The following is a 115,343-nucleotide window of genomic DNA, read 5'->3' on the forward strand; positions in this document are numbered from 1 at the left end:
CGGCCCAGCCGATACAAAGGGCCGCTCAAAGCGGCCTTTTTGCATTGCGGAACATGAAAACATAAGGAAAACGCAACGTGCGTCCCTTAAAGGAGACAAATCGCCTTCGGCAATTTGCTCCGGAACTATACATCACAGCGTCCCTGTGATGCAGTCGCGATAAATCCCATAGGGATTTACGCTGGTCGCGATAAATCCAATAGGGATTTACGCTGGTAACGCGGGGTGGAGCAGCCCGGTAGCTCGTCAGGCTCATAACCTGAAGGCCGCAGGTTCAAATCCTGCCCCCGCAACCAATATCTTCAAGACTATCAACAACAAAGCCCTCCCATCCCGGAGGGCACTTTGCGTTTAGGGCCTTGGATACCGCAAATGACTTGCTGGTGGTACAGCCCCGTGGGGCTCTGATNATCAACAACAAAGCCCTCCCATCCCGGAGGGCACTTTGCGTTTAGGGCCTTGGATACCGCAAATGACTTGCTGGTGGTACAGCCCCGTGGGGCTCTGATAGCGTGCACCTAGGCCTGTATCCTGCTCCCGGAGCACTCTGCAACTATCTAACGATTGTTTACGAAGATCACGTTCTGCTTTGGCGTATCCCAGTAAAAACGAGGGCGCAAATCCAGAGTTGCTCGCGCCAATTCAAATCTCCATAGTTTAGCTTTTCTAAACAAAAACCCATCTGTGGCGGGATTGTCTCTCTTTGTTGACGCGCAAATAATGAGATTTGTCAGAGGGATAAATTGAGGTGAGGCCTTGGGGCTGCAAATTGGTGAAGACCAAATTGTCAGCGAGTTTTTGAGGAAGTTCTGCCTCCCGCGAAAACCTTTGACCGTCTGCAGGTTGAAGCAAGCCTTGAGCGATCTCACGGGGAGGGCTTTCGAGGCGATCTGCGGATTTCCGGATATTGCAATCATCAGGACAAGCAAATCATGACGACCCGCCTGGATCCACGTTTTCGCCCGTTCGAGGTAAAGCGCAAGGTGCGCGAGAGTGCCACGATCACGTCGTTTTACCTCACGCCTGTCGATCCTGCGGATTGGTGTACTTTTGAGGCGGGCCAGTTTCTGACGATCCAGATATCGCATCCCGAAGGCAAAGAACCGCTTGTCCGGAATTACACGGTTTCGTCAGGACCAAATGAGATCGGGGTCTATCGTATTACCGTGAAACGGGAGGCCGCTTTAACGCCCGATATGGCCGATGGTCTTGTTTCGTGCTGGCTCCACGACGCAGTAGAAGAGGGTGCGGTCATCCATATTGACAGGCCGCGTGGTGCCTTCAAACTCGACAAGGCCAGTCAGCGACCGGTTATTCTCTTGTCTGGTGGCGTCGGGCTGACACCTACGATTTCCATGTTGAAGGTCCTGGTTGCGGAAAGCGATCGGCCCGTCTGGTTCGTCCATGCCTGCGACGGGGCTGCTACCCATGCGCTGCGTGAAGAAGTACGGGTGCTCGCTGAACAGCGCAGCAACGTCCATATTCATTACTGTTATCGTTTTCCGACCGACGAGGATGCTAAAGCCGGGCTGTTCCATTCCGCCGGTTTCATCACGCGGGAGACCTTGCAGTCGTTTCTGCCGCTGGACGATTACGAAGTCTATATGTGCGGACCACCGCCGTTCATGCAGGCGATGTATGACCTGCTCCTCTCCCTCGGCTTGGAGAAAAGCAAGATTGCCTACGAATTTTTCGGGCCTGCCTCCCTGCTTTCGCCATCGCAGCCGAAGAAGGAAGCAAACCTCAGCCTCACTGTTGCTCCGGTGGCGTCAGAGCCTGAGTACTCCGGCATCGAGATCGTTCTTGGAAAGTCAAATGCCAGATTCGAGTGGGATTCAGCCTCGGAATCCATCCTGAGCTTTCTGGAGAGCCGGGGTATTGAGCCAGCATTCTCCTGTCGCGCGGGTGTCTGCGGCAGCTGTGTCCAGGACCTTGTGTCCGGCGACGTTGAATATGTGGAAGAGCCGCTGGATGACGTGCCATCCGGGCAGATTCTCCTCTGTTGTTCCAAGCCCGTGAGTTCAATCGTACTCGACCTCTGAAACCAGATTCCAGCGTTTGTCCAAATCAGCGAGATCAACCCATGGCCGATGAACTCAGACTCAACCCGCACGTTGCTGAACTCCCGCCTTATAATGCTGGAATGAATATCGCTGTTGCGCGAAGCAAGACGGGTTTGACCGATATTGCGGCCCTTGCCAGCAATGAGAATCCATATGGCTGCTCTCCGAAGGTAACCGCTGCGCTGGCCAGTCTCGACCCTTCACGCTATGCGGATCCTGCCTGTGTGATTTTGCGTGATGCGCTTAGTCGAAAGCTCGGCGTTGCCGGAAACCGGATTGTCATTGGAAACGGCTCGGAAGAGATGATCGCTGCCGTTTGTCGCGCGGTCCTGCGTCCGGATGCTACCGTGGTCGCGATGATACCTGGTTTCGGCCTTCACGAAATCGAGCCCAGAGCAAATGGTGCGAAAATCATCAAGATACCGATGACGAAGGATCTTCGGTTCGATCTTGAGGCGATGACGACCGCATTGCGCGAAAAGCCATCGATATTCTTCATCTCCTCGCCTTCCAATCCCGTGGGCCCGGCGTTGCGACAGGATCAGCTCTCAAGCCTCATTGCAGCCGTCCCGAAAGAGACGTTGCTTGTTTTCGACGAAGCCTATTTCGAATTCTGCGACGGGAATACGCCAGATGGGCTTAAGACACTGGCTGACAGCGCTATCTCCTGGGTCGTGCTCAGGACGTTCTCGAAGGCCTATGGGCTGGCTGGGTTGCGCGTCGGATATGCCGTGGCTTCCGATGAGCGGCTGGCACAGGCCATGTCATCTGCAAAAACACCGTTCAACGTCAATGCAGCCGCGCAATTGGCCGCAGTTGCCGCGCTCGATGACGAAAACTGGATGCGGGTTTCAGTCGAAAGCGTCGTCAAGGAGCGCAGGCGCATGGCTGCGGCAATCGCCTCGCTTGATCTTTTCGTTCCGGATTCTCAGACGAATTTTCTCTTCATCGATGTTGGTTGCGACAGTTCGATCGCTTTCGATTATTTCCTGTCCCATGGCGTCATCGTTAAGCCCTGGAAAGAACCGGAGTTCGCCAGCTTCATTCGTGTGACCGTCGGGCTTCCTGCGGAAAACGACCGTTTTCTCGAAGCGTTACGCTCACTCAAAGATAAGCTTCCTGAGGCAAAAGTCGCGTCATGATCGAACACAATACCGCCTTAACACGGGATTTGTCCGCCGCGTTTCTCAATGAAATCGACCAGATTATCGGCCTGTCGAACCTGAAACGCGGTGATGCCGTTGCCAATCTCGATTATGGCGTAACGCCTGCGAATTTCGGTGCGGATGCGGTTGCTTTCCCTTCATCTCCGCACGAGGTTGCGTCGATCATAAAAACTGCGGTTGCCCATGGTATATCGGTTGTACCGCAGGGTGGCCGAACCGGGCTTGTTGGCGGGGGTGTGTCCGTCCCCGGTCAAATCGTGGTGTCGACCGCCCGGCTGAACCGGATCGTGGAAATCTATCCAGATGAGCGCGTTGCCGTTGTGGAGGCAGGCGTTACGCTTCAAGCGTTGCAGGCGGCCGCATCGGAGCATTGTCTCGAGCCAGGCATCGACTTGCCATCGCGTGGTTCTGCCACGATTGGCGGAATGGTCTCGACCAATGCCGGCGGGATTTCTGCTTTTCGATATGGGGTGATGCGACATCGCGTGCTCGGGCTGGAAGTCGTATTGCCTGATGGCTCGATATATTCCGACCTGACACGCGTGGTGAAGAACGCCGCAGGATACGATCTGAAGCATCTCTTCATCGGGGCCGAGGGTACGCTTGGTATAGTGACCAGGGTTGCCATCAAGCTGGAGCCGGTTCCCGCAGCAACCGCCACCGCACTTTTTGGGTTTCCCTCCGTTGAAGCGGCTCTTGATGCAACCAGGCTGGGGTTGACCGTGAGGTATGGCCACATGCGTGCGGCGGAAGCGATCTGGAATTCGTTTTTCTCCCTGACGGCGGGCGAGCACCTTTGGTCGGCGCCAGATTATGCCCCTGACTATCCTCTCAACCTCATCATGTCTCTGGGCGGCGGTGACGAGGAACAGCTTCAGATGGAGCTCGGCCGGATTTACGAGGAGCTGTATGAAACCTATCCGAACGTGTCCGCTGTCGTCGCAACATCGAAGGCACAGGAAGCAGAGTTGTGGCGTCTGAGGGAGGACACGGACCTTATCTATCGCAGATATCCGGCTGCGCCGTCCTTTGACGTCTCCGTCCCCTTGTCGCAGATCGGAGAATATGTGGCTCGCTGCGTACCGGAGCTTCGGTCAATCGATCCTCTCCTCGATCCCTACCTCTTCGGCCACATTGCCGATGGCAATCTTCACATTGTTCTCAATGCAGCCGGGACAGCTCTGACGCCCGCCAAGATTGCTGCCATCGAATCCGTTCTCTACCGCGACCTGACGCAATCGGGTGGTTCGTTCTCGGCGGAACATGGGATAGGCTCCAAACGCATTCATGCGTTGCGGGAGACAGCGAACCCGGTAAAATTTGCCCTGATGACGCAGATCAAGGCCGCAATCGATGGCGGATACACTCTTAACCCCGGCAAAGTCACCGGCTGACATGACAACGCCGCGCTCTTTAGGCGCGCGGCGCGGACACGATATGGGCGACTACGTTTCAGAACGCCATTTTTTTGGCTGTCCAGGCGGCGATATAGTCCATCAATGCGCGTGACAGGCAGTCGTAAGGTTCGAGTCTAATGGCCTTCAGCGCGCTTCGTGACGCATCAGATGTGCCTCAAGCATGCGGATGAGCATGACGAGGGTGAGGTTGATGACGAGGTAGATGGCACCCGCCAGGGCGAAAACCTCGAAAATCGCGAATGTCTGGCTCATCAGGCGCTTTGCATATCCCGTGATCTCGAGAACCGTGATTGTCGAGGCAAGGCTCGTACCCTTGACGACGAGGATCAGCTCATTGCCGTAAGCCGGCAGAGCCTGGCGAATGGCGAGCGGGAATTCGATCCGGCGGAAACGCATAAATGGTGACATTCCCGTGGCTTTGGCCGCTTCCTTGAGACCCGCGGGAACCGATAATAATCCGCCTCGCAGAATCTCCGATGTATAGGCGGCTGTGTTGAGCGCCATCGCCATGACCGCGCAGCGCGCACCATCACTAATCACCCACCACGTTATGGCATTGCCTTTGATAAAGCCAATTTGGCCAAGCCCGTAGTAAAACAGGAACAGCTGTACAAGCAGCGGTGTACCGCGAAAGACCATGCTGTAATATTTTGCAAACCCGGCAAGGAAACGGTTTTCGGACAGCCGCATGAGCGCAAGACCAAGGCCGAGATTGAAACCGATCGCGACAGATATCGCGGTTATGGTCGCCGTTGTGGAAAGCCCTTTCAAGAGGAAAGGCATCGATGTTTTCAGGAATTCGATATCCATCGCGTTACTTCCTCGCCCTTAGTCTCACCAGGCGTTCGACCCTGTCGAATCCAGCCTGGCTTATGATGGTGATCGCGAAATACACGACGGCTGCAATAAGAAAGAAAATCAGGGGATTGCGGGTGCTACCGGCGCCAACCGAGGCGGCGCGCATCAGTTCCTGTAGCCCGACAACCGATACCAGTGCCGTGTCCTTGATGGTTGTCTGCCAGACATTGTTCATACCGGGGATGGCAATGCGTAGCATTTGCGGGATGATGATGCGCCTGAAGATGCGGCGCCCCGGAATCCCCAGTGCACGCGCAGCTTCGATGTGTCCCGTCGGAATGGAAGCCAATGCTCCCCTGATAACCTCGGTCGAGTAGGCGCCTGAAATCGTACCGATGGCAATGATGGCAATGATGAAGGCATATCCGCTGTCCGCAAGGGCAGCATATCCGAAAGCTGTGGCAACCTGTGTCACGAATTGCACGGAAGAAAAGAACAGCAGATAGATGATAAGCAGTTCAGGCACCCCCCGCACGAGAGAGGTATAGGCGTCTACCACAAGTGTCAGCGGGAATATCCGCGCCCACTTGATGACGCCGCACAAGGTTCCGATCAACGCACCGACAAGCATGCTGACCGTACCGACGGCAATCGTTATTGCGGCCCCCTGCAGAATGGCTCTTATCCAACCACCCTGCCAAACTAGGATCAGACTAGACTCCATTGGATTTGCCTTGGTTTTGCTGCGCACTCCCTTGCCTTTTTGGCAGCGGGCATCAGCGTCTTCGACCGTGCGCACCCTGTCAGGTTGCGATTGAGTGGTTGCCCCGCACTTCTGGGAAGAGCGGGGCAGGCGTCTTAGTTGCAGGGTCTGGAGATATCCATCTTGAACCACTTCTGGCTCGCTTTGCCGATTGAACCATCCGCGACGAGCTCGCACAGTGCCTTGTCGATCTTCGTCTTCAGCTCGGTGTTCTCCTTGGCAATACCGACGCCGATCCCTTCGCCGAGGGTGGAATCGAATTTGCTCTGAACTTTCACGTCGACAAACTGAAAGTCCTTGCCTTCGGGCTTGGCGAGAAAATCCTGAAGTGCAGAGGCGTCTGCAAATGCTGCCTCAACGCGGCCGCTTGCGAGATCGATCTGCATATTGTCGAGCGTGTCGTAGGTTTTGAGATTGGCATTCGGCACCCGCTTTTCGATGAAATGGGCGTGCGTCGTGCCGGTTTGAACGCCGATCGTCTTGCCGTCCAAGCCCTTCAACAAAGTGTCGATATCCTTGATGCCGGCGAGATCGGACGTCTTGGGAACGAGGAACATGTTTGCCAGCTCAGCATATCCGACCGAAAAATTGATTTCCTTTTTTCGATCCTGGGTAATCGACATCCCGGAGATGATGACGTCGAAGCGCTTCGCCTTGAGGGCAGGGATCAGGCCATCAAAGGCCTGCACGACGAACCGGCACTTCACGGCGAGCTTCGTGCAGAGCAGGTTGCCGACATCGGCGTCGAAGCCGGTTACATTGCCGGCAGCATCGGCCATGCTCCATGGTGGATAGGCACCTTCGGTGCCGATCGACAATTCGCCTTCGGCAGCGTGCGCCGTGCTGACGCCTGCAAGAAGCAGGGCGAGTGACAGGACTTTCAGATTCATATGCGAATTCCCCTATTTGGTTATTTGTTGGGTTTGATTTGCCGGACACAGCGCCGGCACAGCGGATCACGTCATAACGTTCGCGACAGAAACTGACGCAGGCGTTCCGATCGCGGATTGGTGAACAATTCCGCCGGGGTACTCTCTTCCTCCACCTTTCCTTTGTGTAAGAAGAGAATCTTGTGAGATACCTCGCGCGCGAACTGCATTTCATGCGTCACGAGGATCATGGTATTGCCCTCTTCTGCCAGCTGACGGATCACGCGCAGGACCTCTCCCACAAGTTCGGGGTCGAGAGCGGATGTCGGTTCGTCACAGAGGATGACTTTTGGCCGCATGGCCAGTGTTCTTGCGATGGCCGCACGCTGCTGCTGGCCGCCGGAGAGCTGCCCGGGATATTGGGCATGCTTTTCCGACAGTCCCACTTTCTTCAACAACTGATGGGCATGGTCGATTGCATCCTGGCGACGCTCGCCAAGAACATGGACGGGAGCCTCGATGATGTTCTCAAGCACGGACATGTGGGGCCAGAGATTGAAGTTCTGGAATACCATTCCCACGCGGGCGCGAATTCTTTCGACCTGGCGCATGTCTGCTGGCTGCGAACGGCCATTCGCTCCGCCCTTCATTCGTATTTCCTCGCCATCAACGACGATCGTTCCACTGCTGGGCTGTTCAAGCAGGTTTATACAGCGCAAAAACGTGCTCTTGCCGGAACCTGACGAGCCGATCATGGAAACGACTTCACCGGGATCGGCACTCAGCCCCACGCCCGACAGGACTTCGTGCGTGCCGAAGCTTTTGTGGAGATCATGAACTTCAACGGCTGGCCGTTCATGGCGTTTGGTGTTCACAGGCACGGCCGGTGGCCAGTCGCTCACCAAAGCCGGAGCGGTTGCGCCCTTTGAAGCCGGTGGAGTAACCGAGGCAAGTGCGGTCAGCGCGCGGTCGAAATATCGCAAGCTTGTCCCAAGACAGTTCTGCTGCCATTCGGGATCGTCAGGAATGAACGCAGTTCTCAGCGTCTTCTTGATTTTCTGCCCAAGCGGAGATTCGATATTCCCGAAAAGATGCAGCCAGTTATCCGCCTGCACGGCGTCCATCACCACCGGGCCTTCAAGGGTTCCGCATTCGATTACCAGCGGCAATACGCGGCTGTCCGGCAAGGATTTGCAGACCGCTGCTGAAACGTAGCCCGTGGCCGTTGCCGCAATGCCGGTATCGGTCGTTGCGCCCTTGCCGGTCATCACGACCGCGAGTGCGTGGCCATAGGTTTTTCTGCCCCATTCCAGACCGGCATGGTCCTCTTCCGCCACGGATAGCAGCGCGGGATATCCGTAAGGGCCTGCACCGGTGTGAAGATCGAAGACGACGACATCCGACGCGCCACTGACGAAAGTGCTCAAGATATCGTTGAGGGTGCGGTTCGACCATGTCGGGCCGTTTCCGCCATAAAACAGTCCGTCTGGAAAGTCGTATTGGCCTGCTTCGATAATCGCGGCGATCCCGGCGTGACCATTTAAAGCGGCCTTGGCATCTCTCAGCAGTTGATCGGCACGGTCACGATCGGGTCCATCCCACTCGGCGCAGACAAATGCATTATGGAGTGGGGCGTATCGTTCGTTTCTTGGAACGGCTCTCTTCCAGTCAACGAAGTTTCGGTTGAGATCGACATTGTCCTCGTTGACCCGTCGGCTCCATGCTGTTCCCCACGGGTTGATCAGATGGATCATCACCACAGCCGTATCGGGAGGAAGCGGTAACGGGTTATTTGCGGCAAGCCATTCAGCCTGACAAGCCGATCCGAATTGCCCCTCAACTCCGTGCGTGCCGGACAAGATGACGAGTTTTTTTGACGCGTTGCGTTCGCCCAGATATGCAACATCCGTGAAAAGGTGCTCTCCACCTGGGCCATGCAATGGATGCTTATATTCGAACAACGCAGCATTCGACCGGCGCGCGGCGGAAAGAAAACGTTGCCGCAGCACATTATAGTCCACTGAATAGAGCTCAGGCTGCCTGATGTGGCGCATCAAGGATACTCCCGATTTGTGGCGGGCGTCGGCTTTTGCCGATCACCAGCTATGTTCCCGGTTATTTTTTTTGCCATCTCCGCCTGACCCATTTGAGCAGGCGAAGACCATATCGTTAGTCATTCTGGCGCAGGCGCTTACTCCGCGGCAGCGACGACATTCATGGTTTCGCTATCGATCATCTGTGAAAGCTTGCGTCTGAACCGCAGCGGTCCGACATCGATCTTCAGATCGAGGTTTGGAGTCTTCTTGTTCGCGATCCCGTGGTGGACCGCCTCCAGCACGACACGGTCTTCCTCGAATGCGCCGCGTACGGATGTTGCGAAGCGCGCTGAAACGTCCGGGTCGTCGGGCGCGAAATTTCGCATCTGAAACCAGTAATACTTCGTGCGGTTCTCATCGACTGGCGTCATGAAATTGTAGCTGTCCATCAAGAACGTGTTGGCCGGCAATTCGCGGCCTTCGCCACCGGAGCCTGATGGTGCAAAGATGGCCTTGATGATGGCATTGCTGGGGTAGCGAACCTCGTAATGCTGTTTTCGATCGCATTTCCCCTCAAATTGCAGGAACGGTGCGTAGAAGGGGGCTGGATCTGAATCCAGCATCCAGCGCCAGACGACGACGCCATCGCTTTTCACCGTTGTTTCCAGTGGCGTTTCTTCGCAGGCGGAACTGGCGAACGAGCTCTGATGTACCCATGCGACGTGGGATGGGTCCAGCAGATTGTCCGTCATGTAGAGGTAATTGCAGTTGATCGTCATCGACTCGCCGCGATTGACGCCCCAGGACGGATCACCGAAATGTTCGACATGGAAAATCTCTGCGGGATCGGCTTTCGCGGCCTCACCCATCCAGACCCAGACGAGCCCGTAACGTTCCTCCACCGGGTAGGAGCGGACGCAGGCCACATGTGGAATACGCTCTGCACCCGGTACGCGGGTGCAGGCGCCGGAACAGTCGAAGGTCAATCCGTGATAGCCGCATTCGACGTCGTCGCCCTTGATACGCCCCATGGACAAGGGGAGCTTGCGATGGGGACAGGCATCTTCGAGCGCTGCAAGCTTGCCATTCTGAAGACGATAAAGAACAATATTTTCGCCGAGCATCGTTACGGGTGTCAGGTCTCGTCCGATTTCGTGATCCCAGGTGGCGACGTACCAAGCATTCTTGAGAAACATTTTCTTCCCCCGTTCTCGCTTTAATCGGATCAGTATTTTCCTTGTTGCGATGCGGGACAAGCGGATTTTCGTTGCGTTTTTGTTTAGAAAAACTTAACAAAAAGCAGAACTGGAGATACTCTATTGGCTATGCCCCCACTCCATGCCCTGCAAGCTTTCGAAGCCGTAGGAAGGTGCGGCACGATGAGCACGGCCGCCAAAGAACTGGGCGTAACACCCAGTGCCATCAGCCAACAGGTGCGCAAGCTTGAGAACCATCTCGGCGTTACGCTCCTCGAACGTATCGGACGCCGTGTGGAACTGACGTCGTGGGGTGTTCTTCTTCACAAGGAAGTCGCCAAAGGCTTCAGCCAGCTCAATCATTCCGTCGATGTTCTCGAACGGGCGCGGAGCCAGACCGGCATCGTGCTGACTGCGCTCAGCTCGGTTGTGAACAAGTGGATCGGCCGCAAGATCTTCGAGTGGCAGGCTCTCTATCCGGAAGCCAATGTCCGTATCATCGGCAAGGATGACGAACCCAGCCTGTCGGGCGGCCAGAGCGATTTTCGCATAACCTATGGAAAGCGGGCAGAGGTGCACGCGCATTTCGTGCCGCTTTATACGGATTGGGTGGTTCCCGCATGTTCGCCGCGTTTGCTCGGGGGACGGACATTATCGGCGGCCGCCGACCTTCTCAAATTCCCTTTGCTCAATATCGAGTGGGAAGCCCATTACAGCCGTCCGCCACAATGGAGCGAGTGGGCGCAGCTGGTTGGCGCGACCGTGAATGAAAAACTCTCGAGCCTGTTTTTCGCGTTGTCGAGCAACGCAATCGACGCTGCGGTCAACGGACACGGCTTCGTGCTGGCTCAGGTCTCGATGATCGAGGACGAGTTGCAGGCCGGTACACTTGTTGTTCCTTTCGACATCCGCCTTCCGCTTCCCGAGAGCTACTATCTGGCATGGGATCGTTCCGTTTTCGATAAGCCCTACGGAAGAGAATTTCACATGTGGGTGATGGGGATCGCGAAAAAGCAGTCTGTCGCATCGTCCCCGAACCGCAGTGCGTGACTAAGGGCCTACCGCTCGGGATATCACCTTCTGATGTGTTGATATTCTCCGCGCCAGTACAGAAGTGGCCTGGCATCGTCATGTGTCCTTATCGACCGGACGAGGCCGATCAGGATCACATGGGATCGATGGATGATCGCGTCTTCGAGTTCGCAGTCCAGACTTGCCAGAGCGCCATCCAGCGCAAGGCCGCCTGACCCCATCGTGTGCCAGACGGCGCCATCGTAGCGGCTGGCACCCTTAAGGCCATTAAAACCCGAGAATGAGTGGGCGACGTTTTCCTGACCTTCAGCGACGACGTTGACGCAAAACCGTCTGGCTTTCTCGACGATTTCCCAGGACGAGGATCCACGATTGAGTGCGACCATCACAGTCGGGCCATCCGCAGAAAGTGCTGTGACGGATGTTGCGGTGAAGCCGGTTCGTGTTTCACCCGTGCCTGTCGTGATGACGCAAACGGCACCCGCCAGATTCCGCATGGAGGATTTGAAGAGGTCAGCGCCCGGAGACGGCACCTGCATTTTCATCTGGTCCACCATGATTGGCTCCTTCAGATGCGCTCTTTATCGCCTTTGGCGGCCGTGTAACGGTTGGCAGGCATCGAAAGCCCCAGGTTCTCGCGCAGCGTCGATCCTTCATATTCCTCACGAAACAGTCCGCGCCGCCGCAACTCCGGCAAGACAAGGCGGACGAAATCTTCCAGGCTTGCGGGAAGTGTCGGGAACATAAGAATAAAACCGTCGGCGGCACGGGTTTCGAACCACTCTTCCATGTAGTCTGCGATCTGTTTTGGTGTCCCGGTTATTCCGTTTCCGGTGTGGCGTTCTGCGTAGTGGCGGATCAATTGTCCCACTGTCTGTCCTTGTTTGACGAACTCGACGAGCTGGTCAAACATCTTGCGCGAGCCTTTCGGCTCGGCGGGCAGCCGGTCCATCGGAAATGGTTGATCGAGTGGAACGCCACGAAGGTCGGCTTCGAGGAACTCCGAAAGCATCAACCGACCCACGTCCGGATGCAGGCTGTCGATGAGAAAATCGACTTTTGCCTTCGCCTCGGCCTCGGTCTCCCCGACATTGACGACAATTCCCGGCATGACCTTGAGATCGTTGGGATCGCGACCGAATGCCGGCATACGTCCTTTGACGTTCTGGTAGAAAGCCCTGTTGCTCTCGATGTTGGATGCCAGGCTGAAGACGATTTCAGACGTCCGTGCAGCAAGGTTCATTCCGGCCTCGGAGCCGCCGGCCTGAGCAATAACAGGCCGCCCCTGCTCGGAAGGCGCAATGTTGAGGGGGCCGCGCACCTGAAAATGCTTGCCGACATGATTGAGGGTATGGTGCTTGTCCTTGTCATAATAAACGCCGCTTTCGCGATCGAGCAGCAAGGCATCGCGTTCAAAGCTGTCCCATAGGCCGAACACTACGTCGATGAATTCCTGCGCACGCTCGTAACGGACGGCGTGAGGATCGAGACCCTGACGATTGAAGTTGTAGCCGGTCTCGTCATGATCGGAGGTGACGACATTCCAGCAGGCGCGTCCCCGGCTCAGCTGATCGATAGACGCGAAAATCCGGGCGACATTGAAGGGTTCATAATAGCTCGTCGATACCGTCGAGACCAGGCCCAGTCTTTCCGTCATCACCGAAAGTGCCGAGATGAGAGAAAGCGGTTCGAACCGGTTCTGCTTGGTCGGGCTGCGCGCCAGGGCGTCGGGGTCACCAACGGCAGCCGCAGCGGAATCGGCGAGGAACATGAAATCGAATTTGGCAGCTTCAGAAATTCTGGCCACATTCAACATGTGGCTGAAGTCGGTTGCTGCCGTTACCTTGCTTGCGGGGTGCCGCCATGCGGCTGCATGGAAGCCGAACGTGTAAACAAAGGTTCCGAGCTTGATCTTGTCCTGCCGTTTCGACATCGTTCCCTCTTTTGCCTGATACCAATTCTGGTCTCAGGCTATTCGAGGATCAACGCTGCAACAATCGGCCGAAATCTTCTCCGTAGGTTAGAAATACTAACAAGGATTAGTGGCGCGTCTGCGCATCAGCCCGAGAGGCTGCGGCGCCCCGCAACAGGATCACATTCCCGTTGGAAGGCCTGATGATGGCGCTTCACTATAAGTATTCATAAGTCACACTTAAGTCGCTGTTAACCAACATCTGGTCAATTTATTCATATAAGAAGTTGTCTTCGCAGGCGAATTTCGCGCAGGCGCTTCATTTTTATGACCACATGACGCGGTCGTCTTTTCCCAAAAAAATGTTTCCAGATCCGTTGAATTCGCTCGGTGAAAGCCGAGGAGTTCGCGCGTCTATTCGCCCGCAATCCAATGATAGCGAGGACAAGTGCAAATCGTATTGGTCGATGACAGCAAGTCGATTCTTGTTGCCCTGAAAGCGACGGTCCGCGGGCTTCCGGATGTCGGCACCATCGTGGGCTTCACCGATCCCACGGAGGCGTTGGAATTCTGCCGCAACAATGCGGTCGATCTGCTTGTGGTGGATTATACGATGCCGAAATATAACGGCATACAGCTCCTCAAGGCACTGAATACGTATGAGCATTTCGCGCATGTGCCTGTTATCATGATCACATCGGAAAGAGGCCGGCCTGTCCTTATCGAAGCGATAGAGAGCGGTGTCACGGAATTCATCCACAAGCCCTTTGACCCGGTGGAGCTGAAGGCGCGGGTGCGCAACCTTCTCGCCTTGCGCAAGGCGCAGCGCGATCTTGCCGGACAGGCGCGCAGCCTTGTGGATGAGGTGCGCAAGGCCACCCGGCAACTCGCGGCCCGCGAAGAAGAAATCATCTGGCGCCTGGCGCGGGCCATCGAATTCCGCGACGGCCACACCGGCGACCATATTTCCCGCGTCGCGCAAATCAGCATGCTGATGGCAAAGGATCTCGGCCTCGATGACGAGCATTGCCGCATGATCTATCTCGCGGCACCCTTGCACGATGTCGGCAAGATCGGAATTTCCGACAGCGTGCTGCTGAAGCCGGGTCGCCTGACGCCTGATGAGATTACCGAAATGCGAAAACATGTCGGTATCGGCGTGCAGATTCTCGAAAACGGTTCATCCGACCTGCTGCGCATAGCCGAGGCGATTGCAGGCGGCCATCACGAAAAATGGGATGGAACGGGATATCCGCACGGCTTGTCGGGCGATGGCATTCCGCTGGAAGCCCGTATCGTCGCCATTGCGGACGTCTTTGAGGCTCTCTGCTCCGAGCGCCCTTACAAGAAGGCCTGGTCGACCCAAGAGGCATATGCGCATGTTGTCGCGCAGAGCGGCAGCCATTTCGATCCCGCCTGCGTCGCGGCGTTCCAGCGCCAATGGACACTGATCGAGAGGCTCATGACGGGTCACGGCGTTCTGGAGATCGAAGTGCCGAGCCTCGAAACACCGGAAGAACAACCGATCAGGGCGGATGGCGGCATGCAAGCCGCAGCCGTTCGGGAGACTCCCCATGTTTGATGAAACCACGAACGACACACTGAAGATGCCGCAAGCGCTTTCCATCCGGTCGATTGCGCCGGCACACGGTCTTCTTCTCGACCGTCTCAAAGACACCGACAGGCTGGTGGTCGAGGTGCCCAAGGATGCGGATGCGGATTTGAGCTTCGTGCAGCTGATGGAAGCCTCGCGCAATTTCGCGGCGCAGAACAACAAGACGATAACATTGAAAGAGCCGGCTGACGGTCAGGTTTTGCAGACATTGCGGCGGGGCGGTTTCCTGTCGCGGATGGATGAAGCCTCCCGCCAGTTCTGGTTGCATGGAAAGGACATATCATGAGCGCACATATTTTAACGGTCGACGATTCCGCCAGCATTCGCATGACGACGAAGATCGCCCTCACAGGCGCGGGCTACCAGATTACCGAGGCCGTTGATGGGCAGGACGGTCTTGCCAAGGCGAAGGCCGCGAATTTTGACCTCATCGTCACTGATCTCAACATGCCGAACATGAATGGTCTCGAGATGATTGAGGCGCTTCGGCAATCTCCGGCTCATACCGGCATTCCGATCATCTTTTTGACGACGGAATCCGATGCGGACATGAAGGCGCGCGCCAAGGCCGCCGGTGCCACCGGCTGGCTGACCAAGCCCTTCGATGCCGAACATCTGGTCAAGATCGTCAGAAAGGTCCTCGGAAAATGACGACGCTGGACCCTATTCAGGTTTTCAGAACGGAGGCTGCGGAGCTTTTCGAGCAAATCGAGGGGGGCCTTCTCGATCTGCTTCACGATTTGACCGATCAGGATCAGATCGACGCCGTTTTCCGCGGACTGCATACATTGAAGGGGTCCGGGGCAATGTTCGGGTTCGAGGCGCTTGCCGCCTTCACCCACCATTGCGAAACCGCCTTTGACCGGGTGCGCAAGGGCGAGGTTCCGGCAACCAGCGAACTGGTCGCAGCCGTTCTTGAAGCGCAGGATCATATGCAGGCGCTGGTCGACAATCCGCACGGTGTGCAGGGTGATGTTGGAGAGCAGCTGCTCGCCAAGCTTCGTGCAGCAGTCGGCACTCGTGGCGATGGCGGTGTCCTGACACATGTTCCGGTGCAGAATCTCACCAGGAAGCAGGCAAAGGCAAAAGCTGCCACCTGGGAAATCCGGTTCCGGTTGCCCGTCAACGCCATGGCAAACGGAACCAATCCCCTTGGTCTGCTGGATGAACTGGCCGAACTCGGCGATTGTGAAATCCTTGCCGACACCTCGACGGTGCCGTCTCTCGATGCACTCAATCCGAGCGATCTCCATCTGGGCTGGACAGTCCGGCTGACGACCGAGCAGCCGCAATCGGCAATCGACGACGTTTTCATCTTCGTGATGGATGACATGGAGATCGATATCCGCGCAATCGAAGCGGTTGTCGAAGAAGAGCTCCCCGTTTCCGAAATCCTGCCTGAAGCCAGAAAGGTCGCCGCCGATCCGAAGGGCGGCAAGGCGGCCGAAAACGTGCGGGTGCCTGCTGAAAGACTTGACGAGTTGATGGATCGGGTCGGTGAGCTCGTCATTGCACAGTCCCGCCTTTCGCAGCTGGCGGGTAGCAGCGTCGATATTCTTTTGCGCTCTGTTTCGGAGGATGTCGAACGTCTTTCCGGAGAACTTCGCGATACGATGATGGTCCTGCGAATGGTGCCGATCGCCCAGCTTTTTGGTCGGTTCCGCCGTCTGATCCATGACCTGGCGCGGGAAACGGGCAAACAGATCGAGCTGGAGACCGAGGGCGAAGGCACAGAGGTCGACAAGGCGGTGATCGAACGCCTGGCTGATCCACTCGTGCACCTTGTCCGCAACTCCTGCGACCATGGACTCGAAAAAAGCGATGAGCGTGTGGCGGCCGGCAAACCGGCGACGGGGCGGATCACCCTCATTGCCCGCCAGTCGGGCGGTGATGTGACCATCACCATCCGTGACGATGGCCGTGGCATCGATCGCCAGCGCGTCCGGGCAAAAGCTGAGGCTTCCGGCCTTTTGGCTCCGAACGCGCAGGTCAGCGATCAGGAACTGCTGCAGATGATCTTCCAGCCGGGCTTTTCGACAGCCTCTGAAGTTACCAGTCTTTCCGGCCGTGGTGTCGGCATGGATGTGGTGAAGAAGAGTGTCGAGGCCCTTCGCGGCACGATCAGCGTTACCAGCACGCCGGGCGCGGGTTCGGAAGTTTCGCTGGCGATCCCGTTGACTCTGGCCATCATCGACGGCCTGCTGGTGCGGGTCGGCAATGGTTGCTACGTCATTCCGCTGCCGGCGGTTGAGGAATGCCTCGAACTGTCGCCTGACGACGATATTCGTTCGCGGGGCCGGTCCTTCATTTCACTGCGCGAGAGCCTCGTTCCCTTCATTCGCCTGCGCGAATTGTTCAACACCGGAACCAAGCCGGATCAGTTCCAGAAGATCGTCGTCATTTCCACCGGCTCCGAGCGAGTCGGGCTTGTGGTCGACCAGATCATCGGTGATCACCAGACGGTCATCAAGGCCATGTCGAAACTGCACCATGACGTCGCGACATTCTCCGGCGCGACCATCCTCGGTGACGGCAATGTCGCCCTTATCCTCGATGTCGCACATCTGGTGATGGCGGGGCAACAGCAGGAGGCGCGATTGCGGGCCGCGGGATGAACCAGTCTCTCTTGAAGCAGACGGACGAATTTTGGGGCGTGTCCGACGCCGTGGAAGTTCTGACCTTCAACATCGCGGGCGAGACCTTCGCCATAGAGGCGGTGAAGGTTCGGGAAATTCTGGATCTTCTGCCCGAAACCGCCGTTCCCGGTGCTAAAGCCTTCGTGGCGAGTGTTATCAACTTCCGGGGCAAGGTCATCCCTCTGGCCGATATCCGTCTTGCCTTTGGCATGGAAGCCACCGAGCGAACCATTGATAGCCGTATCGTCGTCATAGAACTGCCGTTTGATGGCGAGCCGGCATTGATCGGCATCAGGACCGATAAGGTCAACGAGGTGACCACGTTCAGCCGGGCAGCCAGCGAACCGCCGCCGAGCGTCGGCATGCGGTGGCGAGCGGATTACATCCATTGCCTCATCAAACGCGGCAGCGAGTTCGTCATTCTTCCAAATCTGACAGCAATTTTCACGGGGCATCGCGAGTCCGGAACGGTTTCGTCCAGCGCGCGTGGCAACGTCATCGAACTTTCCAAGGAGCATTGAGATGCGATTTACAATCAAGATGAAGCTGGCGGTTGCCTTCGGCTTTCTGATCCTGATGCTTGCCGGAACGGCCGGCTACGGCATATACAGCCTCGGTATCGCCAAGAATGCCATGGACGATGTGGTCGATGGCACTGTCGTGCGCCTCGACAAGGTTCACCAGATGAACGCACTGGCGCTGGCAACTGTCCGGTCGCAGAAGAATATCATCCTTGCTGCTTCGCCGGAGGAAACCCAGCTTTTCAAGGCGGCCGGTAACGAAAGTCGCGACCAGTTGACGGCCATGCTGAATGATATGGCAGCCACCGCCAGCGCCGAGACGCGTGCGTTCTGGACGGATCTGCAGGCCATCACCAAGGCTTTCGAGGCCAGTGATGATCACGTCCGGGAACTGGTTGCGCAGGGCAATACGTCGCTCGCCGCGTCGTACTCGTCCGGCAAGGGCCGTGACGCTGCCAATGCCCTGACCGGGAAACTGGGCGAGGGCGTCAAGATGAACCGCGACCGTCTTGAAGAATCGAAGCAATTGGCGGCTGATGACTATGAGCAGACCCGCACCCTGCTGGTCAGTGCATCGGTCATTGCCGTACTCATCGCCATCGCGACAGCATTCTGGATCGCGCTCGGCATCAGCAGCGGATTGCGCAAGATCATGACCGTGGCTGAGGCGGTTGCGATCGGCGATCTCGATCAGAATGTCGAGATCAAGACCAATGACGAGATAAAGGATCTCGTTGCGCGCATCAACACGATGACGGGCAATCTGCGCAATACCGCAGGCATTGCCGACCGGATTGCGGATGGCGATCTTACCGTCATGCCGAAACCCCTGTCCGACAGGGATACTCTCGGCCTTGCGCTGGAACGGATGGTTGAGCGCCTGCGTGGCATTGTCGCCGATGCGCTTTCCGCTTCCGACAATGTGTCCTCCGGCAGCCAGGAACTGTCGGCCAGCTCCGAACAGCTGAGCCAGGGCGCGACCGAGCAGGCATCGTCTGCCGAAGAGGCCTCGGCCTCGATGGAAGAGATGGCTGCCAACATCAAGCAGAATGCCGACAATGCCGCGCAAACGGAAAAGATCGCGCGCCAGTCGTCCAAGGATGCCGAAGCCAGCGGTGAAGCCGTCAACCGCGCCGTGGTCGCCATGCGCACCATCGCCGAGAAGATTTCCATCGTGCAGGAAATTGCCCGCCAGACCGATCTTCTGGCGCTGAACGCCGCCGTTGAGGCGGCGCGCGCTGGGGAACACGGCAAGGGTTTTGCTGTTGTGGCATCGGAAGTGCGTAAGCTCGCCGAACGCAGCCAGGCTGCTGCCAGCGAGATCAGCTCGCTTTCCGGCGAGACCGTGCAGGTGGCAACCGAAGCGGGCGACATGCTGAACCGTCTGGTGCCGGACATTCGCAAGACCGCCGAGCTGGTCGCCGAAATCTCCGCCGCCTGCCGTGAGCAGGATATCGGCGCCTCCCAGATCAACGAGGCAATCCAGCAGCTTGATAAGGTGACGCAGCAGAACTCCGGCGCTTCGGAGGAAATGTCAGCGACTTCGGAAGAGCTGGCGGCGCAGGCCGAAGAGTTGCAGAGCAGTATCGCCTTCTTCAAGGTGGATACCTCAAGCGTCTCGTCGCGCCCCGCACAGGCTGCACATCGGCCTGCCGCAAAGCCCGCTGCAACGCGTCCGGCGATGAAGCCGGCCCCCGTTCGCAAACCGCAGACGGGCAATACCGTCAGTGCCCAGCAAGCCCGCGTCAAAGGTTTCGCACTGGATATGTCCATGGGCGGTCCCGATGCTGACGACGCGGATTTCCGCGAAAGCGCCTGACCATGACCAGCACATCTTCAGAAGGCCAGTTCGTGACATTCAGCCTCGGTGAGGAGGTCTTTGCGGTATCCGTCGCGGTCGTCCGCGAAATCCTCGACTATGAGGACACGTTCAAGATTCCGCATAGTCCTGAATATCTGCTGGGTCTGAGAGATGTGCGCGGGCAGGGTGTGCCCATCATCGATCTGCGGCTGCGGCTCGGAATGAGCCGCAGCGTGCGGACAGCTCATACCCGTGTGCTGGTGCTGGATATTCCGTTTCCATCCCGCACGCTGGCGATAGGTCTCGTGGCGGACAAGGTGTTCGAGGTGACGCCGTTCCGTCGCGACCAGATGGAAACCGCACCCGATATCGGCGTTCACTGGAACTCCGACTACATTGCAGGTGTGGTTCGCCGCGAAGGTGATTTCGTCGTCATCATCGATCTTGCAAAGCTTTTCTCGAACGAAGAAAACGCCATTGCCCGGCAGGGCGGCACACCGGTTCAGGCGGCATGAGGAGAGCCTTTTCCGTGGATGCCTCCATTGCTGCCAGCTCCGCGCATGATGGCCTGAGTCAGCGGGATTTCCGGCTGCTCGCCGAATACATCTACAATTACAGCGGCATAAAGATGCCGGACAGCAAGCGCACCATGCTGGAAGGGCGTCTGCGCAAGCGTCTTCGCGCCACGGGGCATGCCACCTTCGCTCAATATTGCAATTTCCTCTTCCGCGAAGACGGGCTGGAAGAGGAAGCGATCTACCTGATTGACGTGGTGACGACCAACAAGACGGATTTTTTCCGTGAGCCGAACCATTTCGACTACATGGAGAAATTCGCTTTGCCTGCACTTGCGGGTGAAGGCCATGGGCGTATCCGTGCCTGGAGTTCCGCCTGTTCGACGGGTGCGGAACCCTATACCATGGCGATGGTGCTGGCCGAAGCGGCCGAGAAACAGGTCATCAACAATTTCAGCATCCTTGCGACCGACCTTTCCACTGATGTGCTCAGGAAAGCCCATAGCGGTATCTATGCCCGTGAACTGCTCGAACCGGTTCCGGCCGACATGATGCGCAAATATGTCATGCGGTCGGTCGATGCCGGACGACGGGAGGTTCGGATCGTGCCGCGGCTGCGTTCCAAGATCGGTTTTGCCCGCCTCAACCTCATGGACCCGACCTACCAGATCGGCGATGCGGTGCACCTTCTCTTCTGCCGTAACGTTCTCATCTACTTTGATAAAAAAACTCAGGTGCACGTCCTGACCCAATTGTGCAAGCGCCTGGTGCCGGGCGGTTACCTTTTCATCGGTCATTCCGAAACGATAACCGGTATCGACCTGCCCCTGCGGCAGGTCGCCAATACCGTTTTCAAGAAGCAATAGCGGCAGAGAGCCATGTCGAAAAAAATCCGCGTTCTCATCGTCGACGATTCCGCCAGCGTCCGGCAGACCCTGACGGAGGTTCTCGAAAGCGATCCCGGCATTGAGGTGATCGGGGCCGCTGCCGATCCGTTTGTTGCGGCCAAGCGCATTCAGGAAGAAATTCCCGATGTCATCACGCTTGATGTGGAAATGCCGCGCATGGACGGCATCACCTTCCTGCGCAAGATCATGTCGCAGAAACCGATCCCTGTAGTCATGTGCTCGTCGCTGACCGAGGCCGGATCGGAAACCCTGCTTCAGGCACTGGAGGCGGGGGCGGTCGACATCATCCTCAAGCCGAGGATAGGCGCTGCGGATCATCTGGCGGAGCAGGCCACGCGCATCTGCGAGGTCGTCAAAAGTGCGGCGCACGCCCGCGTCGGCAATGCGCGGGCGGCGCTGCGTTCGGCTGCCGCAAGCGGTCCGCAGGCCAAGCTGACCGCCGATGCCGTGTTGCCGCCGCCTTCGGGCAAGGCCATGGCACGCACCACTGAAATGGTGGTCTGTGTCGGTGCATCCACCGGCGGCACAGAAGCGTTGCGCGCAATGCTGATGAAGCTGCCGGCCAATTCACCCGGCATCGTGATCGTTCAGCATATGCCGGAAAAATTTACCGCCGCATTTGCAAAACGCCTGAACAGTCTCTGCGATGTCGAGATCAAGGAGGCCGAGGACGGCGATCCGGTGCTGCGCGGCCATGTGCTGATTGCGCCGGGCGACAGACATATGCTGCTGGAGCGGCAGGGTGCACGTTATCGCGTTTCGGTCCGCACCGGGCCACTGGTTTCGCGACACCGGCCTTCGGTGGACGTTCTGTTTCGTTCTTCCGCGCGTGCCGCCGGTGCCAACGCCATGGGCATCATCATGACAGGCATGGGTGATGATGGCGCACGCGGCATGCTGGAAATGCATCAGGCCGGCGCCTTCACGGTGGCGCAGGACGAAGCATCCTCTGTTGTCTTCGGCATGCCGAAGGAAGCGATCGCCCATGGCGGTGTCGACAAGGTTCTGCCACTCGACAGGATCGCGCTGGAAATTCAGGCCGAAGACCGCCGCCGCTGATGGCGCGACCCTTTTTTACCCGGCATTAACCAAACTCGCCAATGATGGCGGTAACACCATGCGACAGGTGAGTTCCGCGAGGCATGACAGTCTCCGCCCAGTTTTCCGGATCATGCCATGCCAGTTATCACCTTCGCGAACACCAAGGGCGGCGCCGGGAAAACCACGGCGGTTCTTCTCCTGGCGTCCGAACTGGCGCGGCGCGGATCGCGGGTTTGCGTCATCGATACCGATCCACAGCGCTGGATTTCCCGCTGGCGTGAAAAGGCCGATGCGCGTGTCGATTTTTCAGTCATCACCTATGTGACGGCGGCGACGTTACAGCAGCATGTCATCGACAGCCGCCGTGCATTCGATCATGTGATCATCGACCTGCCCGGTGCGCAATCGCCCCTGCTCGCGACTGCGATAGGTCTCTCCAACCATGTGCTGATACCCGTTCAGGGCAGCACCATGGATGCGCAGGGCGGGGCGCAGGTGCTGGAGCTGCTGCGTTATCTCGATGAAAAGGCGAATATCCGGATCGACCATTCCGTCGTGCTGACCCGCGTCAATCCGCTGGTCACGACCCGCGCGCTTCTGGCCGCACGGGAACTGCTGGCGCAAAGGAATGTACGTGTTCTCGATACGCCGATTTTCGAACGTTCTGCGTTTCGCGATATGTTCGAATTCGATGGATGCCTGCATATGATGAAAGCCGGCCATGTCAGCAATCTCGACAAGGCTCTGCAGAATGCCGAAGCTTTTGCCGCCGAGGTTCTCCGTCTCCTTGAGGCCTCCAGCAAGAAAAGCCTTGGCAAACTGATGCAGGCGGCCTGACGCCGGGAACCCGGCGCAGTAAAAGCGCCCCATCGATCCCGTTTAGATCGGGTACGCTCTAGAAAAGCGCGTCGGCAAACAGATCGTCGTCATCTTCGACGGCGGCGGGTGCTTTCTGCCCGGGCGCAAGATCGACCGGCAAGTAGCGAAGATGCACGTCGCGCTCCTGCGCCATCGTGTAGATCTTGTAGATGCGTGCCGAAAACGGCTGGATTTTCTCTGCGAAGCCGGAAATGTCTCCGGCGCCGCCGGCGGCCAGCCCGCTTGCCACGTGATGGCATTCTTTCAGGACATCGCCGAGTTCGCTTTCGAAATCGAGCTTGATCACGGCGGCACTGATGCGGCTGAAAACGGCCTGACCTTCCGTGGCGAGATCCTGAAGACCGGTTTCCATCTGACCCTTGGCGTGGCTTATGGCTTCCAGTGCTTCGTTCAATGGTTCCCGCAGATCACCGGCGCTCCGGTTCTCAGCCGTCTTCAGATTTGTAATGACGCTTTCGATCCGGTGGAGATCGGCAACGATCGAATCCGCCGGGCTTTCCAGCTTGTCGGCAAAGACCCGCAGCTCGCCGCTGACGACATTGACCGACCGGCCTTCGTCGCCCAGTTTCGAGCAGCGCAGGTTTGAGTTCAGCGCCATATAATGGATTTCAGTCTTGATCGAGCGCAGCACTTCAATGCCGTGCAACAGGTCCTGTGCGGTACCGGTAACGGAAGCGACGACCGCATTGGCATCCGCCATGCCTTCCTGAACGCGCCCGGCCAGATCGCACGCCTTTGCTATGTCCTTCTCAAGCAGCTGCAACGCGCTGCCGCCATCATTGGCAGCATCTTCCACCAGGGTGTCGCGCAGTGAAAGAATGGTTGCGGCATCGTCGGCGAAACTTGAGATGCCTGCAAAGATCTTGCGGCAATCCTGCTGGAAGGTGGTTGCCATCTCGTCGATCTGGGCGCTGACCATCTCGAAAACGGTGTCGTAAAGAGCGTCCATTTCGGCGGAATTTAACGCCAGCGCCTCTTCGGAATTCAGATAATCGCTGAACAGGGCGAGTGTCGTCTGCACATGTTCGACACGTTGGCGGGTAATGTCGCCGATCTGGAGGGAGGACAGCGTTGCCGCTATCTTGCCCTGCACGCCCTGCGCGACGGATTTCACCTTGGCCGCCATGGCCGTCATGGCGCGATGCTGTTCGCCGATGCGACCGGAATTTGTCTTCAAACCTCCGACGATGCCGGGGATCGTTGCTTCGAAATCGGCGCCGATGACGGATGAGACGTCGCGCGCTCTGGCAAGCTGCTTGTCCATGAGATCGAGATATTGCGCGAATTTGCCGACTTCAGTACCGCCGAAATGGATGCGTTCACGGATTTCCTCGGCAAAGGAGGAAAATTCGGCGATGCCTGCGCCGGTGATCTTTACCGTGACCGCAAAGGTTTTCAGGTAACGGATCGTCTCGCGGATATCATCGACATGGCCGTTTGCAGACTTGCAAAGGAAACTCATTTCAACGAAGGCGGCCTGTCGCAACTGTTCGGTTTCCGGCAGGCGGACCATGTCCTCAATGGTCTTTTGCATGTTGGCCATTGCCGCATCCGCGGTATCGCCGTCCATCGAACCCGTCATGCGGTCCAATATGGTGATGAGCTGGTTCAGGATGTCCATGACTGAAACGAGCACGGAGCCGCCTTCGAGAAAGGTCTTCTCGATACGAGACTGTGCGGTTGCAAGGCGCGCGGTCAGGTACGCTTGCGGATCACTGGCTTCAGCTTTTGGTTGATTTTTCACGACGGTACTGTTTCCCATACTCGGATGGCGTGATCCTAGAGAGCAGGAAGAAACGGACAGTGAATATTCTGAGTTGATCGGGAGTTAACAACTCAATTGGTTGACGAATTCCTCTCCCCCTGGAAGGCCTTCTCGGGGCTTATCGAATCTGGACGTGGTCGGTGCCTACCGGAAAAGTCAGTTGTACCCTTGCGCCATCGCCCGGCATTGAGCTGATATGCGCCTCGCCGCCGCTCTGCCGGACGAAGCCGTAGACCATTGCAAGGCCGAGGCCTGCCCCGCCGTGTTCCTGCCGGGTGGTGAAATAGGGCTCGAAGGCCTTGTCCACCGCCTCGGGCGTCATGCCGACCCCCTCGTCGGTGACGGCGATCACAAGTGCATCCTTCTCGGAAGCGGCGCTGATCGAGATCAGGCCACCATCGGGCATGGCCGCTGCCGCATTCAGGCAAAGGTTGAGGATGGACTGCTCGAGGAGGGCAGGGTCTAGCGCAATCGAGGGAAGATCCTCGTCAATCTCCAGCGCAATCCGGCATTTCGGGCCGACTGCAATCTCAAGGATATCGGCCATGCCGCGCAGCAGGTTTGCGACGTTGATGCAGCTCGGATGAATGGGCTGCTGGCTGCCGATGGTCAGCATGCTGCTGGCCAGAGAACGGCCGCGATCCGCCGCCTTGCGGATACGGGCGATGTGGCGTTTCTGGCGATCGTTGAAACCAGTTTCGCGCTCCAGCAGGCCGAGGCTGCCGGTGATGATGCCGATCATGTTGCCCACTTCATGACTGACCTGATGGGTCATGCGCATGATGCCATCAAGCCTCTGGGCTTTTGCGGCCTCCGCCTCCTGACGATCGAGAGAAGTTACATCCCGGGCGAGCAGCACGATACCGCCATCCGGCTGGCGTGACATCGATACTTCGATCACTCGTTGATCTCCAGTGCGATGGCGCACCACTGCCCGGTCCATCAACTCGCCTCGGCCGCTCTCGAAAGGGAACAGTGTGGGATCGATCTCCGGTATCGGTTCGACAAAACGGCGAAGCGGCAGCTTACGCGACGAGCCGGAACGACCGACAAGTTCTATGATCCGGCGGTTCATGGTGATTGGCCGACCGGTCGGATCGAACAGCGCTATTCCCTCATTCATGTTGCGGAAGGTCGAGCGGATGGTTCGGGCCGCCGCTTCTGCCGTGCGCCGCAGGCGGGAGACACGATCGACGCTGTCATGGAAAGCCCGGAAAGCATCGAGCAGGCGGATCAGTTCCGTCTCCGATCCGGTGTAGGATGGCGGGCCGACATCCTTTTCACCCTTGGCGAGCGCATTCATGCCGTTGGAAAGCGTCGCGATCCCGCGTGAGACACGCATCACTGATCGAATCGAGAATGTTGCCATGACCAGAACCAGAAGCGAAGCGACTGCGACGATGACCAATAGCCGGCTCAGAGCGTCCGAGGTCGAGATCAGGTCCTCGTTGAGGCTGCGGGCAACCGCATCGCTCTGGGTTTCGGTGACATGGGACAGATCGCGCGACACAATGTGAAGCCGCGATACCGAGGCGCGGATCGCAAACATTTCCAAGAGGTAACGGCTCTGCGCTTCAAAGACCCGCTCATAGGGTTGCAGCTCGGCCACGGGGAGCCGCTCTCCGGGATAACCTTCCTGGCGCGCGGTGGTTTCGGCAACATAGCGGCGGCGCAGTTCACCAAGCTGGAAGAGGCTGTCGGATGCGGATGCGGCCTGCACGATGCCGTTCATCCGCCTGCGCAGTTCGGGATCGGTGATGCCGCGACCCGTGGCAATTTCGCCAAGCGCGGCTGCCGCTTCCGCCTTGTGGCCCTGCGCCGCATCGGCATCCTTTGCCAGATCCAGCGTCTGTGTTCTGATCAATTCAAGGAGTTCGACGATGCGCTCGTTGGCAAAGCCGCGGGCGACCCGATCACCGTTGCCTGGCCCTGTCATCTCCAGCAGGATATCGACCTGCTGGACCACGGACCGGCTTTCGCTGGAGACGCGATAGGGCGAGGCGGCATTCATCAGGAAAGGTGCGCTCGAGACGAGGTCGGAGACCTGCCGCGAAACCAGCGATGCCTTGGCAAGGCTGGAAAAGGCCTGCAGGCCGTAGGCGGCCATTTCATCGCGGGCGCGTTGCAGGCCGTAGATGGCGATGGCGGATAGGCTGAAGACGAGGATGCAGATGAAGACGATCGCAAAGGGCAGGCGAAAGGCGATCGAGGAAAGGAAGGAGCGGCTGATCACGGAGAAAGCTCGCCCTCGTCGGTGTGGAGCACATAACCCCTGCCGCGCCGCGTCTTGATGTGACGCGGCAGATCGGGGTTTCGCTCGATCTTGCGCCTCAGCCGCAGCACCAGCACATCGACGTTTCTATCGATATAGCGGTCGCTTTCCGAGCCCAGCCTGTCGAGGATCTGGGAGCGGCTGACGGGCTGGTTGGGCGTTTCGGCCAGAATTTCCAGAAGTGCGAATTCGGCACTTGTCAGCGTTCTGCTGCGATCGGTCAGGCAGACCGCCTGTCGAGCATTGAGATCAATCGCCCAGTCGCTGAGGAGCAATGCCGCCCGGCCGTGGTCGCGCTCGCTGTCCTTTTCCTGCTTTAAGGAGGGGATCGTCCGGCGCAGAACGGCCTTGATCCGTGCCGTGAGTTCGATCGGTTCGAAGGGTTTGACGACATAATCGTCGGCCGCTGTTTCCAGGCCGAGAACCCGGTCGGCGGCGCTGCCGGCAGCCGTTACCATGACGATGCCGATATCGACCTTGCTGCGTAGTCTCTGGGCAAAGGTGCGGCCGGAGGTGCCGGGCAAGTTGTGGTCCACGAGCACCAGCTGCATCACGTCCTTCGCCAATATCTCGTCCGCTTCCTCGGCGGAGCGCGCGCAGGTGGGCAGCCAGCCCTCGGCCTCGACGAGGTCCGAGATAAGCTCTGCCATATCCGGATCGTCCTCGACGATCAGAATGCGAACCTTCTGATTAAGCACTGCGTATTCCTCCCGCCATCATCATAGGCGCGGCAGACGCGATCTTCAAAGCCTAGCTGGTTATCCGCCCTGTCATATTTGTAATATCTGTAATCTTGTTCGGAAAGATTGGTAACCATTCTTCGATTGCGGTGCGGTCAGGATGTGACATGCTAATGGCGGAGATTGGAACGGGGAGGTTCCAAGCAGGGAGGCTCAGTTGAGAGCATTGACCGCACTTGCGGCGAGCATGGCCTTATGGCTGTGCGGCGCAGGGCATGGCATGGCCGCGACGAAGTTAAACGTCCTGTGCGGCGTCGACGAGGCTTGGTGCGTGACAATGCAGCGGGCTTTCGAAGCGCGGATGGGGGTCGAGATTTCGATGGTTCGCAAGAGCACCGGCGAAATCCTCGATCAGATTCGTGCCGAGCGCGCCCATCCGACTGTCGACGTCTGGTGGGGCGGTACAGGCGACACTCATTTGCAGGCGGGTTCGGAAGGCCTTCTGGAAGAGTATCAGCCCGCCCATCAGCAGGATCTGCTGCCATGGGCGCAGAATTTCAATGCGATGTCGGGATCGAAATCGGCCGGAATCTATGCCGGTGCGCTCGGTTTTGCCTATAATACGGAACTGCTCGCCAAGAACAATCTGCCGGCCCCGACATGCTGGAAGGATCTGGCGAAGGAGATTTATCGCGGCCATATCCAGACCGGCAACCCGAACTATTCGGGCACGGCCTTCACCATGCTTGCCACGCTTGTCCAGCTCTTTGGCGAGGAGGAGGCTTTCAGTTTCATGGGCAAGCTTAACCAGAATGTGGTGAGTTACACCAAGGTCGGCTCGGCGCCCGTAAAGGCGGCGGCGCGGGGGGAGGTTCTGATCGGGATTTCCTTCATGCATGACGCCGTGACACAGAAGATCGAAGGCTTTCCGCTGGTGATCGTCGCCCCTTGCGAGGGAACCGGTTATGAGATCGGGGCGGTCAGCATCGTCAAGGGCAACCACAACGATGCGCTGGCGCAGGCCTTCGTTGAATTCGCGCTGACCCCGGAAGGACAGGCGACCGGGGCAAAGGCGGGGCAGAACCAGGTGCCATCCAACGCCCGGGCGACCTTGCCGCTGACGGCGCCCGATATATCGATGATCAAGATGGTGGATTACGACTTCGCCACCTTTGGCCAACCCGAAGAGCGAAGTCGATTGTTAAGCCGCTTCGACAACGAAATTCACCCGACCCAGTAGGGGTCAGCAATCCAAGACCGAAAAGACAGACAGCGTGGCAGCACAAGATGCCGCGACCGGCAGCGCCATGTTTGTGGACTGCCGAACCATTCAGACGCAAGCTACAGGAGGATAACCATGCGACTGACGATACTTTCCACATTGCTTTTTGCCGGTACGGCACTCGGCACCACATCGGTGCAGGCGGCAGGCGAGCTTAACCTGATATGCTCTGCCGATGTCGTCATCTGCGAACAGATGAAGGGCGATTTCGAAAAGTCGCATGACATCAAGGTCAATATGGTTCGCCTGTCTTCCGGCGAAACTTATGCCAAGGTGCGTGCGGAAGCCCGCAACCCGAAGACCGATATCTGGTGGGCCGGCACCGGCGATCCGCACATGCAGGCGGCCTCCGAAAACCTGACGCTCGAATACAAGTCGCCGATGCTGGATCAGCTGCAGGACTGGGCCGTCAAACAGGCGGAAAGCACCGGTTACAGAACCGTCGGCGTTTATGCCGGCGCGCTGGGCTGGGGTTACAACACCGAAATCTTCAAATCCAAGGGTTACAAGGAGCCGAAGTGCTGGGCCGATCTGCTGGCACCGGAACTGAAGGGCGAAATCCAGATCGCCAATCCCAACTCTTCGGGCACAGCCTATACGGCGCTTGCCTCGCTCGTGCAGATCATGGGCGAAGACCAGGCGATCGATTATCTGAAGAAGCTCAACGCCAACATCTCGCAATATACCAAGTCCGGCTCCGCGCCGGTGAAGGCGGCAGCGCGTGGCGAGACGGCACTCGGCATCGTCTTCATGCATGATGCCGTGGCGCAGACAGCGGAAGGTTTCCCCGTCAAGTCCATCGCGCCCTGCGAAGGTACCGGCTACGAAATTGGCTCCATGTCGATCATCAAGGGTGCCCGCAACCTCGAAAATGCCAAGACCTGGTACGACTGGGCGCTGAAGCCAGAGGTCCAGTCACGCATGAAGGACGCCAAGTCCTTCCAGCTTCCATCCAACAAGACCGCGGAAGTGCCGAAGGAAGCACCGAAGTTCGAGGACATCAAGCTCATCGACTACGACTTCAAGACCTATGGCGACCCGGCCAAGCGCAAGGCGCTGCTGGAACGCTGGGACCGCGAGGTCGGTGCAGTCGCAAACTGATCTGAACTCCGGCGATCGACATCCCGGCTTTTGAAAGCCGGGATGTCCGCCGTTCTTTCATCGGCATGAAATAAGCGAGGTCGGCCATGACACGTGGCAATCGCAGGCTGAACATTGTCCTGGCGCTCGGGGCTTTTGCCCTGGTTTTTCTTCCCTGGTATCGCATTGAAGGCGGCTTCTTCAGCTTCCGCTGGCTGTCTGAGTTTCTCTCTTCCCCCAGCAATGCGCCCGGTATGCTGCAAATATTGGTTTATGGAAAACCCTGGCTTGCCGGTGCCGGCCTGTTTTTCCTTGCCGGATGCCTTGTCCGCCCGATTGGCGATCCGATGCTGCGGGGCAAGCTGCTTGCGTGGATTGGTGCTGCCGGTCTCGTGGTTCTGATTTTGCAGGGATTGGCGATCGGCTTTACCGGCTGGACATGGAGTGTCAGTGAAAACCTGTTCGGCGTGCTTTCCGATGGCCAGCCCGCCATGGGCGCCGGTGCCGTCGTCATGTCGCTGGTCTTTGTGCTTTTCTTTGCCTTTGGGCTTGCCGAACGCGGCGTGATGAAGGGCGATGCCTTTGTCGTCGGCTCGATTTCCATTCTGGCCTTCCTCGTTACCGTTTTCGTATTCTATCCGATCGGCAGCATGCTGATCGCATCTGTTCAGGATTTCGATGGCTCCTTCAACGCCGATGGCTTCATCCGCAATATCAAGGATCCCGGCATCTGGAGCCTTGGCTGTGTCACGGGTGAAGAACGCTGCGGCGTTGCCTGGCGAACGCTCTTCCTCGCCTTGATGACCGCCTTCGGCTCCACAGTGCTTGGATTGGGTTTCGCGCTGGTCGCCACCCGCACCCGTTTTCCGTTCAAGAAGGGCCTGCGCCTTCTGACGGTTCTGCCGATCATAACGCCGCCTTTCGTCATCGGTCTTGCCCTGACGCTGCTCTTCGGCCGCGCCGGTGTCGTCACTGAATGGCTTTCCTATCTCTTCGGCATCGAACCCGGCCGCTGGCTCTACGGCATGACCGGCATATGGATCGCGCAGGTGCTCTCCTTCACGCCGATATCCTTCCTGGTGCTGATCGGTGTCGTCGAAGGTGTCAGCCCGTCGATGGAGGAGGCGTCGCAAACGCTTCGCGCCGACCGCTGGCGCACCTTCTGGCGGGTGTCGCTGCCGCTGATGAAGCCGGGTCTCGCCAATGCGTTTCTCATCGGCTTCATCGAAAGCATGGCGGATTTCGGCAATCCGCTGGTGCTTGGTGGCACGCATGGGGTGCTGTCGACGGAAATCTTCTTTGCCGTTGTCGGTTCGCAGAACGACCCTTCACGCGCCGCTGTTCTCGCCATTATCCTCCTGTGCTTCACGCTTTCGGCCTTCCTCGCCCAGCGTTTCTGGCTGGCTGGCAAGAACTTCGCCACGGTTACCGGCAAGGGCGACAGCGGCGCGCATATCGCGCTGCCACGCGGCCTGTCCATTGGTGTCCACGCCGTCGTCGTGCCGTGGATGGTCTTCACCATCGTCGTGTACGGCATGATCCTCGTCGGCGGTTTCGTGAAGACCTGGGGTCTGGACAATTCGCTGACGCTCGACCACTACATCCGCGCGTTCTCCGTCAGCTTCTCCAACGGCTCGATCGCCTGGACCGGTGTTGCCTGGAACTCGTTCTGGACCACCATGGAGATCGCGCTGGTGTCGGCGCCGCTGACCGCTGCCGTCGGTCTGCTGACGGCCTATATCATCGTGCGGCAGAAGTTTGCCGGTCGGAACATCTTCGAATTTGCCCTGATGATGAGCTTTGCCATTCCCGGAACGGTCATCGGCGTCAGCTACATCATGGCCTTCAACCTGCCGCCGGTGGAAATGACGGGATCGGCGCTGATCCTGATCGCCTGCTTCGTCTTCCGCAACATGCCGGTCGGCGTGCGCGGCGGCATTGCGGCAATGAGCCAACTCGACAAAAGCCTGGATGAGGCCTCGCTGACGCTGCGCGCCGACAGTTTCCGCACGATCAGGAAAGTGATCCTGCCACTGCTGCGCCCGGCGATCACGGCGGCTCTGGTCTACTCCTTCGTCCGAGCGATTACCTCGATCAGCGCCGTCATCTTCCTCGTCAGCGCCCAGTACAACATGGCGACCTCCTATATCGTCGGTCTCGTCGAAAACGGTGAATACGGTGTCGCCATTGCCTATTCCTCCATGCTGATCGTGGTGATGATCACTGTTATCACCGGCTTCCAGCTCATTGTAGGCGAGCGTCGCCTGCGCCGCGAAAACCGCGTCGCGGGACTGCCGTCCGCGTCCTCCGTTCCTCTCGCTCAGGAGAAAACCGCATGATTTCCGTAAAGCCCGGCTCCGTCACCTTTCAGAATGTCCGCAAGACATTCGGCGCCTTCACCGCCATCCCCGACCTTTCGCTCACCATCGAACCCGGCACGCTGGTGACACTTCTCGGTCCCTCCGGTTGCGGCAAAACGACGACGCTGCGCATGCTGGCGGGGCTCGAACATCCGACGGCCGGTCGCATTCTGATCGGCGACAAGGATGTGACCATGCTGCCGGCCAATGAGCGCGATGTCTCGATGGTTTTCCAGTCCTACGCGCTTTTCCCGCATATGACGGCGCTCGACAATGTCGCTTATGGCCTGCAATCCTCCGGACTGCGCAAGGCGGAAGCACGGGAGAAGGCCGAGGAAGGTCTGAAGCTCGTGGGGCTGGCCGGCATGGGGCATCGTCTGCCTGCCGAGCTTTCCGGTGGTCAGCAGCAGCGCGTGGCGGTTGCCCGTGCTCTGGTGCTGGAGCCGCAGGTGCTGCTGCTCGATGAACCCCTTTCCAACCTCGATGCGCGTCTTCGCCGCCGGGTTCGTACCGAAATCCGGGAATTGCAGCAGCGGCTTGGTTTTACCGCTGTTTATGTGACGCATGATCAGGACGAGGCGCTGGCCGTTTCCGACCGGATCATCGTGATGAAGGAAGGCGAGATCGCCCAGTCAGGCGCGCCGCGGGAACTCTACGAGGCGCCAGCTTCTTCCTTCATCGCCGACTTCATGGGCGAGGCGAATGTCGTCGGCTGCGAGGTGGTCAGCCTTGAGGGCGCCGATGCGTTGATCCGCGTTGGGGGGATCGATCACCGTGTTGCGGCACGCAACGCTAAACCCGGCCCGGCAAAGCTTGCGGTTCGTCCGGGTTCGATTTCCATTGCCCAATCGGGCGGGCAGGGACTTGCCGGGCGGGTGCTGCACAGTGCCTATCTCGGCGGTCACGTCGAATATGAAGTCGAGACCGATATCGGCACGCTCTTCATCATCGACCATGCGGTCGAGACCAGTCTGCCGCCCGAAAGCGATGTCACACTCGGGTTCAAGAACCGTGGCATTGCCTTGATCCAGGCCTGAGTTTCAAAGCGTATCGCGGCGGCCCTCTCAAATGTCCTTTGCGAGACGCAGCGCATCGTAGATCGCCGCATGTGTATTGCGTGCGGCGACCGCGTCGCCGATGCGGAAGAGCCGGTAGGCACCGCCAGGGTTGCGCTCGACGGTTTGGGCGGAGCCCTCCAGCAAGGCGTCGTAGGATATTTCGCCGAGGTTCCTGGAGCCGGGCTTGAGGTCGAAATAGAGATCGTCCAGCGGCACCGTGCCGTGATTGACGACGATCTGGTCCACGGTCCTTGATTTCGTCACGCCGCCATAATCGCTGCCGACGTGGGCGACGAGCTGGTTGCCGTTTCTTTCCGCCGCTTCCAGCCGATAGGTGACGGTGAAGGTGACGTCGAGTTTTTGCAGTGAGCGCATGTAAGGAACCAGATTCATCGCCATGACTTCGGGCGCGAAGGCGCGATCCGGGGTCATGATCTCCACTTTTGCGCCCGCCTTTGCGAGAAATTCTGCTGCCTGCAAGCCCGCATGGTCGCCGGCATCGTCGAAAACCAGCACATTCGTTCCTGGCTTGACGTCGCCGGAAATGATATCCCACGAGGAAACGACCAGATCATTGCCGTTTGAAAGCACATCGGTATGCGGCAATCCGCCGGTGGCGATGATGACGACATCTGGGCTTTCCGAGAGCACCGTGTCCGCTTCCGCCCAGCTGTTGAAGTGAAAGGTAACGCCGAGCCTTTCGCACTGGCTCATGCGCCAGTCGATGATGCTGATCATTTCGCGGCGGCGTTCGCTTTGCGCAGTCAGGCGGATCTGGCCGCCCGGATCGTTTGCGGCCTCGAAGACGACGACCTCATGGCCGCGTTCGGCACAGACACGCGCGGCCTCCAGCCCGGCCGGACCGGCGCCGACGATCACGACCTTCAGGCTTTCCGTCGCTCTGGTGATCTCGTGCGGCATCGTTTCTTCGCGGCCTGTCGCCGGATTGTGAATACAGAATGCGAGGCCGCCCTGATAGATGCGGTCGAGACAGTAGTTGGCGCCAACGCAAGGCCTGATATCGTCCTCCCGCTTTTCCATGATCTTGCGCACGATATGCGGGTCCGTCATGTGGGCGCGGGTCATGCCGACCATATCGACCTTGCCGGAAGCGATGGCGTATCTGGCGGTGGCGACATCCTGGATCTTGGCGGCGTGGAAGGTGGGGAAACTGGTTGCCGCGCGGATTTCGCCTGCGAAGTCCAGATGCGGCGCGTTCGCCATGCCCTGAATGGGAATGACGTCGGTCAGGCCGGGATCGGTGTCGATATGGCCCCTGATAACGTTGAGATAGTCGATCAGGCCGCTATCCCGCAACCGGCGCGAGATTTCGAGGCCTTCCGCCTTTCCGGTGCCGCCTTCAAGACATTCGTCGGCGGTATAGCGAACCCCGAGGATGAAATCGTCGCCGACACGCTCGCGCATCGCCCTGAAGACGTCGAAACAGAAACGCATGCGGTTGTCCAGCGAGCCGCCATAGGGGCCATCCAGCTCGTTGGTCAGCGGCGAGACGAACTGATCGATGAGATGGCCATAGGCTTCAAGCTCCACCCCGTCCATGCCGCCCGCCTTCATGCGTTCCGCAGCGTCGGCGAAGTCCTTGATGATGCGCTCGATATCCCAATCCTCGATCTTCTTCGGGAAAGCGCGATGCGCGGCCTCCCGCTGGTGGGATGGTGCCAGCACCGGCAGCCAGTCGCCCTTGTCCCAGCGCGTGCGGCGACCGAGATGCGTCAGCTGGATCATGATCGCTGCACCCTCTTCATGCACGGCGTCGGTCATTTCCCTGATCCACGGAACGATTTCATCCTTGTAGGCCAAGAGGTTGTTGAAGACGGGCGGGCTGTCTTTCGAGACAGCTGCGGAGCCTGCCGTCATTGTCATGGCGACGCCGCCCTTTGCCCGCTCGAGCGTATAGGCGCGGTAGCGCCCTTTCGGCATGCCGTCCTCCGGATAGGCGGGTTCATGCGAGGTAACGATGATGCGGTTTCGCAGGGTGAGATGCTTTAGCTGGTAGGGCTGAAGAAGGGGGTCATTCGACATGGCGACCGTGCTCCGAGAACGTTTATGGGAGAAGGCTAAGCGGGAATGTACATAGGTGTCAATTAATAAAACACTTGTGTTTATGCATTCGACATGAGTGGACATTCGCCTTGTCGCGACCAGACCGATTTGCTAGGAAATCATCATGGAAGCGACATTGAACGAGACCGGTTGGCGCGGATCGCAGGAGGGCTGGCTTGAGGCCGCCTACCAAGCGCTTCTCGAATCCGGCGTGGATTCCGTGAAAATCCTGCAGTTGGCGAAAAAACTCGGTCTGTCGCGCACGAGTTTCTACTGGTTCTTCCGGGATCGGGAGGAATTGCTGGCCGCACTCGTCTCCCGCTGGCGCGAAAAGAATACCGGCAGTATCGTCAGGCAGTCGGAGGCCTATGCGGAGACCCTGGCCGAAGCGATGCTGAATGTCTTCGATTGCTGGCTGGATGCCGGCCTCTTCGACAACAGGTTCGAATTTGCGGTTCGCAGTTGGGCTCTTCAGTCCGATGATATTCTTGCCGAGGTGCGTAAGGCCGACCAGACGAGAATGGATGCACTTTCGCGCATGTTCATGCGTTTTGGCCATTCCGAAAATATGGCGGATGTGCGTGCCCGCACCACCTATCTCGTGCAGATCGGCTATATCTCCATGCAGTCGGAGGAAGATATGGCCGTGCGCATGAAAAGGATCCCGGACTATATTGCGATCTACACCGGTGAGGTGCCGCAGCAGCGCGAGCTTGACCGTTTTTATGCAAGACATGGGCACAGGCCGGGATAAGGCATCCAAGGTGTGACGGTCGATTTGCGTCTGGCAGGAGGGTGAGAGAAGGATAGTCCGGCTCCTTGCCTGCAATGTAGCTGTAACATTCACCGACCAGTGGTGAGGACGGCAAGAATTCACCTTTGGGGAAAAGTCATTGCGAATCCTGCTTCTCGAGGATGAACCGGAAATGGCGCGGGCCCTGCTCGAAGCCCTGCGACGGCGTGATGTGCTTGCGGATCATGTCAGGACGATAGCCGATGCCGACGCGCTGGCGCGTGACGGGTCTTACGATGTGCTGGTTCTGGACCGTCGCCTTCCGGATGGTGAAGGGTTGAACCTTGTGTCTTCGCTTCGCAAAGCCAGGCATTCGGTGCCGATCCTCGTTCTGACGGCGCTCGGAAGTGTCGATCACCGCGTTGACGGTCTTGACGCCGGAGCGGATGATTACCTCGCCAAGCCCTTTGCGATCGAGGAATTGCTTGCCCGCCTTCGGGCGCTGCACAGGCGCGGCCCTTCGCTTTCCAGCCAATATGTGAGCTTCGGAAATCTGAGCATTGATCCGAAGAGCAATGAAGTCACGGTTGCCGGTGCCATCATCGAGTTTCGGCGGCGAGAATATCTGGCGCTCGAGGCTCTGATGCGACGTCCGAACCGCATCGTGACGCGTTCCAATCTGGTCGAGGCGGTTTACAACCTGGATGATGAGATCGAATCCAACGCGCTTGACGCCCATATCTCCCGCATCAGGAAGAAGCTCGCGCACGCCGAAGCAACGGTCGAGATAAGAGCCGTGCGAAACATCGGCTATCTCATCCGGGCGAATACATGAAGCAGGAGCGCAACCGATCCCTGCGGTGGGCGCTGATGAAGCGTCTTTTCGCCTTGCAGGCGTTCTTGCTCGTTCTGTTTGTCGTCCTCCTCGTCGGCTGGATCTGGATCATTGATCCACGGCTGGAGGGCGCCAATGAAGAGGCTGTCCGCATCGTTGCGGAAAGCGTGACAAAGGATGGGCAGGGCCGGGCGCAAGTTTTGCCCACGCCCGCATTGCTCGGGCTGAAACAGCGCTATCCGAATCTTTGGTTCTTGGTGCGGGACGCCGATGAAATCGTCCTGCGATATGGAGAAATCCCAGTACCGGCTTTGGCGGCAGTTTTTCCGTCAAGCATCGAAAGGGCGCGTCTGGAAGCGGGGGAAACAGTCCGGGCCACCATGGAAAACCGCGATACACTTGCCGGGCGGCTGCAATTCATTGCCGGGACGGAAAAAGGCATCCCGAATGACGGCCTCAGCCTATGGATCAGTATGCAGTTAGATCTGGAAAAGGATGCCAACGGCGAGATCCGCTGGCTTACTGTCTTGCCGGGTGTGGGCTTCGTCATTCTTATCGCCGTCGTGCCCATGCTGATCCTGACTGGTATCGCGACATTGATCGTGACCCCGAGGGCGGTCGGCCGTTTACTTGGCGGCCTGATGGAAACGGTCAGCCAGGCGCAATCCATCAATTTCGAGAACAGGTCCGCCCGTATAAATCGTTCCAAGGTGCCCAGCGAAATCATTCCCCTGGTAAATGCCTTCAACGTCGCGCTCTCCAAGCTGGATGAGGGATATAATCGCCGTAACCGCTTTCTTGCCGATGCCGCGCATGAGTTGAGAACGCCGATTGCAATCGCGCGGATCAGGGCCGATCTTTTGCCCGATGACCCGCTGAGCCGACAACTCCGGGCCGATATCGATCGCCTCACACGCGTTGCGCACCAGTTGCTGGAGATGCAGGCAGTCGGCGTGGTGGAATTACCCGCCGAGCGGCAGGACCTGAACATCCTTGTCGAGCGCATCGCGACCGATCTCGCGCCGATTGCGATGGATGCCGGTTACGAGTTCGATTTCGAGCCAAGTGAAGGAGAGGCCGTGTTCACGGTCCAGACTTCGATCATCGAGATGGCGGTCGTCAATCTCGTTCGCAACGCAATCGATCATGGCGGCGGCAAGGGTGCTATCACGATCCGGGTCGGTGCTGCGGGCTTCATTGACGTTTGCGATGAAGGGCCGGGCATCCCCGTCTCGGAGCGCGAGCAGGTATTCGAGCCGTTTCACCGCGTCAATACGAACTCGCCAGGAGCAGGCCTCGGTTTGAATCTGGTCCAGAAGGCGGCAGAGATTCATTGCGGACGCGTTGTCTTCCTCGACCTCAATCCCGGTTTTTGCGTCCGGCTGGAAATTCGCTCGGTGGCTTCGAAAGATGCTGCGGCTGACACTGTCTAGCTGACGGGATTTTAAGCGATCAGGCATGTTTCCCCGGCCTTACCACCACCAAGTTCAAGGATGGAAACGGCTTCACGGGTGCCGACGGCTGGAAACAGGGCTATTGGGTTGGCGCCGGCGTCGAACAGAGCTTCGGCGGCGGCCTGTCGGCCAAGTTTGGCGAGCAGCATGTCGAAGACCGATCTAAATGATCACATCATCAAGGCTGGCCTGAACTACCGCTTCTGACCGGCCCATCCAATGAGAAATCCCAGGGAGAACGTTCCAACGAAAACCGCCGCTTCGAGCATCAAAGCGGCGGTCAAAAATCTGGGAGGGCTGAGTTTGAAATCCGGAAACGATCACTCGCATTCGAGTGACGGTTGCCGGAAGCTCGTTACATACCATTCGCCGCCGGAATTGCGTGTGTAGAAAGTGTAGAAGCAGTCTATGCGCTCGACATAACCCGGCGTCTCGGACACTTCGTAACGCTCTCCGCGCCGTGTTGTCCGCACTTCGCCACTTGATGATCCGGCTACAGCCTGTGTCTTGTTCTTCCGCCACTGGTAGGCCTGCTGTCCACCGCCAAGGCTATAGATATTGTCCGGCGGCCCATAGTCCAGCATCACGCTGGTGATGGGCGCGCCGATGTAGCTTTTCATGACTGTCGAGGCGCAGGCCGAAACCAGGATCGATGCTGTGACAAGGGCGAGCGTTGTCAGGAAGGCGGGTGACAATCTCTCGGACATGGGCAAATTTCCTCCGCTGTGGTGAGTTGCCACAGGGATAGGAACCAGCCATTGCAAGTACATTGCACGCGAAGGTCGTGACGGGTCAGCGGATCCTTGGGGGATCAGAGACCGGCAATATTGCGGCCGATGTGGCGCAGGATGCTTTTGAAAAGTTTCACTTCGGCCGGGTCAAGGCCTTCGATCGCGGTCTTTTCGAACATGGCGGCGATGGGCATCAGTTCCTCGGCAAGTTCTTCACCCTTTGGCGTCAGCGTGATGCGCACGATCCGCGCATTGTCGACCGGTCGCTCGCGGCTGACGAGGTTGCGTCTGACGAGCAGGCCAACAAGCCGGGAGAGCGTGGAAATCTCCACCGACACGAGGTCTGAAAGCTCGGTCAGCGTTTTGCTTTCCTGTTGTCTCAGCGTTGCCAGCACACGATACATCGGCAGGGTGATGTCATAGGATGCCAGCCTCAGGGAGAAGCGCTCTCCAAGCCGAACACCTACCCAGTTGAGCAGGTAGGGTACCGAGTCAGTGAACTGATAAGACACAAGCAAAACCCCGTTTTGAGAAACACGTGCGCGGATGACGTGGCGCACCCATCGGCTGTACCGGCATAATCTATCAGTTTCAATAGTTTCGCTCCAGAAGACCGGTGACGGCGAGGCCATATCGCAGCTTCCCACGCCACAAAACATTTGCATTGACAAATGTTGCAAATGAAAATATTTAAGAATGCAGGATTTGGGAGGATCTCATGACATCAGCACTGTTTGGCCTGAACAATCTTGCGCCTGAAGGCGTCGGCCAGAATTTCCGCACGACGATGCGCCGTTTTCCGGCGACCGTGACGGTCATCACTGCCTGTGCCACGGGTGATCAGCGCGATCACGGCATGACGGTTACCGCCGTCACCTCGGTTTCGATGGAGCCGCCCTCTCTTCTGGTTTGCCTGAACAACCGCACGTTTCTGCACGAATTGCTGCTCTGCCGGCCCGATTTCATCGTGAATGTGCTGACGCAGGACCAGATTGCCTTGTCTGATGCTTTCAGCGGCAAGGTTTCACCGGAGGAGCGTTTCCGCAACGGCGAGTGGCAGCGTCATGACAACGGTGTTCTTTATCTGCCCACGGCCCATGCCGCCATCGCCTGCCGCCGTGTCGCGGCAATGCCATATGGAACGCATACGGTGTTTATCGGACAGGTGGTGTCGGCCGATGTAAGCGAGACGACACGACCGCTGCTTTACGAAAATGCCCAATATTGCGCCGCAAGCCCGGCAGGCCTGTCCGCCTGATATTTCCCGGCTAGACTATTCTCGGAGGAGACAATCATGAACGATATGAGCCATGCGCCGCAGCCGGCGCAAACGAACCCGCATGTCCGCCTCGTCGGTCGCGTTGCCGGTGTAGCGGATCTTTTCCGGTCCAGCGCCCGACAAACAGAGGAGGCGCGCCGCGTTCCCGCCAGTCATATCGCGGCGCTGCGCGGCATCGGCTATTTCGATGTCGTCAAACCGCGGGCTTTCGGTGGGCAGGGCGGTGAATTTGCTGAGCTTGTCGAAGCCAATATCGAGCTTTCGGCGGCCTGCGCGTCGACTGGCTGGGTTGCCGGCCTGCTTTCCGCCCATCAATGGCTGCTGGCGATGTTTCCAGAGGAGGCGCAGGCGGATGTCTGGGACGAAAACCCTGACGCGCTTCTGTGTGGTTCCTATGCGCCGGTAAAGATGGCGGAGGCCGCTGACGGCGGTTACCGCCTGAGCGGCAAATGGGCCTTTGCCTCGGGCTGCGAGAATGCCCAATGGTCTCTCTGCGCCGCCATCCTGCCGCCGCAGGGCGAAGGCAGGCCGGTTCCGGCCTTCCTTCTCGTGCCTGCAAGCCAATATGCCATTGAAGACACGTGGCATGTGGTCGGACTGGCCGGCACGGGTTCCAAGACGCTGGTTCTCGATGATGTCTTTGTTCCCAAACATCGGGTTCTGACCTTTCCGGACGCGACCAGCGGCCACACGCCGGGCGGGCGGTTTTATGCGCAGGAAGGTCTCTTCAACATGCCGCTTCTGACCGGCATTCCTTCCTGTCTCGCCTCGACTGGCGTCGGTGCAGCCAAGGGTGCCCTGGCAGCCTATGTCGATCATGTCGGTGGCCGGGTGACCCGCGGTGCGGTGGCGGGCGGCAATAACCGCATGGCGGAATTTCCAACCATCCAGCTGCGTGTCGCGGAAGCCGCTGCGAGCGTGGATGCCGCTTGTGAAATCCTGTTGCGCGACGTTGCGCGGGCTCAGGCACTCTCACAGGCAAGGCTTGAAGGGCGGGCGGAATTTTCGGTGGACGACCGGCTATTGAGCCGTCGCGGCCAGTCCTTTTCGGTCTCTCTGGCGCTGCGCGCCGTGCAGGCACTCAACGATTCCACCGGCGGTGTCGGGCTCGATCTTTCCAATCCGGTCCAGCGGGCCTGGCGGGATGCGAATGCGGTGGGCCGCCATATCAGCATGAACTGGGATGCCGTGGGCACCATGATCGGCCAGAGCATGCTCGGCCTGGAACCCAAGGGCCAATATTGACCGCACGCGTGGCGGCAACTGAACAGCGATTTTCGGAGGAAATAACATGCAAGGCAAGGTCGCTCTCGAAGAGCATTTCGCAATCCCGGAAACACTTCAGGATTCGGCCGGGTTCGTGCCCGGTGATTACTGGAAGGAACTGCAGCATCGCCTGCTCGACATTCAGGATACGCGCCTGAAGCTGATGGATGCGCATGGCATCGAAACCATGATCCTGTCGTTGAATGCGCCGGCGGTGCAGGCTATTCCCGACAAGAAGAAGGCGATCGAGATTGCGCGCCGCGCCAATGACGTCCTGGCTGAAGAATGCGCCAAGCGGCCGGACCGCTTCCTCGCCTTCGCAGCCCTGCCGTTGCAGGACCCGGATACGGCGACCGAGGAGCTTCAGCGCTGCGTCAACGATCTCGGTTTCGTCGGCGCACTCGTCAATGGCTTCAGCCAGGAGGGCGATGGCCAGACACCGCTTTATTACGACCTGCCGCAATATCGTCCATTCTGGGGCGAGGTGGAAAAGCTTGATGTGCCTTTCTATCTGCATCCGCGCAATCCGCTGCCGCAGGATTCCCGCATCTATGACGGCCACCCCTGGCTGCTTGGCCCCACCTGGGCGTTTGCGCAGGAAACGGCGGTTCACGCGCTGCGCCTCATGGCATCAGGCCTGTTCGACGAGCATCCGCGCCTCAACATCATTCTTGGCCATATGGGCGAGGGCCTGCCCTACATGATGTGGCGCATCGACCACCGCAATGCCTGGGTGAAGCTGCCGCCGCGCTATCCGGCCAAGCGCCGTTTCATGGATTATTTCAACGAGAATTTCCACATCACCACCTCTGGCAATTTCCGCACCCAGACCCTGATCGATGCCATTCTGGAAATCGGTGCCGACCGCATCCTGTTCTCCACCGACTGGCCCTTCGAGAACATCGATCACGCCTCCGACTGGTTCAATGCGACGAGCATTGCCGAGGCCGACCGGGTAAAGATCGGCCGCACCAATGCGCGCCGCCTGTTCAAGCTCGACGGAGCCTGAGCCATGCAGCCGTTCGTCTATACGACGGCCCCGGCCCGCATCGTCTTTGGCACGGGTAGCTCCGTGGGGGTGGCGGAGGAAATCCGTCGCCTCGGGCTATCACGGGCGTTGGTGCTTTCCACACCCCATCAAAAGGGCGATGCGGAGGCTTTGGCCGCCCGGCTTGGCCCATTGGCTGCCGGTGTTTTTTCCGATGCGGCCATGCACACGCCGGTCGAGGTGACGAAACGGGCGGTCGAGGCCTATCGCGCTGCCGGTGCCGATTGCGTCGTGTCGCTCGGCGGCGGCTCTACCACCGGTCTTGGCAAGGCCATTGCCTTGCGCACCGATGCGCCCCAGATCGTCATTCCAACGACCTATGCCGGCTCTGAGGTGACGCCCATTCTTGGCCAGACGGAAAATGGCGTGAAGACCACCCTGCGCGGTCCGGAAATCCTGCCGGAAGTGGTGATTTACGACGCCGAGCTGACACTTGGATTACCGGTTGGTATCAGCATGACCAGCGGGCTAAACGCCATGGCCCATGCGGCAGAGGCGCTTTATGCTCGGGATCGCAATCCGATCGCCAGTATGATGGCGGTGGAAGGGTTGCGGGCGATGATTGAGGCGCTTCCCGGTGTGAGGATGGAGCCGCAAGATACCAAGGCGCGCGAAACGGCACTTTACGGCGCGTGGCTGTGTGGCACGGTGCTTGGCGCTGTTGGCATGTCGCTGCATCACAAGCTTTGCCATACGCTGGGCGGCAGTCTGGACCTGCCGCATGCGGAAACCCATGCGGTGCTTCTGCCGCACACCATCGCTTATGTGGAACAGGCGGTGCCGGATCAGCTTGCGCCGCTGGCCGCACTTGTCGGTGGCAGGGCAGGGACGGGTCTTTACGATTTTGCCGCCCGGCTCGGCGCGCCGGCAAGCCTTGCAGCACTCGGTGTTGGCGGGGAAGATCTCGACGCTATGGCCGAGCTTGCGACCGCCAATCCTTACTGGTGCCCGCGGCCAGTTGAAAAAACCGCGATCCGCGCCCTGTTGCAACGCGCCTTCGAGGGCGCAAGGCCGGAGTGATCCGGCAAGCAGGGAGCGGCAATGATGGGAGGAGGACATTATGGACATGAAAACGACCGGTGATGACGGCTATTTCGTCGAGGAACGTTCGGCCGAAACCGTGATCGCCCGTATGCGCGATTGTGAGGATCCGCGTCTCAAGGAGATCATGGCGGTCGTCACCCGCAAGCTTCACGAGGCGGTGAAAGAGATTGAGCCGACTGAAGAGGAATGGATGAAGGCAATCCATTTTCTGACCGAGGTCGGCCAGATCTGCAATGAATGGCGGCAGGAGTGGATCCTTTTTTCCGATATTCTCGGCGTTTCCATGCTAGTCGACGCGATCAACCACCGCAAGCCGAGCGGCGCGTCGGAATCCACCGTTCTCGGGCCTTTTCATGTGGCCGATGCGCCTGAGATGCCGATGGGCGCCAATATCTGCCTCGACGGCAAGGGCGAGGACATGCTGGTAACCGGCCGCATTCTCGACACCGACGGAATGCCGGTCGCAGGCGCCCGCATTGACGTCTGGCAGGCCAATGACGAAGGTTTCTACGACGTGCAGCAGAAGGGCATTCAGCCCGATTTCAACCTGCGTGGCGTATTCGTCACCGGTGAGGACGGACGCTACTGGTTCCGGGCGGCGAAGCCGAAATATTACCCGATACCGGATGATGGCCCTGTCGGGCAGCTTCTGAGGGCAATGGGGCGCCATCCCTACCGGCCAGCGCATCTGCACTACATCGTTTCGGCAGAAGGCTTCACCACGCTCGTCACGCATATTTTCGACCCTGATGATCCTTACATTCGTTCGGATGCAGTTTTCGGTGTGAAGGAAAGCCTGCTGGCCGATTTTCAGCGGGTGGAGGATGCGAAGAGGGCGCAGGAGCTGGGGTTCGCCAACGGCTGGTTCTGGTCGGTGGACCACGATTTCGTGCTCGCCCGATGACCCGCGGTAGCGACCGTCCCCGGCTCTATGTGCGTTTTGCGGAAAGTGATCCCGCTGCCGCTGAGCAAAGGTTGGCGCAGATCAGTGCCCACAAGGCTCATTTGCGCAACGAAGATGGCGTGCCGGAAGGATTCAGAATTCTCGCATCCGGCCCGATGCAGGCGGAAAGCGGAGGGTCTGCCGCGGCCCTCATCATTGCTGAAGCCCGCTGTATCGAGGACGTCATGGCTTTTAGCGACGCCGACCCTTTTGTCATTCACGGCGTCTATAACCGCATTCGTATTTTGAGCTGGACGCCGACTTTGTCGAGGATTTCGGGGCTGGAAGGCGACTGAAATCCACGCCTGCAATGGCTGTTGGCAATTGTTAATATTTCAATTGCAATTTTTGCAAACGCAACATTTAATCGAAAGCGGGTGATACCGGCGATATGTGTCTTGACAGGAGCGAGACGCACATCAGGGTGGAGCAAGCCGGGCACCCAGGGAGCAATCGCAGGAACGGGAAGACGTCGATCCATTCCGGGTGGCGCGTTCATGCGTGAAAGGGAGGAATATGTCCACGAACTATATGAGCGCCGCCTCGGTGCGGACGAAGAACCCGGCTGGCGTCATCGCGACATGCGGCCTGATGATCATGTTCGACGGTTACGATCTGGTCGTTTACGGCGCGGTTGCACCGGCGTTGCTGAAAGAAGGCGCATGGGCGCTCAATCCGGCCATGGTCGGGCGGGCTGCCGCCTTGACGCTGGTGGGCATGCTGCTCGGCGCGCTGTTTGCCGGCACCATGGCGGACCGTATCGGCCGCCGGAAGGTCGTTCTCATCAGCCTTGCCGGATTTTCAGCGATGATGATTGCCTCGGCCATGACGCCGAACTTTCTTGCTTTCGAAATCACGCGCTTCTTCGCCGGTCTCGGCCTTGGCGCGCTCCTGCCGACGGTTACCGCGCTCGTGCTGGAATTCTCGCCGCCCAAGCGCAGGGCACAGGCAAACTCCCTGTCGTTCCTCGGTTATCTTATCGGCGGCATCATTTCCGGCCTCATGGGTATTTTGCTTCTGGAGAGCTATGGCTGGAGGCCACTGATGCTGATCGGCGGCCTGCCGCTTATTCTTCTGCCGATCTTCATGCGGTTCCTGCCGGAATCGCCGGAATGGCTGGCAAGCAAGGGCCGGCAGGCAGAGGCAGACGGGATTTGCGACACTTACGGCCTGCAACGCATTACGCCGCATGCCAAGATCCAAAAGGGCGGCGTGGGCGCCCTCTTCTCGGAAGGCCGGCTGCTTTCGACGCTGAATGCCTGGGGCATTCACTTTTGCTCGCTTCTGCTGACCTTCGGCATGGTCAACTGGCTGCCCACCATCATGAACAAGATGGGCTACGACATCAGTTCGGCGCTCAGTTTTTCCATCATGCTCAATGTCGGAGCCGCAATTGGCATTCTCATCGGCGGGCGTTTCGCCGACAAGGGTAACGTCAAGGTGGTTGTGGCCGTCCTGTTTGCCATTGGCGCGGCCTCGATCTGGGCGTTGACGGTAAACAAGGGGCCGTTGCTCTATCTCTTCGTTGCCCTTGCGGGTGCGGGAACGATTGGAACCCAGATTCTTGCCAACGTTCTGGTCGGGCGGCTTTATCCTGTCCATATTCGCGGTACGGGTCTTGGCTTTTCCCTGGCCGTCGGGCGGCTGGGCGGCATCGCCGGTCCGATGATCGGCGGTCTCGTGCTGCAACGGGGCCTGGCTCCGGAGTGGAACTTCTACATTTTCGGCTCGGTCGCGCTGGTCGGGCTGGCTTTGACCGTATTGACCCTGCTCTACCGCACTTCAGGCGACGGGCGGGTTTGACTAAGATGATGCTGGCCGCAGGGCAAAGCCTGCGGCCAGCACTTATGGATGGTCTAACCTCTGCGGCGGCTGCGGAGTTGCCCCAACGTCGCGAGTGTATTGCCGCTGATGGACGTGCTGCCGCTGCCGAATAGAGCGAGACGCGGATCCGACGTTGCGTTGTTCGCTTCGAATGTCAGCAAAAAGCGATTGACCAGTTTTTCGACCTTCTTGGGGTCCTGCAGGTCCTTTATCTTCAGCTTCTTCTCGATCATCTTTGCCTGCGCATCCACCTTGGAGTTTGCGGTTTCTGCGGGAATTCCAAGGGCGGTGCGGGTGAACTCCGCAAGCGCATTATCGGCGAGTATGTCGTAGGGATTGGAAATGCTGGCAGCCATGCGCTTGAAATAGAGCGCAAGGCGAACGCCGGAATTTTCTTCGCCGACCCGCTGTTCCAGCGTCTGCCGAACATATTTGTCGCGTGTTTCCATGAGGCTGCGGGTGTTCTGCACGCTCTGGCCGGCTTTCGCGACGATATTCCCCTTGGCGTCGAAATTGAAGGAGCCGGCAAGTGCGCGGAAGCGGGCATCTTTTTCGGTATTGGCGAAGCTTTTTGGGTCCTTGAGGTCGGACTTGAAGATCTTCTTGAGGTAGTCGGTGGTGACCGTTTTGGGGTCGATACGCTGCGCAATCAGCATAAAATCGAGAAGGCGGCGGTCGGAGAGCAATTGATCGACGGTTTCAATCGTTTCCATTTTCTGGCGATAGTAGGTGACCTCCTTTTCACCTTTCTCCCTGACCTTTTTGTCCTTGTCCCAACGGGTAACTTCCTTCAGATAATTTCGCGATATTCGGGTGATCTCGTTTTCCGACTGGGCGAGCCGGGGTGAGCCGATTTTGCCCTCGGCATCAAAGTTGAAAGCCTTGGCCAGCCGCACGAAACGCTCGTCTTTCAAAGTGTAAACGTAACTTTTCGGGTCTGACAGATCGCTGGTAAATACCCGTTTCAGCGTGAAGGACGAGGCTTCTTCAGCGGTAATATCGAAGGCCTTCAGGGCGAAGTTTCGAATGATGACCGCGCCCTGCGCGTTCGACAGAAAATCCTCGAGATTTTTCGTCAGGCCGATATAGCGCTGGTAGTTCTTGATTGCCTTTTCGTCCGCTGCTTCGTCCTTGTCATCGTAACGGCTGAAGTAGAGGTTCATCATGGTGTTGAGCTGTTCGGCGGTCTGCGCGACCTTGCCGGTCTTGATCTTGCCATCCGCACCGAAATTGAAGGCGCGTGCCAGATCGACAAGACCTTTGTCCTTCTCCTTGTGGATAGGGCTTTTCGGATCATTCGGATCCTGCAAGACGGCCCAGCCGATTTTCTTGTCCGTCTCATCATTGTCCGTCAGATTGAAGCTGACGATGAGCATCGTTCTCAGGCGCGCAAACTGCGTCATCTGGCTGGCCTCGGTGATGGTTTTCATCTTGTCCGCGAAATACTCGCGGTTGAGAACAGCTCCGGCCTGCGTCAGGCGGGGATTTGAAAGAACGTAGGTTTCGTTAATCAGTCGCCTCTGCGCAGCCGTCTGCGCCTGCATGCCGTCATCTACGCGGCCGTCGTCCCGGAAATTAAACGCGGCCGCCATCTCGAACAGTTTGTTGGCATCGTTGATACGCTTGTTATATTGGCTGATCAGGTAGTCGATCTTTGCGAGCGCCGGTTTGTCGGTGGACGCGACGCCTGCACGTTCTATGCGCAGATCGGCCGCCTTTGCCTTCCACTCCGGGATCAATGACTTGTAGGTCTTGTTGATGTAGCTATCGGCATTGCTGATATCGCTCGTCAGAACGTTTTTGACGTGCTTGTAGCTGAAGGTCTCGGGGTCGATGCCGAAGGATTTGAAGATATAATCCCGAAGCCGCGTGTTCTTGAAGATATCGTCGACATGCCCGACCTTCTCGATGGCAATGTTGTAAAAACGGGTCTCTTCCTTTAATTCGGCGCCTTCCTGTTCGATCGTAGCGTGATAGGTGGCAATCAACCGGTCCTGCTGGGATTTTGTCTGAACCGATTTTTCCGCTTTGATCGTGCCGAAATCGAAAGAGGCAGCGAAGTCGCGGTATCGCGTATCCTTGAGTTTGTTGGCGAAGCTGTTCGGATCGTTGAGATTGCTTTCCAGCACCTTCTTCATGAAGGCGGTGGCATAGATCATTTCCTCCAGTCCATGTGCCTTCATGGCGTAGGAATAGAGCCGGAAGTCCTTCAGGAACGCATCGAGGTTTTTGACCTTGCCGATATTATCCGCATAATATTTGGCGTCCCGCGATACGACGGGGTCGTTCGCGACGCGTTTCAGCGACAATTCCATATCACGATTGTAAAGAGCGTAAGTCGTATATGCGGGCAGCACCATGTGTCTCCGAAAAAACTATGGCAAAATCTGTGCGTGAACCAGTTATGAAGCGGATAATTGCAGTATAGTCTTGCGCGTAGCTGTATAATTAAAAGTAATATTTAGGATAAATATTTTGTATTATTAAATTAGTTGAGATTTATATTGATTGTTTGGTGCGTGGCTGCGTTCAGATCGCGTGCAGGCAGAAGCGGCCCCAAGCGCCAACGCCAACACCACGCCGGCAGACAAAGGGGGAAGACTTGGCAAAAGCTGAGGGCGGCACATTTGTCCGGGCTGTTGGGACAGACATGCGAAAATACCGCTGGCAGCGTGTTCAGCGCTATCCTGAGGCAAGGCCGTATTAGAGGCTTTTTCTAGGGCAGTTCAGGGTACCGCTACGGGTTCTTGCGGGAGACGGGGGCGATGGTCGCCATCTGCAACAATGTGCGCTCATTCGTGCGTTTGGCTCGCGCCAATGCATCGTCGCGGTCTTCCGGCAGCGTGTAGGTCATGTAGGACAGCGAGGTTTCGAGGTCGTTATTGTTGTGTCCGAGGATGGCCGCGAAATAGCTGTTTTTGGTGACATGGGGCGGCGCGAAATTGTGATACGCCACCTCCGCATAAAGGTGCCGCAAGCCATAGGGCTTGGGCAGTTCTTCCTTCGGCCAGAAATCCTCGAACAGATTAAAAACCGTGTCCCGAAGCAGCAGGCGGGTTTCCGATGAAAAATCGTCGATCGACATGCCGTGCCACAATTTTCCCTGCCCGCTTTCGCGCAGGCGCTGGTAGGCGGACAGGATGGTTGCGGAGCGTGCAAGGACCGGGATCTCGTAGGTAATCCCGAATTTCGTTCCTTCGCCCTGCTTCGTCTTGGCTTGGCCGTTAAACAGGATGCTCCATTTGGAAACGCCCTTGCCATAGGGGGCGGGTGAAAACTCGGCCTGCGTAAAGACCTCGTAGGGGCGTCGCCCCGTCATGCCGATCAGGCCGATGCCGATCATCAGCGGATCGTTGGACTTGAGACAATCCTCGCAAATCTTCAGAACCTGCCGGTAATTTTCGAACGTGATCAGCGCGCCGTGCTTGTTGGCGATCTTCTCCATCTTGACCCGGCGCGCATCGTCGTACATCGCTGCATCGCCGGTGGCGATCTTCAGCATCGGATGGTCGTCACCGAAGGCTTCGCGGATGGCGTTACGATATTTGGTGATGTAGGAAATGATCGTCGTCTGGGCGCGGCCCTTCATGACGGCGATTTCGGCGTCCCACAAGGCCTGCATCTCTTCTTTCGAGCCCAGGCCGTTCATCGCTGCAATAAAATCCGCGATCCGCAAAAGCACTGTCGGCTTGCGGCCGGCGGTGTTGAACTCCGCCCGTTCGATCTTTTCGACAATGGAGGTCGCCACGCCGGTTTTCGGATAGTCGGCCCGCTCTATATAGGTCTTCAGCCGCTCCCGCAGCTTTTTCATGTTGCAGATGGCAAGCGGGGTGCTCTTTGCTCCAAATTCGGCCTTCAGGGCATAGCGATATTTCATGATGTAAAGTTCGAGCGTCTTTTCCGTGCGGCCATTGTCGAAATGGTAGCGGACCTCTGCGTCCCAAAGATCGCGGATTTTTTTGTTTCGCAACGCCTCGCTGCTTTTCATCGCCTCCCTGACCCGACCGACGAACTGGTCGATGCGTTCCACGAGAACTGGAGTTTTGGTCTTTCGTGCGAGCATGCGGCGGCCCCTGAACCGGTCGGGAAATATAAAATCTATGATTGGCAATCAACAGAAGCATGGTTGCGGAAATGCCATGGATATCCGCCGCCAGCATATTTCTTTTGAATAATAGTTTAATCGATTCCGCAAGTATGGCCGTGATGCGTGGAACCTTCAAGGAAGGTTTGCGAGCCGAGATCGGCAAGTCGGGGAGCCGGCATCCTGCCGGCGGCGCTTCGGGTGATTGAATTCTGATGGAAGTACGGGCTTCGGGAATTCTCCCGAAGCCGCAGAGGTTGCGACAGCCTATTTCGGTAGCCGGGTTTTCAGGGAGGTCACGATGCGCTTGGCAAGCCCCTCATAGTCCTCATCGAAATGGTGGCCACCTTCGATGCCGACCGTCTCCACGCCCTTTGCCTTCAGGCCGGGGCAGGGATCTTCATCCTCTTCCTCCGTGCCATAGACGCATTGCACCAGCTTCGGATCGATCTTGACGATGTCGTCGATGGTCTTGCCGCCCTTGCCTTCGCCGGCAACGCCGAGCCAGCCCTGGACGGAAATCTCGAAATCGACTTCGGTCGAAAGTCCAAGCAGCGTCAGCTGCACGACATGCGATTTCGCGCGTTCAGGCAGGAGATTATAGGTCGCGGGAATGATATCGGCGCCAAAGGAATAGCCGATCAGCACGACGTTTCGAACCTTCCATTCCTTGCGGTAGGTGTCGATGATGCGCGCAAGGTCATTGGCCACTTCCTGCGGTTGTTTTTCTTTCCAGAAGTAACGCAGGGCATCGACGCCGATCACAGGTATCCCCTGCTTTTGCAGCGCGCCGCCGACTTCCTCGTCCAGATCGCGCCAGCCGCCGTCACCGGAATAGATCACCGCCATGGTGTCCATCGCCGGGCTCGTTTCGAGGACCGTGATCGGCAGGCCTAGCGGGCTGCTGGTGTCGCCCGCCGCATCGACCTTGTCGGACAGGGTCTGGGACAAAATCTCATCCGCCTTGCCTGTCACATCAGTCACTTCGATATCGGGATGAAGCTTCACCAGGGCGTTAACGTGGTCGCGGCCCTTCTGATCCGCATCGGGCGTGAACAGCACGCTGACAGGAGCTGGCAGCGGGCCATCGGTCAGGCCATAAACCGTTTCACCGTCCACCTTGTCCTTGGTGGCGGGGGTGCAGAGTATCTTCTCAAGCGGCAGGCCAGCCTTGGGGTCGACCGCGATGGCTTCCTGAACGGTGGAGACCGGGCTTTGCGCGATCATGGCGAGCGCCAGCGTTCCGCCCTTGCCGATGCCGGTGAGGATAGGCTGGCGATAGCTGGCCGTCCCGGCGGTGCGCTGGATCTGCTGCGACAGCGACTCGATGTCCGAGATCATATAGATACACTCGTCATCATCGGCCTCGAGTGCCTTCAGATATTCCTTGAAATCGATGCCGACCACCGCGGCACCCTTTTCCACCAGTGCTTTGGCGCGTTCTTCGTCGGTGCCGGTCCATCCGTCCGCATCGGAAATCAGGAAGACGCTGGCGAGAATTTCGCCATCCGGCACCATGATGTGCTCGGCGGGGATCATGCCGGTGTCATAGGCTGGTTTGTCCTGCGAAAAGGCGGCGCTGGAAGCAAACAACGGGGAGAGGAACAGGGCGGAGGCGGCAAGGGCTGCCTTCAGCATGCTGTATTTTCTCATTTTCCGATCACTCCTCTGACACCGCCACTGATCAGAACCGTCGCGTCCATCAGCGCCAGAGCGGCGTCTGCGCCATTCTGTACGGCGAGGTAACGCGGTTCCCATTTCGGGTGGAACTTCGTCTTGAACGCACGAAGGCCCTTAAAGTTGTAGAAACGTTCGCCATGTTCGAAAAGCGTGCTGCCAATGCGGTCCCAGACCGGTGCCGCATCGCGCTTCGACATGCCGGACATGGGTGCCATGCCGAGATTGAAGCTTTCATATCCCGCCTCGCGTAGATGCTGCATGATGCTGACGAAGAGGAAATCCATCGAGCCGCGCGGTGCATCCGGTGAAAAGCGCATGAGATCGACGGTGGCTTCCTTTTTCGTGTCCGTCACCATCAGATTGGCGAAGGCGGTGATCTTGCCATCCTTGCGCAGCACGGCGACGGGCTGGGAGAGAATGTAGTTGGGCTCGAACGCACCGAGAGAAAATCGCTTTTCCCTTGTATTGTGGTGGGTGAGCCAGCCATCCGAGACCTGCTTGAGATCATCCAGAATATCGGCAACATGCGATTGCTCGACAACTTCGAAGGTCAGCCCGTCGCGGGCGCCGCGGCTCAGTGACTGGCGAAGGGTCGCGAGCTTGCCGCCCTTCAATTCGAATGCGGTAAGATCGACCAGCGCCAGTTCGCCAAGCTTGAAGGCACGCAGGCCCGCATCGGCGCAATGGGACAGGAGGAAGGGCGAAATCTGGTAGAAGGCGGCGCGCGCACCCGCCGAACGGGCGGATTCCACGAATTGCCAGACCAGATCGGGAAAATCCTCCTCGTTGCCGACGGGGTCGGCGAAGGCTATCCATGATCGGCCCTGAATGCCGTACATGATGAAGGCGCTGCCGCTTTCCGAGAACATCACATGCTTGTCGCCCATGCGCACCAGATTGGCATCGGCCGAATCCTGCTGCATGACGATGTCGGTTGCACGTTCAACGTCTTCCGGCTGGATGGAATCCGGCTTGAAGGTGACCGGCCGCATCAGGCTGAAAATTGCAATGGTCGATGAAGCGAGCACCAGGCCGAGAAGGGCGCGCAGACCGCGCGGTGCTTCTTCGGAGAACTCGAATTCCCACCACAATGTGTGGCTGTAATCGGTGTCACGGTAGACGAACAGAAGGATCGTTGCCGCGCCGGCGATGATGACGGCCATAGCGGCGAGCCAGCTCGGTCCCAGCGCCTGTTTGACCAGCGAGGCATGACGATTGAAGCTGCGCATATTTAGGGCGAGCGCCGCGATGAAGATGCCGAGGAAGATTGCTTCGAAAACGGCGATCGCCTTCACCAGCGACAGGATGAGCGCCAGCGATGCGGCGACAAGGGCAATCCACCACGCCCCATCCAGCCGCTGCCCGAGGCCGCGGGAGGCGACAACGAGGCCAAGGCCGAGAATGCTCGTCAGAAAGTGCGCCGCCTCGATGATCGGCAGTGGCACGAAATTCGACAGGAAATCCAGATTGCTGCCGGGCGTCGGCGTCACGCTCGAAAAGATCAGCATGGTGCCGAGAATGATCGCGAAGGTGGAGAGCAGCGGTGGCGCCAGCCGCACGGCAAGCTGGCTGATATCGGAGACCACCGGCTTGGCCGCGAACTGCTTCATTTCGGAAACGATCATCACCAGAATGGCAACAACCAGCGGCAGGACGTGATAGATGACGCGATAAAGAACGAGGCTTCCGAGCAGCTGATCGACGCTGATCGCGTTGCCGAGCCCGGCTACCATGACCGTTTCGAACACACCGAGACCGGCGGGAACGTGGCTGAGAACGCCAAGGCCAACGGCGGTGGCATAGATCGCGAAGAATGTCGGCCAGCCGAGATGCGTCTCGGGCAGGAGCACGTAAAGCACGGAGGCGGAGGCGGCGATATCAAAGGCGGAGACGAGGAACTGGCGCGAGGAGGTGCGGCTGTCGGGAAGGCGCAGTCGCCATTTGCCGAGCCGGATCGCCTTGCCGTTGCGGCCGACGTAGGCGGTGGTAACGAGAACGGCAATGACGGCGAGCGCTCCGCCCCTTAGAACAGTCGGGTCGAGACCGATGATGGCCGCGATGCGTGGTGCGACGATGAAGGTCGAAAGGGCGCTGACAGACAAAAGCCCCAGCCCGAAGGACAGCGTGACGAAGGCGATGACACGGGCGATGTCACCCGGCGAAAGTCCCAGCCTGGAATAGGCGCGAAAGCGTATGGCGCCGCCGCTCAAGGGGCCAAATCCAGCAGTGTTGCCGATGGCGTAAGCGGCAAAAGCGGTGGCCGCCATGGACGGGAAGCGCACCTTTTTTCCGACATATTCGATCGCGTTGGCGTCATAGAAAATCAGCGACAGGAAGCTCAGCGCCGTAAAGACCATTGCAAGAAGAATGGCCGGAAGCGAAGTGTCCAGAAGGGCTGCGATCACATCATCGTATCGCACTTCGGATGTGAGGCGGTAAATCGCAAACGTCATCATCACGAAGATGAGCGTAATGGCGATGGCCGTCAGATAGGGCCGGTTTCTGGCAAAGAAGCTTTCAACCGGGGATTCGGTAATATCGGTCTGTATAATTTCGCTCTTGTCTGCCATTTGCTTTTTCCAGCGCCAGTCCCTTGGTTGGCGAACCACAGGATTGTGTCGCTAATTCGTTTCGGTTGAGGAAATTTGCTTAGCAGAAATGCGTGACGTGTCGATGTGAAGTTTGGCGACAAACCAATGAGATTTTCGCCGTTAAAATGAAAAATGCAACCAAAAAGAGCGATGTTCAAATTTTAGATCAAAAACTCCGTGAATTAAACGTTCCGATTGCTTGGAGGCGATGTTTGATGTGATTAAACGCTTCTTTCAATTTAAGGAAATGCAAAATGAACATGCCTACAAGAATAGTAATTTCGCTGATCGCAGCCCTTTTGGTGGGCGGCGGCTACATGGCTTATGACAAGATGCGGGGCGCCGAATGGGTTGTCTCGCCGCAGCAGATCGCTGATGCGAAGGCCGGCGGGCAGGCCGGATATGAATCGCGTCCGGGAACAGTGACCGTTCTGCCGATCCGTAGCGAGACGGCGGATGTACTGCCGATCAAATGGGCCATTGCTGGTCTGGTCGCAGGCCTGCTGGCGTTTCGGTCCACGGGCAAAAAGAAAGCGGCAAAGGCCTGAGGCCTGCCGCTTCATGTCTCCGGCACGGAAGTCCGGGGAGAATGCCAAAGTCGGGGCGCGTTACGCGCCCCACGTTTTCTCCAGCACGCGTACCCAGTTGCCATAGCAGATCTTGGCGAGTGCGGCGTCGTCATAACCGCCGTTGCGCAGGGCTGTGACCAGCAATTGCAGATCGGCCGCATCCTTCATGGCTGCTGGAATGGTGGTGCCGTCGAAATCCGAGCCGAGTGCGACGTGATCGATGCCGATGCGGTTGACGATATAGTCGACATGGCGGACCAGTTCGCCAAGATCGGTAGCCGGGTTCTTCACGCCGTCCTGTCGCAGGAACAGAACGCCGAAATTGATGCCGGCAAGACCGCCTGTGTCGCGGATCGCGTCCAGCTGGCGGTCCGTCAGGTTGCGGCTGTGGTTGCACAGCGCATAGGTGTTGGAATGGGACGCCACCAGCGGTGCGTCCGAAATCTTCGCGATGTCCCAGAAACCCTGTTCGTTCATGTGCGACAGGTCGACCATGATCTTCAATTCGTTGCAGGTCTTTACCAGCCGTTTTCCGGCATCGGTGAGGCCGGGGCCGATATCCGGTGTCGACGGGAAGCGGAAGGGAACGCCGTAGGCGAAGATGTTCGGGCGGCTCCAGACCGGTCCGAGCGTGCGAAGGCCAGCCTCGTGGAGAACATGCAGCGCATCCAGATCGGCGCCGATCGCTTCTGCGCCCTCGATATGGAAGACGGAGGCAAAGGCGCCCTCTGCCATCGCGCTGCGGATCTCGGCGGCCGTGCGGCAGACTTTCAGCGCACCGCCTGATTGTTTCTCGGCGCGGAACAGGAGGGCCGCCATGCCAAGCGTCGCCTTCAGCGCGTCCGCTTCAGCCGGTGTCGTGAAGTCGCCGTTCGCGTCCTTCTCCATGCTGGGCGAGGGGACGTAGATGGCGCAGAGGCCACCGGCCAACCCGCCCTTCCTGGCGCGCGGCAGGTCGATGTGGCCGACCGTATCACCCTCGATGAGAAGCGTTTCGGGAGAGGCATTGCCCGATCGCCATAACCGCAGAAGCACGTCGTTGTGGCCGTCGAAGACGGGTACGGTTTTTTCATCGGTCATGGTCATTCACCTTTGGATACGGGCGGGGCGCGGGCGCGCGGTCGTCAGACTTTTGAGAATTGGTAGAGGAAAGGTCAAGGTCGGAGCAAATGCAATCCGTGCATAGGCTCTGCCAAATTTGGAATTGGTCGCGCCTCGTTTGCTCGTGGTAATCGCGGGAAAACATAAAAAAAATGACTGGATTGGGGCGAACCCATACCGTTTCCGAAAAATAAGGTCCGAAAGGGGATTTTCGATGATTTCAAGACGCAACCTGCTGATTGCCGGCGCTGCCGTACCGTTCCTGTCCTATGCGCACATTCCGGCATTTGCTGCGACGCCCAAGGATATTCTGGTGGTCGCGCAGCAGCTGGACAACATGACGAGCCTTGATCCGCATGAGGGTTTCGAAGCCGTCGGCGGTGAAATCATGTCCAACATGTACCAGAAGCTGGTGCGGGCGAACCGTGAAGATTCCACCAAGGTCGATCCGGTCATCGCGAAGTCCTGGGAAGCCGATGCGGAAAGCAAGGTTTTCACCTTTGTGATCGGTGAAGATGCGACCTTCTCGAGCGGTGCGAAAGTGACCGCGGAAGACGTGGCCTTTTCTCTGCAGCGCGCCATCAAAATGAACAAGAGCCCGGCCTTCATCATCGGCCAGTTCGGCTTCACGCCTGACAATGCCGAAACGACCATCGTTGCCGCCGACGAAAAGACGGTGAAGCTGACGACGGCAAAGCCGACCGCAATCTCGTTCCTGCTCTATTGCCTCTCCGCCAATATCGGCGCGATCGTTGAAAAGAAGGCCGTGCTGGCAAATGCCTCGGGCGAAGACCTCGGCAATGGCTGGCTGCAGAAAAACAGCGCCGGTTCCGGCGATTTCATGTTGCAGGCCTGGAAGCCGAGCGAGAGCGTAGCGCTCACCGTCAACCCGAATGGCCCCTACAGGGGTAACATCAAGCGCGTCATCCTGCGCCATGTCACCGATCCGTCTTCCCAGCTTCTGATGTTGCAGAAGGGCGATATCGACATTGCCCGCGACCTGACCTCGGAACAGCTGCGTACCGTCCAGAACGACGCCAACATCGAGTTGCAGCGCAAGAGCATCGCCTCGCTGGTGCTGATCTCGCTTAATCAGGGCAATGAGAACCTTGCCAAGCCACAGGTCTGGCAGGCCATCAAATGGGCGCTGGACTACAAGGGCATGCAGGAAAACATTGTGCCGCTGACGCACAAGGTTCACCAGAGCTTCGAGCCGGAAGGTTTCCCCGGCGCCGTCAACGACACGCCGTACCAGCGCGATGTCGAAAAGGCCAAGGCGCTGATGGCGGAAGCCGGTCTTGCCGACGGTTTCGAAATCACCATGGATCACTATTCCGCCCAGCCTTACCCGGATCTGGCGCAGGCCATCCAGGCAAATCTTGCCGATATCGGCATCAAGGTGCGTCTGCAATCTGCCGAGAACCGTCAGGTTCTGACCAAGATGCGCGGCCGCGAACACCAGATGGCGCTTTCCGCCTGGGGCACGGATTACTTCGATCCGCATTCCAATGCCGATGTCTTCAACATCAACAAGGACAATGGCGACGACGCCAAGTCCAAGCCCTTCCTGTGGCGTTCGCGCTTCAAGAACGACGACTTTGCCGCGAAGGCAGAAGCCGCCCGTGACGAGAAGGACCCGGCAAAGCGCATCGAGCTTTATGAAGCGCTGCAGCGCGAGCACATGGAAAACAGCCCCTTCGTCTTCATGTTCCAGACGACGAAGACGGCCGCGTTCCGCAAGGGCGTTTCCGGCTTTGAACTCGGCGTTCTCTCCGAGGGCAATTCCTACCACGATGCTAAGAAAGCGTAACATTGAACAAGCGCGTCAAAAGCATATCGTCGACACTGAGCAGCGTCATTCTGACGCTGTTCGGGTTGATGGTCATCACCTTCCTGATCGGGCGCGTCATGCCTGTCGATCCCGTCATTGCGGCAGTCGGCGACAACGCGCCTGAAGACGTCATTGTGCGGGTTCGGGCCGAAATGGGCCTGGACCAGCCACTGGTCGTTCAGTTTTTCCACTATGTGTCGCAGGTGCTGCACGGTGATTTCGGCAATTCCATCCTGACCCGCAACCCGGTCTGGATCGATATCAAGCGCGTTTTCCCCGCCACCTTCGAGCTTGCTACGGCAGCACTCATTCTCGCTGCGCTGATCGGCATTCCGCTCGGCGTATGGGCCGCCGTGAAGCAGGGTAAGTTGACGGACCAGATCATCCGCGTCGTCTGCCTTGCCGGTCATTCCGTGCCCGTCTTCATGCTGGCGCTGATTTCGCTGCTGGTATTTTACGCCACGCTTGGCGTCGCACCCGGACCGGGCAGGCAGGACATCATCTATGACGGCATGATCTCGCCGGTCACGGGCCTGATGACGGTCGATACGCTGCTTGCCGGCGACTGGGACGCGTTTTACGACGCCATCGCCCACATGGTGCAGCCCGTCTGCATCCTTGCCTATTTCAGCATGGCCTATATCACCCGCATGACACGCGCCTTCATGATCGATGCGCTGAAGGGCGAATATGTCATTACCGCCCGTGCCAAGGGGCTTTCGGCAATGACCGTTATCTGGGGGCACGCCTTCCCGACGGTTGCCGTACAGCTCGTCACGGTTCTCGCACTCACCTATGCCGGCCTTCTGGAAGGTGCCGTGGTGACGGAAACCGTCTTCAGCTGGCCGGGCCTTGGCCAATATCTCACCGTCTCGCTCATGAACGCGGACATGAACCCTGTCGTCGGAGCGACCCTGTTGATCGGCCTGATCTATGTCGGCCTCAACCTGCTCGCAGACGTACTTTACCGAGTAATGGATCCCCGCGTTCGATGATGTTAGCAACTTTCAGAAACTGGGCTCTGGATGAGACGCCGCATTCCCGCAGGCAGGCTGCCTGGGGAAACCGGTACCGCATCTGGCTGAACCTCAAGTCCAATCCGCTGGCGGTGGTCGGTCTCACGATCATCATCATCTTCATTGCGCTGTCGCTGCTGGCGCCGTTCATCGCGCCTTACGATCCGGCCGCGCAGAACCTCGGCAACCGCCTTGCCTTCCCGAGTGCCGAGCACTGGTTCGGCACGGATGAGCTGGGTCGCGACATTCTTTCCCGCATTCTTTATGGTGGTCGCGTCACGCTCGGCATGGTCATTGCCGTCGTCGTTCTCGTTGCGCCGATCGGTCTCGCCATCGGCTGCATCGCCGGTTATTTCGGCGGTATCGTCGATACGGTGTTGATGCGGGTGACCGATGTGTTCCTGGCCTTCCCGCGCCTCATCCTGGCGCTTGCCTTCGTCGCGGCGCTGAAGCCTGGCGTCGAAAGCGCCATTCTCGCCATCGCGCTCACCGCCTGGCCGCCCTATGCGCGTCTCGCTCGCGCCGAAACCATGACGGTTCGCGGCAGCGATTTCGTTGCGGCCTACCGGCTAACAGGCGCTTCCGCCTGGCGCATCATCGCCCGTCACATCGCGCCGCTCTGCGTGCCGAGCCTCATCGTGCGCATCACGCTCGACATGAGCTCGATCATCATCACCGCCGCAAGCCTCGGCTTCCTCGGCATGGGCGCGCAGCCGCCTTCGCCGGAATGGGGTGCGATGATTGCGACGGCCAAGCGCTTCATCTTCGAACAATGGTGGGTCGCCACCATTCCGGGCATCGCCATCTTCCTCGTCTCGCTCGCCTTCAACTTCCTTGGCGATGGTCTGCGCGACGTGCTCGACCCGAAGGGACATTGAGCCATGCTGGTCGAAATCGAAAATCTGAAGATCGCGTTCCAGACCCGCACCAGCCGCTTCGAGGCGGTGCGCGGTGTTTCCATGAAGCTCGGAACAGAAAAGCTCGGCATCGTCGGTGAATCCGGTTCGGGCAAGAGCCTCACGGCGCGCGCGCTGATGAAGCTTCTGCCCTCCAATGCCGATATCAGGGCCGACAAGCTCTCCTTTGACGGTATCGACGTGCTTTCCGCCAGTGAAAAGCAGATGCGCCAGATCCGAGGAAAACGGGCAGGTTTCATCCTTCAGGATCCGAAATATTCGCTGAACCCGGTCAAGACCATGGGTGCACAGATCGCGGAAGCCTGGCGCGCCCACAAGGGCGGCAGCAAGCGTGCGGCCATGGAGGCGGCAATCGCTCTGCTCGATCAGGTGAAGATCCGCAATCCGCGCCAGGTCGCTTCGTCCTATGCTCACGAGGTTTCCGGCGGCATGGGCCAGCGTGTCATGATCGCCATGATGCTGGCGCCTGATCCAGAGCTTCTGATCGCCGACGAACCGACGAGTGCTCTCGATGCCACGGTGCAGGCGGAAATCCTGCGGCTGATCGAGGAGCTGGTATCGGAACGCGGCATGGGTCTCATCCTCATCAGCCACGACCTACCGCTTGTCTCGCATTTCTGCGACCGCGTGGCTGTCATGTATTCCGGCCGGGTGATGGAGGAACTGAAGGCTTCCGAACTCCTGAAAGCCCAGCATCCTTACACGCAGGGTCTCTTGAACTGCATTCCCTCGCTGACGCATCCGCGCGAGCGTCTTCCCGTTCTCAACCGTGATGCAGCGTGGTCCAGCCTATGATCGACGTCGAAAATCTCCGTATCAAGTTCGGCGACCGTGAAGTGGTGAAGGGCGTGTCCTTTTCGGTCGAAAAGGGCGGCAGCTTCGGCATCGTTGGCGAAAGCGGCTCGGGCAAGTCCACCATCCTGCGCGCCATGGCCGGCCTTAATGAAAGCTGGGAAGGCCGCATCGCCTTTGCCGGCAAGGATGCGCCGCTGAAGCGCACGCCGGAATTCTTCCGGCAGGTGCAGATGGTGTTTCAGGACCCCTATGGTTCGCTGCATCCGCGCCAGACCATCGACCGCATTCTCAGCGAATTGCCGTTGGTGCACGGCATGGACAATATCGAAAAACGCATCCAGCAGGCGCTATCGGATGTGGCCCTGCCGCAGGCTGTGCGCTTCCGTTATCCGCACCAGCTCTCCGGCGGTCAGCGTCAGCGCGTGGCGATTGCGCGTGCTTTGATTGCCGATCCGCAGGTTCTGCTGCTCGATGAGCCGACTTCGGCGCTCGATGTTTCAGTGCAGGCGGAAATCCTGAACCTGTTGCAGGATCTGCGGGCGGCGCGCAACCTCACCTATATCCTCGTCAGCCACAATCTGGCTGTTATCGCGCATCTGTGCCCACAGGTGGGCGTGATGCTGAATGGTGAAATGGTCGAGCAGCTGAATGCAGGCGATCTACGCGAAGGCCGCACAAAACACCCGCATACAGAAGAGTTGCGCAGCCTGAGTATCCGGCTGGAAGAGCCGGCTTGAGCCCCCGTCGCACATAGATCGAGCGGTTGCTGCTCGCTTCTTCTCCCCACCGGGGAGAAGGTCGCGGCAGCGGTATGAGGCTTCCCACAAGACCCACGAAGACACGAGACCGAACAATGTCACAGCAATTCGACTGGAACGCCGCTTCAACGCTTGCCGAGAGTTTCGTCTCGCAATGGGCCGGCAACGAGCCAGGCGGAGCAGTGATCGGTTTCGATCTCAATGGCATCCGTTTTGCCCATGCGGGCGGGGTTGAGAGCCTTTCGACGTTTACGCCGTTCACGCCGAAAAGCGTGGTGCGTTACGCTTCCGTCACCAAACATGCCTTCTGTGCCATGGTGCTTGCCCATTCCGATCTGATCGGGCTTGACGATCCGCTCGGAAAGCATCTGCCGGAGCTGCAATCGCCACTCCGCGACGTCACTGTCGGGCAGGCGCTGGATATGAGCGGCGGATTGCCGGACACGCGCGAATGCCTCTCGCTGCTTGGTCTTTCCGTCTATACCGAAACGAAGGCCGGCCCGCTTCTCGACTATCTGTCGCGGCTGACCCGGCTGAACTTTCCGGCCGGCAGCGAGGTTTCCTATTCGAATACCGGTTATCGTCTGGTCGAGGCGGCGCTGGAGCGCCATGGCTTCCGTTTTGACGATTTCGTGCAGACGCAAATTGCCGGACCGTTCGGTGTTTTCCTGAAGGCGCCGGACGTCTGGAACGATCCGGTCGACGGATTGGTGCCGGGTTACTGGAAGGCTGAAAGCAACTGGCAACTTTCGGCGGCGGGGCTGCATATTTCCGCTTCGGGCAGTCTTGCCGGCAGTGCCGAAGCGCTGACCCGCTGGCTGCAGGGGCTGATGCGCGGAGAGGGCAGCTTTGCCGCCGTTCTGGACGGGCTTTCCACCGAGCGGCGGCTCGCCGATGGACGGATGAGCGAATATGGTCTCGGCCTGCGCTGGTCACATCTCGGCGACAGACGTTTCGTCGGTCATGGCGGTTCGCATCCTGGCTACAAGACGTACTTCCTTCTCGATCCGGAAAACGGCACGGGTTTCGTCGTGGTATCGAACCGCGAGGATACCAACGGCTTCAAGATTGCGCTGGAAAGCATGGCGGCCCTGACCGGTCTGCCTTTACCCAAAGCCGCCGCCAGCTTGCCGGAAGGCCTCTATGTCACCGAAAGCGGACCGTGGTGGCTGGAGATCAAGGGCAGTACCTCGACCTTCATCGATGGCGACGTCACGCTTTATGAAGATGCCGATGGCTGGGTGTCATCGCGCTCCGCATCCTCTCCGATGCTTCTGAGGCTCGAGGGCGATGCGATCGTCGGCGAGGCAGGCCACGCCGCTCGTCGGTTCCTGCCGGTTGGCGACCATGCGGTGCCCGATGAGCTTTCCGGATCTTGGCGCTCTACCGAAGGGGCGGAATTTACGATTTCCGGTTCGTCGCTGACCATGGGTATCGGTCCCACGCGCCGCTCCATGCCTTTGACGGCGCTCGGCAATGGTCGCTTCCTCTTCACGCTCTCGGACGGGCCGTGGACGAAGCGCATCTGCCTCAATCAATTGAGCGACAGCCGGATAGAGCTTGTGGCGAGCCGGGCGCGAATGATCGAATATACAAGAAGCCTTTAAGAGGGTTTCAATCAGCTGCTATTGCTCCTAATAAAGACCCTTGTTCCAGCTAAAGGCCGGTTCAACATCTTTGTGGGAGAACAGGCCCTTGGAAGTCAAATGGCTCGAGGATTTCCTGGCGCTGGCCGGAACGCTCAATTTTTCGAAGGCGGCGGAAGAGCGACATGTGACGCAATCCGCTTTCAGCCGAAGGATCAAGCAGCTGGAAGCCTGGGTGGGCGCGACGCTGGTCGATCGCGCTTCCTATCCCTCACGACTGACCGAGGCCGGGGTGAAGTTCGTTCCGGTGGCGCAGGAAACCCTGAAGCAGCTTTACCACGCCCGTCGCACTCTGTTGCAGGAAGACGGCGAGGATGCCAGAACAGTGCGGCTGACGGCGCTGCACACGCTGTCTTTCACCTTCTTCCCGGACTGGCTGAAACAGGTGAACGAGAAGGCGGGACCGCTGTTTTCGGTTCTGCGGCCTGATTCCGGCAGCATGGAGGAGAACCTCAATTCGCTGGTGGACGGGCAGAGCGATTTCCTTCTGACCTACGCTCACCCCGAAGTGCCGATGCTGCTCGATGCGCAGACCTTCGAATTCCGCGTGCTTGGCGCGGAAAACATCATTCCCGTTTCCGCCCCCGCAGAGGATGGCGCACCGCTGCACAGCCTGACGGAAAGCGCGAAAAAACCCTTTGCCTATCTGGATTACGAAAAAGCATCGTTCTTCGGGCCGCTGTTGCGCGATCTCCTGAGTGCGCGCCTGCCGAAATTCGAGCGGGTGCATGAGGGCAGCATGTCGGTGGGGCTGAAAGCCATGGCGATGGCGGGATGGGGTGTTGCCTGGGTGCCGGAAAGCCTGATGCGGCACGAGCTGGATAGCGGCGCGCTGGTGCGTGCCGCCGATCACAGTTTCGATATTGCCGTGGATATCCGGCTTTATCGTTCCAAGGAGAACCGCCGTCCCGTTGTCGAGCGCATATGGGCGGTTCTCGAAGATTGATCCTGGTCAGATCGCGGTGCGGTGGGCGTTTTCGAGATAGAGCGCGCGCAGGCGTTTCACCATCGCGCCTGGTTTGCCATCACCCACCGGCTTGCCGTCGATCTTCGTCACCGAAACCACGAAGTTGGAGGCGCTGGTCAGGCAGGCTTCGTCTGCGTTCATCGCCTCTTCCAACGTGAAAGGCCGTTCTTCCAGCGTGAAACCGGCCTCCTTGGCCAGTTGCAGGGCGGCAAGGCGGGTGCAGCCGGGAAGGGTCTTGTTGCTGTTGCCGCGGGTGATGATCTTCCTGTCGCCGGTGATGATATAGGCGGTGGAGGATGCGCCTTCGGTGATGAAACCATCCTCGATCATCCACGCCTCATCGCAGCCTTCAGCCTTGGCGATGCGTTTTGCCATCACTTGCGGCAGCAGGCAGACGGTCTTGATATCACGGCGCGCCCAGCGCTGGTCGGGAACGGATTTGACCGCAATGCCGGCCTCTTCCACGGCGGTGCCGACGAGTTTTTTGGCCTGCGTGAACATCACCAGCGTCGGCTTCAAATCGGCGGAAAACAGGAAGTTGCGGTCTTCCGCGCCGCGCGTCAGTTGCAGGTAGATCATGCCTTCGACAAGGTTGTTGTCGGCAATCAGGCGACGTTCGGCCTCGACGATTTCCTTTGTTGTGACCGGCAGCAGCACGTCGATTTCGCGGGCGCTGCGTTCCAGCCGCGCCATGTGCAGGTCGCTGTCGATCAGCTTGCCTTCGAGAACGGAGGTGACTTCATAAATGCCGTCGCCGAACAGGAAGCCGCGGTCGAAGATGGAAAGGCGGGCTTCCGCCTCGGGCAGGAATTCGCCGTTGAGGTAAACGATGCGACCGGATTGGCTAGTCATGAAAACTCCGTCTGGAAAAGTCAGGCTGAAAGAAGGGTTTTAAGGGTATCGATGCAAATAGCCTCAACCGTGGAGACCTTGCCGGTTCCAGCGTTGAAGCCTGATGTTGTTGTTGCCGCGCAGAGCGAATTGAGGATCGCCTCTTCGGTCGCCTCTATCGCAGCTTCGAACAGTGGCGAGATCGCATCGTTGGAAAGCTCAGGAAAATCCGCCACGGCCTTGCGGCGTGCGGGTGTTTTGCGAAGCCGCTCGTTGGTCGAAAATGCCAGCGCGTAATCGCCGGAACCATTGCTCAGTGCCGCACCGGTGCGCGAGAGGCCGCCGAAGCTTCTGGCTGCCAAGCGCTTCAAATTGCGCGACGACAGCGGCGCATCGGTTGCGACGATGATGACGATGGAACCGTCCTTGTCCCTGTGCTCCGGGCTCACATAGGGTTTGCCGCAGACGAGAAGATGGCCGCCATAATTGGACTGCACGAGAACGCCGAGCGTATAGGCCTCCCCCGCGACGGTGACGATGCGGGATGCGGTTCCGATGCCGCCCTTCATGCCGAAAGCCACCGTGCCGGTTCCGGCTCCAACGCCGCCCTCGGCCACCGGGCCTGCGGCAGCGTTTTTCAGCGCGGCCGAAATTTCCTCGACGGTCGGGCGTCCAGCGCGGATGTCGTTGAGGCGGGAATCGTTGGTCTCTCCGACGACCGCATTGATCGACACCACTTTTTCGTTACCCGGCTGCGCCAGTGTGTGGCGGTTGATCGTCTCGATTGCCCGGCCGGTTGCAAGCGTATTGGTGAGGATGACAGGCGTTTCGAGTTCGCCGAGCTCCTCGATCTGGGTCGAGCCTGCAAACTTGCCGAAACCATTATAGACGGCGAAGGCGGCGGGCACCTTGTCCTGAAAAAGATTGCCGCCATGCGGCAGGATCGCGGTTGCGCCGGTGCGGATCGTGTCGCCTTCGATGACGGTCAAATGGCCGATCGTCACGCCTTCGACATCGGTGATGGCATTGAGCGGGCCGGTCTCGAAATGGCCGGGCGGCAAGCCGATATCGCGCAGTCTCGGGCGGGTCGTCTGATGCATCGGGCGATCACTTTTGCGGAATGCAGGCTCAAGGTGGAACAAGCGCGGCTTGCGAAAAGCTTTGCTCTGACTTGACGTTAGCCTAGTTCGCCGGGAAACGGCATCGCAAAAATGGAATAGTTTTATGCGGGCAATGGATGCGCTCAGGAGGCGCGTAGCGCCGGTCCCCGTTCACGCTCCAGCCATTGCCGCATCGCGTCTTCGGTCTCTTCGCGTGTGGGTGTGCCGATGCGGCCGCCGAAGACCGTGCATTTGAGCGCAGCGGCAACGGAGGAGAGCCGGATGGCCGCGCGGCTCTCCATGCCTTCGGCTATGGCAAGCGCAAAGGTGCCGTGGAAAATGTCGCCTGCCGCCAGCGTATCCACCGCCTTGACCTGCATCGTTTCCTGAAAATGGACAGTGGGATCGCCAGCTTCCGTCCACCAGCAGCCTGCCGGTCCGGCGGTGACGGCGATGAAGGTTTGCGGGTAGCGGGCGTGCAGCACCGGCAGCATGTCCTCTACCGTCTCAAGCCCCGTCAGCCGGGCGGCGGCGGGTTCGGAAAAAACGATGTGGGTCGCGGCGGGTGCGAGCTTTTCGAGGGTTTCGACCGGCGCGACGTCGCCGTCGAGAATGGCGTGTTTGCCGAGCGCGCGTGCCACATCAAGAACATCGAGCGCCAGTTCCGGCCAGCGCACATCCACCAGCACGGCGTCGTAAGCGGCGAGGTCCGCTGGTGTGCAGGAGCGCTTCTTCTCATGCAGCCTGTGATCATAAAAAGGCACGATCAGCCTTTCACCGCGATCATCGATAATGATCGTGGAGAGTGCCGAGCGTGCGCCGGCGGCGACTGTCATGCCTGTGGTGTCGATACCGCTTTCGGCGAGATCGCGCAGGATACGGGTGCCGGTCTCGTCGTCGCCCACCGCACCCCAAAGGCTGGCGCGCCCGCCCATGCGGTGTACCGCATAGGCTGCGCTGGATGCCATGCCCTCGGCGATCTGCAACATTTCGTAGGGCAGGACCTTGCCTTCGCCCTTTGGCATGTCATGGACGCGAAACAGGGTGTCGAGCACGGCTGCGCCCACGCACAGCACATGTTTGCGGCTCTCGTGTTGGCTGTCCATGCCCGTCACCCTATGTCTTTGTCTTACGCAATTTTACTCGGCATGCGCCTTAGATGCGCTTGCCGGTTGCCTTGTCGAAAAGGTGAACCATTTCCGGGTCGATGGCGATATGGATCGTATCGCCGAACCGCACGTCCAGCCGCTCACGGAACAGGCAGGCAATCTCGTCGCCCTTGCAGTTCAGCTTGGCATAGATTTCCGAGCCGGTGCCTTCGACCAGTTCGACCCGGCCTTCGATACCGCCGCTTGCTGCACGGATATGTTCCGGGCGCACGCCGTAGACGAGGTCGCGACCGCCCAGTGCGGCGATGTCGCTGTTGGCGGGCAGGGGAAGGCTTAAGCCCTTCACGGTGCGGAACACGCCTTCTTCGACGCGTCCACGAATGAAATTCATCGCAGGCGAACCGATGAAACCGGCAACGAAGAGGTTGGCCGGGCGGTCGTAAAGCTCGAGCGGCGCGCCGATCTGCTCGATCACGCCGTCATGCAGCACCACGATCTTGTCGGCCATGGTCATGGCTTCCACCTGGTCGTGCGTGACGTAGATGGTGGTGGTGCCGATGCGCTGGTGCATGGCCTTGATCTCGCCGCGCATCTGCACGCGCAGCTTGGCGTCGAGGTTTGACAGCGGTTCGTCAAACAGGAAGACCTGCGGATCGCGCACCAGCGCGCGTCCCATGGCTACACGCTGGCGCTGGCCGCCGGAAAGCTGGCGCGGATAACGGTCGAGCAGCTTGTCCAGCCCCAGAATGGCGGCAGCCTTGTCGACCTTGGCCTTGGTTTCGTCGGCGCTCACCTTCTTCAGCTTCAGCGCGAAGCCCATATTATCCTTCACCGTCATGTGCGGATAAAGGGCGTAGTTCTGGAAGACCATGGCGATATCGCGGTCGCGGGCAGGCAGGTTGCTCACCTCACGCGCGCCGATGTGGATTTCGCCGTCGCTGACTTCCTCAAGCCCCGCAATCATGCGCAGCAGGGTGGATTTGCCGCAGCCGGAAGGGCCGACCAGCACGACGAATTCGCCATCCTTGATATCGATATCGATGCCGTGGATGATATTGACCGCGCCGAAGCGCTTCTGGACGTTTAGAATATTGACCGGTGCCATGTTTTTGGTTCCCGTATTTTTAATTGGTTGATTCAGCCGCCCTTGACGGCGCCGGCGGTCAGGCCCGCCACGATCTGTTTCTGCGCGAACATGGTGAGCAGCAGCACCGGCAGCGTCACGATCAGCGCGGCTGCGGCAAGCGGTCCCCAGCTCACCTGTTCGAAGGAGAGCATGTTGTAGACCGCCACCGGCAGGGTGCGCGTTTCACGGCTGGCCAGCACGATGCCGAAGACGAAGTTGTTCCACGAGAAGATGACCGCCAGAATGAAGGAAACGACGATGCCGGGCTTGGCAATCGGCAACGCCACCAGCCGGAACACCTGCCAGGAGGATGCGCCATCGATGCTTGCCGCTTCTTCCAGTTCCTTCGGCGTGGTTTCGAAATAACCGATCATGATCCAGACCACGATGGGAACCGTCACCACGAGATGGATGATGATCTGCGGCCAGAGTGTGCCGAGCAGGTTCAGCCATTGGAACAGCAGGAATAGCGGAATGAGGAAGGAGAGGCCGGGCGTCATACGGGCGATCATTATGACGACAGCCGACTTTTCCGCCTTCAGCCGGGCGATGCCGTAACCGGCAGGCACGCCGATCACCAGCGCCAGAATGGTGGCCGCACCGGTGACGAGCACCGAATTCCAGAAATAGAGGAAGAAATTATTCTCCTCGAACACCTTCACATAGTTCGACCATGCGAAGCGTTCGGGGATGAGGATCGGCGGATAGGCGCCGTTGTCGATTTCATATTTCAGCGATAGCGAAATCATCCAGATGAAGAACAGGATGACAGGCGAAATCATCACCAGCGCCACGAAAAACAGGCCGATGCGGTCGAGGTTTTTACGTTTGAGCAATTGGCGAGCCATCAGCGATCCTCCATCTCGTTCCATTGCGCACGCTGGCGCACCATCAAAAGCACAAAGGACAGCGCTACGATGATGATGAAGAAGACGACGGCCATGGCCGAGCCGTAACCGATGTCGTAGTAGGAAAACGCCGTGTTGTAGAGGTAGATGTTGATGGTTTCCGAGGCCGTGCCAGGGCCGCCCTGCGTCATCGCGTAGATGATGTCGAAGCTTTTGACGGCATCGATGGAGCGGATGATGACGGCGATCATCAGGAACGGCGCGATCATCGGCATGGTCAGGTAACGAAACTTCTGCCAGGCGTTGGCGCCATCGATTTCGGCGCTCTCATAGGGTTCGCGGGGTACTGCAGCCAGCCCGCCGAGCACGATCAGCATGACGAGCGGCGTCCATTGCCAGGTTTCCACCAGCACCAGCGAGGGGATGACGGTGGACTGGTTGTAGATCCATTCCAGCGGTCCGATATGGATGAAGGACAAGAGATAGTTCAGAACGCCGAGCTGCGGGTGGAACATCATGGTCCAGACGAGCGCGATGGCGACCGGGGTCGCCATCATCGGCATCACGAACACGCCGCGCAGAAAACCGCGCAGCGGAAACTGCGCATCGAAAACCAGCGCCGCCAATGTTCCCAGAAACAGCGGAGCGACGACCGACAGCACGGTATAGATGAGGGTGTGCCAGAGCGACTCCCAGAACCTCACGTCGCTTGCGAGCCTTATATAGTTATCGAAACCGATAAAGCTCTGCTCCTGTCCGAGCGTCCAGCGATGCACGCTCATCCACAGGGTGAAGACCCACGGAAAAACGATCACCGCCGAGATGACGACAAGTGCCGGTATGACGAAAGGCCAGTAGTTGGGAGCAAGCCTTGCGGGCCTGCTCCTTTCTTTCCGGCTGACGCCTGTTTTGGTGTTTTCGATGCTCACGGAGGCCATTATCCCTCGCTACGCGCCAGAACGGGTGCGAACTGTTCCGTCGCTTTTTTCAGCTCAGCTGCCGGGTCGGCGCCGCCGATCATGTTGGTGAGGCCGACGCCGTAGATGTCGCGGAATTCCGTGACTGGAATGATGACCGGCAGGGCAAGCTGCGAGACCTTGCCGGAACCGACGACCGCATCCAGCCAGGCGGCCGGCATCTTCACGCCCTCACGCACCTTCTGGTCTTCGAGGATGGACTGGCGGAACGGAACGCCTGCACCCGCCTGCAACAGGCGCGCGCCCATGTCGTGCGAAATCGCCCATTGGCAGAAGAGGTAGGCCGCTTCCTTCTTGCTGCTGGCTTCGACGACACCAAGGCCATCGCCGAAGGTGCCGGCCGCCTGTACTGCCGGGCCCTTCGGCATGACACCGTAACCGACCTTGCCGACCACGCGGGATTTTTCCGGGTTTTCGATCGGCGGTGCAAAACCGACGCCATCAAACCACATGCCGATCTTGCCCTGAAGGAAGGCAGACTGCGCTTCGGCCCAGTTGAAGCCGGAAACGCCGGGAGGGGCGGCTTTGGTCATCAAGCGTTGATAGAGTTTCGCTGCCTCGACCGCTTCCTTGGATTCGGTGTCGACCTTTCCGTCCGCGCCGATCGGCTTTGCGCCGTAGCCCAGCATCAACGAAGTCCAGACCGGGGTGTTGGCGTTCTTCAGGCCGCGGGCGACGAAACCGTAGGTGTTGGTTGCGGGATCGGTGATCTTTTCCGCTGCCGTCACCAATTCCTCGAAGGTCTCAGGGTATTTCAGGCCCTTGGCTTCGAAGAGTTCCTTGTTCCAGTAGACGATCCAGTAATCCACCGAGAATGGCAGCGAGCGCAGCACGCCGTCGCTATCCTTGGCAAACAGCATGCCGGCTTCGGCGAAATCCTTTTCGACAAGGGACGGATCGGTCAGCGACGGGTCCTTCAGGAAGCCGCTGATATCGGCCAGCCACTTGCCCTTTTCGAACTGTCTCTTCTGCACGTGGTAGCTCAGATGAACGACGTCGAAGCTCGGCTTGCCGGAGGAAAGCTCGATTACCACCTTCTGGCGCTGCTGCTGTTCAGGTGTTGCTTCGGCATTGACCTTGATGCCGGTCAGTTCCTCGAATTCGCCCAGATATTTGATCAGCGTTTCGCTGCGCGGGCTTTTGACCAGGTTGACTTCAAGCGTGGTGCCGGCGTGTTTTTTCCAGTTCACCGCCGCCGATGCGGGGCGGATGCCGAGCACCGCGCTGCCACCGATCGCTGCCGTGCCTGCCAGAAAGGCGCGACGCGTGGGGTTGAGCAATGAATGCGTCATGTCAGTTCTCCTCCAGTTAGCCGGAAATTCTCCTCACCTCCGGCTTGTTGCTTATTTTCATGCAATTCCGGGCAGGACCTTTCTTCTGCCCTACCGGAATTGCCCTATACTGCCAGCGCCCTGTCCCTTGCGTTGCGGATATGGGCGGTCAGCCGCTCCACGGCGTCTTCGACGGATCGCTTCTCAATGGCTTCGAGAATGGCGAGGTGTTCTTTCATCACCGATTTGACATGGCCTGCGATGCGAAAGCGCTCCTGATTGATGAGGCGCATCTTGATGGAATTGACCCTGTAGGCGTTCGAGATGATCGAATTGCCGAGACTATCGATGAAGGCGTCGTGCATGCCCCAGTCCACCTGCTGCGCGTGCTGGTCCAGCTCCGGCGATTCCCCACCGTTTTCCGTCGCCTCGACGATATCGCGGTGCTGTTTTAACAGCTTGGCGATGGTCTCGTCCGAGGCCGAACGCGTAAAGAGCGCCACGGCCTCCTTCTCGAGAAAGATCCGGAACTGGAACGCCTCGCGGATGAGGTTGATGTCGATATGGGCGACCTGCAATCCCCGCTGCGGCACGGTCTTGATCAGACCTTCCGCCTCCAGCCGTGGAATTGCTTCCCGGATCGCGCCCAGCGGCAGACCCGTCAATTCCACGAGGCGGCGTTGCGAGATGAATTGCCCAGGGCGAACGTCGCGCGAGAGAAGGTGATGCGTAAAGCTTTCATACGCCCGTTCCCGCAATGTCTGTTCGCCGGTATCGTCCATGCTCAACCTTTCAAGGTCTGTTCAGGCGGCCTGTTTGCGAAACAGCGCGTCGAATGCGCCTTCGATCTGCCGCCGGCCCTCCGGTGAAATGGCAACGAGCGGCGCGCGCACATCAGACCAGATATTTTCCCCTGTCGTGTGTGATACCAGCACCTTGACGGCGGGCGTAACCGGAAATTTCAGAAGTTCCACAACAAGATCGACGATGCGCGCATCGTCCTTGCCGTCAACGGCCATGGCGCGGACTTCCTGCGTCAGGAAATTGGCAACGCCGGAGATGGCTCCCTGACCGCCCAGGCGAACGCCCTTGGCCAGATCACGCTCATCGCCGATCAGAATGGCGAGATCGCCGTGTTCTTTCAGCAGGCGCTCTGTGTGGCTCCAGTTGCCTGAGGAGTCCTTCACGCCGGTGACGATGCCCGGAAACGCTTGTCTCAGCCGCCCCACCAGTTCGACCGACAGTGTTACCATGGTCACGGAAGGGATGTTATAGACGAGAATGTCGCGCGCGCCCTTGCCGATCTTTTCGAAAACCGCCGAGAACCAGGCAAACAGGCCGTCATCGCTGACATTCTTGAAATAGGATGGTGGGGCGAGAAGAATATTGCGGGCACCTGCGTTCAGGGCCTCGGCGGATTGGTCGGCTGCATCCTCGATGGAATCCACGAGAACGCCGGTGACCAGACGGGAAGGCGCAATGCCTGCCTCGATGAAGCGGGAGAGAATGACCTGCCGTTCGCGGCTGCCGACGGAGCATCCCTCGCCGGTGGTGCCGAAGAGTGTCACGCTGTCGCAACCATTTGCAAGGCAACGGCGGGCATGCGCGATCATGGCGTCTGTATCGACGGTTCCGTCAGTTTTGAAAGGGGTCGTCAGTGCTGCCGAAAGGCCGAATTTCTGGGTCAATTAAGATGCTCCTCCAAGATGGCTGCAGATTGATGGCACACTGACATGTTAGTTGTAAAGCGGTAATTACAGAATGATTGTTCGGGAGGCTGGAGCGGGGGGAATTGGCTTCTAAAGCTGCCTCAGGATCGGTGTTGCGCCCGGTGGGGCATGGAATGTTTACACCGGTTTACGCGAATGCCATTTTTTAGCGATGCACAGGAAAAATGCTAAAATAAATTTGACTGTTTAAGTAAAGATTTTTATCAGGCAATCTGAATATGGGATAAAGGGAAGCGTCATGACCATTGTGGAGCCATCAGCGCCTGTGGAAGAGATCGAGCAGAGCCGCGTGAAGCGCCTGAGGGCTGCCACGCGTGGCGCGCATGGTGGTCTCGACACATTCATCATGGCAGCGAAGCCGTTCGAGAGCCGGGAGAACTTCGGCAAATTCGTGGAAACGCAATATCTTTTCCATCGCGACCTCGATGCGTTTTTCTCCAATGAAACGCTTGATGGCCTGCTGCCTGATCTTAAGGGTCGTCGCCGTCTCTCCATGATAGAGCAGGACCTTGCCGATCTGGGACACGCCATTCCTGAAACAAACGAGCCGCGCTTTACCAGCGAAACGCCGTTCGATCTACCTGAGGCCATGGGCTGGCTTTATGTGGTCGAAGGCTCGAATCTCGGCGCGGCTTTCCTTCTTAAAGATGCAGCCAAGCTTGGCCTCACCGAAGAATTCGGCGCGCGCCATCTGGCCGGCGCTCCGGAAGGGCGCGGCCTGCATTGGCGTACCTTTACGGCCGCGCTCGATGAAATTTCGCTGACCATCGAAGAAGAGGAGCGGGTCGTCGCCGGCGCCGAAGCCGCCTTCAGGGCCGTGCATGCCTACGCGCAGCAACGCCTCGGTTGAGGTTTTGGCATAGCTTGTCGCTGGTTGTCTTCACAGCGCTTGAAATGCCTCGTTGCACATTCGTGCTCACCTCGTCTTAGCATCCTCACGCCATCACCCCGGGCTTGGTCCGGGGTCTAGTGCGATCAAGTGTTTGATCGCGCGGGGCTCTATTGGCGGCGCGGACGGGCCGCGGCTGGATACAGGATCAAGTCCGGCGTGACGGAGGAGTGGTTTTCGGCTGTCGTGCAACGCTTCAGAACCATTGTGAGAGCCGCTCATTTCCCGCACATTGCGTTCGATATTTGCCGAATAAACAGGCATATTAATTTACCAAATGATAAAATTTTTATCTTTTGGTAAAAAGAAATTAGCCTCCAAAAAATTATCCAATTGATAAAATTATTTTTTTTCGTCTGGCACGGAACCTGCTACTCTTTCTTCAAATCAGGAAAACGCCTGATGCCAAAAAAGGGAACAGCAAGATGGAAGTTGGTGTTTTTATACCGATCGGGAATAATGGGTGGCTCCTTTCCGAGAACGCGCCGCAATACAAGCCAAGCTTCGACCTGAACAAGGAAATCACGCTGAAGGCGGAAAAGTACGGCTTCGATTTCGCGCTGTCGATGATCAAGCTGCGCGGCTTTGGCGGCAAGACCGAGTTCTGGGATTATAATCTGGAATCCTTCACCCTGATGGCGGGCCTCGCCGCCGTGACCTCCAAGATCAAGCTGTTCGGCACCGCCGCCACGCTTGTCATGCCGCCGGCCATCGTTGCGCGCATGGCGACGACGATCGATTCCATTTCCGGCGGGCGTTTCGGCATCAACCTTATTACCGGCTGGCAGCGTCCTGAATACAGCCAGATGGGCCTTTGGCCGGGCGACGATTATTTCGGTGATCGCTATGAATATCTCGGCGAATATACCTCCGTGCTGAAAGAGTTGCTGACGGAAGGACAGTCGGACTTCAAGGGCAAGTTCTTTCAGATGGATGATTGCCGCATGAAGCCGGTGCCGCAGGGGGATGTGAAGCTCATCTGCGCCGGTTCCTCCAATTCCGGCATGGCGTTCTCTGCCAAATTCGCCGATTACAGCTTCTGCTTCGGCGTCGGCGTCAATACGCCAAAGGCTTTTGCACCCACCAATGAGCGACTTCTGGCGGCAACGGAAAAGTCGGGTCGCGAGGTTAAATCCGTCGTGCTGACCATGATCCTTGCGGAAGAAAAATCCGAGGATGCCTGGGCGAAGTGGGAGCATTACAAGGCGGGCGCGGATGAAGACGCGATCAAGTGGCTCGGCCTGCAGAGTTCTGTCGACACCAAGTCCGGCTCCGACACCAATGTCCGGCACATGTCCAATCCCGTCTCGGCGGTCAACATCAACATGGGAACGCTGATTGGCTCCTATGAGGAAGTAGCGGCGATGCTGGATGAAATGAGCGACGTGCCGGGAACGGGTGGCGTGATGCTGACCTTTGACGATTTTCTCGAAGGCGTCGAAAAATTCGGCAAATATGTACAGCCGCTGATGAAGAGCCGCCAGCATGTGCTGGCCGAACTGGAGGCAGCGGAATGAGTGAAGCCGTCGTGGCGGGTTACAAGGGGCCGGAAAGCCGTTCGGAAAGTGTGACGCTTCCCGCAAGGCCGGAGCCGATTACCCTCAAGCCCAGCGAGACCGCCGTTGTCGTGGTCGACATGCAGAACGCCTATTCGACCGAGGGCGGTTACGTCGATCTTGCCGGGTTCGATATTTCCGGCGCCAAGGGCACCATCGCCAACATCAAGAAGACGCTGGATGCAGCGCGGGCGGCAGGTGTTCAGGTCATCTATTTCCAGAATGGCTGGGACAAGGATTATGTCGAGGCCGGTGGGCCGGGTTCGCCCAACTGGCACAAGTCCAACGCGCTGAAGACGATGCGCAAAAGGCCGGAATTGCAGGGCCAGCTGTTGGCCAAGGGCACATGGGACTATGCCATCGTTGACGAGTTGCAGCCCCAGCCCGGCGATATCTTGGTGCCGAAGACGCGTTACAGCGGTTTCTTTAACACCAATATGGACAGCGTCCTGCGTGCCCGCGGCATCCGCAATCTGGTGTTCGTCGGCGTCGCCACGAATGTCTGCGTCGAAAGCTCGCTGCGCGACGCTTTCCATCTCGAATATTTCGGGGTGATGCTGGAGGATGCTACGCACCATCTGGGCCCGGACTATATCCAGCAGGCGACTGTCTACAATGTCGAGAAATTTTTCGGCTGGGTGGCGACCGTCAATGATTTCTGCGGCGTCATCTCGCAGGCCGCACCCGTCAGGGATTGATCCCCAAACACAAAGAGGAGAATGAAATGCCGAAGAAGATCGTCGTGCCTGCCGGTACAAGCAAACCCATCGCCCCTTTTTCGCCGGGAACCCTTGCCGATGGCGTGGTTTACGTTTCCGGTACGCTGCCATTCGACAAGGACAATAATGTCGTGCATGTGGGCGATGCCAGCGCCCAGACACGCCATGTTCTGGAAACCATCAAATCTGTTATTGAGACCGCCGGCGGCACCATGGAGGACGTGACGATGAACCACATCTTCATCACCGACTGGGCGAATTACCAAGCCGTGAACACGGTCTATGCCGAATATTTCCCCGGCGACAAGCCCGCGCGTTATTGCATCCAGTGCGGCCTCGTAAAGCCTGATGCACTGGTGGAAATCGCCACCGTCGCACATATCGGCAAGTAAGGCGAAACGGCAAAATGATGCATTTCGAGGTTCATGGCCGGGCCGAGCCTGAGGCGCCCACTATCCTGCTGTCATCGGGACTGGGTGGATCGGGCGCCTATTGGGCGCCGCAGATCGAGGCCCTTTCCAGCCATTTCCGGATCGTTACCTATGACCATCGCGGAACTGGCCGGACCGGCGGCGAGGTGCCGGCAGATGGCGGCATATCGGCGATGGCCGATGATGTGCTGGAGATCGTCTCGGCGCTGAACCTCGAAAAATTTCACTTCATGGGCCATGCGCTTGGCGGTCTGATCGGACTCGATATCGCGCTTCGCAAGCCCGGCCTCATCGAAGGGCTTGTTCTTATCAATGCCTGGAGTAAGGCCGATCCGCATTCCGGGCGCTGCTTCGATGTGCGGATCGAGCTTCTGGAAAAATCCGGTGTCGAGGCTTTCGTGAAAGCCCAGCCGCTGTTTCTTTATCCGGCGGCCTGGATGTCAGAGCATCAGGAGCGGCTGGCACGTGACGATGCGCATGGCGTCGCGCATTTTCAGGGCAGGGCGAATGTGCTTCGGCGCATCGCGGCGCTCCGGGCCTTTGATATCGACGCGCGCCTCGGCGAGATCGGCAATCCGGTTCTGGTAGTGGCAACCAAGGACGATCTTCTGGTGCCCTATACCCGGTCGCTGCGTCTTGCGGAAGGTTTGCCGCAAAGCGAGCTTTGCCTTCTCGATTTCGGAGCGCATGCGGTCAATATCACCGATTCTGACCTTTTCAACGCGCGGCTTTTGCAGTTTCTGCTACCGGCAACACAAACATTCTGACGGGATTTGAGAGTAAAATGACGAGAGCATTGGACGACGCTGCATTGGCAACACTTTTCACCGAGGCACGCACCCACAATGGCTGGACGGACAAGCCGATCGGGGATGAGACGCTGACAGCGCTTTATGACCTGACGAAGATGGGGCCGACCTCGGCCAATTGCTCGCCGGCGCGTTTCGTTTTCGTGCGCAGCCCGGAAGCCAAGGAAAAATTGAGGCCGGCGCTTTCTTCGGGCAATCTGGAAAAGACCATGGCAGCACCCGTCACGGTCATCGCTGCCATCGACAGCGAATTTTACGAGAAGCTACCGGTGCTGTTTCCCCATGCCGATGCGCGTTCCTGGTTCACCTCCAGTGCGGCGATGGCCGAGGAAACGGCATTCCGCAATGCCACGCTGCAAGCCGGTTATCTCATCCTTGCCGCCCGCGCGCTCGGGCTTGATACCGGAGCCATGTCCGGTTTCGACAAGGGAAAGGTGGATGCGGAATTTTTTGCGGGTACGACGTGGAAATCCAATTTCCTCATCAATCTTGGTTACGGCGATCCGTCGAAGCTGTTCGGCCGCCTGCCGCGACTTGCGTTCGAAGACGCCTGTGTTCTGGCTTGAGGGCCTGTTAAGGAAGGATGGTTTAGATGCGGATGATGTCTCTTGAAAAGGAAGCGGAAATGGAGACGAAGACTGCACAGGAACGCAGCCTCGATTATAGAAATGCCATGGCGCGGCTCGGTGCGGCAGTCAACATCGTCACCACGGACGGTGCGGCAGGCCGTGCGGGATTTGCAGCGACGGCCGTTTGCAGCGTTTCCGACAATCCGCCCACGCTTCTCGTCTGCCTCAACCGCGGCTCTTCCGCTTATAATGTGGTGAAGGGCAATGGCGTCATCTGCGTCAACACGCTTGCTTCCAAGCACGAGGTACTAAGCACCCTGTTCGGCGGCAAGACACCGGCGGAAGAACGTTTCGCTGCCGGAAGCTGGGGCGTGCTCGAAACCGGCGCTCCAGTTCTGGAAGACGCACTGGTCTCCTTCGATTGCCGCATTCGCGAGGCACATGATGGCGGCACGCACGATATCCTGATCTGCGATGTCGTCGATATGAAGATCAATGAGGGCGACGAAGCACTGATGTATTTCAACCGGCGTTACCGGGTGCTTTGAGAGCGGTCTCTGGGGCCGGTTTACCCTTAACTCACGATCAGCTATTTGCGCGCCGTCATCCTCGGGCTTGTCCCGAGAATCTGCAACCGGGACAAGCCCGAGGATGACGGCGGAGCTTTCTTTTCACGTCAGTAAGAAGGGCGTTTCCGGTCTCCCGGAAACGCCCTTTTTCATCACTTGATCAGCGGCAAAAGATCGTTGATCGACTTCTTCGCATCGCCGTAGAACATGCGGGTGTTGTCCTTGTAGAACAGCGGGTTCTCGATGCCGGAGTAACCCGTGCCCTGGCCACGCTTGGAAACGATGACCAGTTTGGATTTCCATACTTCCAGAACCGGCATGCCGGCGATGGGCGAGTTGGGATCGTCCTGTGCCGCCGGGTTGACGATGTCGTTGGAGCCGATGACGATGACGACGTCGGTATTGGGGAAATCGTCGTTGATCTCGTCCATTTCCAGCACGATGTCGTAGGGCACCTTTGCTTCGGCGAGCAGCACGTTCATGTGGCCGGGAAGACGACCCGCAACCGGGTGGATGGCGAAACGCACGGTCTTGCCGTCGGCGCGCAGCTTGCGGGTCAGTTCGGAAACGGCCTGTTGTGCCTGTGCCACCGCCATGCCGTAACCGGGCACGATGATGACGCTGTCAGCGTCGTTCAGCGCTGATGCCACGCCTTCGGCATCGATTGCCACCTGCTCGCCCTCGATTTCCATCGCCGGACCCGTCGTGCCGCCGAAGCCGCCGAGGATGACCGATATGAAGGAGCGGTTCATGGCCTTGCACATGATGTAGGACAGGATCGCACCCGAGGAGCCGACAAGCGCACCGGTAACGATCAGGAGATCGTTGCCGAGCGTGAAGCCGATGGCGGCCGCCGCCCAGCCGGAATAGCTGTTCAGCATCGAGACGACGACAGGCATGTCTGCACCGCCGATACCCATGATCAGGTGATAGCCGATGAAGAAGGCGGCAAGCGTCATCAGCACCAGCGTCCATGCACCAGCACCGTTGCAATACATGATGAGCAGGACGAGCGACAGGATCGCGGCACCGGCATTGAGGACGTGTCCGCCCGGAAGCTTCTTCGCCTTGCCGTCCACCTTGCCGGCAAGCTTGCCGAAGGCGACGACGGAACCGGTGAAGGTGACGGCGCCGATGAAGACGCCGAGGAAGACCTCGACCTTCATGATTGCCAGTTCTACCGGCGTCTTATGGGCGAGGAGGGCGGAAAAGCCTGTCAACAGGGAACGCGCCGTCTCATCGAGCGAGGCGACATGCGCTTCCTCGATATGGGCGTTGAAGCCGATGAAGACGGCGGCCAGACCGACAAAGGAGTGAAGTGCTGCAACAAGCTGCGGCATCTCGGTCATCTGCACGCGGTTTGCGACGAAGTAGCCGAGAACGGCGCCACCCGCCAGCATCAGAAGTACGATGAACCAGTTGCCGACATCAGGTCCGAAGACCGTGGCGACAATGGCAAGACCCATGCCTGTTATGCCGTACCAGACGGCGCGCTTGGCGCTTTCCTGCCCGGAAAGACCACCGAGGGAGAGGATGAATAGAACGGCTGCGGCAACATAGGCCGCGGAAACGATACCAATGGTCATTATGTGTCCCCTACACGGCTCAGGACTTCTGGAACATGGCGAGCATGCGCCGTGTCACAAGGAAACCGCCGACGATGTTGATCGTCGCGATCAGGACGGAAAGTGAGGCAAGGATCACCACCAGCCAGTTGCCGGAACCGATCTGCAGCAGCGCGCCGATAATGACGATGCCGGAAATCGCGTTCGTCACGGCCATCAGCGGCGTGTGCAGCGAGTGGCTGACATTCCAGATGACGGAGAAGCCGATAAAGCAGGCGAGCACGAAGACGATGAAATGGCTCATGAAGCTTGCCGGTGCGTAAAGGCCGACGAGAAGCAGGGCCGCCGTACCGATGACGAGCAGACCGACCTGGCTTTTCGTCTGCGCCTTGAACTCGGCCCGTTCCTTGGCGTGCTTTTCCTCAGGCGTAAGCTCTTTTGCTCGTTCCTTGGGTTTCTGCGCGGCGATGGCCTGGATCTTCGGTGGCGGTGGCGGAAAGGTGATGTTGCCCTGATAGGTGACGGTCGCACCGCGGATGACGTCGTCTTCCATGTTGTGAACGACCTTGCCGTCCTTTGCGGGCGTCAGATCGGTCATCATGTGACGGATGTTGGTGGAATAGAGCGTTGAGGCCTGCGTGGCCATGCGGCTCGGGAAATCCGTGTAGCCAATGACGATGACGCCATTGTCCGAGACGACGCGCTGGTCGGGCACCGTGAGATCGCAATTGCCGCCGCGCTCGGCGGCGAGGTCGATGATGACCGAACCCGGCTTCATTGCCGCCACCATGTCGGCCAGCCACAGCTTCGGGGCGTCACGGCCGGGGATCAGCGCCGTGGTGATGACGATATCGATCTGCGGTGCCAGCTCGCGGAATTTCTCAAGCTGCTTTTCGCGGAATTCCGGCGAGGAGGGGGCGGCGTAACCGCCGGTCGCTGCGCCATCCTGGCTCTGGTCGGCGAAATCGAGATAGACGAATTCGGCGCCCATGGATTCGATCTGTTCGGCCACTTCCGGGCGCACGTCGAAGGCATAGGTAATGGCGCCAAGCGAGGTTGCCGTGCCGATGGCGGCAAGACCGGCAACGCCGGCACCTATGACCAGCACCTTGGCGGGCGGCACCTTGCCGGCGGCGGTTACCTGGCCGGTGAAGAAGCGGCCGAAATTATTGCCGGCCTCGATGACGGCGCGATAGCCGGCGATGTTGGCCATGGAGGACAGCGCGTCCATTTTCTGGGCGCGGGAAATGCGCGGCACCATGTCCATGGCGATGACATTTGCGCCCTTTTCCTTCGCCTGCTCCAGAAGGTCCTTGTTCTGTGCGGGATAGAAGAACGAGATCAGCGTCTTGTCCGAAGACAGGCGATCAATCTCCGACGTTTCCGGCGGACGAACCTTGGCGATGATGTCGGCACCGGTATAAAGCGCATCGGCGCTATCGACGATGGTGACACCGGCTGCGCGATAGGCGTCGTCGGAAAATCCCGCCGCCTTGCCCGCGCCTGTTTCGAGGATGCAATCATATCCGAGTTTCTGCAGGCCTTGCGCGCTGTCGGGCGTCATGCCGACGCGCGCCTCGCCATCATATAATTCCTTAGGCGTCCCGATTTTCAAAATGGCTCTCCCTTTTCCGCACGATAGGGCGTCATAGCCTATTTCGAGCGTTTTTGTCTTGTTTTTGGCGGTTTCTACCTGCGGCGGATTGACAGCCTGCGAAAGGCCAGTTCGGGCACTGGCGGTACTGCGGCAATAAAAAACCCGGCGCGTCAGCGCCGGGTCTCTGTCGTCGGGAGCGAAACCGCTCACTCCATGGTGTGGATGTCGCGATCCTTGGTTTCCGGCAGGAACAGCAGGCCGATGACCAGCGTGATGCCCGCGAAAACGATCGGGTACCAGAGGCCGTAATAGATATCGCCCTTCGCCGCGCTCATCGCAAAAGCGGTGGCGGGCAGCAGGCCGCCGAACCAGCCGTTGCCGATATGGTAGGGCAGCGACATGCCGGAGTAGCGGATGCGGGTCGGGAACAGTTCGACCAGCAGGGCCGCAATCGGGCCGTAGACCATCGTCACGTAGATCACGAGGACGGTCAGGACCGCGATGATGACGACCCAGTTCACGGCAGCCGGATCGGCGACCATGGCGAAGGTACCACCACCGGCAATGCTGTAGACGGCCATTTCCGCCGCTCCGGCGGTCTCGGCCGGCGTCAGCAACTTGTCGGCCACCAGCTTGTCGGTCGCCACCATCTTCTTGTCGGCTGCGCGAACGGCTTCCGCATTGAGGTTGAGTTCCGGGTTGGCGGCAATGAAGGCATCCAGTTTTGCGTCCGGCACCTGTGCTACGCCACGCACCAGCGGGTAGCCGCCGTCATGCAGCGCGATGTTGACCTGTTTCTGGAAGGCCCTGTCTTTTGCGGCAGCATCCGCACCGGCTGCGATTGCGTCGTAGCTCGCAATGGTGGCGTCGCCGATCTTGACGCTTGCCGGCGTTCCGGCCGCTCCAGCAACGACGTCATAGGGAACGGAGTTGCGTGTCAGGAACGAGGTGGCGATATCGCAGGATGTGGTGAATTTCGCCGTACCTGTCGGGTTGAACTGGAATTTGCAGTCGCCCGGAGCAGCGGTCACGGTGGCGCGAACGCTGGCTTGCGCTTGCGCCAGTGCCGGGTTCCCCGCCCATGTGAGCGCCTTGAACAGCGGGAAGTAGGTCAGCATCGCGAGAACGAGACCCGCCATGATGATCGGCTTGCGGCCGATCTTGTCGGAAAGCCAGCCGAAGAGCACGAAGAAGCCCGTGCCGAGGATGAGGGCCGCCGCGACCATGATGTTGGCCGACTGGCCGTCCACCTTCAGAATGCTCTGCAGGAAGAACAGCGCATAGAACTGGCCCGTATACCAGACGACGGCCTGACCGATGACGGCGCCGACGAGGGCAAGCAGGGCGATCTTTGCGTTTTTCCACTGGCCAAAGGCTTCGCTGAGCGGTGCCTTGGAGGTCTTGCCTTCTTCCTTCATCTTCTTGAAGGCAGGAGATTCGTTCATTTTCAGACGAATCCAGACCGATACGCCAAGCAAAAGAACCGAAACGAGGAAGGGAATACGCCAGCCCCAGGCGGCGAAGGCTTCCTTGCCGAGTGCGAACTGCACGCCGAGAATGACCATCAGCGACAGGAAGAGGCCGAGCGTCGCCGTCGTCTGGATCCATGAGGTGTAATAGCCTCTGCGACCGTTAGGCGCGTGTTCGGCCACATAAGTTGCAGCACCGCCATATTCGCCGCCAAGCGCCAGACCCTGAAGCATGCGCAGGATGATCAGGATGATCGGGGCTGCGATGCCGATCTGCGATGCACCGGGCAGGACGCCGACGAGGAATGTCGAAACGCCCATGATGAGAATGGTGATCAGGAAGGTGTATTTACGGCCGACAATGTCGCCGAGACGCCCGAACACCAGGGCGCCGAAGGGGCGCACGAGGAAGCCGGCGGCAAATGCCAGAAGCGCGAAGATGTTACGTGTCGTTTCCGGATATTGGCTGAAGAAGTTCGCGCCGATATAGATCGCGAGCGAGCCGTACAGATAAAAATCGTACCATTCGAAGACTGTTCCGAGAGAAGAGGCGAAAATCACCTTCTTCTCCTCACCCGTCATGGGACGGGCGGCGCCGCTCACGGCTGCTACGTTTGCCATTGTCTGTCCTCCACAGATGTCAAATGAGCGCATTGCAGAGCCCTGTCTCTCCTCCGGACTCCCCCGTAAGGGTGCAATGCGCGTAATGTTAGAGTGACAGAAAATTAACCCCAATGAGAGCGATGCTTTCGGATTATGACTTTAGTCTAATGCATAACGTGCAAAAATGTCGCGAGGTGGCATTTGCGCTTGTGCGCTGGGTCGCTCGCAACGTGCCTTTTTTCTTGACACGAACACCAAACCTTCTAATAGCTTCTCGCGAAGAAGGAGCATCACCTTGCGCAGGCATGTTGCAGACATGATTGTCATGGAAGGACCGGCACAATCCGCCGGCGATGATCCGCGTCTTTCTTATTCTATCCGAATTACGGCCAAAACGACGATTAAAACCGTCTGACGTCTCTGGCCACCGCTCTCTCCCCGGTTTGGCTGGGGATCGAGGAAGCCGCAATGCGATGCGGGTTCCTCACCTCACCCAAAAGAGGAGAGACAGAAAGAGAGCTTGATCATGGGTTTCAAAGTTGCAATTGTAGGCGCCACCGGCAATGTCGGTCGCGAAATGCTCAACATCCTGGCCGAACGTGGTTTTCCGGCAGATGAAGTCGTGCCGCTCGCTTCCTCCCGCTCGCAGGGCACGGAAGTCTCCTATGGCGACCGCACGCTGAAGGTTTCCAACCTCGAAAACTACGATTTTTCCGACACGGATATTTGCCTGATGTCGGCCGGCGGCGAGATTTCCAAGAAGTGGTCGCCGAAGATCGGCCAGCAGGGTTGCGTCGTCATCGATAACTCGTCTGCATGGCGCTACGACCAGGACGTTCCGCTGATCGTTCCGGAAGTCAATGCCGACGCGATCTCGGGCTTCACCCGCAAGAACATCATCGCCAATCCGAATTGCTCCACGGCCCAGCTCGTTGTCGCGCTGAAGCCGCTGCATGACTTTGCCAAGATCAAGCGCGTCGTTGTCTCCACCTACCAGTCCGTTTCCGGCGCTGGCAAGGAAGGCATGGACGAGCTGTTCCAGCAGACACGCGCCGTCTTCGTGGCCGATCCGGTCGAAACGAAGAAGTTCACCAAGCGCATCGCCTTCAACGTCATCCCGCATATCGACGTCTTCATGGAAGACGGCTATACCAAGGAAGAATGGAAGGTTCTGGCCGAAACCAAGAAGATGCTCGATCCGAAGATCAAGGTAACCTGCACGGCCGTGCGCGTTCCTGTTTTCATCGGTCATTCGGAATCGGTCAACATCGAGTTCGAAAACGAGATCACCGCCGATCAGGCGCGTGATATCCTGCGCGAAGCGCCGGGTTGCCTCGTGATCGACAAGCATGAAGATGGCGGCTACATCACCCCGGTTGAATCCGCCGGCGAGGATGCGACCTATATTTCGCGTATCCGTGAGGATGCGACGGTTGAAAACGGCCTCAACATCTGGGTTGTTTCGGACAATCTGCGCAAGGGCGCTGCCCTCAATGCCATCCAGATCGCCGAACTCCTGGTCAATCGTGGTCTCATCAAGCCCCGCAAGGCGGCGGCTTGATACGATTTTTTAAGGTTCGTTAAGTATAACCCGTCTGTTCTGTGTGGGGCAGGCGGGTTTTCCAATTGGCTATCATCACGGCCAGTTTATTTGCAGGCCTTGCTGCCAAAAGGCAATTTAGGCGGCCAAAAAGCAATTTGGCACCCGAGCCCATACAGCAGCGACGTTTTGGTTCTCGGGATAAATTCCCCAAAGGATATCGAAGGCAGATTTTGATGCGGGCAATGAAGGCAATTCTGGCTGGTGTGGCCATGGTCTCGGTTTTGGCGGCGACGCCGGTTGTGGCTGCGCAATGCGGCAACACTTCGGCAGGGTTCGACGCCTGGGTCGGTGCCTTCAAGCAGGAAGCGGCGAGCCGCGGTGTCAGCGCCTCGGTGCTTGATCGTGCCTTCTCCGGCGTCTCCTACAATCAGCCGACCATCCGCGCCGATCGCGGCCAGCACAGCTTCAAGCTGTCCTTCGACCAGTTCATGCAGAAGCGTGGCGGCCAGACGATCATCTCGCGCGGCAAGACCATGAAGAAGAACAATGCGGCTCTCTTCGCCTCGATTGAAAAGGCCTATGGTGTGCCGGCCGGCCCGCTGCTCGCCATCTGGGGCATGGAAACCGGATTTGGCGGCTTCATGGGCAACCAGCACACGCTGTCCGCCGTGGCGACGCTTTCTTTCGACTGCCGCCGTTCGGATTATTTTACCGAGCAGCTTTATGCGGCCCTGAAGCTCGTCGGCAGCGGATCGCTGAACGTTAACGCCAAGGGTGCTGCCCATGGCGAAATCGGCCAGACGCAGTTCCTGCCGTTGAACGTTGTGCGCTACGGCGTGGATTTCGACCGCGACGGACGCATCGATCTCGTCGGTTCGCGCGCCGATGCGCTGGCCTCCACCGCCAACTTCCTTGTCGGCCACGGCTGGCAGCGCGGTGCGGGTTATCAGCAGGGGCAGACGAATTACGCGGCCATTCAGGGCTGGAACGCTGCAAGCGTTTATCAGCAGGCGATTGCGTTTATCGGCAAGGCGATTGACGGCCAATAAGGCCGCTTTCTCCCAATTGGAACGTCCACTTCCGTGATGCCGGACTAGTTCCGGCATCCAGTCACGGCGCGTCTACGCCGTGAAAACAATCCTAAGCAATCAAAGACTTGATCGCACTTGGCCCCGGATCACGTCCGGGGTGACGAAGCTTTGAGAAGGTTTCGACAATCACAGGTCCGGGCGGCGAAAGTCGCCCGTTTTGCCGTCCATCACCCACAATTCGCCGGTCGAGATATCGAACCAGGCGCCATGCAGCTTCACCTTGCCGGCGGTTTCCTGCGCCTTGACGAAGGGGAAGCCGCGCAGGTTGGCGATGGAGTTGCGAATGGAAACGCGCTCCAGCGCCGTCTGGCGCTCGGAGGCGGTCATGACGTCGTTGCTCTGGATCTGCTCGGCGGCGGATTTCACCATGTTCATCCACTTGCCGATGAAGTCGCCGGGTGACAGAGGTTCAAGATTGGGGTCGAGTGCGGCCTGAATGCCGCCGCAGCGGCCATGGCCCATGACGACGATGTCCTTCACCTTCAGAACCTGCACGGCATATTCGATGGCGGCTGATGTGGCGTGGTACTGACCGTCAGGCTCAAAGGGCGGCACCATGTTGGCGACGTTCCGCACGACGAAAAGTTCTCCCGGTCCGCAGTCGAAAATCGTTTCCGGCGCCGAACGGGAGTCACAACAGGCAATGAACAGGGTCTGCGGTTTCTGTCCGGTATCAGCCAGAACGCGGTATCTTTCGCGCTCGTCGGCATAGCGGCCGCTCATGAAGTTCTTGTAGCCGTTGAGAAGGTTTTCCGGAAAATCTTTCATCTATCGCAGTACCGTTGTGCTTGGACCAAGATCAAGAGAAGAACTCGGTGCGTTGAAGACCAATCCTTTAGCCGCTATTTGCGCTTGCTGCGCGAAGGATGCAAGAGATGGCGCATCTGCACCATCGCCATGGGTGTGGAGAGACTTGAAGAATCCGTCTCCAGCGTCAATTCGTTCATGTCGCGTTTTTTGGTTCGCGCCAGAATTTCGAACACGCTGGCGGTGGCCAGTTGCAGCGCCTTCTCGTCGTCCATGCCTTCCAGCAGCCGGGCAAGGAACAGTGCCGCCATCAGGTCTCCGAGACCGTTCGGTGCGTCTTCTATGGCGCGGTGTTCCGCCATCAGCGCGTGCCGGCCGCTCAAATAGAGATTTCCCGTGCCGCCCGCCATCATCGACACGGCTGAGGTGACCAGCATTTTCGGCGGGCCGAGTGCGAGCGCGGCATCCATGATGGCATTGTTGGTCTCAAGCTCGGCACCGCTCATCCAGGCCAGTTCATAACGGTTTGGCGTGGCGACGGTGGCAAGCGGAATGAGGTGATCGCGGATGGCTTCGGCAGTCTCAAGGGGAATGTATAGTCCGCCCAGATCGCCCATGACCGGGTCACAGGCATAAATCAGCGACGGGTTCTTTTCCTTGAGATTGCGGATCAGCCTTGCGACGGAGCGCACCTGCGCCGCGCCGCCGAAATAACCGGTCAGTACGGCTTTGACCTCGCCGATCCATTTGGCGTTTTCGAGGTCGGTCATGGCCTTGTCGAAGTCGTCGTCCTGAAAGCGCATCCGGGTGGACGGGCCATGGCCGGGGTGCCAGGGCAAAACGATTGTGGGCACCGCCCATACCGGATAGCCAAGGGTCTCCAGCGCGAAGACTGCGGCACGGTTGCCGACCGATCCACGCATGACGTGGCTGGAAATGACGATGACGGCGCCCTGGGTATTTTCCTGCATCACGGCCTTCTTGCTTTCAAACGCCACAGAAGCCCGCAAGTGCCCCTGCTCACAGATCAAGATGCGCTCTCATGACATATCGCATCGTCACTTTCCACCGTTAATCCCGCAAGGGTCTATCCCGTAAAACGATGGGCGTCCGGTCTTCTTGGCCTTTCCGGTGCCGGTCCGGTATTGCGGTATCGGCGAACTGCCCTACCTTTTTGTTTACGCATCGGGTTTTCCCAAAACCGCGGTACACTTTTCGGCACGATGCCCTATAGTTGCATCATGCTCGATCTCGTCATCGCCTATTGGCCTCATATCCTTGCCGCTCTTTCCATTTTGATGGGAACCGTGGCGGCCGTACATGCCACGATGACGAAGGAAGAGGTCCGCTCCGCGCTTGGCTGGGTGGGCGTCATCGTTCTGTCGCCGATCGTCGGTGCAGTCATTTATGCGATTGCCGGCATCAACCGGATTCGCCGGTCCAGCATCAGGCAGCAGCGGTCTTTCATGCAGGACGAGATCATGGATCGCGTGGCGCGCCTGGATGCGAGCGGCGAGGTGATTGCCGCGCGGTTCGGACGCCGTTTCGAGGCGATGAAGACGCTCGGCGATCGGGTTACGCGCCACGCACTGACGACCGGTAACCGCATCGAGCCGCTTGTCACCGGCGACGCAGCCTATGCCGCCATGCTGGAGGCGATAGGCGAGGCGAAGCGGTCGATCATCCTCGAAACATATATTTTCGACAATGACAGGATCGGCGCCCGTTTTGTCGCCGCGCTGGAAAGGGCGAAGTTCCGGGGCGTGGAGGTGCGGGTGCTGGTGGATGCCGTGGGCGCGCGCTATTCCGTGCCGAGCATCCTGCCGACGCTCCGGGAAAAAGGCATCGTTGCCGATGTATTCAACGGCAATGTCATCATGGGGCTGCGGCTGCCCTATGCGAATTTGCGCACCCACCGCAAGATCCTCGTGGTGGACGGGCGCCTCGCCTTTAGCGGCGGCATGAATATCCGCGAGGGCTTCACCCTTGAATTCGGCGGCGAAAAACAGGCGCACGACACACATTTCAAGATCAGCGGACCGGTAGTCTCTGATTTTTTCTCCATTGCGGCGGAGGACTGGAGGTTCACGACGGGGGAGCTTCTGCACACGCCGGTCTGGGATATCGCCATTCCCGATGGTGTGCCGGGTTCACAGATCGTCGCCCGCGTTTCCTCCTCGGGGCCGGATAAGAGCATAGAGACCAATCACAAGATGCTGATGGGGGCGTTTTCCGTCGCCCGCTCCTCCATTCTCGTCATGTCGCCCTATTTTCTCCCCGATCGGGAGCTTATTTCAGCGCTCATTACCGCAGCGAGGCGGGGAGTCGTGGTGGATATCATCGTGCCGCAAAGCAACAATCTGGTGCTTGTGGACAGGGCGATGACGGCGCAATTCGACCAGATGTTGAAGAATTACTGCCGCATCTGGCGGGCGACAGGGCCCTTCAATCATTCCAAGCTTCTGGTGATCGACGAGCGCTGGAGCTACATCGGTTCTTCCAACCTGGACCCTCGTTCATTGCGGCTGAACTTCGAAGTTGATCTGGAAGTTATGGATGAGGAATTCGCCGCGACCATCGGAAACCGCATCCGGGAAGCACGGGCAACCGCTTTACCCGTGCGACTGAGCGAACTGAATGCGCGGTCATTCGTTGTCCGTTTTGTGGAGCGCGTCCTGTGGCTCGCTTCGCCGTATCTTTAGAGCGCCATACGTCGGAAACGCTCTAGAACTTTTAATTTGCGCATCGGAGGCGTCGCAGCGTGAAGAAAAACAGTTTGCTGGAGCGTGGAAAAACGGCACTGGCGAAAAACAGCAGCCTGCCCGCCTTCGTCATGCAGTCGCTGCGCGACCGCCACCAACGGAAGAATGCCGGGCAGGTGGAGAGAGATCACTCCTTTCCGGTCATCGCGTCCTACAACGTCCATAAATGCGTCGGCCGCGACCGCAGGTTCGATCCTGATCGCACCAGCCGCGTTATTCAGGAAATCGGCGCGGATATCATCGCGCTACAGGAGGCGGACAGCCGTTTCGGCGAGCGCACGGGCCTGCTCGATCTTGCCCGGCTGGAGCGGGAAAGCGGGCTTGTCCCCGTGCCTGTTCTGGCGGGTGTGAAGGCGCATGGATGGCACGGTAATGTCCTGTTGTTCAAGGAAGGTGCGGTGCGGGATGTTCATACGCTGAAATTGCCGGGGCTGGAGCCGCGCGGCGCGCTGGTGGTGGAACTGGATTTGAAAAGCGGTGGCGCACTGCGAATAATCGCCGCGCATTTCGGTCTTTTGAGGCATTCCCGTGCCCAGCAGGCAAAGGCGCTTATCGGTCTTCTGGAAGCGCGAAACGAATGCGCGACCATCCTCATGGGAGACCTGAACGAATGGCGTCTCGGCAATGGCTCGTCGCTCAATACTCTGAGAGATGCATTCGGCGCCCTGCCGCCCGCAGTGCCCAGTTTTCCATCCAACCTGCCGGTGCTTGCGCTCGACAGGATCATCGCCAACCGCGAAGGGCTGATCGAGCAGGTGGAAGCGCATGACAGTGCGCTGGCGCGCATTGCCTCGGACCACCTGCCGCTGAAAGCCGCGATAAGGACCGATCTGCTTCCAACCTGATCCTGTGGCAGCATCGGATACGGCGACAGACTTCAGAGCCGCTGCGCTACCGTCAGATGGCTGCGCGAACGGGCCTCCAGCAGAGATTTGCGGATGGCTTCCATCAGCCGTTCACGGTTGTTTCTGGTCTTGCCTCTGTCCAGATTCTGCGCGGCAAGCGCCAGATCGAGACCTTCATGCATTACTATCGAATAGGCAATGGTTGTCGCCCAGTTCTCGTATTCCTGCTCCATCATGTCACCCCTGAACTAAATCATTTAGCCCGAATCACCCTGTTCTTGAAATTACCACAAAATGGAAAGCATAAAATAGCATTGTTCCTTTACGTATCTGCTGCCTTATGCGGATATAGTGTATTCGTTATTTCTTTATTGCGGCGCAACATGTATGTGCTTGCTGCTTAAGTCATTGAAACAGATTCTGTTTCAGGCGATGCACATGGACGTTCCCACCAACAAAAACGCCGCGCATCGTTAGATGCGCGGCGGGCTTTCGTCGAAGTTTGCGGTGGATTGGATCAGGTCTCAGCCGGCCTTTTCGAGCTTGTAGTCCGAATTGGCAGGTTCTTCCTGTTTGTGCTGGATGAGAGGACGGTTACCCGACAGCTTGCGCACCAGCACGTAGAATACCGGTGTCATGAAGATGCCGAAGAACGTCACCCCGATCATGCCGGAGAACACTGCGACACCCATGGCCGCGCGCATTTCCGCACCCGCACCGGTGGAGATGACCAGAGGCACCACGCCCATGATGAAGGCGAGTGAGGTCATCAGGATTGGGCGGAGGCGCAGGCGACTTGCCTCGACTGCGGCCTGAAGCGGCGTTCGTCCTTCGAATTCCAGCTCGCGGGCGAATTCCACGATCAGGATCGCGTTCTTCGCCGATAGTCCGACAAGGACGACAAGGCCGATCTGCGTAAAGATGTTGTTGTCCCCTCCCGTCAGCCAGACGCCTGTCAATGCGGCGAGAACGCCGAGCGGAACGATCAGAATGATCGCGATCGGCAGGGTCAGGCTTTCATATTGCGCAGCCAATACGAGATAGACGAGCAGCAGCGCCAGCGGGAAGACCACGAGGCTGGAATTACCGGCAAGGATCTGCTGGTAAGTCAGGTCCGTCCATTCGTATTCGATCCCGGCCGGCAGGTTTTCGGCAAGGATTTTCTCGATCGCTGCCTGCGCCTGTCCAGAGGAGAAGCCCGGTGCCGGACCGCCGTTGATATCGGCTGCAAGGAAGCCGTTATAACGGTTTGTGCGCTCCGGTCCTGTGGTTGCATCTACCTTCAACAGCGTGGAAAGCGGGATCATCTGACCGGTGGACGAGCGGACCTTCAGGCGGCCGATATCTTCGGCATGGGCGCGGAATTGCGCATCTGCCTGCACACGCACGCTGTATGTCCGCCCGAAGGCGTTGAAGTCGTTGACATAAAGCGAACCCAGATAGATCTGCAGCGTCTGGAAGACGTCGCTGACCGAAACACCCAGCTGCTCGGCCTTGGCGCGGTCGAGATCGGCGAAGAGCTGCGGCACGTTGATCTGGAAGCTGGAGAAGATGCCTGCCAGTTCCGGTGTCTGGTATGCCTTGGCGATGACCGCCTTGGCCGCTTCGTCAAGCGTCTGGTAGCCGTAACCGGCACGGTCCTCGATCTGCAGCTTGAAGCCGCCCGTCTGGCCGAGACCGTTAACCGGCGGCGGCGGGAACATAGCGATGAAGGCATCCTGAATGCCGGCAAACTTCTGGTTCAGCTGCATTGCGATGGCGCCGCCTGACAGTTCCGGCGTCTTGCGGTTTTCGAAGTCGTCGAGAACTGCAAAGACGATGCCGGAATTGGAGCCGATGGTGAAGCCGTTGATCGACAGGCCGGGGAAAGCGATGGCGTGGCTGACGCCCGGCTGTTGCATGGCGATATCGCTCATCCGCTTGATGACACTTTCCGTGCGGTCAAGCGTTGCGCCGTCCGGAAGCTGGGCGAAGCCGATGAGATATTGCTTGTCCTGCGCCGGTACGAACCCGCTTGGGACCGCGCTGAACATGCCGTAGGTGGCAGCCACCAGCGCCATATAGACGATCATGACGAGGCTTTTGCGCGTTACCAGACCGCCTACGGTTTTGCCGTACCCGTTGGAGGCGGCCCCGAAGGCGCGGTTGAAGCCACGGAAGAACCAGCCGAAAATCCGGTCCATGAAGCGGGTCAGCCAGTCTTTCGGTGCGTCGTGCTCTTTCAGCAGCAGGGCTGCAAGAGCGGGTGACAGCGTCAGAGAATTGATCGCCGAAATGACGGTGGAAATCGCGATCGTCAGCGCGAACTGCCGGTAGAACTGGCCGGAAAGGCCGGAGATAAAGGCTAGCGGGACGAAGACGGCGACCAGCACAAGCGCGATTGCTATGATCGGCCCGGAGACTTCGCGCATCGCCTTGTAGGTGGCATCACGCGGAGAAAGCCCGTTTTCGATGTTTCGCTCGACGTTTTCCACCACCACAATGGCGTCATCCACCACGATGCCGATGGCCAGCACGAGGCCGAACAGGGTCAACGCGTTAATGGAGAAGCCGAAGGCATACATGACGGCGAAGGTGCCGATGATCGACACCGGAACGGCGATCAGCGGAATGATCGAGGCGCGCCAGGTCTGGAGGAACAGGATGACCACCAGTACCACGAGGCCAACGGCCTCGAGGAGCGTATCAACGACCTTTTCGATGGACGAGCGAACGAACTTCGTCGTGTCGTAGACGATTTCATATTTCACGCCATCAGGCATCGCCAGTTGCAGATTGTCCATTGTCGCGCGGACATTGTCGGCGATTTCGATGGAGTTGGAGCCGGGAGCCTGCAATACGGCAATCGCCACGGCGGGTTCGCCGTCGAGCAGCGAGCGCAGCGTATAGTCGGCAGCGCCGAGTTCGATGCGGGCGACGTCGCGAAGACGGGTGATCTGGCCGTTCGCGCCGCTCTTGACGATGATGTTGCCGAATTCCTCCGGAGTCGTCAGACGGCCCTGGGCATTGACGTTGAGCTGCAGGTCGACGCCGTTGGGGCTTGGCGATGCGCCGATAACGCCGGCTGCGGCCTGGACGTTCTGCTGACGGATGGCGTCGGATACGTCGCTGGCGGCGAGATCGTGTTCGGCCACCTTTTGCGGATCCAGCCAGACGCGCATGGAATAGTCACCCGCGCCGAAGACCTGCACCTGCCCCACGCCTTCGATACGGGCGAGGCGATCCTTGACGTTCAGCGTCGCATAGTTGCGCAGATAGGTGATGTCATAGGCATCGGTCTTCGACACGAGATTGACGACCATGATGAAGTCGGGCGAGCTTTTGACGGTGGTGATGCCGAGTGCGCGCACTTCCGCGGGCAGGCGCGGTTCGGCCTGCGACACGCGGTTCTGCACCAGCTGTTGCGCCTTGTCCGGGTCGGTGCCCAGCTTGAACGTGACGGTCAGCGTCAGCACGCCGTCCGATGTCGCCTGGCTGCCCATATAGAGCATGTCCTCGACGCCGTTGATCTGTTCTTCAAGCGGCGTGGCGACGGTTTCGGCGATAACGGCCGGGTTCGCACCGGGATAGGTGGCGCGGACGACGACGGATGGCGGAACGACTTCCGGATATTCGGAAATCGGCAGGGCGCGCATGCCGAGAAGGCCTGCGACCACGATCAGGATCGACAGCACGCCGGCGAAGACCGGCCTGTCGACAAAAAATCTGGAAATATTCATATCCAGTCCCCTCTCCGGGTAGATTTGGAAATGCAAGGACCGTTCCGGCGGCATCATGGCCGCCGGTGAGGGCCGGTTCTTTGTGAAATGCGTCTCGCCGGAGGCGGGACGGCGTTATTGCGAGGCGGCGACCTTGTCTTCCGCCTGCGGTGCGATGGTTGCACCGGGGCGAATGCGCTGCAGGCCGTTGACGACGATCGTATCGCCGGCGGCAAGGCCGCTGTCGATGATGCGCTGGCCGTCAGCCGGTGCGCCGGGCTTGATCTGGCGGTAGCTCACCTTGTTTTCGGCATCGACGACAAAGACGAACCGCTTGTCCTGATCCGTGCCGATGGCGCGGTCGCTGATGACTATACGGTTTTCCGGCTTCGGTTCACCCATGCGCACCCGCACGAACTGGCCGGGAATGAGCCTGCCATCAGGATTTTCGAAGACCGCACGCACACCAATGGTGCCGCTGGCGGAATCGACCTGGTTGTCGATGAGGTGCAGGGTGCCCTTGATCGGCGTGCCTTCATCCGAAAGCGTGCCGATTTCTACCGGGATCTGTTCGAGCGCGGGCAGGGCGTCGGTTGTCTTCGGCAGCTCGGACAGCGCTTTCGCTACCGTTCCTTCGCTGGCGTTGAAGCTGGCATAGATCGGGTTGACCGAAACCAGCGTCGTCAGGGCAGGCGATGTCGAGCCGGCGGCAACGAGGTTGCCGGCGGTGATTTCGATGCGGCCGACCCTGCCGGAAACCGGTGCAACGATTTCGGTGTAACCAAGATCGAGCTGAGCCGTCGTCAGCGTCGAGCGGGCGGCGCGAAGCTGGGCTTCGGCATCCGCAAACGAGCTTTGCCGCTGGTCGAGATCGCTCTGGGAGATCGTGCGATTGTCGGAAAGCCTGCGGCCACGGTCGAGTTCCGTCTTGGCAAGGCTGACCTTGGCTTCGGCGGAGGCGACCTGGGCTTCAGCACCTGCAACGGCTGCCTGATAGGGGGCCGGATCGATGGTGAAGAGGGGGTCGCCTTCCTTCACCAGCGCGCCTTCGCGGAAATGCACGGCCTTGATCTGGCCAGCGACGCGGGAGCGGATCTGCACGCGGTCGACGGCTTCGAGACGGCCGGAAAATTCTTCCCAGCGCATCACATCGCGGCTTTCCACCTTGGCGACGGTGACTGGGATAGCCGGCGTTTCAGCCGGGGTAGAAGCTGCCGTCGCATCACGGCTGGTGGGCAGGTCGAAAATGAGTGCTGCGGCTGCAACGGACATAGCAAGCCCGATACCGGCGCCCGTCAGGGCCCGGCGCTTTGTGGTCAGCGTCATGGGTCTCTCCTTGGCTCGGATCAGGAGCCGGTCAGTTTCTCTATCTGTGTGTTTTGTCGCATGGTCCGGGCGTAAAACCGCTACGCACTTTTACTGGACATGCTCAAAATGCGATTTCAGTGTTTTATCTGGTCAACGAAGGTCTTGAACTCCGAACAGACGGATGGGACCCATCCGCCGCCCTTTCCTTGATAAAGCCCCGTCCAGCCAATACCGGCGGGGAAAACATGCTGCCGGACGCTGACACCGGAGGCGATGAGCCTGTCGGCATAACCGACCGTTTCGTCGCGCAGAGGGTCGTCCTCGGCGGTAAAGATCAGCGCTGGCGCCACCCGGTTCAGCCGCGTACACTGGCAGGGCGCGGCATAGGGGTGAAAAAACCCACAGGCCTTGGCAAGGTAATGGCTCCAGCCATCCGCCCAGCGCTGGCGCATGCCGATCCTGTCCGCATCGCGGAAGGATTCCGTCGTCATCATCGGGTCGATCATGGGCGACAGAAGTATTTGACCGGCAAGCTTGCCCGGCATGCGGTCCCGCGCCTTCAGCGCAAGCCCAGCCGCCACATTGCCACCAGCCTCTTCGCCGGCCACAAACAGCAGCGATTTTGCGCCGCCATAATGCTTGCGGTCCCGGCTCAGATGATCCAGCGCTTCGAAGGCACAATCGATCACCATCGGAAACTCGTTGCCGGACGACTTGCTATAGTCGGCCTCGACGACGATCGCGCCGCTTTCAGCGAGCGCGCGTGCCACCGGAAGCTCCGGGCAATTGCCGCCCTTTTCAAGAAACGAGCCGCCGCGCAAATAAAGGACCACCGGCGGGTTGGTGCACAGGCCGGCACTTTCATATCGGCGCACGGAAAGCTGGGACGCCGAGCCCCCACAGCCTTCGATATTTTCCCAGTGCGCTTTCATCTGATCCGGTCCCGTGCGCCGCCATCAGCAGCTCACATATTTGCAAAATCTGAAATTCATATTATTGTTCGGGAGAAAACGATCAAGTACGTCAAAATGAAAACACTATTCCAAAAAAACGGATAATAGCGACATGGATCAGCTTTCCGCCATGCGGGTATTCACTCGCGTCGTCGAAACCGGCAATTTCAGCCGCGCCGCGACCGCGCTGAACATGCCCAAAACCACCGTCACCAACATGGTCCAGGCGCTGGAGGCGCATTTACATACCACGCTTCTCAACCGCACAACGCGGCGGGTGATGCTGACGACGGACGGCGCTCTCTATTATGAGCGGGCCTCGCAGATTCTGTCGGAAATCGAAGAGCTTGATGGCAGCATGTCCAGCGCGCAGGTGCAGCCATCTGGCCGGTTGCGGGTGGAAATGGCCGGTGTCTTCGCGGACCTCGTGGTTATTCCACATCTTTGCGAATTTTACCAGCGCTATCCGCAAATCCGGCTCGATCTCGGCGTCGGCGACCGTCTGGTCGATTATATCGCGGAGAATGTCGATTGCGCGCTGCGGGTCGGCACGTTGCGGGATCAATCCCTTATAGCGCGCAAGGTCGGCGAGCTGAAATTCGAAACCTTCGCCTCTCCCCTGTACATCGAGAGTTTCGGCATGCCGCAACAGCCGGAAGATCTCGAAAACGGACATCATTCCGTGGGATATTTCAATGCCACCACGGGCCAGATCATGCCGATCTCATTCGACAACGGGCTTCGCAGCGTCGAGATTACGCCCAACTATGTCGTGTCGGTGAATGACAGCCGCACCTATCTCAACGCCGCGCTGGCGGGCATGGGCATGGTGCAGCTGCCCGTTTTCATGGTCAAGGATGCGCTTGCGCGTGGCGAGCTTGTGCCGGTTCTGCCGGAATGGCGGCGCGAACCGATGCCGATCTATGTGGTCTACCCACAGACGAGGCACGTCACCAACAAGGTCCGTGTTTTCGTGGACTGGCTGGCGAAGATGGTTCACAGCCTGGTCTGAGGCGGCTAGTCACCGCCCGACCTTTGCCGCGACAAAATCGATAAAGGCGCGTACGCGGGCGGCCAGGTGATCATGTCCGGCATAAACGGCGTGGATCACCTCCATGTCGCCCGGATTGTAATCCTCCAGCACCGGCACGAGCAGACCGGCCTCGATATCCGGCTCGACATGAAACTCTCCGACCCTTCCCAGCCCAAGGCCCGTCAGGCACAGCCGACGCATTGCCATGCCGCTGTTGACCGAGGCATTGCCGGTCACGGGAAGGCGGTAGACTTCCGTCGTGCCGGGATCACGAAAAGGCCATTCGTTGAGGCTGCGACTGAAATTGAAGCTGATGCAATTGTGTTGGGCCAGATCCTGCGGCTTTTCCGGCATGCCATGTTTTTCGATATACGCAGGGGAGGCGACGATGATCCGGCGGACCTCTTTCAGCTTTCTTGCCTTGAGGGACGAATCCGCCATCCCGCCGGATCGTATCGCAATATCGGTGCGCTCCTCGATCAGGCTGATGACGCCGTCGGTCAGCGAGATATCCAGTTCGATTTCCGGATAAAGAGATAAAAACTCCGGTGCGAGCGGCAGAAGATACCTTTCGCCGAAGCCCAGCGTGGCGTTGACACGCAGTAGCCCCCGCGGCACCACCTTGCCGCCGCCTGCTACGATCTGCTCCGTATCGGCGATGTCGGCCAGAATGCGCCTTGCCCGGGAAAGATAGATTTCCCCCTCCGGCGTCAGCGTCACCACGCGGGTGGAGCGAGCGAGAAGGCGGGTGCCGAGGCGGTCTTCAATGCGGGTGACAAGTTTGCTCACCGCCGAGGGTGAAAGCTTGAGCCTGCGCCCGGCTGCGGAAAAACTCCCCAGCTCGGCTGCCGCCACGAAGACTTCCATTTCTCCGGCCCTGTTGTCCATCGCTGCACCACTTGTGAAATTAATTCAAAGGCTTTTATCCAATCTTGCTGATTATCATGCAAGTCCACTTCGCCCATATTGCAATCACACAGTTGATCCAACCGGACAGTACCCGCTGTCCATAACGCCCGCGATCCCGCTCCGGGCGAAGAGGTACTCGTCATGCCATTGGCCATATTTGCCTTGACGATCGCGGCTTACGCGATCGGAACCACGGAGTTTGTCATCGTCGGTCTTTTGCCGACGGTCGCCGCAGATCTCCACATTACCCTGCCGCTTGCCGGCCTTATCGTCAGCGTTTACGCGCTGGGTGTCACTTTCGGTGCGCCGATCCTGACTGCGCTGACCGGCAAGATCGAAAGAAAGCCGCTGCTGCTCGGTCTGATGGCGCTGTTCGTTGTCGGTAATGTCGCAGCCGCCGTGTCGCCAAGCTATGAGACGCTTCTGGTCGCGCGGGTGCTTTCCGCCTTCGCCCATGGCGTGTTCTTCTCCGTTGGCGCCACCATCGCCGCCGATCTCGTGCCGGAAAACCGCCGTGGCTCAGCGATTGCCATGATGTTCATGGGTCTGACCGTCGCCATCGTCACCGGCGTGCCGATCGGTACCTATATCGGGCAGATTTTCGGCTGGCGCGCCACCTTCTGGGCGGTTGCAGGTCTTGGTGTCATCGCCTTTGCCGGTATCGCGGCCCTGTTGCCGGGAACGCTGAAGAAAGCGCCGCCCGCCAGCCTTCTCGATCAGGTGCGGGTGCTGGGTTCCGGCCGACTGCTCATCGTTTTCGCCATGACCGCACTTGGTTACGGCGGCACCTTCGTCGCCTTCACCTTTCTGGCGCCGATCCTTCAGGATGTCACAGGCTTCTCCGAAAAGAGCGTCGGCCTGATCCTTGTGCTCTACGGCATCGCCATTGCCGCCGGTAACATCGGTGGCGGCAAAATCGCCAACCACAATCCGGTCAAGGCGTTGATCGGCCTCTTTCTGGCACAAGCCATCGTGCTGCTGGTCTTTTCCTTCACCGCCGTTTCGCCGGTTCTGACCCTGATCACGCTGGTGGCGCTCGGCTTCCTGTCCTTTGCCAACGTTCCCGGCCTGCAGCTTTATGTGGTGCAGCTGGCCAAGGAACATCGCCCCGGCGCTGTCGATGTCGCCTCGGCGCTCAATATCGCCGCCTTCAATCTCGGCATCGCGATTGGTGCGTGGCTTGGCGGTCTGGTGGTGGAATCGCCGATGGGCCTTGCCGCAACCCCGTGGGTCGGCGCCATCCTTGTCGCTATTGCCCTCATTCTCACCCTCTGGAGCAGTGCACTCGACCGTCGCGCCTCGCTCTCGCTGAAGACTGCCTGAGTTTTTCATATAAATCCCGGCCACTGCCTAAGGGCTGGCCGGGCGTACCCTAAAAGGAGAAAATATATGTTTGATGTCACCGCCAACGGCGCATCGATCCCGGTGCTTGGCTTCGGTACCTTCCGTATTCCCGGCCCCGATGTTCTTCGGATCGTTCCGCATGCCCTGAAGGCCGGCTTTCGCCATATCGATACCGCACAGATTTACGGTAATGAGGCCGAAGTCGGCGAAGCCATTGCCGGTTCCGGCGTGGCACGCAGCGATATCTTCCTGACCACCAAGGTCTGGGTGGAGAACTACAGGCACGATGCCTTTCTTGCCTCCGTCGATGAGAGCCTGAAAAAACTGAAGACCGATTATGTCGATCTCCTGCTTCTGCACTGGCCGAACGAGGCGGTAACGCTGGCCGAGCAGATCGGCGCGCTGAACGTGGTTCGCGACGCCGGCAAGGTTCGCCATATCGGCGTGTCCAATTTCAATACGGCGCTGATGGCTGAGGCGGTCAGTTTGTCAAAGGCACCGATCGTCACCAATCAGATCGAATACCATCCCTATATCGATCAGGATATGGTGATCGCGGCGGCCAAGTCTGCCGGCATGTCGGTGACGGGTTACTACGGTATGGCCGACGGCAAGGTTTTTGCCGATCCGGTTCTAAAGGACATCGCCGCAAGCCGGGGCAAGTCGGTGGCGCAGGTGGTGCTGCGCTGGCTCGTGCAGCAGCAGGGTGTGATTGCGCTTTCGAAGACGGTGAGCGAAGCCCGTGTTGACGAAAACCTTGCGATCTTCGATTTCACGCTGTCGGTCGCTGAGACGGATGCGATCCGTGCTCTTGCTCGACCGGATGGCCGTATCGTCTCGCCGGACGGGCTTGCACCGGTATGGGACGCGGCTGCCTGACAGTTGCCAACGGGTGTGGGTGGAATTCCTCCCGGTGCCGTCACCCCGGGTCTAGCCCGGCATGACGGAGGAGCGGTTTTCACTGATATAGATAACCTTAAGACACCCGGATAAGCTATCCGGGTGTCGTCTGAGAGAGTGGATCAGAATTCGCCCCATGTCTGATCTTTCGAGGCCGTGGATACGCCGAGCGCTGCGGCCACCTGGCCGATCATGCGACGCGCCGGGGATGGTCTCGGCTGTGCGTTGTCGGCAACGCGCACCGGCGCTGAAGGCTTATATGCGGTTCTAGCCGTGCTGGTGCTGGCCATTGCGCCATCCAGCTTGAACTGGCCGACGATCTGGCGGAGTTTTTCGGCATCACCGGCAAGCGATGCGCTGGAGGCCGTCGCCCTTTCGACCATCGCGGCATTGTGCTGCGTGACATGGTCCATCTGGTTCACCGCGCTGTTGACCTCGGCCAACCCGACCGACTGTTCCCTTGCGGATGTCGCGATGGCGTCGAGTTGTGTATTGATGGCGATGACGTGACTTTCAATGATCTTCAGGGCGTCGCCGGTTGCGGTCACGAGTTTCACGCCGTTCTGCACTTCGTCGGCGGAGTTGCGGATAAGCTCCTTGATTTCCTTGGCCGCTTGCGCCGAGCGCTGGGCCAGTTCACGCACTTCCTGTGCCACAACCGCAAAGCCCTTGCCTGCCTCGCCCGCACGGGCCGCCTCGACGCCGGCGTTGAGTGCCAGAAGATTGGTCTGGAAGGCAATCTCGTCGATGACGCCTATGATGTTGGAAATCTGGCTTGAAGAGCTTTCTATGCGCTTCATGGCATCGACCGCAGTTGCCACGACCTGACCGGATGTCTGCGCGGATCTGTTGGCCTCGACCGCCACGATCCGGGCCTCCTCAGTCCGTCTGGTCGAATTGCTGACGTTGCTGGTTATCTGGTCGAGCGCTGCGGCTGTTTCTTCCAGCGATGCGGCTTGGGTTTCCGTGCGTTGCGACAGGTCGCTCGCACTCGAACTCAACTCGCGAGAGCCGTTGTCGATCGTGGCCGTGACATCGGCAACGGACAGCAGTGTTTTGCTAAGCTGGTTTACGGCGATATTGAAGTCCGCACGCAGGCTTTCGAATTCTGCGGAGAAAGGCGTTTTCAGCTGGTAGGACAGGTCGCCATTGGCCATATGCTTCAGACCTTCGGCAAGGCCGCTGGTCGCTTCCGCCATTTCGGCGGCGCGCCTGCGATCAATATCGGCGGTTCTTTGACGCTCTGCCTCGGACTGGTTACGCACCTGCGCCGCATCCGCTTCCAGCCGGCGGGCCTTCAATTCGTTATCCTTGAAGACCTCAACGGCCTTTGCCATCGTGCCGACCTCGTCGCGCCGGTCCGTTCCCTCGACATTGACGGACAGGTTACCCTCCGCAAGCGTTTGCATCGTGCGGACAAGACCCCGGATCGGCGTGACAAGCCAGCTGCTGATCGCGAAATATCCGATGACGACGACGGTGATGAAGCCGAGGACGACCGCCGCGACGGTAATCAGTGCAGTCCGTTGGCTTATGTCGCTCAGATCATCGCTCTGCTTGGCGCTACGGTTCGAAATATCAGTGGCTATCTGTGTAAGTTTCGCGCCGATCTTGGCAAAGACTGGCTGGCACTCGGTGCCAAACGCTTTTTGCGACGCAAGTGCCTCATCCACGGTTGATGCGGTTCGGCCCAGGTGCCAGGCGTTCTTGCACGTCACATTATAGAGCGTCGTCACGTCGTCCTTGAGTACGCGCAGGCGGTTGTCTTCGGGGATATTAGCGATGGCTCCATCCATCGATACCATGAACTTGTCGCGTGTGGCCTTCACCTCAGCTTCGGCAGCGGCATTACCCTGTTCCGTAAAGGCGATCATCATATCGGCCAAAGCCGCACGCCCGTTCAGCAGTTCTTGGTTCGCGAGTGCCAAATTCAAGGCCGCTGCGCTGTCACGCGCAATAAGGTCACTATAACTTCCATCGATCGATTTGATCTGTATGGCGGAGTAGGCCGCAATCAGGATTGCACATACGCCGAATAGCGCAAATACCGTCAAAAACTTTCCGACAACGGGAATATTTCTCATCGTTATGGCTCCCACAAGAAAATCGAGCCCTTCATGGGTCATATTTCGGCATCATGCGCTTTTCCGGTGATAATTATACTTACAAATTTAAGAAATAATTATGTATTATTAGTAATTACGTATCTTATAATAAGATACTGTACTGTTATATTAAATAAGAATAGTATTTAATACTGAATAATTATAATGGGCATCTCAAATCGGTTGTCATGTCTTGCGCGTCCGCGAACGCCTTCCCGAAGCGAATAAGTTCGGTATCTAGGGCACGGGACTATGGTTGGGCGTCAGATCGGCCCAGAACATGCGGGTAGGCTTCGGTTGAAGAGGAGCTATCTGGGACCGGCGGCAAAATCAGGGCGGTGCCCGTAAGCGCTTTGACAATCCCGACGTTTCCGGGGAAAACTGGAGCGGGCGAAGGGATTTGAACCCTCGACCCCAACCTTGGCAAGGTTGTGCTCTACCCCTGAGCTACACCCGCTCAAAAACCGCTGGTCCGGGGTAGTTCGCTGGACCGCGGGCCGCCAAAGCGTGGCGACGGGTGCTATATCGCTCAATCGTTTTTGGAATGCAACAGTTTCTTTTGCGGTTTCGGTGGAAATCCGTCTGGCCTGTGGGTTTATTCAAAACGGCCGGGCCGATGCGTCGTAAAAAAGGGTGTTGGCGGGCGAAGGTATTGTTTCGGCTGGCCTTTATTTGGGTTGTAAAAGCACACAACCGGCCGGATGGCCAAAAAATAACCTGTTTACATTTGGTTAAAATCTGATTCGACAAGTGATTCGTTCGGGTGTACAAATTTCATGTCCACAAAAAAAGAAACGATACTTGGCATGTCATCATCGGGAGGATGAGCCTTGTCGTATGCAGCTTTTGAAAGAGTCGGCGCACAATTGTCGCCCCAGCAGATCACCGATCTGCAGAATATTTTCGACGGCGTATGTTTCGAGTGCCTTCAAGATCGCTGTAGCCACGTCGCCAACGAGTGCGCGGCGGTTTTGATCCGTAGCGCCCAGCGCGGCATTCTCGATCATGAGATGTTGCGCGACATCGGTCTTGCGGTTTTACGTCGGCACTGATTGCGCCATTTCATTAAAAAAGCGCCCGGGCATCTCGGGCGCTTTCGTGTGTGTGGTGGCAGTAGTCGCGTTGCGGCTCAGCTCTTTTCCTGAACGTGCGCCTCGAGGAACCACAGCGCCTTGTCGAGATCGCGCGAGGCGGCGGTGAAGATATCCGCTGTCGTCGGGTCGCCAGCCTCGTCGGAATCATCGATAGCCTTGCGGATCATGTTGGCCACGTCGCCATAACGAGCGATCAGTTCGTCCAAATGATCGTGGATCTTGTAGATATCGGTCGGATAGGCCTTGAGCTTGGTCGTCGAAGAGACGGATTGCAGGCTACCGAGGGCCGTGCCGCCAAGCTGCACCACGCGTTCGGCAATGGTATCGCCGTGATTGTCGAGCTGGGCGCGGAAGGTGTCGAGAAGTTCGTGCACGGCGATGAACTGCGGACCTTTCAGGTTCCAGTGCGCCTGCTTGGTCACCAGTGCAAGGTCGATCACAGAAGCGAGCGATTCGTTCAGAATACCCATCACCGTTGATTTGGCGTTGGAAGGCAGGTCGTTCTTCGTCTTGTGCGTCTTCATCGATGTCTCCTGACGTTGCGGACGGAATGCCGTTTGGCAAAATCTCCGCCGATTAACGCCCTGGCTGGTTGCCCTGTTCCGTCGCTCGGACGGCAATGGCAAAAAACCTCTGCAATCGTCGTATCTCACTCATAAAACAGACAGATGCGTCGACCGTCTATGTCGTTGACACTGATGGTCATGTCGTAGATTTCCCGCAGAACCTCCGGACGGATAATCTGTTCCGCCGGTCCCTGGCGGCAGATTCGGCCATCACGCATGGCGATGATGGTGTCGGAGTACCAGGAGGCGAAGTTGATGTCGTGCAGCACCAGAACCACGGTCTTCTTCAGCTCGTCGGCGGCGCGACGCATGATCTTCATCATGCTTGAGGCGTGTTTCATGTCGAGATTGTTGAGCGGCTCGTCCAGGAGCACATAGTCCGTGTCCTGACACAGAACCATGGCCACGAAGGCGCGCTGACGCTGGCCGCCGGAAAGCTCGTCGAGAAAGCGGCCGGAAAGGGTTTCGAGATGGAGATATTCCAGCGCCCGGTCGATATGGACCTTGTCCTCGATGGTGGGACGGCCCTTCGAATAGGGATAACGTCCAAAACCGACGAGATCGCGCACCGTCAGGCGTGACGAGATGTGGTTGTCTTGCCTGAGGATCGAGAGCCGTTTTGCCAGCGTGTCGGAAGGGGTCTTGGTCACATCCAGCCCGTCCACAGTCACGGTTCCCGCATCCATGGACATCAGCCGTGCCACGATGGAGAGCAGCGTGGATTTTCCCGCCCCGTTTGGCCCGATGATGGAGGTGACGCCGCCTGCCGGAATGGCGACGGAGACGCCATCGACAACAACCGTTTCGCCATAGGATTTGCTGATCTGACTGGCGATGATCATCGCGCACCCCGCTTGAGAATAAGACCGATAAAGACGATGCCGCCCAGAAATTCGATGATGATGGAAAGCGCCGTGTTGAAGGCGAAGATCCGCTCCAGCACCACCTGACCGCCGACAAGGCAGATGATGGCGATGAGGATTGCAGCCGGCAGCACATAGGCATGTTTGCCGTTGCCTGTGAGATAATGGGCCAGCGCCGCAACCAGCAGCCCGAAGAACATGACAGGGCCGACGAGTGCGGTGGAAACGGCAACGAGAACGGAGACCAGCACGAGGATGATCGTCACCGTTCGCTTGTAGTCCACGCCAAGGCTGATGGCCGTTGCGCGGCCGAGCGAAAGAACGTCGAGCGTGTGCAGGAGCCGCAACCCGATAATCGTCACCACGCCGACGATGATGGCTGATACCGCAAGAAGGGTGGGATCGATGGAATTGAAGCTGGCGAACAGCACATCCTGCAGCACCGCATATTCATTGGGGTCCAGTATGCGCTGCATGAAGCCCGAGAGGCTGCGGAAGAACACGCCGAAGACGATGCCGACCAGCACCAGAAGATGCAGGCTGCGTTCCGCGCCGACGAAAAGCCAGCGGTAGAGCAGGGCGGAGAAGGTGACGAGCAGCGCGGTTTCGGCAAGAAACTTCAGCTGCGGATCGATCATCACCACGGTTGCCGAGCCAAACACGAAGATTAGCGCCGTCTGCACCAGCACATAGAGCGAATCGAAACCCATCACCGAAGGGGTGAGAATGCGGTTGTTGGTGACCGTCTGGAACAATACCGTCGAAACGGCGATGGCATAGGCCACCAACAGCAGCGACAGAAGCTTGATGCCGCGAAACGGCAGGATGAAGCTCCAACTGCCCTTTGCACCGAGCGTCATGAAGGCAGCCATGGAGATGAGCGCCAGTGCGAGAAGCATCAGCAGCACGAGTTTCGCGCGCCGGTCGGGATGTCTCTCATGCATGGTGGCGTTTCCGGAGCAGGAGATAGAGGAACAGCGCGCTGCCGATGACGCCGACCACGGTTCCGATCGGTATCTCATAGGGCGCGCGCACCGTTCTGCCGATGATGTCGCAGGCAAGAACGAAGACCGCGCCAAGCGTCGCCACCCAGGGCACGGAACGGCGCATGTTGTCGCCGATCATCAGGCTGACCACATTCGGCACAATCAGGCCGAGAAAAGGGATCATGCCGACCGTGACGACGACGACGGCACTGACCAGCGAGACGATGGTGAGGCCGAGCGCCATCACCCGGCGATAGTTCAGGCCGAGATTGGTGGTGAAGTCGCGCCCCATGCCTGCCACCGTGAAACGGTCGGCGGCGAGATAGGCGGCGATGGCGAAAACGAAGCCAATCCACAGCAATTCATAGCGGCCACGCAGCACGCCGGAAAAATCCCCGGTCATCCACGCGCCGAGCGATTGCAGCAGATCGAAACGATAGGCGAAGAAAGTGGTGACGGCAGAAATGACGCCGCCCAGCATGATGCCGATCAGCGGCACCAGCAGCACATCGCGCAGCGGCACCTGCCGTAGAATACGCAGGAAAAGTGCGGTTCCCGCCAGCGCGAAAGCGGCGGCCACCAGCATCTTGCCGAAGATCGGCGTTTCCGGGGCAAGCAGGGTGACGGTGAGCAGGCCAAGGCCGGCGGATTCGGTGGTGCCAGCCGTCGAAGGCTCCACGAAGCGGTTGCGCACCAGCATCTGCATGATGAGACCGGCAATCGCCATCGAGCTTCCGGCCAGTATGAGCGCCAGCGTGCGCGGAATGCGGCTGACGAGGAGCACGCGCAGTGCATCCGCGCTCGTATCCGGCGCAAAAAGCGTCGCTAGCGAGACGTTGCTCACACCGACGAACAGGCTGACGATGGCGAGTGTCAGCGCCAGAAGGAGGGCGAGGATGAGGGACAGGGATTTCACGTCAGTGGTTTTTCGAAAATGGTGATGGCTCGCTTCGACCTCGCAGATTGCCCGGAGGACTGAACCTCTCCTTCGTCATCCTCGGGAGAAGCCCGGGGATGACGTCGCGAAGGCAGTTTTTACGACTTCTTCTCGGACACGGCCTCGTAGACCTGATCAAGCAAGGTGGTGAGCGCCGTATAACCGCTGCTGACGATATAGGCCGCCTGCGGATCGAGATAGACGATCTGCTTTTTCTTCCAGGCGTTGGTCTGGTGGATCAGTTCGTTGTCCAGCACCTGGGCGGCGGCCTTGCCTGGGTCCGTTGCGCGGCCGATGCCGGCATCGCGGTCGATCACGAACAGCCATTCGGGATTGACCTCTGCCAGATATTCGAAGGACACGACATCGCCCCGGTCGAAGCGGTCATCGATATCAGGAGCGACCGGCTTGAAGCCGATTTCCGTGTGCAGCCAGCCGGTGCGCGAGCTTGGGCCGTAAACACCGACCTTGCCGGCATTGGTGACGAGGATCATCGCCGTGCCGGAATTCGGCGCGATGGCCTTCAGCTTTGCAACCTTCTCGTCGATGGAGGCGTCGAGCTTTTTTGCTTCTTCCTGCTTGCCGAAGATATCGCCGAGCTTGGTGATATTGGCTTTGACGCTCGCGATGAATTCCTTGGAATCGATCGACATGTCGATGGCGGGCGTGATCTTCGCAACATCGGGATATTTCGCCCGCGAACGGCCGCCGACGATGACGAGATCGGCTTCTGCCGCATTGATCGCCTCGTAATCGGGTTCGAACAGCGTGCCGACCTTCAGATATTTGCCATCGGCATATTTCTGGAGATAGGTCGGCAGGTTGGAACCTAGGACACCAGCTGGCTCGACGCCCATCGCATCGAGATTGTCGAGCGAGGGGATATCCAGAACCAGAACCTTTTTCGGCGCGGCTTTCAGAACGGTCTCGCCCTGCGCGTGCTTGATCGTCATTTCCTCAGCGCCTGCGGTCATCGCGCCAAGGCTGAAGGCCGCTGCTGCCAGCAGCCGAACGGGGAAGGTGAAGTTGATGGCCACGGATATGTCCCTTGCAATATGGTTCTTGACCCTGCGGAAGCGGATCCCGCAGGCGTAACTTGATGTTCGCTGTCAGCTTTATTGGCAAGGTATGCGGAAATCAAAAATATGTTTTAGAATGGTTCTGAATTGCCGTGAGCGGGAAATGTGTGTGGTACCGGAAGCAGACCCCGGAGCCACATCAGGGGCCGTATCTTCTTTCAATTCGGCGGCCAGTCGCCGACGATCTCGCGTCTTTCCAGTTTCAGCGACCGGTCAGGCTGGATGCGGTAGGTTTCAATCGCCAGCCGGCCGTCGCCCATGACGAATTCGTGGCTGAGCGTGCTGCCGATGGGTGACTTGGTCAATTTGGTGTGGGGTTGTCCGCCATAGGTGATGCTGCCCGGAATGGGTTGCACGTCGGGTGCCGCGGTGGCGCAGCCGGCAAGGCCCAGAACCAGCATGATCGCGATCTTGCGCATGTTTTTCTCCTGCGTTGGACAGGAATACTATCACGGCCGTGCCTGCGCCACACATCCCGTTGCCGTGAATAAAAAGGGCCCCGCATCCGGAAGGAGACGGGGCCAGTTGCCTTGGGAGGCTGTTTGTTATCAGTCCTCGTTGGCGGCAAGCTGCGTCAGCACCTCGCCGCGGCCGCGGATGCGCATGATGAGCGGGACGATGAAGGCGGCGGCTGCGACAAGGAACAGGCCGACGGCAATCGGTGAGGTGAGCAGCACGGTCGGGTCGCCCTGGCCGATGGCGAGTGCACGGCGAAGCTGCTGTTCGGCAAGCGGCCCGAGGATGAGGCCGACCACGGCGGGCGCGATCGGATAACCGAAGATGCGCATGATGTAACCAAGGATACCGAAGGCGAGCAGCATGCCGAGTTCGAACACGGACGGGTTGGCGCCGATGGTGCCGAGCGTCGCAAACAGCAGGATGCCGGCATAGAGCCAGGGTTTCGGGATGGTCAGCAGCTTCACCCACAGGCCGATGAGCGGCAGATTGAGCACCAGCAGCATCAGGTTGGCGATGAACAGGCTGGCGATAAGGCCCCAGACCAGCTGCGGATTGGTGGCAAACAGCAACGGGCCGGGCTGAAGACCGAACTGCTGGAAACCGGCGAGCATGATGGCAGCTGTTGCCGTCGTCGGCAGGCCGAGGGTCAGGAGGGGCACGAGCGTACCGGCAGCGGAGGCATTGTTGGCGGCTTCCGGACCGGCAACCCCTTCGATGGCGCCATGGCCGAATTCTTCAGGATGTTTGCTGAGCCGCTTTTCGGTTGCATAGGAAAGGAAAGTGCCGATTTCAGCACCACCGGCAGGCATGGCGCCAATGGGGAAACCGATCAATGTGCCGCGCAACCAGGGTTTCCAGGAACGCGCCCAGTCCTGCGCACTCATCCAGACCGAACCCTTGACCGCTTCGACCTTCTCGTCGCCACTCTGGCCCTGCGCAACGATGAACAGCGTCTCGCCGATGGCGAACATGGCCACCGCAAGCGTCGTCACTTCCACGCCGTCGAGAAGGTCGGGAATGCCGAAGCTCATGCGGGTCTGGCCGGTCAACTGGTCGATACCGACGATGGCGAGCGCGAAGCCGATGAACAGCGAGGTAAGGCCGCGCAGTGCCGAATCTCCGAAAGCCGAGGAGACGGTGACAAAAGCGAGCACCATCAGCGCGAAATATTCGCGCGGGCCGAAAACCAGCGCCAGCTTGACGATATACGGTGCAACAAAGGCGAGAGCGACGGTGGCGATGAGACCAGCGACGAAGGAGCCGATGGCGGCGGTGGCAAGTGCCGGACCGCCGCGGCCCGCACGGGCCATCTTGTTGCCTTCGAGCGCAGTCACGATCGATGCGCTTTCGCCAGGCGTGTTGAGCAGGATCGAGGTGGTCGATCCGCCATACATGCCGCCATAATAGATGCCGGCGAACATGATGAGCGAACCGGCAGGATCAAGCCGATATGTAACGGGCAGAAGCAGAGCGACCGTCAGCGCCGGCCCGATGCCGGGCAGAACGCCGACGGCAGTGCCGAGTGTCACGCCGATCAGCGCATAGAGCAGGTTCATGGGTTGGGCAGCAACCTCAAGACCGTGCAGCAGGAATTCAAACGTACTCATGGACAGATGTCCCCCAAGTCGAGCAGATGGGCGGGCGGAACGGCTGGCGTTTGCGTCATCGCGCGCCGGCGGTTTCCTGTGATCTCGAATTTTGGTCGGAATGGCTGTTAGAACAACAGCCGTTCCAGAGGCCCGGCAGGCAGAGAAAGCTGCAGCAGCCGCGCAAAGATGATCCAGATGACGAAGCTCAGAGCGATGCCGATGGGGATCGAATACCAGAGCTTGCGTTTGCCGAAGGCGCGCGCCGTAAACGCAAACAGGAGACCGGTGGCGATGGAGAAACCGGCGACGTTCAGCAACAGCATCTGCGCGGCAAGGCCGGCGACGACCCATATGACCGGGGCGACTTCCTGTTTGTCCCGTTCAGGAAAATCACCGCGCCAGGCTTCGATGGCCGTCCAGAGCGCAAGGCCGACAAGACAGAAGGCGATGGCGTAGGGGACCGTTGCCGGACCGACCGGCGAGTAGCCGGTGACGCTGGCGAGACGCGCACTGTCCCAGAAGATCACGCAGGCGATAAGGACGAGGGCTACGGCGATCGCCAGCGCCGCCCAGTCAGGGCGGCGCTCTTGATGTTGTGAAGGGTTGGAACCCTGGCTCATTTTACCAGTCCGATTTCTTTGAGGATGGCGGCGGTGGCGTCGGTGTCCTTGGCAAGCTGCGCCTTGAACTCGTCACCGGAAAGATAGGTATCCATCCAGCTCTTGGTCTTCAGCGTTTCCTGCCACTTTGCGGATTTCGCGAGCTTCTCGATATCGGCGCTGACGGCCTTTTCCTGTTCCGGCGTCAGGCCGGGAGGAGCAGCGACCATGCGCCAGTTCTGTACGACGACGTCGAGGCCGCTTTCCTTGAGCGTCGGCGCGTCAACGCCTTCCAGCTTCTCTTCGCTGGAAACGGCCAGCAGGCGCAACGTGCCCGCCTTGACCTGGCTTTCGAATTCGCCGTAGCTCGAAATGCCGGCAGTGACCTGCGAGCCGAGGATCGAGGCAAGCGCTTCGCCGCCGCCGGAATAGGCGATGTAGTTGATCTTGGTCGGATCGACGCCGGCCGCCTTGGCGATCAGGCCAACAGCGATATGATCGGTGCCGCCGGCCGAGCCGCCGCCCCAGGACACGCTGCCCGGATCTTTTTTGAGCTGGTCGACGAGGTCGCCGATGGTTTTCAGCGGCGAGGATGCCGGAACGACGATTGCTTCATATTCACCGGTCAGGCGGGCGATTGGCGTCACTTCCTTGAGGGTGACGGGCGCCTTGTTGGTGAGGATCGCGCCGACCATCACGTAACCGCCGACGATGAGGGCGTTCGGGTTGCCCTTCTGCTGGCTGGCGAACTGTGCAAGACCGATGGTGCCGCCGGCACCTGGCACGTTCTGCACCTGAACGCTCTTGGAAATGCCTTCTTCCTGCAGCACGCTCTGCAGGGAACGCGCGGTCTGGTCCCAGCCGCCGCCGGGATTGGCCGGCGCGATGATGGTGTAGTCCGCTGCGACCGCCGGAAGCGCGATCACGCCTGCCAGAAATGTGCCGATAAGAAAATGTTTCACTTAGAAAACCCTCCTCAGGATGCCCTTTTTGGGCGTCGTTTTTCGTTTATGCGGAAGGGAGTTTCAGGCCGTGCTTATACTGACGCTGCCAGGGCAGCGCGGAGCTCTACGGTCCTCAAGATTTCCTCCCGCATCTTCTTCCGCCTCCACGGAATGAAGAAGGATTGCAGAGCATCATAAAAAGCTGTCATCTAACTGACGCACCGCAAGTCCTTGCGCATTTACTCTCTATTAATTTGTGCTTGCCGTCTACTATTGCGAGCGTAGCGCCTCGTTCCAACGCTCGATCAGGCGGCTGCGCTTGACCTGATCCAGATAGACCATCAGGCCCGGGCTGACGGGCACGGGGCGCAATTGTGCGCCGTGGATCGCCTGCATGGTGTTGGCGGTATTTTCGCCCGCCACGTCAGGGCTTACGGCGGGGATCTGCAATTGCCGGGCCATGATCGTCTGGCCCTCCTTGGACATGAAGAATTCGAGATAGCGGCGGCCGAGCGCCGGGTTGGCGGCGGCTTCCGGCACCAGCCCGATGCGCGACATGACCACGGTATAGTCCTTGGGCAGCACGATGCCGACATCGGGATGGCGCGAGGCCCAGTCGGCCGCGTAGGAACCGAGAATATTGTAGCCCAGCACGAAGCGTCCGTCGGAGACACGCTCCAGAATGGCGGATGACGTGGAATAGACCTTCACGCCGGCCGCGCCCATGGCCTTGATGACGCTCCATATATCGCCGAACTGCTCCTGATCGCGCGACATGAACAGGAAGCCGACGCCGGAGCGCTCAATGTCGTAGGTAGCGATGCGGCCATGCACTTCCTTGGCGTGGCGCTCAAGATAATCGACGAATTCGGCACGGGTGGCGGGCGGCTTTTCGGTGGTAAAGCTCGGCTTGTGATACACGAACACCGCCGGCTCGAAGGTCAGCGCATAGGCGGTGTTGCGCCAGTTGGCCCAGGTGGGCCAGCGCGCGCTCATGGCAAGGTCGGAGCGCTGGGCGTAACCGTCATTGCTCAACTTCACCTGCAAATCCATGGCGGATGAAAAGGCGAAATCGGCGGTCTTTTTGCCCGCATCGGTTTCTTTCACGATGCGATCATAGATTTCGCCGGTCAGCATGTCCTCGTAATGGACGGCGATATCGGGGTTGGCCTTCTGGAAACCCTCGATCATCGGCGTGGCCAGCGGTTCGTCCAGCGAGGAATAAACCACCAGCGTTTCCGCATCCGCCTTGCCTGATGGTGCAGGGAAAACGGCGACTTGTGCAAGCGCCGGTGAGGCCATGCAAAGACAGAGACAGAGAAAAACGGCGATACGCATGGAAAAGATCATGCCGCACGCGCTTGCCATTCACAAGCGCCAAGGGCTTGGATAAGCTCGGCAATGTTGCGGGAGGAAGAATTGCGTATTTTGCTGGTCGAGGACAATCAGGTGCTGTCGGAAGGGCTGTGTGCGCTTCTGCGCGGCAGCGGTTATGCGGTGGATGTCGTTTCAGACGGCGCTTCCGCCGACGCGGCGATTGCGGCGGAAAATTTCGATCTCGTCATTCTCGATCTCAACCTGCCGGAAATGGACGGCATCGAGGTGCTGCGCTCCATGCGCTCGCGCCAGGACAAGGCGGCGGTGCTGATCCTGACGGCGCGTGGCACGCCGGAGGAGAAGGTCAAGGGGCTCGATCTCGGCGCCGACGACTACATGATCAAGCCCTTCGACATCACCGAATTTGAAGCGAGGGTGCGGGTGCTGCTGCGTCGCAATGCCGGCCTGCGCTCTTCTACGCTCGGCTTCGGCAAAGTCCTGTTCGACCTCACATCCCGCACCTTTTCAGCCGATGGGCGCCCGCTCGATATTCCGGCGCGTGAAGTGGCGCTGCTCGAGGTGCTGTTCATGCGGGCGGGCAAGGTGGTTGCCAAGGAGGCGATCGTGCAATCGCTGACCGGTTTCGACGACGAGATATCAGGCAACGCCATCGAGCAATATGTCAGCCGGCTCCGCAAGCGGCTTGCCCCCCACGGGCTGACGGTGAAGACGGCGCGTGGCATCGGCTATTATCTGGAAAAGCTGCCGGAGATGGCTGAATGAGACAGGCCGCCTATTCGCTCAGGCGGCGTCTTTTAGGCTGGCTTCTCATCTCCACCGCCATCATCGGCTGCGTTGCGCTCACTGATACCTGGCGTGAGGCGGTCAATACGGCCAATGTCGTCTCCGACCGGGTGCTGTCAGGTTCCGCGCTTGCGATTGCCGAGCGGGTGGTGGTGGCCGAAGACGGCTCGCTGGAGGTCGATATTCCCTATGTCGCGCTGGAAATGCTGACATCGGCGGCGCAGGACCGGGTGTTTTACCGTGTCGACGGGCCAAACG

101 protein-coding genes, 2 tRNA genes and 2 pseudogenes (1 of these 105 running past the window's edge) are annotated in these 115,343 nt (G+C 58.8%); 55 read left to right on the forward strand and 50 right to left on the reverse strand.

Features of this window, described 5'->3' with window-relative positions; genetic code table 11:
• Positions 1-219 precede the first annotated feature (219 nt).
• The 4 genes from ASD46_RS24175 to ASD46_RS24195 all read left to right on the forward strand — a co-directional run bounded on the left by ASD46_RS24175 (position 220) and on the right by ASD46_RS24195 (position 4,623).
• Positions 220-296, forward strand: a tRNA-Met gene (locus ASD46_RS24175).
• Between the two features lie 636 nt (positions 297-932).
• Positions 933-2,042 (forward strand): 2Fe-2S iron-sulfur cluster-binding protein, encoded by a 1,110-nt coding sequence (locus ASD46_RS24185; RefSeq protein WP_025594468.1) that lies wholly within the window; start codon positions 933-935, stop codon positions 2,040-2,042.
• Positions 2,043-2,083: 41 nt separating this feature from the next.
• A complete protein-coding gene (gene hisC, locus ASD46_RS24190; protein WP_025594467.1) occupies positions 2,084-3,205 on the forward strand; it encodes a histidinol-phosphate transaminase in 1,122 nt (373 codons plus the stop codon).
• Positions 3,202-4,623, forward strand: a complete 1,422-nt coding sequence (locus ASD46_RS24195; protein ID WP_035198760.1) for an FAD-binding oxidoreductase — start codon at positions 3,202-3,204, stop codon at positions 4,621-4,623. Before hisC ends, ASD46_RS24195 begins: the two co-directional genes overlap by 4 nt.
• Positions 4,624-4,681: 58 nt before the next feature.
• Here the strand turns inward: ASD46_RS24195 and ASD46_RS27865 are convergent.
• From ASD46_RS27865 to ASD46_RS24225, 6 genes and pseudogenes are all read right to left on the reverse strand, one after another.
• Positions 4,682-4,792, reverse strand: a pseudogene (locus ASD46_RS27865) (aldehyde-activating protein); the annotation flags it as partial.
• On the reverse strand, positions 4,771-5,457 hold the full coding sequence (locus ASD46_RS24200) for an ABC transporter permease (protein ID WP_013636823.1): 687 nt from the start codon (positions 5,455-5,457) through the stop codon (positions 4,771-4,773). The pseudogene ASD46_RS27865 and the gene ASD46_RS24200, both read right to left, overlap by 22 nt.
• Positions 5,458-5,461: 4 nt before the next feature.
• Positions 5,462-6,169 (reverse strand): ABC transporter permease, encoded by a 708-nt coding sequence (locus tag ASD46_RS24205; protein WP_035198759.1) that lies wholly within the window; start codon positions 6,167-6,169, stop codon positions 5,462-5,464.
• 134 nt (positions 6,170-6,303) lie between these two features.
• Positions 6,304-7,098 (reverse strand): transporter substrate-binding domain-containing protein, encoded by a 795-nt coding sequence (locus ASD46_RS24210; protein WP_003514202.1) that lies wholly within the window; start codon positions 7,096-7,098, stop codon positions 6,304-6,306.
• A 71-nt stretch (positions 7,099-7,169) separates the two neighbouring features.
• Positions 7,170-9,131: a DUF2817 domain-containing protein gene (locus ASD46_RS26755; RefSeq protein ID WP_076844623.1), complete on the reverse strand. Its 1,962-nt coding sequence runs from the start codon at positions 9,129-9,131 to the stop codon at positions 7,170-7,172.
• A 137-nt stretch (positions 9,132-9,268) separates the two neighbouring features.
• Positions 9,269-10,309 carry an aromatic ring-hydroxylating dioxygenase subunit alpha gene (locus ASD46_RS24225; RefSeq protein ID WP_013636820.1) on the reverse strand — a complete coding sequence of 347 codons (1,041 nt, stop codon included), beginning with the start codon at positions 10,307-10,309 and terminating at the stop codon, positions 9,269-9,271.
• Positions 10,310-10,438: 129 nt separating this feature from the next.
• On the opposite strand from ASD46_RS24225, the gene ASD46_RS24230 reads away from it, so the two are divergent.
• Positions 10,439-11,359, forward strand: a complete 921-nt coding sequence (locus ASD46_RS24230) for a LysR family transcriptional regulator (protein ID WP_029658811.1) — start codon at positions 10,439-10,441, stop codon at positions 11,357-11,359.
• 23 nt (positions 11,360-11,382) lie between these two features.
• On the opposite strand, the gene ASD46_RS24235 is transcribed toward ASD46_RS24230, so the two are convergent.
• Together ASD46_RS24235 and ASD46_RS24240 are read right to left on the reverse strand one after the other, a co-directional pair.
• Positions 11,383-11,898 carry a flavin reductase family protein gene (locus ASD46_RS24235; RefSeq protein ID WP_003514195.1) on the reverse strand — a complete coding sequence of 172 codons (516 nt, stop codon included), beginning with the start codon at positions 11,896-11,898 and terminating at the stop codon, positions 11,383-11,385.
• Between the two features lie 11 nt (positions 11,899-11,909).
• Positions 11,910-13,274, reverse strand: coding sequence for an LLM class flavin-dependent oxidoreductase (locus ASD46_RS24240; protein WP_003514193.1), 1,365 nt, complete (start codon positions 13,272-13,274; stop codon positions 11,910-11,912).
• Positions 13,275-13,701: 427 nt separating this feature from the next.
• On the opposite strand from ASD46_RS24240, the gene ASD46_RS24245 reads away from it, so the two are divergent.
• The 10 genes from ASD46_RS24245 to ASD46_RS24290 all read left to right on the forward strand — a co-directional run bounded on the left by ASD46_RS24245 (position 13,702) and on the right by ASD46_RS24290 (position 23,127).
• Positions 13,702-14,835 (forward strand): HD domain-containing phosphohydrolase, encoded by a 1,134-nt coding sequence (locus ASD46_RS24245; RefSeq protein ID WP_035198757.1) that lies wholly within the window; start codon positions 13,702-13,704, stop codon positions 14,833-14,835.
• Positions 14,828-15,154, forward strand: coding sequence for a hypothetical protein (locus ASD46_RS24250; protein WP_013636815.1), 327 nt, complete (start codon positions 14,828-14,830; stop codon positions 15,152-15,154). The genes ASD46_RS24245 and ASD46_RS24250 overlap by 8 nt, the downstream gene beginning before the upstream one ends.
• The gene (locus tag ASD46_RS24255; protein ID WP_013636814.1) at positions 15,151-15,519 is read left to right on the forward strand and encodes a response regulator; all 369 of its coding nucleotides are present in this window, start codon (positions 15,151-15,153) and stop codon (positions 15,517-15,519) included. Before ASD46_RS24250 ends, ASD46_RS24255 begins: the two co-directional genes overlap by 4 nt.
• Positions 15,516-17,483, forward strand: coding sequence for a chemotaxis protein CheA (locus tag ASD46_RS24260; RefSeq protein WP_025594460.1), 1,968 nt, complete (start codon positions 15,516-15,518; stop codon positions 17,481-17,483). Before ASD46_RS24255 ends, ASD46_RS24260 begins: the two co-directional genes overlap by 4 nt.
• Positions 17,480-18,025 carry a chemotaxis protein CheW gene (locus ASD46_RS24265; RefSeq protein WP_025594458.1) on the forward strand — a complete coding sequence of 182 codons (546 nt, stop codon included), beginning with the start codon at positions 17,480-17,482 and terminating at the stop codon, positions 18,023-18,025. The genes ASD46_RS24260 and ASD46_RS24265 overlap by 4 nt, the downstream gene beginning before the upstream one ends.
• Position 18,026: 1 nt before the next feature.
• On the forward strand, positions 18,027-19,844 hold the full coding sequence (locus ASD46_RS24270) for a methyl-accepting chemotaxis protein (protein WP_025594457.1): 1,818 nt from the start codon (positions 18,027-18,029) through the stop codon (positions 19,842-19,844).
• A gap of 2 nt (positions 19,845-19,846) precedes the next feature.
• Complete coding sequence (locus ASD46_RS24275; protein ID WP_025594456.1) at positions 19,847-20,341, forward strand: chemotaxis protein CheW; 495 nt, start codon at positions 19,847-19,849, stop codon at positions 20,339-20,341.
• Positions 20,338-21,207 carry a CheR family methyltransferase gene (locus ASD46_RS24280; RefSeq protein ID WP_029658809.1) on the forward strand — a complete coding sequence of 290 codons (870 nt, stop codon included), beginning with the start codon at positions 20,338-20,340 and terminating at the stop codon, positions 21,205-21,207. Before ASD46_RS24275 ends, ASD46_RS24280 begins: the two co-directional genes overlap by 4 nt.
• 12 nt (positions 21,208-21,219) lie before the next feature.
• Entirely contained in the window at positions 21,220-22,308 is a 1,089-nt protein-coding gene (locus tag ASD46_RS24285; protein ID WP_035198754.1) for a protein-glutamate methylesterase/protein-glutamine glutaminase, read from the forward strand.
• A 117-nt stretch (positions 22,309-22,425) separates the two neighbouring features.
• Entirely contained in the window at positions 22,426-23,127 is a 702-nt protein-coding gene (locus ASD46_RS24290; RefSeq protein WP_025594451.1) for a ParA family protein, read from the forward strand.
• A gap of 58 nt (positions 23,128-23,185) precedes the next feature.
• Here the strand turns inward: ASD46_RS24290 and ASD46_RS24295 are convergent, their stop codons facing one another.
• The 3 genes from ASD46_RS24295 to ASD46_RS24305 form a co-directional block, all read right to left on the reverse strand.
• Positions 23,186-24,913: a hypothetical protein gene (locus ASD46_RS24295; protein WP_051365505.1), complete on the reverse strand. Its 1,728-nt coding sequence runs from the start codon at positions 24,911-24,913 to the stop codon at positions 23,186-23,188.
• A 139-nt stretch (positions 24,914-25,052) separates the two neighbouring features.
• A complete protein-coding gene (locus tag ASD46_RS24300) occupies positions 25,053-27,167 on the reverse strand; it encodes a sensor histidine kinase (RefSeq protein ID WP_025594448.1) in 2,115 nt (704 codons plus the stop codon).
• On the reverse strand, positions 27,164-27,904 hold the full coding sequence (locus ASD46_RS24305; protein ID WP_003514167.1) for a response regulator transcription factor: 741 nt from the start codon (positions 27,902-27,904) through the stop codon (positions 27,164-27,166). The genes ASD46_RS24300 and ASD46_RS24305 overlap by 4 nt, the downstream gene beginning before the upstream one ends.
• A 229-nt stretch (positions 27,905-28,133) precedes the next feature.
• On the opposite strand from ASD46_RS24305, the gene ASD46_RS24310 reads away from it, so the two are divergent.
• The 4 genes from ASD46_RS24310 to ASD46_RS24325 all read left to right on the forward strand — a co-directional run bounded on the left by ASD46_RS24310 (position 28,134) and on the right by ASD46_RS24325 (position 33,645).
• Positions 28,134-29,126, forward strand: coding sequence for an ABC transporter substrate-binding protein (locus ASD46_RS24310; protein WP_029658808.1), 993 nt, complete (start codon positions 28,134-28,136; stop codon positions 29,124-29,126).
• Positions 29,127-29,243: 117 nt separating this feature from the next.
• Positions 29,244-30,269: an ABC transporter substrate-binding protein gene (locus tag ASD46_RS24315; protein WP_003514162.1), complete on the forward strand. Its 1,026-nt coding sequence runs from the start codon at positions 29,244-29,246 to the stop codon at positions 30,267-30,269.
• An 86-nt stretch (positions 30,270-30,355) separates the two neighbouring features.
• Positions 30,356-32,587: an ABC transporter permease gene (locus tag ASD46_RS24320; protein ID WP_025594445.1), complete on the forward strand. Its 2,232-nt coding sequence runs from the start codon at positions 30,356-30,358 to the stop codon at positions 32,585-32,587.
• Positions 32,584-33,645, forward strand: a complete 1,062-nt coding sequence (locus ASD46_RS24325) for an ABC transporter ATP-binding protein (RefSeq protein ID WP_003514159.1) — start codon at positions 32,584-32,586, stop codon at positions 33,643-33,645. The genes ASD46_RS24320 and ASD46_RS24325 overlap by 4 nt, the downstream gene beginning before the upstream one ends.
• A gap of 27 nt (positions 33,646-33,672) precedes the next feature.
• Here the strand turns inward: ASD46_RS24325 and ASD46_RS24330 are convergent, their stop codons facing one another.
• Entirely contained in the window at positions 33,673-35,709 is a 2,037-nt protein-coding gene (locus tag ASD46_RS24330; RefSeq protein ID WP_025594444.1) for an NADH:flavin oxidoreductase, read from the reverse strand.
• Positions 35,710-35,854: 145 nt separating this feature from the next.
• Between ASD46_RS24330 and ASD46_RS24335 the strand changes: the two genes are divergently transcribed.
• From ASD46_RS24335 to ASD46_RS27870, 4 genes and pseudogenes are all read left to right on the forward strand, one after another.
• Positions 35,855-36,484 carry a TetR/AcrR family transcriptional regulator gene (locus tag ASD46_RS24335; RefSeq protein ID WP_025594443.1) on the forward strand — a complete coding sequence of 210 codons (630 nt, stop codon included), beginning with the start codon at positions 35,855-35,857 and terminating at the stop codon, positions 36,482-36,484.
• Positions 36,485-36,623: 139 nt separating this feature from the next.
• Positions 36,624-37,298: a response regulator transcription factor gene (locus tag ASD46_RS24340; RefSeq protein WP_025594440.1), complete on the forward strand. Its 675-nt coding sequence runs from the start codon at positions 36,624-36,626 to the stop codon at positions 37,296-37,298.
• On the forward strand, positions 37,295-38,731 hold the full coding sequence (locus ASD46_RS24345; RefSeq protein WP_060642909.1) for a sensor histidine kinase: 1,437 nt from the start codon (positions 37,295-37,297) through the stop codon (positions 38,729-38,731). Before ASD46_RS24340 ends, ASD46_RS24345 begins: the two co-directional genes overlap by 4 nt.
• A 5-nt stretch (positions 38,732-38,736) precedes the next feature.
• Positions 38,737-38,959 (forward strand): annotated as a pseudogene (locus ASD46_RS27870) (outer membrane protein); the annotation flags it as partial.
• Positions 38,960-39,072: 113 nt separating this feature from the next.
• Here ASD46_RS27870 and ASD46_RS24350 read toward each other — a convergent pair.
• Both ASD46_RS24350 and ASD46_RS24355 read right to left on the reverse strand, forming a co-directional pair.
• Entirely contained in the window at positions 39,073-39,459 is a 387-nt protein-coding gene (locus tag ASD46_RS24350; protein ID WP_025594437.1) for a hypothetical protein, read from the reverse strand.
• A gap of 104 nt (positions 39,460-39,563) precedes the next feature.
• Positions 39,564-39,995, reverse strand: coding sequence for a MarR family winged helix-turn-helix transcriptional regulator (locus ASD46_RS24355; RefSeq protein ID WP_025594436.1), 432 nt, complete (start codon positions 39,993-39,995; stop codon positions 39,564-39,566).
• Between the two features lie 206 nt (positions 39,996-40,201).
• Between ASD46_RS24355 and graD the strand changes: the two genes are divergently transcribed.
• The 7 genes from graD (at position 40,202) to ASD46_RS24390 (ending at position 46,866) form a co-directional block, all read left to right on the forward strand.
• Positions 40,202-40,741 (forward strand): FADH(2)-dependent resorcinol hydroxylase reductase component, encoded by a 540-nt coding sequence (gene graD / locus ASD46_RS24360; protein WP_003514147.1) that lies wholly within the window; start codon positions 40,202-40,204, stop codon positions 40,739-40,741.
• 36 nt (positions 40,742-40,777) lie between these two features.
• On the forward strand, positions 40,778-42,007 hold the full coding sequence (graA, locus tag ASD46_RS24365; RefSeq protein ID WP_025594432.1) for an FADH(2)-dependent resorcinol hydroxylase oxygenase component: 1,230 nt from the start codon (positions 40,778-40,780) through the stop codon (positions 42,005-42,007).
• A 46-nt stretch (positions 42,008-42,053) separates the two neighbouring features.
• A complete protein-coding gene (tsdA, locus tag ASD46_RS24370) occupies positions 42,054-43,037 on the forward strand; it encodes a gamma-resorcylate decarboxylase (protein WP_025594431.1) in 984 nt (327 codons plus the stop codon).
• Positions 43,038-43,040: 3 nt separating this feature from the next.
• Positions 43,041-44,096 carry a maleylacetate reductase gene (graC, locus tag ASD46_RS24375; protein WP_025594429.1) on the forward strand — a complete coding sequence of 352 codons (1,056 nt, stop codon included), beginning with the start codon at positions 43,041-43,043 and terminating at the stop codon, positions 44,094-44,096.
• Positions 44,097-44,136: 40 nt separating this feature from the next.
• Positions 44,137-45,024, forward strand: coding sequence for a hydroxyquinol 1,2-dioxygenase (graB, locus tag ASD46_RS24380; RefSeq protein WP_025594427.1), 888 nt, complete (start codon positions 44,137-44,139; stop codon positions 45,022-45,024).
• Complete coding sequence (locus ASD46_RS24385) at positions 45,021-45,359, forward strand: YciI family protein (protein ID WP_025594426.1); 339 nt, start codon at positions 45,021-45,023, stop codon at positions 45,357-45,359. Before graB ends, ASD46_RS24385 begins: the two co-directional genes overlap by 4 nt.
• 220 nt (positions 45,360-45,579) lie before the next feature.
• Positions 45,580-46,866 (forward strand): MFS transporter, encoded by a 1,287-nt coding sequence (locus tag ASD46_RS24390; protein ID WP_013636793.1) that lies wholly within the window; start codon positions 45,580-45,582, stop codon positions 46,864-46,866.
• A 53-nt stretch (positions 46,867-46,919) separates the two neighbouring features.
• On the opposite strand, the gene ASD46_RS24395 is transcribed toward ASD46_RS24390, so the two are convergent.
• The 4 genes from ASD46_RS24395 to mprF form a co-directional block, all read right to left on the reverse strand.
• Positions 46,920-49,247 carry a DUF1217 domain-containing protein gene (locus ASD46_RS24395; protein WP_035198743.1) on the reverse strand — a complete coding sequence of 776 codons (2,328 nt, stop codon included), beginning with the start codon at positions 49,245-49,247 and terminating at the stop codon, positions 46,920-46,922.
• Positions 49,248-49,624: 377 nt separating this feature from the next.
• Complete coding sequence (locus ASD46_RS24400) at positions 49,625-50,950, reverse strand: telomere resolvase (RefSeq protein WP_025594423.1); 1,326 nt, start codon at positions 50,948-50,950, stop codon at positions 49,625-49,627.
• Between the two features lie 288 nt (positions 50,951-51,238).
• A complete protein-coding gene (locus ASD46_RS24405; RefSeq protein ID WP_019565052.1) occupies positions 51,239-52,609 on the reverse strand; it encodes a virulence factor in 1,371 nt (456 codons plus the stop codon).
• A gap of 11 nt (positions 52,610-52,620) precedes the next feature.
• Positions 52,621-55,221, reverse strand: a complete 2,601-nt coding sequence (mprF, locus tag ASD46_RS24410) for a bifunctional lysylphosphatidylglycerol flippase/synthetase MprF (protein WP_013636789.1) — start codon at positions 55,219-55,221, stop codon at positions 52,621-52,623.
• Positions 55,222-55,496: 275 nt separating this feature from the next.
• On the opposite strand from mprF, the gene ASD46_RS24415 reads away from it, so the two are divergent.
• Positions 55,497-55,790: a hypothetical protein gene (locus ASD46_RS24415; protein WP_003514125.1), complete on the forward strand. Its 294-nt coding sequence runs from the start codon at positions 55,497-55,499 to the stop codon at positions 55,788-55,790.
• A gap of 60 nt (positions 55,791-55,850) precedes the next feature.
• On the opposite strand, the gene ASD46_RS24420 is transcribed toward ASD46_RS24415, so the two are convergent.
• Positions 55,851-56,891 (reverse strand): dipeptidase, encoded by a 1,041-nt coding sequence (locus tag ASD46_RS24420; RefSeq protein WP_025594419.1) that lies wholly within the window; start codon positions 56,889-56,891, stop codon positions 55,851-55,853.
• 235 nt (positions 56,892-57,126) lie between these two features.
• Between ASD46_RS24420 and ASD46_RS24425 the strand changes: the two genes are divergently transcribed.
• The 7 genes from ASD46_RS24425 (at position 57,127) to ASD46_RS24455 (ending at position 64,821) form a co-directional block, all read left to right on the forward strand.
• On the forward strand, positions 57,127-58,722 hold the full coding sequence (locus ASD46_RS24425; RefSeq protein WP_025594417.1) for an ABC transporter substrate-binding protein: 1,596 nt from the start codon (positions 57,127-57,129) through the stop codon (positions 58,720-58,722).
• Between the two features lie 2 nt (positions 58,723-58,724).
• Positions 58,725-59,738 carry an ABC transporter permease gene (locus ASD46_RS24430; protein WP_003514118.1) on the forward strand — a complete coding sequence of 338 codons (1,014 nt, stop codon included), beginning with the start codon at positions 58,725-58,727 and terminating at the stop codon, positions 59,736-59,738.
• The gene (nikC, locus tag ASD46_RS24435) at positions 59,735-60,637 is read left to right on the forward strand and encodes a nickel transporter permease (protein ID WP_013636786.1); all 903 of its coding nucleotides are present in this window, start codon (positions 59,735-59,737) and stop codon (positions 60,635-60,637) included. The genes ASD46_RS24430 and nikC overlap by 4 nt, the downstream gene beginning before the upstream one ends.
• Positions 60,638-60,640: 3 nt before the next feature.
• Complete coding sequence (locus ASD46_RS24440; protein ID WP_003503986.1) at positions 60,641-61,471, forward strand: ABC transporter ATP-binding protein; 831 nt, start codon at positions 60,641-60,643, stop codon at positions 61,469-61,471.
• Entirely contained in the window at positions 61,468-62,208 is a 741-nt protein-coding gene (locus tag ASD46_RS24445) for an ABC transporter ATP-binding protein (protein WP_003514115.1), read from the forward strand. Before ASD46_RS24440 ends, ASD46_RS24445 begins: the two co-directional genes overlap by 4 nt.
• 116 nt (positions 62,209-62,324) lie before the next feature.
• The gene (locus tag ASD46_RS24450; RefSeq protein WP_060642910.1) at positions 62,325-63,836 is read left to right on the forward strand and encodes a serine hydrolase domain-containing protein; all 1,512 of its coding nucleotides are present in this window, start codon (positions 62,325-62,327) and stop codon (positions 63,834-63,836) included.
• Positions 63,837-63,924: 88 nt separating this feature from the next.
• A complete protein-coding gene (locus ASD46_RS24455) occupies positions 63,925-64,821 on the forward strand; it encodes a LysR substrate-binding domain-containing protein (protein WP_025594412.1) in 897 nt (298 codons plus the stop codon).
• A 6-nt stretch (positions 64,822-64,827) separates the two neighbouring features.
• Here the strand turns inward: ASD46_RS24455 and ASD46_RS24460 are convergent, their stop codons facing one another.
• The 9 genes from ASD46_RS24460 to ASD46_RS24500 all read right to left on the reverse strand — a co-directional run bounded on the left by ASD46_RS24460 (position 64,828) and on the right by ASD46_RS24500 (position 73,792).
• Entirely contained in the window at positions 64,828-65,694 is an 867-nt protein-coding gene (locus ASD46_RS24460) for a D-amino-acid transaminase (RefSeq protein WP_025594410.1), read from the reverse strand.
• Between the two features lie 20 nt (positions 65,695-65,714).
• Positions 65,715-66,773: a P1 family peptidase gene (locus ASD46_RS24465; RefSeq protein WP_060642911.1), complete on the reverse strand. Its 1,059-nt coding sequence runs from the start codon at positions 66,771-66,773 to the stop codon at positions 65,715-65,717.
• Positions 66,774-66,916: 143 nt separating this feature from the next.
• A complete protein-coding gene (locus ASD46_RS24470; protein WP_025594406.1) occupies positions 66,917-67,879 on the reverse strand; it encodes a sugar kinase in 963 nt (320 codons plus the stop codon).
• Positions 67,880-67,928: 49 nt separating this feature from the next.
• Entirely contained in the window at positions 67,929-68,987 is a 1,059-nt protein-coding gene (locus ASD46_RS24475; protein ID WP_013636780.1) for an ABC transporter ATP-binding protein, read from the reverse strand.
• Between the two features lie 32 nt (positions 68,988-69,019).
• Complete coding sequence (locus ASD46_RS24480; RefSeq protein ID WP_003504003.1) at positions 69,020-69,856, reverse strand: carbohydrate ABC transporter permease; 837 nt, start codon at positions 69,854-69,856, stop codon at positions 69,020-69,022.
• On the reverse strand, positions 69,856-70,794 hold the full coding sequence (locus tag ASD46_RS24485) for a carbohydrate ABC transporter permease (RefSeq protein WP_019565060.1): 939 nt from the start codon (positions 70,792-70,794) through the stop codon (positions 69,856-69,858). Before ASD46_RS24485 ends, ASD46_RS24480 begins: the two co-directional genes overlap by 1 nt.
• A complete protein-coding gene (locus tag ASD46_RS24490; protein ID WP_003514099.1) occupies positions 70,794-72,125 on the reverse strand; it encodes an ABC transporter substrate-binding protein in 1,332 nt (443 codons plus the stop codon). The genes ASD46_RS24485 and ASD46_RS24490 overlap by 1 nt, the downstream gene beginning before the upstream one ends.
• A gap of 104 nt (positions 72,126-72,229) precedes the next feature.
• Positions 72,230-72,886, reverse strand: a complete 657-nt coding sequence (locus ASD46_RS24495) for a GntR family transcriptional regulator (RefSeq protein WP_003504009.1) — start codon at positions 72,884-72,886, stop codon at positions 72,230-72,232.
• Positions 72,887-72,907: 21 nt separating this feature from the next.
• Positions 72,908-73,792 carry a dihydrodipicolinate synthase family protein gene (locus ASD46_RS24500; protein ID WP_003504010.1) on the reverse strand — a complete coding sequence of 295 codons (885 nt, stop codon included), beginning with the start codon at positions 73,790-73,792 and terminating at the stop codon, positions 72,908-72,910.
• 280 nt (positions 73,793-74,072) lie between these two features.
• On the opposite strand from ASD46_RS24500, the gene ASD46_RS24505 reads away from it, so the two are divergent.
• The 7 genes from ASD46_RS24505 to rutF all read left to right on the forward strand — a co-directional run bounded on the left by ASD46_RS24505 (position 74,073) and on the right by rutF (position 79,355).
• Positions 74,073-74,684 carry a biliverdin-producing heme oxygenase gene (locus ASD46_RS24505; protein ID WP_003514096.1) on the forward strand — a complete coding sequence of 204 codons (612 nt, stop codon included), beginning with the start codon at positions 74,073-74,075 and terminating at the stop codon, positions 74,682-74,684.
• A 464-nt stretch (positions 74,685-75,148) separates the two neighbouring features.
• Positions 75,149-76,240: a pyrimidine utilization protein A gene (rutA, locus tag ASD46_RS24510; RefSeq protein ID WP_025594402.1), complete on the forward strand. Its 1,092-nt coding sequence runs from the start codon at positions 75,149-75,151 to the stop codon at positions 76,238-76,240.
• A complete protein-coding gene (gene rutB, locus ASD46_RS24515) occupies positions 76,237-76,977 on the forward strand; it encodes a pyrimidine utilization protein B (protein WP_025594401.1) in 741 nt (246 codons plus the stop codon). Before rutA ends, rutB begins: the two co-directional genes overlap by 4 nt.
• Before the next feature lie 26 nt (positions 76,978-77,003).
• A complete protein-coding gene (rutC, locus tag ASD46_RS24520) occupies positions 77,004-77,390 on the forward strand; it encodes a pyrimidine utilization protein C (protein ID WP_003492069.1) in 387 nt (128 codons plus the stop codon).
• Positions 77,391-77,404: 14 nt separating this feature from the next.
• The gene (rutD, locus tag ASD46_RS24525) at positions 77,405-78,196 is read left to right on the forward strand and encodes a pyrimidine utilization protein D (RefSeq protein ID WP_025594399.1); all 792 of its coding nucleotides are present in this window, start codon (positions 77,405-77,407) and stop codon (positions 78,194-78,196) included.
• Positions 78,197-78,213: 17 nt separating this feature from the next.
• Positions 78,214-78,804, forward strand: a complete 591-nt coding sequence (locus ASD46_RS24530; protein WP_025594398.1) for a malonic semialdehyde reductase — start codon at positions 78,214-78,216, stop codon at positions 78,802-78,804.
• A 26-nt stretch (positions 78,805-78,830) separates the two neighbouring features.
• Positions 78,831-79,355, forward strand: a complete 525-nt coding sequence (gene rutF / locus ASD46_RS24535) for an NADH-dependent FMN reductase RutF (RefSeq protein ID WP_013636774.1) — start codon at positions 78,831-78,833, stop codon at positions 79,353-79,355.
• 173 nt (positions 79,356-79,528) lie between these two features.
• On the opposite strand, the gene ASD46_RS24540 is transcribed toward rutF, so the two are convergent.
• The 3 genes from ASD46_RS24540 to ASD46_RS24550 form a co-directional block, all read right to left on the reverse strand.
• The gene (locus ASD46_RS24540) at positions 79,529-80,962 is read right to left on the reverse strand and encodes an NAD(P)(+) transhydrogenase (Re/Si-specific) subunit beta (protein WP_003514086.1); all 1,434 of its coding nucleotides are present in this window, start codon (positions 80,960-80,962) and stop codon (positions 79,529-79,531) included.
• Between the two features lie 19 nt (positions 80,963-80,981).
• On the reverse strand, positions 80,982-82,556 hold the full coding sequence (locus ASD46_RS24545; protein WP_025594396.1) for a Re/Si-specific NAD(P)(+) transhydrogenase subunit alpha: 1,575 nt from the start codon (positions 82,554-82,556) through the stop codon (positions 80,982-80,984).
• A 188-nt stretch (positions 82,557-82,744) separates the two neighbouring features.
• Positions 82,745-84,628 carry an MFS transporter gene (locus ASD46_RS24550; RefSeq protein ID WP_003514082.1) on the reverse strand — a complete coding sequence of 628 codons (1,884 nt, stop codon included), beginning with the start codon at positions 84,626-84,628 and terminating at the stop codon, positions 82,745-82,747.
• A gap of 508 nt (positions 84,629-85,136) precedes the next feature.
• On the opposite strand from ASD46_RS24550, the gene ASD46_RS24560 reads away from it, so the two are divergent.
• Both ASD46_RS24560 and ASD46_RS24565 read left to right on the forward strand, forming a co-directional pair.
• Entirely contained in the window at positions 85,137-86,171 is a 1,035-nt protein-coding gene (locus ASD46_RS24560; protein WP_003514078.1) for an aspartate-semialdehyde dehydrogenase, read from the forward strand.
• Between the two features lie 215 nt (positions 86,172-86,386).
• On the forward strand, positions 86,387-87,202 hold the full coding sequence (locus ASD46_RS24565) for a lytic transglycosylase domain-containing protein (protein ID WP_003514072.1): 816 nt from the start codon (positions 86,387-86,389) through the stop codon (positions 87,200-87,202).
• 168 nt (positions 87,203-87,370) lie between these two features.
• On the opposite strand, the gene ASD46_RS24570 is transcribed toward ASD46_RS24565, so the two are convergent.
• Positions 87,371-88,012: a carbonic anhydrase gene (locus tag ASD46_RS24570; protein WP_003514071.1), complete on the reverse strand. Its 642-nt coding sequence runs from the start codon at positions 88,010-88,012 to the stop codon at positions 87,371-87,373.
• A gap of 74 nt (positions 88,013-88,086) precedes the next feature.
• Positions 88,087-88,962 carry a pyridoxal kinase PdxY gene (pdxY, locus tag ASD46_RS24575; protein WP_025594390.1) on the reverse strand — a complete coding sequence of 292 codons (876 nt, stop codon included), beginning with the start codon at positions 88,960-88,962 and terminating at the stop codon, positions 88,087-88,089.
• Between the two features lie 270 nt (positions 88,963-89,232).
• On the opposite strand from pdxY, the gene ASD46_RS24580 reads away from it, so the two are divergent.
• Complete coding sequence (locus tag ASD46_RS24580) at positions 89,233-90,693, forward strand: phospholipase D-like domain-containing protein (RefSeq protein WP_060642912.1); 1,461 nt, start codon at positions 89,233-89,235, stop codon at positions 90,691-90,693.
• Positions 90,694-90,752: 59 nt separating this feature from the next.
• Entirely contained in the window at positions 90,753-91,598 is an 846-nt protein-coding gene (locus tag ASD46_RS24585) for an endonuclease/exonuclease/phosphatase family protein (protein WP_013636769.1), read from the forward strand.
• Between the two features lie 32 nt (positions 91,599-91,630).
• On the opposite strand, the gene ASD46_RS24590 is transcribed toward ASD46_RS24585, so the two are convergent.
• The 4 genes from ASD46_RS24590 to ASD46_RS24605 form a co-directional block, all read right to left on the reverse strand.
• Positions 91,631-91,834, reverse strand: a complete 204-nt coding sequence (locus ASD46_RS24590) for a hypothetical protein (RefSeq protein ID WP_019565071.1) — start codon at positions 91,832-91,834, stop codon at positions 91,631-91,633.
• 288 nt (positions 91,835-92,122) lie between these two features.
• Positions 92,123-95,317 (reverse strand): efflux RND transporter permease subunit, encoded by a 3,195-nt coding sequence (locus ASD46_RS24595; RefSeq protein ID WP_019565072.1) that lies wholly within the window; start codon positions 95,315-95,317, stop codon positions 92,123-92,125.
• A 114-nt stretch (positions 95,318-95,431) separates the two neighbouring features.
• Positions 95,432-96,622 (reverse strand): efflux RND transporter periplasmic adaptor subunit, encoded by a 1,191-nt coding sequence (locus ASD46_RS24600; RefSeq protein WP_013636766.1) that lies wholly within the window; start codon positions 96,620-96,622, stop codon positions 95,432-95,434.
• Between the two features lie 116 nt (positions 96,623-96,738).
• Complete coding sequence (locus ASD46_RS24605) at positions 96,739-97,536, reverse strand: alpha/beta hydrolase fold domain-containing protein (protein ID WP_013636765.1); 798 nt, start codon at positions 97,534-97,536, stop codon at positions 96,739-96,741.
• A gap of 133 nt (positions 97,537-97,669) precedes the next feature.
• On the opposite strand from ASD46_RS24605, the gene ASD46_RS24610 reads away from it, so the two are divergent.
• A complete protein-coding gene (locus ASD46_RS24610; RefSeq protein WP_003514057.1) occupies positions 97,670-98,569 on the forward strand; it encodes a LysR family transcriptional regulator in 900 nt (299 codons plus the stop codon).
• A 9-nt stretch (positions 98,570-98,578) separates the two neighbouring features.
• Here the strand turns inward: ASD46_RS24610 and ASD46_RS24615 are convergent, their stop codons facing one another.
• On the reverse strand, positions 98,579-99,478 hold the full coding sequence (locus tag ASD46_RS24615; RefSeq protein ID WP_013636764.1) for a LysR family transcriptional regulator: 900 nt from the start codon (positions 99,476-99,478) through the stop codon (positions 98,579-98,581).
• A 162-nt stretch (positions 99,479-99,640) separates the two neighbouring features.
• Here ASD46_RS24615 and ASD46_RS24620 point away from each other — a divergent pair, with 162 nt between their 5' ends.
• Both ASD46_RS24620 and ASD46_RS24625 read left to right on the forward strand, forming a co-directional pair.
• Entirely contained in the window at positions 99,641-100,822 is a 1,182-nt protein-coding gene (locus ASD46_RS24620) for an MFS transporter (RefSeq protein ID WP_013636763.1), read from the forward strand.
• Positions 100,823-100,888: 66 nt separating this feature from the next.
• Entirely contained in the window at positions 100,889-101,722 is an 834-nt protein-coding gene (locus tag ASD46_RS24625) for an aldo/keto reductase (RefSeq protein WP_025594382.1), read from the forward strand.
• A gap of 143 nt (positions 101,723-101,865) precedes the next feature.
• On the opposite strand, the gene ASD46_RS24630 is transcribed toward ASD46_RS24625, so the two are convergent.
• Together ASD46_RS24630 and ASD46_RS24635 are read right to left on the reverse strand one after the other, a co-directional pair.
• Positions 101,866-103,827 (reverse strand): methyl-accepting chemotaxis protein, encoded by a 1,962-nt coding sequence (locus ASD46_RS24630; protein WP_200951532.1) that lies wholly within the window; start codon positions 103,825-103,827, stop codon positions 101,866-101,868.
• A 403-nt stretch (positions 103,828-104,230) separates the two neighbouring features.
• A tRNA-Gly gene (locus ASD46_RS24635) sits at positions 104,231-104,305 on the reverse strand.
• A gap of 373 nt (positions 104,306-104,678) precedes the next feature.
• Here ASD46_RS24635 and ASD46_RS26770 point away from each other — a divergent pair.
• A complete protein-coding gene (locus ASD46_RS26770) occupies positions 104,679-104,900 on the forward strand; it encodes a hypothetical protein (RefSeq protein ID WP_013636760.1) in 222 nt (73 codons plus the stop codon).
• Between the two features lie 77 nt (positions 104,901-104,977).
• Here the strand turns inward: ASD46_RS26770 and dps are convergent, their stop codons facing one another.
• From dps to ASD46_RS24690, 10 genes are all read right to left on the reverse strand, one after another.
• Complete coding sequence (gene dps, locus ASD46_RS24645; RefSeq protein WP_003514046.1) at positions 104,978-105,466, reverse strand: DNA starvation/stationary phase protection protein Dps; 489 nt, start codon at positions 105,464-105,466, stop codon at positions 104,978-104,980.
• Between the two features lie 125 nt (positions 105,467-105,591).
• On the reverse strand, positions 105,592-106,350 hold the full coding sequence (locus tag ASD46_RS24650; RefSeq protein ID WP_025594380.1) for an ABC transporter ATP-binding protein: 759 nt from the start codon (positions 106,348-106,350) through the stop codon (positions 105,592-105,594).
• A complete protein-coding gene (locus ASD46_RS24655) occupies positions 106,347-107,315 on the reverse strand; it encodes an iron chelate uptake ABC transporter family permease subunit (protein ID WP_025594379.1) in 969 nt (322 codons plus the stop codon). Before ASD46_RS24655 ends, ASD46_RS24650 begins: the two co-directional genes overlap by 4 nt.
• Positions 107,308-108,273, reverse strand: coding sequence for an ABC transporter permease (locus ASD46_RS24660; protein ID WP_013636757.1), 966 nt, complete (start codon positions 108,271-108,273; stop codon positions 107,308-107,310). Before ASD46_RS24660 ends, ASD46_RS24655 begins: the two co-directional genes overlap by 8 nt.
• A 119-nt stretch (positions 108,274-108,392) precedes the next feature.
• Entirely contained in the window at positions 108,393-109,331 is a 939-nt protein-coding gene (locus ASD46_RS24665; protein ID WP_013636756.1) for a siderophore ABC transporter substrate-binding protein, read from the reverse strand.
• Between the two features lie 200 nt (positions 109,332-109,531).
• Positions 109,532-109,792 carry a hypothetical protein gene (locus ASD46_RS24670; RefSeq protein WP_003514037.1) on the reverse strand — a complete coding sequence of 87 codons (261 nt, stop codon included), beginning with the start codon at positions 109,790-109,792 and terminating at the stop codon, positions 109,532-109,534.
• A 129-nt stretch (positions 109,793-109,921) separates the two neighbouring features.
• The gene (locus ASD46_RS24675) at positions 109,922-111,439 is read right to left on the reverse strand and encodes a tripartite tricarboxylate transporter permease (protein ID WP_003514036.1); all 1,518 of its coding nucleotides are present in this window, start codon (positions 111,437-111,439) and stop codon (positions 109,922-109,924) included.
• A 107-nt stretch (positions 111,440-111,546) separates the two neighbouring features.
• The gene (locus ASD46_RS24680) at positions 111,547-112,041 is read right to left on the reverse strand and encodes a tripartite tricarboxylate transporter TctB family protein (RefSeq protein ID WP_013636754.1); all 495 of its coding nucleotides are present in this window, start codon (positions 112,039-112,041) and stop codon (positions 111,547-111,549) included.
• Complete coding sequence (locus tag ASD46_RS24685; RefSeq protein ID WP_025594375.1) at positions 112,038-112,982, reverse strand: Bug family tripartite tricarboxylate transporter substrate binding protein; 945 nt, start codon at positions 112,980-112,982, stop codon at positions 112,038-112,040. The genes ASD46_RS24680 and ASD46_RS24685 overlap by 4 nt, the downstream gene beginning before the upstream one ends.
• A 252-nt stretch (positions 112,983-113,234) precedes the next feature.
• On the reverse strand, positions 113,235-114,314 hold the full coding sequence (locus tag ASD46_RS24690) for an ABC transporter substrate-binding protein (RefSeq protein WP_019565081.1): 1,080 nt from the start codon (positions 114,312-114,314) through the stop codon (positions 113,235-113,237).
• A 69-nt stretch (positions 114,315-114,383) separates the two neighbouring features.
• Between ASD46_RS24690 and ASD46_RS24695 the strand changes: the two genes are divergently transcribed.
• Together ASD46_RS24695 and ASD46_RS24700 are read left to right on the forward strand one after the other, a co-directional pair.
• The gene (locus tag ASD46_RS24695) at positions 114,384-115,064 is read left to right on the forward strand and encodes a response regulator transcription factor (protein WP_025594373.1); all 681 of its coding nucleotides are present in this window, start codon (positions 114,384-114,386) and stop codon (positions 115,062-115,064) included.
• Positions 115,061-115,343, forward strand: the beginning of a protein-coding gene (locus tag ASD46_RS24700) for a sensor histidine kinase (RefSeq protein ID WP_025594372.1). The gene runs 1,094 nt beyond the window's last position; only the first 283 of its 1,377 coding nucleotides appear in the window; its start codon is at positions 115,061-115,063; its stop codon lies beyond the right edge, outside the window. Before ASD46_RS24695 ends, ASD46_RS24700 begins: the two co-directional genes overlap by 4 nt.

The organism is Rhizobium sp. Root491 (genome assembly GCF_001427205.1).
In the GTDB taxonomy this organism is placed as follows: Bacteria; Pseudomonadota; Alphaproteobacteria; order Rhizobiales; family Rhizobiaceae; genus Agrobacterium; species Agrobacterium tumefaciens.

Bases quoted from the DNA above. Each gene is read 5' to 3' on its own strand.
- ASD46_RS24185 (WP_025594468.1), top strand. From the start codon at position 933: ATGACGACCCGCCTGGATCCACGTTTTCGCCCGTTCGAGGTAAAGCGC.
- hisC (WP_025594467.1), top strand. From the start codon at position 2,084: ATGGCCGATGAACTCAGACTCAACCCGCACGTTGCTGAACTCCCGCCT.
- ASD46_RS24195 (WP_035198760.1), top strand. From the start codon at position 3,202: ATGATCGAACACAATACCGCCTTAACACGGGATTTGTCCGCCGCGTTT.
- ASD46_RS24200 (WP_013636823.1), bottom strand. From the start codon at position 5,457: ATGGATATCGAATTCCTGAAAACATCGATGCCTTTCCTCTTGAAAGGG.
- ASD46_RS24205 (WP_035198759.1), bottom strand. From the start codon at position 6,169: ATGGAGTCTAGTCTGATCCTAGTTTGGCAGGGTGGTTGGATAAGAGCC.
- ASD46_RS24210 (WP_003514202.1), bottom strand. From the start codon at position 7,098: ATGAATCTGAAAGTCCTGTCACTCGCCCTGCTTCTTGCAGGCGTCAGC.
- ASD46_RS26755 (WP_076844623.1), bottom strand. From the start codon at position 9,131: ATGCGCCACATCAGGCAGCCTGAGCTCTATTCAGTGGACTATAATGTG.
- ASD46_RS24225 (WP_013636820.1), bottom strand. From the start codon at position 10,309: ATGTTTCTCAAGAATGCTTGGTACGTCGCCACCTGGGATCACGAAATC.
- ASD46_RS24230 (WP_029658811.1), top strand. From the start codon at position 10,439: ATGCCCCCACTCCATGCCCTGCAAGCTTTCGAAGCCGTAGGAAGGTGC.
- ASD46_RS24235 (WP_003514195.1), bottom strand. From the start codon at position 11,898: ATGGTGGACCAGATGAAAATGCAGGTGCCGTCTCCGGGCGCTGACCTC.
- ASD46_RS24240 (WP_003514193.1), bottom strand. From the start codon at position 13,274: ATGTCGAAACGGCAGGACAAGATCAAGCTCGGAACCTTTGTTTACACG.
- ASD46_RS24250 (WP_013636815.1), top strand. From the start codon at position 14,828: ATGTTTGATGAAACCACGAACGACACACTGAAGATGCCGCAAGCGCTT.
- ASD46_RS24255 (WP_013636814.1), top strand. From the start codon at position 15,151: ATGAGCGCACATATTTTAACGGTCGACGATTCCGCCAGCATTCGCATG.
- ASD46_RS24260 (WP_025594460.1), top strand. From the start codon at position 15,516: ATGACGACGCTGGACCCTATTCAGGTTTTCAGAACGGAGGCTGCGGAG.
- ASD46_RS24265 (WP_025594458.1), top strand. From the start codon at position 17,480: ATGAACCAGTCTCTCTTGAAGCAGACGGACGAATTTTGGGGCGTGTCC.
- ASD46_RS24270 (WP_025594457.1), top strand. From the start codon at position 18,027: ATGCGATTTACAATCAAGATGAAGCTGGCGGTTGCCTTCGGCTTTCTG.
- ASD46_RS24275 (WP_025594456.1), top strand. From the start codon at position 19,847: ATGACCAGCACATCTTCAGAAGGCCAGTTCGTGACATTCAGCCTCGGT.
- ASD46_RS24280 (WP_029658809.1), top strand. From the start codon at position 20,338: ATGAGGAGAGCCTTTTCCGTGGATGCCTCCATTGCTGCCAGCTCCGCG.
- ASD46_RS24285 (WP_035198754.1), top strand. From the start codon at position 21,220: ATGTCGAAAAAAATCCGCGTTCTCATCGTCGACGATTCCGCCAGCGTC.
- ASD46_RS24290 (WP_025594451.1), top strand. From the start codon at position 22,426: ATGCCAGTTATCACCTTCGCGAACACCAAGGGCGGCGCCGGGAAAACC.
- ASD46_RS24310 (WP_029658808.1), top strand. From the start codon at position 28,134: ATGGCCTTATGGCTGTGCGGCGCAGGGCATGGCATGGCCGCGACGAAG.
- ASD46_RS24315 (WP_003514162.1), top strand. From the start codon at position 29,244: ATGCGACTGACGATACTTTCCACATTGCTTTTTGCCGGTACGGCACTC.
- ASD46_RS24320 (WP_025594445.1), top strand. From the start codon at position 30,356: ATGACACGTGGCAATCGCAGGCTGAACATTGTCCTGGCGCTCGGGGCT.
- ASD46_RS24325 (WP_003514159.1), top strand. From the start codon at position 32,584: ATGATTTCCGTAAAGCCCGGCTCCGTCACCTTTCAGAATGTCCGCAAG.
- ASD46_RS24330 (WP_025594444.1), bottom strand. From the start codon at position 35,709: ATGTCGAATGACCCCCTTCTTCAGCCCTACCAGCTAAAGCATCTCACC.
- ASD46_RS24335 (WP_025594443.1), top strand. From the start codon at position 35,855: ATGGAAGCGACATTGAACGAGACCGGTTGGCGCGGATCGCAGGAGGGC.
- ASD46_RS24345 (WP_060642909.1), top strand. From the start codon at position 37,295: ATGAAGCAGGAGCGCAACCGATCCCTGCGGTGGGCGCTGATGAAGCGT.
- ASD46_RS24350 (WP_025594437.1), bottom strand. From the start codon at position 39,459: ATGTCCGAGAGATTGTCACCCGCCTTCCTGACAACGCTCGCCCTTGTC.
- graD (WP_003514147.1), top strand. From the start codon at position 40,202: ATGACATCAGCACTGTTTGGCCTGAACAATCTTGCGCCTGAAGGCGTC.
- graA (WP_025594432.1), top strand. From the start codon at position 40,778: ATGAACGATATGAGCCATGCGCCGCAGCCGGCGCAAACGAACCCGCAT.
- tsdA (WP_025594431.1), top strand. From the start codon at position 42,054: ATGCAAGGCAAGGTCGCTCTCGAAGAGCATTTCGCAATCCCGGAAACA.
- graC (WP_025594429.1), top strand. From the start codon at position 43,041: ATGCAGCCGTTCGTCTATACGACGGCCCCGGCCCGCATCGTCTTTGGC.
- graB (WP_025594427.1), top strand. From the start codon at position 44,137: ATGGACATGAAAACGACCGGTGATGACGGCTATTTCGTCGAGGAACGT.
- ASD46_RS24385 (WP_025594426.1), top strand. From the start codon at position 45,021: ATGACCCGCGGTAGCGACCGTCCCCGGCTCTATGTGCGTTTTGCGGAA.
- ASD46_RS24390 (WP_013636793.1), top strand. From the start codon at position 45,580: ATGTCCACGAACTATATGAGCGCCGCCTCGGTGCGGACGAAGAACCCG.
- ASD46_RS24395 (WP_035198743.1), bottom strand. From the start codon at position 49,247: ATGGTGCTGCCCGCATATACGACTTACGCTCTTTACAATCGTGATATG.
- ASD46_RS24400 (WP_025594423.1), bottom strand. From the start codon at position 50,950: ATGCTCGCACGAAAGACCAAAACTCCAGTTCTCGTGGAACGCATCGAC.
- ASD46_RS24405 (WP_019565052.1), bottom strand. From the start codon at position 52,609: ATGCTGAAGGCAGCCCTTGCCGCCTCCGCCCTGTTCCTCTCCCCGTTG.
- mprF (WP_013636789.1), bottom strand. From the start codon at position 55,221: ATGGCAGACAAGAGCGAAATTATACAGACCGATATTACCGAATCCCCG.
- ASD46_RS24415 (WP_003514125.1), top strand. From the start codon at position 55,497: ATGAACATGCCTACAAGAATAGTAATTTCGCTGATCGCAGCCCTTTTG.
- ASD46_RS24420 (WP_025594419.1), bottom strand. From the start codon at position 56,891: ATGACCGATGAAAAAACCGTACCCGTCTTCGACGGCCACAACGACGTG.
- ASD46_RS24425 (WP_025594417.1), top strand. From the start codon at position 57,127: ATGATTTCAAGACGCAACCTGCTGATTGCCGGCGCTGCCGTACCGTTC.
- nikC (WP_013636786.1), top strand. From the start codon at position 59,735: ATGATGTTAGCAACTTTCAGAAACTGGGCTCTGGATGAGACGCCGCAT.
- ASD46_RS24440 (WP_003503986.1), top strand. From the start codon at position 60,641: ATGCTGGTCGAAATCGAAAATCTGAAGATCGCGTTCCAGACCCGCACC.
- ASD46_RS24445 (WP_003514115.1), top strand. From the start codon at position 61,468: ATGATCGACGTCGAAAATCTCCGTATCAAGTTCGGCGACCGTGAAGTG.
- ASD46_RS24450 (WP_060642910.1), top strand. From the start codon at position 62,325: ATGTCACAGCAATTCGACTGGAACGCCGCTTCAACGCTTGCCGAGAGT.
- ASD46_RS24460 (WP_025594410.1), bottom strand. From the start codon at position 65,694: ATGACTAGCCAATCCGGTCGCATCGTTTACCTCAACGGCGAATTCCTG.
- ASD46_RS24465 (WP_060642911.1), bottom strand. From the start codon at position 66,773: ATGCATCAGACGACCCGCCCGAGACTGCGCGATATCGGCTTGCCGCCC.
- ASD46_RS24470 (WP_025594406.1), bottom strand. From the start codon at position 67,879: ATGGACAGCCAACACGAGAGCCGCAAACATGTGCTGTGCGTGGGCGCA.
- ASD46_RS24475 (WP_013636780.1), bottom strand. From the start codon at position 68,987: ATGGCACCGGTCAATATTCTAAACGTCCAGAAGCGCTTCGGCGCGGTC.
- ASD46_RS24480 (WP_003504003.1), bottom strand. From the start codon at position 69,856: ATGGCTCGCCAATTGCTCAAACGTAAAAACCTCGACCGCATCGGCCTG.
- ASD46_RS24485 (WP_019565060.1), bottom strand. From the start codon at position 70,794: ATGGCCTCCGTGAGCATCGAAAACACCAAAACAGGCGTCAGCCGGAAA.
- ASD46_RS24490 (WP_003514099.1), bottom strand. From the start codon at position 72,125: ATGACGCATTCATTGCTCAACCCCACGCGTCGCGCCTTTCTGGCAGGC.
- ASD46_RS24495 (WP_003504009.1), bottom strand. From the start codon at position 72,886: ATGGACGATACCGGCGAACAGACATTGCGGGAACGGGCGTATGAAAGC.
- ASD46_RS24505 (WP_003514096.1), top strand. From the start codon at position 74,073: ATGACCATTGTGGAGCCATCAGCGCCTGTGGAAGAGATCGAGCAGAGC.
- rutA (WP_025594402.1), top strand. From the start codon at position 75,149: ATGGAAGTTGGTGTTTTTATACCGATCGGGAATAATGGGTGGCTCCTT.
- rutB (WP_025594401.1), top strand. From the start codon at position 76,237: ATGAGTGAAGCCGTCGTGGCGGGTTACAAGGGGCCGGAAAGCCGTTCG.
- rutC (WP_003492069.1), top strand. From the start codon at position 77,004: ATGCCGAAGAAGATCGTCGTGCCTGCCGGTACAAGCAAACCCATCGCC.
- rutD (WP_025594399.1), top strand. From the start codon at position 77,405: ATGATGCATTTCGAGGTTCATGGCCGGGCCGAGCCTGAGGCGCCCACT.
- ASD46_RS24530 (WP_025594398.1), top strand. From the start codon at position 78,214: ATGACGAGAGCATTGGACGACGCTGCATTGGCAACACTTTTCACCGAG.
- rutF (WP_013636774.1), top strand. From the start codon at position 78,831: ATGCGGATGATGTCTCTTGAAAAGGAAGCGGAAATGGAGACGAAGACT.
- ASD46_RS24540 (WP_003514086.1), bottom strand. From the start codon at position 80,962: ATGACCATTGGTATCGTTTCCGCGGCCTATGTTGCCGCAGCCGTTCTA.
- ASD46_RS24550 (WP_003514082.1), bottom strand. From the start codon at position 84,628: ATGGCAAACGTAGCAGCCGTGAGCGGCGCCGCCCGTCCCATGACGGGT.
- ASD46_RS24560 (WP_003514078.1), top strand. From the start codon at position 85,137: ATGGGTTTCAAAGTTGCAATTGTAGGCGCCACCGGCAATGTCGGTCGC.
- ASD46_RS24565 (WP_003514072.1), top strand. From the start codon at position 86,387: ATGCGGGCAATGAAGGCAATTCTGGCTGGTGTGGCCATGGTCTCGGTT.
- ASD46_RS24570 (WP_003514071.1), bottom strand. From the start codon at position 88,012: ATGAAAGATTTTCCGGAAAACCTTCTCAACGGCTACAAGAACTTCATG.
- pdxY (WP_025594390.1), bottom strand. From the start codon at position 88,962: ATGCAGGAAAATACCCAGGGCGCCGTCATCGTCATTTCCAGCCACGTC.
- ASD46_RS24580 (WP_060642912.1), top strand. From the start codon at position 89,233: ATGCTCGATCTCGTCATCGCCTATTGGCCTCATATCCTTGCCGCTCTT.
- ASD46_RS24590 (WP_019565071.1), bottom strand. From the start codon at position 91,834: ATGATGGAGCAGGAATACGAGAACTGGGCGACAACCATTGCCTATTCG.
- ASD46_RS24595 (WP_019565072.1), bottom strand. From the start codon at position 95,317: ATGAATATTTCCAGATTTTTTGTCGACAGGCCGGTCTTCGCCGGCGTG.
- ASD46_RS24600 (WP_013636766.1), bottom strand. From the start codon at position 96,622: ATGACGCTGACCACAAAGCGCCGGGCCCTGACGGGCGCCGGTATCGGG.
- ASD46_RS24605 (WP_013636765.1), bottom strand. From the start codon at position 97,536: ATGAAAGCGCACTGGGAAAATATCGAAGGCTGTGGGGGCTCGGCGTCC.
- ASD46_RS24610 (WP_003514057.1), top strand. From the start codon at position 97,670: ATGGATCAGCTTTCCGCCATGCGGGTATTCACTCGCGTCGTCGAAACC.
- ASD46_RS24615 (WP_013636764.1), bottom strand. From the start codon at position 99,478: ATGGACAACAGGGCCGGAGAAATGGAAGTCTTCGTGGCGGCAGCCGAG.
- ASD46_RS24620 (WP_013636763.1), top strand. From the start codon at position 99,641: ATGCCATTGGCCATATTTGCCTTGACGATCGCGGCTTACGCGATCGGA.
- ASD46_RS24625 (WP_025594382.1), top strand. From the start codon at position 100,889: ATGTTTGATGTCACCGCCAACGGCGCATCGATCCCGGTGCTTGGCTTC.
- ASD46_RS24630 (WP_200951532.1), bottom strand. From the start codon at position 103,827: ATGAGAAATATTCCCGTTGTCGGAAAGTTTTTGACGGTATTTGCGCTA.
- dps (WP_003514046.1), bottom strand. From the start codon at position 105,466: ATGAAGACGCACAAGACGAAGAACGACCTGCCTTCCAACGCCAAATCA.
- ASD46_RS24650 (WP_025594380.1), bottom strand. From the start codon at position 106,350: ATGATCATCGCCAGTCAGATCAGCAAATCCTATGGCGAAACGGTTGTT.
- ASD46_RS24655 (WP_025594379.1), bottom strand. From the start codon at position 107,315: ATGCATGAGAGACATCCCGACCGGCGCGCGAAACTCGTGCTGCTGATG.
- ASD46_RS24670 (WP_003514037.1), bottom strand. From the start codon at position 109,792: ATGCGCAAGATCGCGATCATGCTGGTTCTGGGCCTTGCCGGCTGCGCC.
- ASD46_RS24675 (WP_003514036.1), bottom strand. From the start codon at position 111,439: ATGAGTACGTTTGAATTCCTGCTGCACGGTCTTGAGGTTGCTGCCCAA.
- ASD46_RS24680 (WP_013636754.1), bottom strand. From the start codon at position 112,041: ATGAGCCAGGGTTCCAACCCTTCACAACATCAAGAGCGCCGCCCTGAC.
- ASD46_RS24690 (WP_019565081.1), bottom strand. From the start codon at position 114,314: ATGATCTTTTCCATGCGTATCGCCGTTTTTCTCTGTCTCTGTCTTTGC.